Annotated in this window: 75 protein-coding genes and 3 pseudogenes; 36 read left to right on the top strand and 42 right to left on the bottom strand. The window is 64.9% G+C overall.

Translation table 11 applies throughout. From position 1 onward, the window contains the following. Nucleotides 1–458, bottom strand: a 458-nt coding sequence (locus AC1Q7F_RS27930; RefSeq protein ID WP_492511837.1) for an SDR family NAD(P)-dependent oxidoreductase, incomplete at its 3' end; no start/stop codon positions are given. A 144-nt stretch (nucleotides 459–602) separates the two neighbouring features. On the opposite strand from AC1Q7F_RS27930, the gene AC1Q7F_RS27935 reads away from it, so the two are divergent. Further along, nucleotides 603–1,523, top strand: a complete 921-nt coding sequence (locus AC1Q7F_RS27935; RefSeq protein WP_492511838.1) for a LysR family transcriptional regulator — start codon at nucleotides 603–605, stop codon at nucleotides 1,521–1,523. A gap of 30 nt (nucleotides 1,524–1,553) precedes the next feature. Here AC1Q7F_RS27935 and AC1Q7F_RS27940 read toward each other — a convergent pair. Then, nucleotides 1,554–1,919, bottom strand: a pseudogene (locus AC1Q7F_RS27940) (LysR substrate-binding domain-containing protein); the annotation flags it as partial. A 12-nt stretch (nucleotides 1,920–1,931) separates the two neighbouring features. Here AC1Q7F_RS27940 and AC1Q7F_RS27945 point away from each other — a divergent pair. From AC1Q7F_RS27945 to AC1Q7F_RS27955, 3 genes and pseudogenes are all read left to right on the top strand, one after another. After that, on the top strand, nucleotides 1,932–2,174 hold the full coding sequence (locus AC1Q7F_RS27945; protein ID WP_492511839.1) for an SDR family oxidoreductase: 243 nt from the start codon (nucleotides 1,932–1,934) through the stop codon (nucleotides 2,172–2,174). Nucleotides 2,175–2,401: 227 nt separating this feature from the next. After that, complete coding sequence (locus AC1Q7F_RS27950; RefSeq protein WP_492511840.1) at nucleotides 2,402–4,300, top strand: sensor domain-containing diguanylate cyclase; 1,899 nt, start codon at nucleotides 2,402–2,404, stop codon at nucleotides 4,298–4,300. Between the two features lie 205 nt (nucleotides 4,301–4,505). After that, a pseudogene (locus AC1Q7F_RS27955) lies at nucleotides 4,506–5,876 on the top strand (ISKra4 family transposase). A 119-nt stretch (nucleotides 5,877–5,995) separates the two neighbouring features. Here the strand turns inward: AC1Q7F_RS27955 and AC1Q7F_RS27960 are convergent. From AC1Q7F_RS27960 to AC1Q7F_RS28065, 22 genes are all read right to left on the bottom strand, one after another. Continuing rightward, the gene (locus AC1Q7F_RS27960) at nucleotides 5,996–6,625 is read right to left on the bottom strand and encodes a GntR family transcriptional regulator (RefSeq protein WP_492511841.1); all 630 of its coding nucleotides are present in this window, start codon (nucleotides 6,623–6,625) and stop codon (nucleotides 5,996–5,998) included. A gap of 95 nt (nucleotides 6,626–6,720) precedes the next feature. After that, nucleotides 6,721–7,590 carry a proline iminopeptidase-family hydrolase gene (locus tag AC1Q7F_RS27965; protein WP_492511842.1) on the bottom strand — a complete coding sequence of 290 codons (870 nt, stop codon included), beginning with the start codon at nucleotides 7,588–7,590 and terminating at the stop codon, nucleotides 6,721–6,723. A 5-nt stretch (nucleotides 7,591–7,595) separates the two neighbouring features. Further along, nucleotides 7,596–8,423, bottom strand: a complete 828-nt coding sequence (locus tag AC1Q7F_RS27970; RefSeq protein ID WP_492511843.1) for a carbon-nitrogen hydrolase family protein — start codon at nucleotides 8,421–8,423, stop codon at nucleotides 7,596–7,598. A gap of 85 nt (nucleotides 8,424–8,508) precedes the next feature. Further along, complete coding sequence (locus AC1Q7F_RS27975; RefSeq protein WP_492511844.1) at nucleotides 8,509–10,461, bottom strand: PepSY domain-containing protein; 1,953 nt, start codon at nucleotides 10,459–10,461, stop codon at nucleotides 8,509–8,511. Further along, the gene (locus tag AC1Q7F_RS27980) at nucleotides 10,458–11,123 is read right to left on the bottom strand and encodes an RraA family protein (RefSeq protein ID WP_492511845.1); all 666 of its coding nucleotides are present in this window, start codon (nucleotides 11,121–11,123) and stop codon (nucleotides 10,458–10,460) included. Before AC1Q7F_RS27980 ends, AC1Q7F_RS27975 begins: the two co-directional genes overlap by 4 nt. Next, on the bottom strand, nucleotides 11,026–11,853 hold the full coding sequence (eutC, locus tag AC1Q7F_RS27985) for an ethanolamine ammonia-lyase subunit EutC (protein WP_492511846.1): 828 nt from the start codon (nucleotides 11,851–11,853) through the stop codon (nucleotides 11,026–11,028). Before eutC ends, AC1Q7F_RS27980 begins: the two co-directional genes overlap by 98 nt. After that, nucleotides 11,850–13,247, bottom strand: a complete 1,398-nt coding sequence (locus AC1Q7F_RS27990; RefSeq protein WP_492511847.1) for an ethanolamine ammonia-lyase subunit EutB — start codon at nucleotides 13,245–13,247, stop codon at nucleotides 11,850–11,852. Before AC1Q7F_RS27990 ends, eutC begins: the two co-directional genes overlap by 4 nt. A 4-nt stretch (nucleotides 13,248–13,251) precedes the next feature. Further along, nucleotides 13,252–14,340: an ABC transporter ATP-binding protein gene (locus AC1Q7F_RS27995; RefSeq protein WP_492511848.1), complete on the bottom strand. Its 1,089-nt coding sequence runs from the start codon at nucleotides 14,338–14,340 to the stop codon at nucleotides 13,252–13,254. Next, complete coding sequence (locus AC1Q7F_RS28000; protein WP_492511849.1) at nucleotides 14,333–16,045, bottom strand: ABC transporter permease; 1,713 nt, start codon at nucleotides 16,043–16,045, stop codon at nucleotides 14,333–14,335. The genes AC1Q7F_RS27995 and AC1Q7F_RS28000 overlap by 8 nt, the downstream gene beginning before the upstream one ends. 175 nt (nucleotides 16,046–16,220) lie before the next feature. After that, a complete protein-coding gene (locus AC1Q7F_RS28005; RefSeq protein ID WP_492511850.1) occupies nucleotides 16,221–17,321 on the bottom strand; it encodes an ABC transporter substrate-binding protein in 1,101 nt (366 codons plus the stop codon). A 12-nt stretch (nucleotides 17,322–17,333) separates the two neighbouring features. Next, nucleotides 17,334–18,098: an HpcH/HpaI aldolase family protein gene (locus tag AC1Q7F_RS28010; RefSeq protein WP_492511851.1), complete on the bottom strand. Its 765-nt coding sequence runs from the start codon at nucleotides 18,096–18,098 to the stop codon at nucleotides 17,334–17,336. Continuing rightward, nucleotides 18,085–18,942 carry an alpha/beta hydrolase gene (locus AC1Q7F_RS28015; RefSeq protein ID WP_492511852.1) on the bottom strand — a complete coding sequence of 286 codons (858 nt, stop codon included), beginning with the start codon at nucleotides 18,940–18,942 and terminating at the stop codon, nucleotides 18,085–18,087. Before AC1Q7F_RS28015 ends, AC1Q7F_RS28010 begins: the two co-directional genes overlap by 14 nt. 73 nt (nucleotides 18,943–19,015) lie before the next feature. Then, on the bottom strand, nucleotides 19,016–21,127 hold the full coding sequence (locus AC1Q7F_RS28020) for a TonB-dependent receptor (protein WP_492511853.1): 2,112 nt from the start codon (nucleotides 21,125–21,127) through the stop codon (nucleotides 19,016–19,018). Between the two features lie 663 nt (nucleotides 21,128–21,790). After that, the gene (locus AC1Q7F_RS28025; protein WP_492511854.1) at nucleotides 21,791–22,558 is read right to left on the bottom strand and encodes a crotonase/enoyl-CoA hydratase family protein; all 768 of its coding nucleotides are present in this window, start codon (nucleotides 22,556–22,558) and stop codon (nucleotides 21,791–21,793) included. A 3-nt stretch (nucleotides 22,559–22,561) separates the two neighbouring features. Beyond that, nucleotides 22,562–23,356 (bottom strand): SDR family NAD(P)-dependent oxidoreductase, encoded by a 795-nt coding sequence (locus AC1Q7F_RS28030; RefSeq protein WP_492511855.1) that lies wholly within the window; start codon nucleotides 23,354–23,356, stop codon nucleotides 22,562–22,564. Next, nucleotides 23,334–24,821 carry an aldehyde dehydrogenase family protein gene (locus tag AC1Q7F_RS28035; RefSeq protein ID WP_492511856.1) on the bottom strand — a complete coding sequence of 496 codons (1,488 nt, stop codon included), beginning with the start codon at nucleotides 24,819–24,821 and terminating at the stop codon, nucleotides 23,334–23,336. Before AC1Q7F_RS28035 ends, AC1Q7F_RS28030 begins: the two co-directional genes overlap by 23 nt. Continuing rightward, nucleotides 24,821–27,061 carry a TonB-dependent receptor gene (locus AC1Q7F_RS28040; protein WP_492511857.1) on the bottom strand — a complete coding sequence of 747 codons (2,241 nt, stop codon included), beginning with the start codon at nucleotides 27,059–27,061 and terminating at the stop codon, nucleotides 24,821–24,823. Before AC1Q7F_RS28040 ends, AC1Q7F_RS28035 begins: the two co-directional genes overlap by 1 nt. Before the next feature lie 31 nt (nucleotides 27,062–27,092). Then, nucleotides 27,093–28,127: an NAD(P)-dependent alcohol dehydrogenase gene (locus AC1Q7F_RS28045; RefSeq protein ID WP_492511858.1), complete on the bottom strand. Its 1,035-nt coding sequence runs from the start codon at nucleotides 28,125–28,127 to the stop codon at nucleotides 27,093–27,095. Next, entirely contained in the window at nucleotides 28,124–29,410 is a 1,287-nt protein-coding gene (locus tag AC1Q7F_RS28050; protein ID WP_492511859.1) for a cytochrome P450, read from the bottom strand. The genes AC1Q7F_RS28045 and AC1Q7F_RS28050 overlap by 4 nt, the downstream gene beginning before the upstream one ends. Nucleotides 29,411–29,674: 264 nt before the next feature. Beyond that, nucleotides 29,675–30,535 (bottom strand): succinate--CoA ligase subunit alpha, encoded by an 861-nt coding sequence (locus AC1Q7F_RS28055; protein ID WP_492511860.1) that lies wholly within the window; start codon nucleotides 30,533–30,535, stop codon nucleotides 29,675–29,677. Then, nucleotides 30,528–31,679, bottom strand: coding sequence for an ATP-grasp domain-containing protein (locus AC1Q7F_RS28060; RefSeq protein WP_492511861.1), 1,152 nt, complete (start codon nucleotides 31,677–31,679; stop codon nucleotides 30,528–30,530). Before AC1Q7F_RS28060 ends, AC1Q7F_RS28055 begins: the two co-directional genes overlap by 8 nt. A 13-nt stretch (nucleotides 31,680–31,692) precedes the next feature. After that, nucleotides 31,693–32,448, bottom strand: a complete 756-nt coding sequence (locus AC1Q7F_RS28065; RefSeq protein WP_492511862.1) for an SDR family NAD(P)-dependent oxidoreductase — start codon at nucleotides 32,446–32,448, stop codon at nucleotides 31,693–31,695. Nucleotides 32,449–32,641: 193 nt separating this feature from the next. Here AC1Q7F_RS28065 and AC1Q7F_RS28070 point away from each other — a divergent pair, with 193 nt between their 5' ends. The 8 genes from AC1Q7F_RS28070 to AC1Q7F_RS28105 all read left to right on the top strand — a co-directional run bounded on the left by AC1Q7F_RS28070 (nucleotide 32,642) and on the right by AC1Q7F_RS28105 (nucleotide 42,411). Further along, nucleotides 32,642–33,697, top strand: a complete 1,056-nt coding sequence (locus AC1Q7F_RS28070; RefSeq protein ID WP_492511863.1) for an amidohydrolase family protein — start codon at nucleotides 32,642–32,644, stop codon at nucleotides 33,695–33,697. A gap of 166 nt (nucleotides 33,698–33,863) precedes the next feature. Further along, on the top strand, nucleotides 33,864–36,233 hold the full coding sequence (locus AC1Q7F_RS28075) for a TonB-dependent receptor (protein WP_492511864.1): 2,370 nt from the start codon (nucleotides 33,864–33,866) through the stop codon (nucleotides 36,231–36,233). Between the two features lie 276 nt (nucleotides 36,234–36,509). Then, complete coding sequence (locus AC1Q7F_RS28080; protein ID WP_492511865.1) at nucleotides 36,510–37,346, top strand: enoyl-CoA hydratase-related protein; 837 nt, start codon at nucleotides 36,510–36,512, stop codon at nucleotides 37,344–37,346. Between the two features lie 3 nt (nucleotides 37,347–37,349). After that, the gene (locus tag AC1Q7F_RS28085) at nucleotides 37,350–39,020 is read left to right on the top strand and encodes an acyl-CoA dehydrogenase family protein (RefSeq protein WP_492511866.1); all 1,671 of its coding nucleotides are present in this window, start codon (nucleotides 37,350–37,352) and stop codon (nucleotides 39,018–39,020) included. A gap of 27 nt (nucleotides 39,021–39,047) precedes the next feature. After that, on the top strand, nucleotides 39,048–39,827 hold the full coding sequence (locus AC1Q7F_RS28090) for an enoyl-CoA hydratase-related protein (protein ID WP_492511867.1): 780 nt from the start codon (nucleotides 39,048–39,050) through the stop codon (nucleotides 39,825–39,827). Nucleotides 39,828–39,829: 2 nt separating this feature from the next. Continuing rightward, nucleotides 39,830–41,320, top strand: a complete 1,491-nt coding sequence (locus tag AC1Q7F_RS28095) for a 3-hydroxyacyl-CoA dehydrogenase (protein WP_492511868.1) — start codon at nucleotides 39,830–39,832, stop codon at nucleotides 41,318–41,320. A gap of 3 nt (nucleotides 41,321–41,323) precedes the next feature. Continuing rightward, on the top strand, nucleotides 41,324–42,079 hold the full coding sequence (locus AC1Q7F_RS28100; protein WP_492511869.1) for an enoyl-CoA hydratase/isomerase family protein: 756 nt from the start codon (nucleotides 41,324–41,326) through the stop codon (nucleotides 42,077–42,079). Between the two features lie 119 nt (nucleotides 42,080–42,198). Further along, nucleotides 42,199–42,411 (top strand): hypothetical protein, encoded by a 213-nt coding sequence (locus AC1Q7F_RS28105; RefSeq protein ID WP_492511870.1) that lies wholly within the window; start codon nucleotides 42,199–42,201, stop codon nucleotides 42,409–42,411. A 6-nt stretch (nucleotides 42,412–42,417) separates the two neighbouring features. Here the strand turns inward: AC1Q7F_RS28105 and AC1Q7F_RS28110 are convergent, their stop codons facing one another. After that, nucleotides 42,418–43,851: an NAD-dependent succinate-semialdehyde dehydrogenase gene (locus AC1Q7F_RS28110; RefSeq protein WP_492511871.1), complete on the bottom strand. Its 1,434-nt coding sequence runs from the start codon at nucleotides 43,849–43,851 to the stop codon at nucleotides 42,418–42,420. 303 nt (nucleotides 43,852–44,154) lie between these two features. Between AC1Q7F_RS28110 and AC1Q7F_RS28115 the strand changes: the two genes are divergently transcribed. The 4 genes from AC1Q7F_RS28115 to AC1Q7F_RS28130 are packed head-to-tail and all read left to right on the top strand — an operon-like array spanning nucleotide 44,155 to nucleotide 49,569. Beyond that, a complete protein-coding gene (locus AC1Q7F_RS28115; RefSeq protein ID WP_492511872.1) occupies nucleotides 44,155–45,255 on the top strand; it encodes an acyl-CoA dehydrogenase family protein in 1,101 nt (366 codons plus the stop codon). A 9-nt stretch (nucleotides 45,256–45,264) separates the two neighbouring features. Next, nucleotides 45,265–46,497, top strand: coding sequence for an acyl-CoA dehydrogenase family protein (locus AC1Q7F_RS28120; RefSeq protein WP_492511873.1), 1,233 nt, complete (start codon nucleotides 45,265–45,267; stop codon nucleotides 46,495–46,497). Further along, nucleotides 46,494–48,647, top strand: coding sequence for an acetate--CoA ligase family protein (locus AC1Q7F_RS28125; RefSeq protein WP_492511874.1), 2,154 nt, complete (start codon nucleotides 46,494–46,496; stop codon nucleotides 48,645–48,647). Before AC1Q7F_RS28120 ends, AC1Q7F_RS28125 begins: the two co-directional genes overlap by 4 nt. A gap of 28 nt (nucleotides 48,648–48,675) precedes the next feature. Continuing rightward, on the top strand, nucleotides 48,676–49,569 hold the full coding sequence (locus AC1Q7F_RS28130; RefSeq protein ID WP_492511875.1) for a crotonase/enoyl-CoA hydratase family protein: 894 nt from the start codon (nucleotides 48,676–48,678) through the stop codon (nucleotides 49,567–49,569). Here the strand turns inward: AC1Q7F_RS28130 and AC1Q7F_RS28135 are convergent. Further along, a complete protein-coding gene (locus AC1Q7F_RS28135; RefSeq protein WP_492511876.1) occupies nucleotides 49,566–50,474 on the bottom strand; it encodes an alpha/beta hydrolase in 909 nt (302 codons plus the stop codon). The genes AC1Q7F_RS28130 and AC1Q7F_RS28135 overlap by 4 nt on opposite strands. A gap of 152 nt (nucleotides 50,475–50,626) precedes the next feature. Here AC1Q7F_RS28135 and AC1Q7F_RS28140 point away from each other — a divergent pair, with 152 nt between their 5' ends. Continuing rightward, nucleotides 50,627–51,844, top strand: coding sequence for a CoA transferase (locus AC1Q7F_RS28140; protein WP_492511877.1), 1,218 nt, complete (start codon nucleotides 50,627–50,629; stop codon nucleotides 51,842–51,844). A 142-nt stretch (nucleotides 51,845–51,986) separates the two neighbouring features. Continuing rightward, complete coding sequence (locus AC1Q7F_RS28145) at nucleotides 51,987–53,183, top strand: LLM class flavin-dependent oxidoreductase (RefSeq protein ID WP_492511878.1); 1,197 nt, start codon at nucleotides 51,987–51,989, stop codon at nucleotides 53,181–53,183. Between the two features lie 323 nt (nucleotides 53,184–53,506). Here AC1Q7F_RS28145 and AC1Q7F_RS28150 read toward each other — a convergent pair whose 3' ends face one another. From AC1Q7F_RS28150 to AC1Q7F_RS28175, 6 genes are all read right to left on the bottom strand, one after another. Then, the gene (locus tag AC1Q7F_RS28150; RefSeq protein ID WP_492511879.1) at nucleotides 53,507–54,682 is read right to left on the bottom strand and encodes an LLM class flavin-dependent oxidoreductase; all 1,176 of its coding nucleotides are present in this window, start codon (nucleotides 54,680–54,682) and stop codon (nucleotides 53,507–53,509) included. Between the two features lie 119 nt (nucleotides 54,683–54,801). Then, the gene (locus AC1Q7F_RS28155) at nucleotides 54,802–55,602 is read right to left on the bottom strand and encodes an alpha/beta fold hydrolase (protein WP_492511880.1); all 801 of its coding nucleotides are present in this window, start codon (nucleotides 55,600–55,602) and stop codon (nucleotides 54,802–54,804) included. A gap of 34 nt (nucleotides 55,603–55,636) precedes the next feature. Next, nucleotides 55,637–56,308: a 3,4-dihydroxy-2-butanone-4-phosphate synthase gene (ribB, locus tag AC1Q7F_RS28160; RefSeq protein ID WP_492511881.1), complete on the bottom strand. Its 672-nt coding sequence runs from the start codon at nucleotides 56,306–56,308 to the stop codon at nucleotides 55,637–55,639. Nucleotides 56,309–56,424: 116 nt separating this feature from the next. After that, entirely contained in the window at nucleotides 56,425–57,633 is a 1,209-nt protein-coding gene (locus AC1Q7F_RS28165) for an acetyl-CoA C-acetyltransferase (protein ID WP_492511882.1), read from the bottom strand. An 11-nt stretch (nucleotides 57,634–57,644) separates the two neighbouring features. Beyond that, a complete protein-coding gene (locus AC1Q7F_RS28170; RefSeq protein ID WP_492511883.1) occupies nucleotides 57,645–58,457 on the bottom strand; it encodes an HpcH/HpaI aldolase/citrate lyase family protein in 813 nt (270 codons plus the stop codon). Beyond that, complete coding sequence (locus tag AC1Q7F_RS28175; protein ID WP_492511884.1) at nucleotides 58,454–59,275, bottom strand: HTD2 family dehydratase; 822 nt, start codon at nucleotides 59,273–59,275, stop codon at nucleotides 58,454–58,456. The genes AC1Q7F_RS28170 and AC1Q7F_RS28175 overlap by 4 nt, the downstream gene beginning before the upstream one ends. A gap of 218 nt (nucleotides 59,276–59,493) precedes the next feature. On the opposite strand from AC1Q7F_RS28175, the gene AC1Q7F_RS28180 reads away from it, so the two are divergent. Further along, nucleotides 59,494–60,519, top strand: coding sequence for a LysR substrate-binding domain-containing protein (locus tag AC1Q7F_RS28180; RefSeq protein WP_492511885.1), 1,026 nt, complete (start codon nucleotides 59,494–59,496; stop codon nucleotides 60,517–60,519). On the opposite strand, the gene AC1Q7F_RS28185 is transcribed toward AC1Q7F_RS28180, so the two are convergent. The 3 genes from AC1Q7F_RS28185 to AC1Q7F_RS28195 all read right to left on the bottom strand — a co-directional run bounded on the left by AC1Q7F_RS28185 (nucleotide 60,420) and on the right by AC1Q7F_RS28195 (nucleotide 63,415). Continuing rightward, nucleotides 60,420–61,781, bottom strand: a complete 1,362-nt coding sequence (locus AC1Q7F_RS28185; RefSeq protein ID WP_492511886.1) for an MFS transporter — start codon at nucleotides 61,779–61,781, stop codon at nucleotides 60,420–60,422. The two genes, AC1Q7F_RS28180 and AC1Q7F_RS28185, sit on opposite strands and share 100 nt — an antisense overlap. A 1-nt stretch (nucleotide 61,782) precedes the next feature. Beyond that, nucleotides 61,783–62,367 carry an NADPH-dependent FMN reductase gene (locus tag AC1Q7F_RS28190; RefSeq protein WP_492511887.1) on the bottom strand — a complete coding sequence of 195 codons (585 nt, stop codon included), beginning with the start codon at nucleotides 62,365–62,367 and terminating at the stop codon, nucleotides 61,783–61,785. 145 nt (nucleotides 62,368–62,512) lie between these two features. Continuing rightward, the gene (locus AC1Q7F_RS28195) at nucleotides 62,513–63,415 is read right to left on the bottom strand and encodes a LysR family transcriptional regulator (RefSeq protein ID WP_492511888.1); all 903 of its coding nucleotides are present in this window, start codon (nucleotides 63,413–63,415) and stop codon (nucleotides 62,513–62,515) included. 130 nt (nucleotides 63,416–63,545) lie between these two features. On the opposite strand from AC1Q7F_RS28195, the gene AC1Q7F_RS28200 reads away from it, so the two are divergent. Then, nucleotides 63,546–64,469, top strand: a complete 924-nt coding sequence (locus AC1Q7F_RS28200) for a phytanoyl-CoA dioxygenase family protein (RefSeq protein ID WP_492511889.1) — start codon at nucleotides 63,546–63,548, stop codon at nucleotides 64,467–64,469. Between the two features lie 96 nt (nucleotides 64,470–64,565). On the opposite strand, the gene AC1Q7F_RS28205 is transcribed toward AC1Q7F_RS28200, so the two are convergent. From AC1Q7F_RS28205 to AC1Q7F_RS28215, 3 genes are all read right to left on the bottom strand, one after another. Continuing rightward, nucleotides 64,566–65,393 (bottom strand): IclR family transcriptional regulator, encoded by an 828-nt coding sequence (locus tag AC1Q7F_RS28205; protein WP_492511890.1) that lies wholly within the window; start codon nucleotides 65,391–65,393, stop codon nucleotides 64,566–64,568. Then, entirely contained in the window at nucleotides 65,393–66,208 is an 816-nt protein-coding gene (locus tag AC1Q7F_RS28210) for an IclR family transcriptional regulator (RefSeq protein ID WP_492511891.1), read from the bottom strand. Before AC1Q7F_RS28210 ends, AC1Q7F_RS28205 begins: the two co-directional genes overlap by 1 nt. A gap of 289 nt (nucleotides 66,209–66,497) precedes the next feature. Further along, entirely contained in the window at nucleotides 66,498–66,854 is a 357-nt protein-coding gene (locus AC1Q7F_RS28215; RefSeq protein WP_492511892.1) for a VOC family protein, read from the bottom strand. Between the two features lie 202 nt (nucleotides 66,855–67,056). Between AC1Q7F_RS28215 and AC1Q7F_RS28220 the strand changes: the two genes are divergently transcribed. Both AC1Q7F_RS28220 and AC1Q7F_RS28225 read left to right on the top strand, forming a co-directional pair. Further along, entirely contained in the window at nucleotides 67,057–68,091 is a 1,035-nt protein-coding gene (locus AC1Q7F_RS28220) for a zinc-dependent alcohol dehydrogenase (RefSeq protein WP_492511893.1), read from the top strand. 49 nt (nucleotides 68,092–68,140) lie between these two features. Further along, complete coding sequence (locus AC1Q7F_RS28225; protein ID WP_492511894.1) at nucleotides 68,141–69,421, top strand: spinster family MFS transporter; 1,281 nt, start codon at nucleotides 68,141–68,143, stop codon at nucleotides 69,419–69,421. Between the two features lie 386 nt (nucleotides 69,422–69,807). On the opposite strand, the gene AC1Q7F_RS28230 is transcribed toward AC1Q7F_RS28225, so the two are convergent. Beyond that, on the bottom strand, nucleotides 69,808–70,875 hold the full coding sequence (locus tag AC1Q7F_RS28230) for a serine hydrolase domain-containing protein (protein ID WP_492511895.1): 1,068 nt from the start codon (nucleotides 70,873–70,875) through the stop codon (nucleotides 69,808–69,810). 241 nt (nucleotides 70,876–71,116) lie between these two features. Between AC1Q7F_RS28230 and AC1Q7F_RS28235 the strand changes: the two genes are divergently transcribed. Beyond that, on the top strand, nucleotides 71,117–73,330 hold the full coding sequence (locus tag AC1Q7F_RS28235) for a TonB-dependent receptor (RefSeq protein ID WP_492511896.1): 2,214 nt from the start codon (nucleotides 71,117–71,119) through the stop codon (nucleotides 73,328–73,330). Between the two features lie 87 nt (nucleotides 73,331–73,417). On the opposite strand, the gene AC1Q7F_RS28240 is transcribed toward AC1Q7F_RS28235, so the two are convergent. Continuing rightward, a complete protein-coding gene (locus AC1Q7F_RS28240; RefSeq protein ID WP_492511897.1) occupies nucleotides 73,418–74,785 on the bottom strand; it encodes a GntR family transcriptional regulator in 1,368 nt (455 codons plus the stop codon). A 186-nt stretch (nucleotides 74,786–74,971) separates the two neighbouring features. After that, nucleotides 74,972–75,991, bottom strand: coding sequence for a YeiH family protein (locus AC1Q7F_RS28245; RefSeq protein WP_492511898.1), 1,020 nt, complete (start codon nucleotides 75,989–75,991; stop codon nucleotides 74,972–74,974). A gap of 182 nt (nucleotides 75,992–76,173) precedes the next feature. On the opposite strand from AC1Q7F_RS28245, the gene AC1Q7F_RS28250 reads away from it, so the two are divergent. The 13 genes from AC1Q7F_RS28250 (at nucleotide 76,174) to AC1Q7F_RS28310 (ending at nucleotide 96,401) form a co-directional block, all read left to right on the top strand. Continuing rightward, nucleotides 76,174–78,441: a 3-hydroxyacyl-CoA dehydrogenase NAD-binding domain-containing protein gene (locus AC1Q7F_RS28250; protein WP_492511899.1), complete on the top strand. Its 2,268-nt coding sequence runs from the start codon at nucleotides 76,174–76,176 to the stop codon at nucleotides 78,439–78,441. Then, nucleotides 78,438–79,727 (top strand): hypothetical protein, encoded by a 1,290-nt coding sequence (locus AC1Q7F_RS28255; RefSeq protein WP_492511900.1) that lies wholly within the window; start codon nucleotides 78,438–78,440, stop codon nucleotides 79,725–79,727. The genes AC1Q7F_RS28250 and AC1Q7F_RS28255 overlap by 4 nt, the downstream gene beginning before the upstream one ends. Before the next feature lie 72 nt (nucleotides 79,728–79,799). Further along, complete coding sequence (locus AC1Q7F_RS28260) at nucleotides 79,800–80,987, top strand: acetyl-CoA C-acyltransferase (protein ID WP_492511901.1); 1,188 nt, start codon at nucleotides 79,800–79,802, stop codon at nucleotides 80,985–80,987. 45 nt (nucleotides 80,988–81,032) lie between these two features. Next, on the top strand, nucleotides 81,033–82,832 hold the full coding sequence (locus AC1Q7F_RS28265; RefSeq protein WP_492511902.1) for an acyl-CoA dehydrogenase family protein: 1,800 nt from the start codon (nucleotides 81,033–81,035) through the stop codon (nucleotides 82,830–82,832). Nucleotides 82,833–83,370: 538 nt separating this feature from the next. Next, nucleotides 83,371–84,807, top strand: a complete 1,437-nt coding sequence (locus AC1Q7F_RS28270) for a hypothetical protein (RefSeq protein WP_492511903.1) — start codon at nucleotides 83,371–83,373, stop codon at nucleotides 84,805–84,807. Nucleotides 84,808–85,060: 253 nt separating this feature from the next. After that, complete coding sequence (locus AC1Q7F_RS28275; protein ID WP_492511904.1) at nucleotides 85,061–87,373, top strand: TonB-dependent receptor; 2,313 nt, start codon at nucleotides 85,061–85,063, stop codon at nucleotides 87,371–87,373. A gap of 11 nt (nucleotides 87,374–87,384) precedes the next feature. Then, on the top strand, nucleotides 87,385–88,698 hold the full coding sequence (locus AC1Q7F_RS28280; protein ID WP_492511905.1) for a spinster family MFS transporter: 1,314 nt from the start codon (nucleotides 87,385–87,387) through the stop codon (nucleotides 88,696–88,698). Continuing rightward, nucleotides 88,695–89,678, top strand: a complete 984-nt coding sequence (locus AC1Q7F_RS28285) for a TauD/TfdA family dioxygenase (RefSeq protein WP_492511906.1) — start codon at nucleotides 88,695–88,697, stop codon at nucleotides 89,676–89,678. The genes AC1Q7F_RS28280 and AC1Q7F_RS28285 overlap by 4 nt, the downstream gene beginning before the upstream one ends. Continuing rightward, the gene (locus tag AC1Q7F_RS28290; RefSeq protein WP_492511907.1) at nucleotides 89,675–91,234 is read left to right on the top strand and encodes a carboxylesterase/lipase family protein; all 1,560 of its coding nucleotides are present in this window, start codon (nucleotides 89,675–89,677) and stop codon (nucleotides 91,232–91,234) included. The genes AC1Q7F_RS28285 and AC1Q7F_RS28290 overlap by 4 nt, the downstream gene beginning before the upstream one ends. Nucleotides 91,235–91,249: 15 nt before the next feature. Next, nucleotides 91,250–92,212, top strand: a complete 963-nt coding sequence (locus tag AC1Q7F_RS28295; protein WP_492511908.1) for an alpha/beta hydrolase — start codon at nucleotides 91,250–91,252, stop codon at nucleotides 92,210–92,212. Then, nucleotides 92,202–93,815 (top strand): AMP-binding protein, encoded by a 1,614-nt coding sequence (locus tag AC1Q7F_RS28300; RefSeq protein ID WP_492511909.1) that lies wholly within the window; start codon nucleotides 92,202–92,204, stop codon nucleotides 93,813–93,815. Before AC1Q7F_RS28295 ends, AC1Q7F_RS28300 begins: the two co-directional genes overlap by 11 nt. A 53-nt stretch (nucleotides 93,816–93,868) precedes the next feature. Then, nucleotides 93,869–95,482: a long-chain fatty acid--CoA ligase gene (locus tag AC1Q7F_RS28305; protein WP_492511910.1), complete on the top strand. Its 1,614-nt coding sequence runs from the start codon at nucleotides 93,869–93,871 to the stop codon at nucleotides 95,480–95,482. Nucleotides 95,483–95,516: 34 nt separating this feature from the next. After that, nucleotides 95,517–96,401, top strand: a complete 885-nt coding sequence (locus AC1Q7F_RS28310) for an SDR family NAD(P)-dependent oxidoreductase (protein ID WP_492511911.1) — start codon at nucleotides 95,517–95,519, stop codon at nucleotides 96,399–96,401. A 397-nt stretch (nucleotides 96,402–96,798) separates the two neighbouring features. Here AC1Q7F_RS28310 and AC1Q7F_RS28315 read toward each other — a convergent pair. Continuing rightward, a pseudogene (locus AC1Q7F_RS28315) lies at nucleotides 96,799–98,020 on the bottom strand (IS3 family transposase). Between the last annotated feature and the right edge of the window lie 176 nt (nucleotides 98,021–98,196).

The following is a 98,196-nucleotide window of genomic DNA, read 5'->3' on the forward strand; positions in this document are numbered from 1 at the left end:
AACGCCGCATAGCGGGTCATGGAGGAGCCGATATGGATGACGCGCCCGCCCGATTTCATGTGGCGCGCCGCCTCCTGCGTGGCCACGAACACGCCCGTCACGTTGACGGCGATCATCCGCTCGTACGTCTCGAAGGCGATCTCCTCGATAGGGCCGCCCAGGCCCAGGCCGGCATTGTTCACCAGGATGTCGATGGCGCCGAAACGCTGCACGACCTGAGCCACGGCGGCGCGGACGGCGGCGGGATCGCCGGCATCAGCGGCGATGGCGATGGCCTTGCCACCGGCGGCCACGATATTGGCCACCACCTGCTCGGCCTTGGCCGGGGACGCGCTGTAGGTGATGGCGACGGCGGCACCGTCGGCGGCCAGGCGCCTGGCGATGGCCGCGCCGATGGAGCGGGAGCCGCCGGTGACGAGAGCGGCCTTGCCGGCCAGGGGGCGATGTTGGTTGGTCATGACATTTTCCTCATGATCTGGAGGGTGTATCCGGCCGGACCGGCATTGGCGGCCCGGTGTTGAGGTGAGAATGCCGCTTTCATTCCCCCTTGATTAGCCGGCATTGAATTGCTTCACTCACAAGCAATCATTGGGAATGGTGTCATGGAAACCCTGGCCAACCTGGAATCCTTCGTGCGCAGTGCGGAGGGCGGCAGCTTCGCGGAAGCCGCGCGCCGCCTGTCGCTGACCCCGGCCGCCATCAGCCGCAACGTGGCGATGTTGGAGCGGAACCTGGGCGTGCGGCTGTTCCACCGCTCCACCCGCCGCCTGACCCTGACGGAGGCCGGGGAGCGGTTTCTGCATGCCATCGGCACCAATCTGGACGCGCTGCAGGGAGCCATCGCCGGGGTGGCGGCCGATAATGGCGAGCCGCACGGTATCTTGAAGGTGAGCATGAGCCCGACCTTCGGCATGGCCCACATCCTGCCGCTGCTGCCAGGCTTCCTGGCCCGATATCCCCGCATCCGGCCGGAATGGCATTTCGAGAACCGGCAGGTGGATCTGGTGGCGGAAGGCTACGATGCGGCCATCGGCGGGGCGTTTGACCTGGCGCCGGGCATTGTGTCGCGGACGCTGGCGCCGGCCCATATCGTCGCCGTCGCCGCCCCTTCCTACATGGTGGGACGGGCGGCACCGGCGGAGCCACATGACTTGCTTGGCCAGCAAGGGATTGTCATGCGTTCCCTACGCACCGGCCGTACCCGGCATTGGACCTTGAGAGACGCGGCGGGCAGTGAACAGGCTGCGCCGCTGGCCGAGACCATCGTGGTCAATGATCCGGCAGCCATGCGGGAGGCGGCGATACTGGGCCTGGGCGTGACCATGCTGGCCGTGCCGGACGCCCTTCCGGCGCTGGACAGCGGGACGCTGGTTCGGCTGCTGCCGGGCTGGTACGCCGATGCCGGTGGCATCGTCCTCTATTATCCGACCCGTACATTGCTGCCTGCCAAGACGCGGGCCTTCGTCGACTTCGTCGCCGATGCCTTCTCACGCGGGAAACTGTCGGAACGGCTTTCCGGGTGAGCGGTTGGTCTGGGCAATGGCTGGCCAGCCTTACTCCGGCTGGCTCCATGCCGGTGCCACCAGCCGTTCAGCGAAGAAGTCCGCCAGGGCAGAGACCTTGGCCGGGCGGGCGCGGGCCGTGGGGGTGACGAAATAGAGCCCGCCTTTGGGCAGCGTCCAATCCTCCAGGATCGCCACCAGCCGTCCTGCCGTCAGATATTCGGCCGCGATGAGTTCCGGCAACTCGCCGATGGCCAGTCCCTCCAGCAGCATCGGCACTAGCGCGTCGACATTGGTGACGCGCAGCGGTCCGGTGGGCGTGATGTTCTCCTCCTCCGCGTCGTTGCTGAAGCGCCAGACGTCCTGGCGGGCGCGGTAGGCATAGCCCAGGCAGTGATGCGCCTCCAGATCGCGCGGATGCCTTCGTCTATGTCACCGGCCGCCGCCAGCCCGAGCCCGGGCCCCATCCGTACGCCGGGCCTGGTGGAACTGGCCGGTCCCGACGTCGCGCAGCAGCAGGGCTTGGTCGACTATCTGGCCGCCCAAGTGCCGCTGGGCCGCGTGGGCGAGGCGGGCGAGATCGCCAAGGCGGCCCGGTTTCTGGCATCCGACGACAGCAGCTTCGTCAATGGTGTCGAGCTGTTCGCCGATGGCGGCATGGCCCAGGTGTGACTGTACGGCCTGGGTGCGGGGCGGGGATGGCGGCAAAGTCACCGTCTTCCATTCCCGCCCCGCCTGCCGGGCCGGGCACCGTCCGGTGACCTGCCTGGACCGGCATCAACCTGACCTTACGCGACCTGACCCTTTGGACCGGAAACGGACGTATCCAGATCGGCTACCTTCCAGGAATGCAGCCGCTTCCATGCGGCTGCCCTCCAAGCAGGCCGGAGGGTGGAAGGATGCGTTCCCGGTTTCCATGGCTGTTCCATCGCCCGTCGCTGTTCGTGAAGGCCGCCGGGCTCGTCCTGCTGGCCTGCCTGCTGCTGGTCGGCATCGACCTGTCGCGCGTCTGGAGCGCCCGGCAGTCCCAACTGGCCCAGACCGGGATCGAAACGGCCAACCTTGCCGGTTCGCTGGCCCAGTATAGCCACGAGGTGCTGCAGCAGGCCGACATCGTCCTGCAGGACCTGCGGGAGCGGATCGAGGCCGATGGCGGGATGCCCGGCGACATGGACCGGCTTAGGGGCTGGATGGTGCAGCGCGTGGTGACGGTGCCGGCCATCCATGGGCTGTTCCTCTACGATGCCAAGGGCGACTGGGTGGTGAATTCGCTCGCCGTCCCCCCGAAAGGCCTGAACAACGCCGACCGTTCCTATTTCCAGTACCACCGTCTCCATGCTGACCGCGGCGTCCATGTCGGACCGCCCGTGCGCAGCCGTTCCGACGGTAGCTGGATCATAACCGTCAGCTACCGCATCGATGGAGCCGATGGCCGGTTCGCCGGCGTCGTCCTGGCCACCATCTCGGTCGAGTTCTTCCAGAAATTCTTCGACAGCTTCGATGTCGGGCCGCAGGGCATCGTGACGCTGAACCACACGGACGGCGTCATCCTGGCGCGGGCACCGTTCTCGGAGGCCAATGTCGGGCTGGATGTCTCCCGCGGGCCGCTGTTCAGCCAGTTCCTGCCCAAAGCCCCTGTCGGCACCTACGAGCACATCTCTCCGGTGGACGGCGTCCACCGCCTCGGCAGCTATCGCCGCGTGCTGGACTATCCGTTGGTGGTCCTCGTCTCGCGCTCCTGGTCCGACCTGCTGGCAGACTGGTACCGGAACGCGGCCGTCAATATCGGCGGCAGCCTTCTCCTGTCCCTGCTGATTGGCGGCCTGGCATGGCGCCTGCTCCGTCAGGCGCGCCGGCTGCACCTGGCGGAGGCGCGGTACCGGCTGCTGGCGGAGAATTCCGGCGACGCCATCACCTGCGTCGACTTGCATGGCATCCGGCGATACGCCTCCCCCGCCTTCGCCGCGATGACGGGATGGAGTGCCGAGGAAACCGTCGGCCGTCCGGTCGTCGACCTCATCCACCCGGAAGACCTGGCTGTGGCCGACGAGGTGCAGCGGCAGCTCGGCGCCGGGCAGCGCAGCATGGTCTGTGCCTACAGGTACCGGTGCAAGGATGGCCGGTACCTTTGGGTGGAGGCGCGGTTTACGCTCGCCGACGCCCTGGATGGCATACCGCAGTTCGTCGTGAATATCAGGGACATCTCCCGGCGCAAGCTGCTGGAGGAGCAACTCGAGGCGGCGAACCGCGAACTGACGGTGCTGGCGAGCACCGACGGCCTGACCGGGCTGGCCAACCGGCGCCGGCTGGACCAGGCGTTGTGCCAGGAGGTGGCACGCGGGGCGCGGCAGGGGACATGCCTGTCGCTGGTTCTCATCGATATCGACCATTTCAAGGCCTACAACGACCGCTACGGGCATCCGGCCGGCGACCGTTGCCTGGCGCTGGTCGGGCAGGTGGTGCGTGACGCCGTCCGCCGGCCCGGCGACGTTGCCGCCCGGTATGGCGGCGAGGAGATGGCGCTGGTCCTGCCGGCGACCGACGAAATCGGGGCCGCGAAGATCGCCGAGGCCTTGCGTCTGGCCATCGAGGCGCTGGAACTGCGCCATGAGGGCAATGCCGAATGCGGCGGCGTCGTCACCGCGAGCCTCGGCATCGCCACCATCGTGCCGGCGCGGGCGAAGGAGATCGAGCAGCAGATCCTGGCGCTGATGAGCCAGGCGGACACGGTGCTGTATGAGGCCAAGGCCAGGGGCCGCAACCGGGTTTCGCGGGTTCCGGCCTTTGCTGCGGCCTGACATCGGCCCGTTAACCAACTTATGCGATCGCGGACGCCATGTTATCATCGGACATGCTGCGCCCCTACTTCCTTCCCCCCGAACGGCTTGACGAACGCCGGACGATGCTGTCCCTGCTGACAAGCCGCCTTGGTGTCGGGGAGACCGTCCCAAACCTGCGGGGAGGACGGTAAGTCGCTTCTGGATGGCGATGGTCGAGGGCGCGATGAAGTGGCGGGTCATGGTTGAGGTGACAGGCGAGGATGGTGCGTTGACGCAGCATGTCATCGCTACAGGTGAGCGCGCGGGCGCCGGTCATGCGGCGACGCTCGGACTGAACCTGGGCGAAAGCAAAGCGACCCTGGCCGGGCTGCAACGCGTTCTGGTCATGGCGCAGATTGAGGCGCATTGTCGCCGCCGTCGCCCGTGCGGCCATTGCAAAGCGTTGCGTCCGCTCAAGGATCACCGCACCCGCACGCTGGTGTCGCTGTTCGGCACGGTAGCGGTGCGGGCACCCCGCTTCGGTCCCTGCCGGTGCGGCGTGGCGTGCCGACGGAGCCTGACCCCGGCTGCGGAGATGATGCCCGATCGCTGCACCCCCGATTACGAACGCGTTCTGGCCGGGATGGGCAGTGCGCTGCCCTACCGTCAAGCCCGGGCGCTGCTGGCCTGAGTTGCTGCCCTTGGATACGGCCCCCGCAGTGGAAACAGTCCGCCGACGGACGCTCGACGTCGGGGCTCGGCTCGAACGGGCGGCGTTGGTCCCGCCCGATGCAGAAGCACCGGCTCCGGCGCAGGCGATCACGCTGGCCATCGACGGTGGGCATGTGAAGTCGGTGCGGATCTACCAAATGCGCTCGTTCGAGGTGATGATCGCGCGGATGGGCAACGGTCAGGGTCGAGAGGTGGTCTTCAGCAGCATGCCTGCGGAAGCTGATCGCCAGGTGCGGCAGCTCCAGCATGTTCTGCACGGTCTGGGGGCAACGGCCACCACGCCGGTCACCATCCTCAGCGACGGCGCGGACGGCCCTCGTTCGCTCGCCGGTGCCGCCAGTTCCGGGCCGGCGCATCATGTCCTCGACTGGTTCCACCTGTCGATGCGGATCCAGCATGTGGCGCAAGCGGTCACGGGCTGGGCCACGGCGGTGCCGGACGACGTTGAGCGGACGGCGCGGCTATCCGATGCTGTCTCCCACATCCGCTGGCGGCTCTGGCATGGCCAGACGGAGCGCGCGCTGGCTCTGGTGACACCCTGGTGGAACTTAACGCCCTGTCGGAAGCCGCCGACGACCGGCAGGCCCGTAAGGTTGCCAAACTGCTACAGGCCTTGGAAACGTACGTCGTCGGGCAGCGTGACCTGATCATCGACTACGCCACTGTCCGGCACTGGGATGAGCCCATCTCGACGGCGACGACCGAAAGCACGGTTCAGCGGCTGCTGCACCGGCGCATGGGCGCAAACCAGCAGATGCGCTGGTCTCCGTGAGGCGCCCACCGCATGCTGAAGGTCCGCACTGCGGTGATGAACGGCACATTCATATTGGATCACGCCGCTGCCGAGCCCTTTGCACGTCGGCCCTTCCACAAAGCGGCATGAGGCCCCCCCAGGTTTGGGACGGTCTCAACGTGGTTTTTCGCCCCTTCTATGTCGTGACCCCGAGGTGGACCGCAACGCCGCCCACCTGTTCAACCTTCTGTCCAGCGGCGCGACCATGGTCAGCCCTCCCGCCAGCGGTTCAGATGCCGTTCAATGCTCTGCACCAGACCGTCGGCATTGCGGGCGCGGATCATATCCACCATTTCTGCATGATCGCGATTGGACCTCTGAATGGCCGATGTGGCCCGCCAGCCGCGCACACCGGGCAATCCGCGATGGCGCAATGCCTGGATCTCCTCCATCAGCACGCGGTTGCCGCAGATGGAATAAAGCCGGTCATGAAACCTGGCATTCAGTGTGCGCAGCAGGGGAAGATCCGCATCCTCCATATTGGCGTCAAACTCCGCGACGATCTGATCCAGTTCGACCACATCCTCATTCGTCGCCCGTTCGACCACACGCCGAGCGGCGGCGACCTCCAGCACGGTGCGCGCCTCGATCAATTCCTCGCGGTCCTGCTGCGACAGGCTGGCGACGCGGTAGCCGCGATTGGGCACATGTTCCAGCAACTGACGCGTCTTCAGGTCCAGCAAGGCCATTCTGACATCGAAACGATGGGCGTTGTAGTTCGTTTCAATATCGGTCTGTTTCAGCCATTCCCCTGGGCGGAAAACCCCACCCAGCAGATCCGCCTCCAGCCTGCTGACAAGACTGGCGGCCTCACCCTGGTTTTCCTTGGTTGTTGCCATGGTTGCAGTAGCCAATTTGTTATCTGATTTCTGCACAACATATTAGCAGACCGGCAGTCCCATCGCCAAGGATCGGTTGATCCGCGCCTCTCCCCTCAAGTCGACGCCACGAATGCCTCCAATTCAGCGAAGTAGGCTTCCGGCTCCTCATAGAACGGCATGTGGGAGCTGTTTTCGAAGATGCGGATGCGGCTGTCGGGCAGGGCCATGTGCATGCGGAGGGAACAGGCGGGCGTCAGTTCGTCGTGCTTTCCGGCCAGGACAAGGCAGGGAACCTTGATGCCCCCCATGGTGGGCACGCGGTTCCAGTCCTTCATATTGCCGGTATAGGTGAATTCATTGGGCCCCTGCATGGTGACATAGGGGCCCATGTTCCAGTCGGCCAGCGACGCAGTCAGCGGCTCCGGCCAGGTACGCAGCCGGCAGACATGACGATGGTTCAGCAGGGTGACGGCGGCCTGATATTCCGGGTGGTCCAGGGTTCCCGCCGCCTCATGCGCCACCATCATGGTCACCGTCTCCGACCCCAGGGCCAGACGCAGGCGGTTCAGTTCGGTCACCAGATGCGGGATGTCGCAGGCGCCGTCGGCGATGATGTAGGATCGCACGGCCTCGGGATATGTCAGGCAATATTCGGTGCCAAGCCAGGTGCCCCAGGAATGGCCCAGGAAATCCACCGGCCCCAGGTCGAGCGCGCGGCGGACTTGTTCGGCTTCATCCACATAGCGTTCAAGGGTCCAGAGGCCGGGATCGGTGGGCCGGTCACTGGCGCCGCAGCCCAACTGATCCCAGCCCACGATGCGATAGCCCTTCTCCACCAGCCGCAGATGCGGTTCGCGCAAGTACCGGCTGGGCAGGCCAGGGCCCCCATTGGCCAAGAACAGGGTCCGCTCCCCCTCACCATGGATGTAAGCCACGACCTCGTGGCATTCGCGCAGGGTGATGCGGCGTGTGATGGTTTGCATGGGTTTCAGGCTCCGATCCGGAACGGATTGTTGGTGACGGGGGAAGGGATGGCGGCGCGGAAGGCGGCGACCTGTTCCAGGTCCAGGCTGGCCGATAGCACACCCGGTTCATCCCCCAGCCGGCCCTGAACCCGGCCCCAGGGATCGATGATCAGGCTTTGCCCATGTGAGCGGCGGCCGGGGTAATTGTCGCCGCATTGCGCCGGGGCCAGCACGAAACAGCCGGTTTCGATGGCACGCGCGCGCAGCAGCACCTCCCAATGCAGGGGGCCTGTCATGGAACTGAAGGCGGCGGGCACGGTGATGATCTGGGCGCCCGTCTGGGCCAGTGTCCGGTGCAGATGCGGGAACCGCACATCATAGCAGATGGCCATGCCGATCCGGGTGCCATCCGGCCCATCCGCCACCACGGCCCGGTCGCCGGGGCGATAGAAATCGCTTTCGCGGAAGCGTGACCCGTCGGGCAGGTCCACATCGAACAGGTGGATCTTGTCATAGCGGGCGGTGATCGCACCATCCGGGCCGATCAGGGCCGACCGGTTGGCCATGCGGCCATCCGTCAGCTTCACCGACACCGACCCGGCCAGCAGCCAGACCGACAGTTCCCGCACCAGATGCGACAGCAGGGTCAGGGCCGGATGCTCTGCCTCCGGCAGCGCATAATCGCTGAGGGCCGTGAAGGAGGGGTTCAGATAATCGAACGCCTCTGCCAGACAGATCAGCGTCGCCCCACCCGCCGCCGCCTGACGGATCAGCGGCGTGATGGCGGCCAGATTATGCTGTGGGTCGGATGTCGCCGTGCTTTGCACACAGGCGACGGACAGGGGGGGCATCGCAGGCTCCATCATGGCGAGAATCTATACAGCCAAAATTGGCTACTATCTATCGCGTGTCAACAGGCTTCGCTGTCGGACGGCGTTATGGCGTCAGGGACAGGTGCAGGGTCCCGCCCTCGTCGGTGGCGCGGGAACAGCAAGTGGTCATGTGGCCGGCGGCCCGGTCCTCTGGTGTCAGGATGCTGTCGCGGTGATCCACCGCACCGGACCGCACGGTCACCACACATTGTCCGCACAGGCCCCGGCGGCACGAATGCGGGAGGGCGATGCCTTCGGCCAGCAGCCGGTCCAGCAGGCTTTCCCCGGCGGCCACCGCCAGCGGCTTTCCATCCAGAAGGACGGTGAAGGTGGGGCCGCTGGGGGAAGCGGGGACAAAAACCTCCCTATGCAGCAGGTCCGGCGACCATCCAATGGTACGCGCCGTATCCAGGGCCGCCTGCATGAAGGCCTCGGGGCCGCAGGTGTAAAGATGCGTGCCAGGTGCCTGCGCCGTTATCAGGGCGCGAAGATCGATGCGGCCATCTGTGGCGCTGTTATGCCAGCGCACAGAAGGGGCCAGGGGCGTAGTGGCGATGGCCCTGGCCAGGGGGCGGGCGGCGCGGTCGCGGGCGCAGACCAGCAGCGTGAAGGGCCGCCCCGTTTCCCACAAGGTCCAGGCCATGGAGAGAAGCGGCGTGATGCCGATGCCGCCGGCCAGCAGCAGGACGGGGCCGTCACCGCTCATCAGCGGGAAATGGGCGCGGGGACGGCCCAGGCGCAGGTGTGACCCCACGGCCAGATGCGTGTGAATCCAGGCCGACCCGCCCGCCGAGACATCCGACAGGCGCACCGCGATCTGCCAGGAACGGCGCCGTCCGGGCCGTCCGCACAGGCTATATTGCCGGACCAGGCCGTTCGGCAGATGTACATCCACATGATCCCCGGCGCCAAAACGCGGCAGGGGCAGGCCGAACCGGTGGCGCAGGGTGATGTGCAGCACGCCGGTGCCGTCGCGCGACAGGCCGGCAACCCGCATCGACAGCGTTGCCGGACCCCGCCGCCGCGACCAGAGATAGAGGCCTGTGGCCAGGAAACCCGGCAGGGACAGGCCGGCCAGCAGCATCAGGGCTGTGCCTGCCGGACCCAGAAGGCTGCCCGTATGCAGCGGATAGAACAGGTCCATGAACCGGTCCGCTGGTGCACGTTCCGCCGCGCGGCGGGTGCCCAGAAGGGTGCCGGTATAGCCATCGAACCAGAATTGTTCATAATCCGGGCTGTCGGCCCGGCCCAGCATGACCATCATCACCCGCCCATCCCCGCCGGGCAGGCGGATGCTGCTGGGCGCCTCCCCCTTTGCCCGGTCCACGATGCTGGACAGCGGCAGCAAGGGTGTGTCCGGGCGTGCCGGGACCTGTGGCGATGGGCGCGGCGTCACGGGCAGTGCCGCCGTCACGGTCGGGTTCCAGGCCATGCCAATACCGGTCAGGGCCAGGAGCGCTAGAACGGGAACCAGATATAGACCGCCGGCGCGATGCAGGTCACGCCAGCGGCGCAGGGGTGCGGATGGCCAACCGGGGCGGAACAGCGCCTGCCATCCGTCCCGACGGGCGGCCCGCAGCAGCATCCACAGGCCCGTCAGGCTCAGCGCCAGCAGTGCCACGCCGATCCAGCCCACCGCCTGCTGTCCCGCCGTGCCGGCGGCCAGCCGGTAATGGAACTGGAACAGCCATTCCATGGGCCAGTCACCCAGCGGCGCCAGACGCAGCACCCGCCCGCCGCCCGCCGTCGCCATGAAAGGATCGCCATTGCAGGACAGGTGGAAGAACAGCGGATCGGTGGCAAGCTCGGGCAGGTCGATGCGGCTGATAGTGCAGCCGCTGGCCCGCATGGCATCGACATTGGCGTCCAGCGCGGGGGGCGATGGTGTGAAGGCGGCGGGGTGCAGCAGGTGATTAAGGGGCTGCCGGAACAACAGCAGCGTGCCCCCCAACCCCTGGACCGCGATGAACAGCCCCAGGAACAGCCCGGCCCAGCGGTGCCAGCGCTGTACGGTCACGCCGCACCCGCGCGCCGGATCAGATCGGAAGCGCCCGAGATATCGGCCAGCCTCTCACCCGCCGCCAGCCGGGCCAGCACCAGACGTTCGCGTTCCTGAAGGCTGATGGCCCGATCGGCGGCGACCTCGGCCACGTCCGGAGGCAGCGCGATGGCCCCGCTGTCATCGGCCAGGATCAGGTCGCCGGGATTGATGGCCACGCCGCCGACGCTGACGGGCACATTCATGGCGCTGTCCAGGGGCAGGAATTTCGTGGTCAGGGCCGATGGTCCCCTGCACCAGACGGGCAGGCCCGCCTTCACGATTTCCCCGAAATCGGTGGCGGGGCCGTCGATGATGACCCCGGCGATACCGGCCAGCCGCGCGGCATTCGTCGTCACCCCGCCCCAGCAGGCATGGCGCGTGTCCCCGCAGCGGTCGATGACCAGCACGTCGCCGGGCCGCGCACTGCTGACAGCGTGATGCAGCAGGGTGCTGTCAGGCCCCGCGATCCGCACCGTCACCGCCGGCCCCGCGATGCGCGCCCAGGGCAGGACAAGGCGGATGGCGGGATCGATGAAGCCGTCATGGCGGAAATGACCCACCGTCGCCGTCTCCACCTGCAACAGCTTGTTCAGAAGCGGGCCGGGCGGGATCGGGGGCATGGGATTGATGATGAACATTTGGTCTGTCCCTGGTTGGTGCGGCATCCTTCAGCGCGATGCCGGTGGCCCCGATCCGCCGACCCTCCAGCAGCAGCCAGGCCAGCTTTTCCCCGGCCTGGGCGATGGAAAGCCCGTGCGGCGGGCGGATGTTGGAAACACAGTTGCGTTCGCTGTCCATGCAGCCCGGACGCGGATCGATGGTCAGATAGGCGCCCAGACTATCGGCAGCCGACAGGCCCGGCCGCTCTCCGATCAGCATCAGGGCGAAGCGGGCGCCCATGTTGGCCGCGACGGCATCGCCCAGCGCCACCCGCGCCTGATGCGCCAGCACCAGCGGGGCCAGGGTCCAGCCGGGCAGCCGGCGGCGAAGGTCGAGCGCCAGGGCGGCCCCATGCGCCTGGGCCGCGCGGGCCGACAGCCCGTCGCCGATGATGATGGACAGGTCGAACGGCCCCGTCGGCAACCCGTCCGCCGCCGCCAGTTCGCGGCCCAGATCGGGCCGGCGCAGATAGGTGGTGCGGTCGGTTGCCCGGCTGCGGACCGTTATCACCGGCCAGTCGCCCGCCTGCGCCGTCACCGCTTTGCTGTCCAGCGGCGTCCAGACCGCATCGCGCGCACGGGCATGGCCCAGGTCGAAGGACAGGCAGGCCCGCGTCAGCATGCCGTGGCCGGCGCGACCCAGGCCGATGCGAGCCTGGGTCGCGGCCCGCAGCCGGGTGAAGGGATCTTCGGCGGGCGGCTGGTTCATGGCGTCAGGAACCTCTGGTCGGCGATGCCGCAGGCCAGCGGCAGGGTAGCCAGGTCGGACGGGGCCACGCGGCCCCGCGTGTCCAGCATGCCCATGCCGTCCAGCCAGGCTTCAAACTCCGGAGCGGGACGCACGCCCAGCACGTCGCGCACATAAAGCGCGTCGTGGAAGGATGTGCTTTGATAGTTCAGCATGATGTCATCGGCACCCGGCACGCCCATGACGAAGGAGACACCAGCCACGCCCAGCAGGGTCAGCAGGTTATCCATGTCGTTCTGGTCGGCCTCGGCATGGTTGGTGTAGCAGACATCCACCCCCATCGGCAGGCCCAGCAGCTTGCCCGTGCAATGATCTTCCAGGCCGGCCCGGATGATCTGCCGCCCGTCATAGAGATATTCGGGACCGATGAAGCCGACGACGGAGTTGACCAGCAGCGGCTTGAAGGCCCGGGCCACGGCCTGTGCCCGCACTTCCAGCGTCTGCTGATCCACGCCATGATGGGCACCGGCGGACAGGGCGCTGCCCTGGCCGGTTTCGAAATACATCACGTCATTGCCGATGCTGCCGCGTTTCAGCGACAAGGCGGCTTTCTGCGCCTCTGCCAGCAGGGCAAGGTCGATGCCGAAGCCGCGATTGGCCCCTTCTGTGCCGGCCACCGACTGGAACACCAGATCGACGGGGGCGCCGCGTTCGATGGCCTGCAAACTGTTGGTGACATGGGTCAGCACGCAGCTTTGGGTGGGAATGGCGTAGCGCAGGCGCAGATCATCGATCAGGCGCAGCAGGGCGATGGCACCCTCCACATTGTCGGTGGCGGGGTTGATGCCGATGACGGCATCGCCGCTTCCATGCAGCAGCCCGTCCAGGATGGAGGCGGCAATCCCCGCCGGATCATCGGTCGGGTGGTTGGGCTGCAACCGGACCGCCAGCCGCCCGCGCAGCCCGATGGAACTGCGGAAGCGCCGTACCACCCGGCATTTGCGCGCCACGGCAACCAGATCCTGGTTGCGCATCAGCTTCGACACCGCTGCCACCATTTCCGCTGTCAGGCCGGGCGACAGGGCCGAAAGCTGCCGTGCCCGGACCTTGTCATCCAGCAGCCAGTCGCGGAATTCCCCCACGGTCAGGCTGGAAACGGGGGCGAAGGCGGCCGGATCGTGGCCGTCGATGATCAGGCGGGTGACCTCGTCCACCTCATACGGGACCAGCGCTTGCGTCAGGAAGATCTTCAGCGGCAGGTCGGCGAGGATGTGGCGGGCGGCCACCCGCGCTTCCTCGCTTGCCGCCGCGATGCCGGCCAACTGATCACCTGACCGCAGCGGCGTGGCCGCCGCCATCAGCGCCTTCAGGTCGGGAAAGCGGTGGCGGGTACCCGCCAGATCGATCCGGTACATGGGTTCAGGCCCGGACTAGCAGCGTGTCATCAACGGCAAAGCGTAGCCATGCCGTATCGGCCTCCATTCGCGTTTCCGTCTCTGCCATCAGGACCAGCCCGTGGCCGCAATCCAGCGTGTAGAGCAGGCGCGCGCCCAGATAGGCGCGCTCCAGAATGCGGCCCGCCAGGATATTGACGTCCGGGCCGGGCAGGGGCGGTTCCGCCGACAGGCCGACGTGCTCGGGCCGCACCGTCAGCAGGCTGCCGGCGGGCGGAGCGGATGTGTCAGGCCACATCGCTGTCAGCACATCCCTGCCCGCCAGCTTGACCAAGCAGGTGCCGGAGGTGGGGTTGCGCTCCACCACCTCGCCGGGCAGGAAATTGCTGGCACCCACAAAATCGGCAACAAAGGCGTTAGCGGGGCGGCGGTAGATTTCCTCCGGGCTGCCCAGTTGCGACACACGCCCTTTCTCCATCACCACGATCCGGTCGGACAGAGCCAGGGCTTCGGACTGGTCATGGGTGACGTACAGGGTGGTCAGGCCCAGCTGCCGCTGCAACTGCTTCAGCCAGGATCGCGCTTTGATGCGCAGCTTGGCATCCAGGTTGGACAGGGGTTCGTCCAGCAGCAGCAGGGAGGGGCGGAAGACAAGCGTGCGGGCCAGGGCCACGCGCTGCTGCTGCCCGCCCGACAATTCGTGCGGGTAGCGGTCGATATAGGCGCCCATCTCCACCAGGGCCAGCGCCTCCTCGATCCGCGCATCCTGCTCCTTCTTCCCAACCTTGCGCAGGCGCAGGGGGAAGGCCAGATTCTGGCGCACATTCATGTGCGGCCACAGGGCGTAGGACTGGAAGACCAGACCCAGGTTGCGCTTTTCCGGCGGCAGTTCCAGGCCGCTGGCCCCGTTATAGAAATCCCGCCCACCCACCGTGATGCGCCCGCCCGACGGGCTGTCCAGCCCGGCGATGGCGAACAGGGTCGTGGACTTGCCACAGCCCGATGGCCCCAGCAGGGTCAGGAATTCCCCGTCGGGTACATGCAGGCTGACCTCGTGCAGGGCCTGCACCGGGCCGTAATGCTTGTTCAGACGATCGACGACAACCTCAGACATCTTTGTTGGTCCTCAAGCTGCGGCGCGCCAGCGTCACGAACAGGGCCGTGATGGCGAGCTGGATGACGGAGAGGGCGGCGACCGGTCCCGTGCTGCCATTGGTCCAGAAGGTCAGCATTGTCGTGCCGATAATCTCTGCACCGGGGGCGAACAGGAACACGGCGGCGGCATATTCTTTCAAGAAGGCCAGGAACAGCAGCACATAGGCCGAAAACAGCGCCGGCTTCATCAGGGGCAGGATGATCACGCGGACCGTGGTCCACCAATCGGCCCCCACCGACCGCGCCCCCTGGTCCAGTTCGCGGCCAATCTGGTGCAGGGTGGGCGACAGGGCGCCGAAGGCCATGGGAATGCCGCGCATGGTGAAGGCCAGCATCAGCAGCCAGATCGTCCCTTGCAACACATGGGCGAAGGGCAGCAGCAGCATGGCCCAGAACATGCCGATACCCGCAATGATGCCCGGCATGGCACGGGGATAGAGCGCCACGAATTCCAGGGCGCGGCGGAAGCGGAATTCCGACCGGTGGGCCACCAGCGCCACCATGGCCACGAACAGGGTGGCCAGCGCCCCGCCAAAGGCCGCGATGAACACCGAATTGACGATGGAGCGGCGGTATGCCTCGTACCCGAACAGTATCTCGAAATGATCCAGCGTCAGCAGATCGAAGGGCGACATCAGGGGAGTGAGGAAACTGGTGACGGAGCGCAGCACGATCCCGGCCAGCGGCAGCAGCAGCACAAGGGCGGTGTAGAGGCACATCAAGCCACACATGACCCAGCCGACCCGCCCGATGGGCGCCAGCTTCGGCCGCTGCGCCTTGCCGCGCACCGTGACGAAACGCTTCGACTGGCGCAGCAGCAGGCCCTGGATTACCAGCAGGACGGAGATCACGACCAGCAGCAGGGTCGCCGCCGCACCGATCAGCCCATAGTCCGGGGTGATTGCCCCCAGGCCTTCGATGTAGAGGAAGGTGGTGAAGAACTCCAAACCCACCGGCTTGCCGAATACCAGCGGAACCGCCAGCATTTCCAGCGACCCGATGAAGGTCAGCAAGGCTGCATAGATGATCGATGGCCGCATCAGGGGCAGGGAGACGGACCACAGCGCCCGCAACGGCCCCGCACCCACGGAACGGGCCGCATCCTCCAGTGTCGCGTCGGCCATGCGGGCCGAGGAGGAGCAGAACAGATAGACGACGGGTGCCTGCGAGGTGCCGGCCAGCAGCCCCATGCCCAGGATCGTGTACATGTCCCACAGTGGCACGCCGGCCACCCGTTCCACCGCCAGCGTGACATAGCCGGACGGGCCGTAGAGAATGAACCAAGCAAAGGCCAGCACCAGTTGCGACACATACATGGGCCAGAGCGTCAGGTTGCGCAGCCATCCGCGCCCCGGCATGTCGGTGCGTTCCAGGAACAGCGCGAAGGCCACACCCACTACCGTGGCGATCATCGTGGACAGCAGCGCCAGCAGCACCGAATTGCCCAACGCGTCATGAAAGCGGGGATTGCCGAACAGCCGGACATAATTGTCCAGGCTGAACAGCGGCTCCGCCTCATATAGCGGGCGGTCCAGCAGCGACTGCCACAGCACGGGCACCAGTGGCCCCAGCACCAGGGCCAGCGTCGCCAACGCCACCGCCGACTGGATCAGCAGCGCCCGGTCGGGTCGGATAAAACGGGATTGGGGTTCCGCCAGGGACATGGGCCGGTCCGGTCCTTGATGTCAGGGGGTGGAAAAACGGCATATCGCCGATAATGCTGTTCCCTGCCTCCCCCGCGAAAGCGGGGGTCCAGGGGCGGTTTGCACCGATAGGTGGTTGCCTATAGCCCCTGGGTCCCCGCTTTCGTGGGGGGAGCAAAGAAGCAAATGAACGCCCTCACCGCCGCGCCTTGAAAGTGGCATTCCAGCGGGCGATGAAATCCTGGTAATGGTCTAGCATGCTGGGGTCGTAGCCGACATGGACGATCCTGTCCTCGCCCCCCAGCCGCCGGACCAGACCGTCATAGGTGAGGTACGGCACCTCCTCGGCCCGCACGTCGGACCGATAGGGCATCAGCCCGCCCTGGGCCGCCGCGACCTGTCCATCATGTGACAGCAGGTAATCCAGCATCAACCGGGCACTGGCCGGGCTGCGGCTGCCGGCAGTGACCGCCATGCCGCGCGGCACTAGCACCGTTCCATCCTTGTCCAGGGTCCAGTCGACGATTTCCGACCGGCCCTTGGTTGCCATCTGCGGCCAGACGGTGACGGCGGAGACATTGAAGCCGACCAGATATTCGCCCGTCGTCACCTTTTCCATCATTGCGGCCCCGCCGCTTTCCACCCGCACGGCAGAAGACAGGCGCTGCATCAGGTCCCAGCCGCCGGGGCGGCCACTGGTGATGGCGGCCCAATGGACGGCATAGGCCAGCGCATGGGCGGCGGCGTCATAGGTGGTGACACGCTTGCGGAACTTCAGCGGATTCTCTTCGGCCAGCGCTGCCAGAAGGTTCAACCCGTCGGGATATTGCTCAGGCTTCAGCAGAAGCTTGTTATAGATCATCACCATCGGGTCGGCCGACAACGTGTATAGGCCGGGCATGGGCCTGCTCCAGGCGGGCAGGCTGGCCTCTTCCCGGCTGACATGGGCACCAATGCCGCCCTTGGCCGCAAAGCGCATCCAGGCGTCGGGCGCGCTGGACACGATCATGTCGGCCGATGGCCGGTTGACGGAGGTTTCGGCGTAATAGCGCTCGAACACTTCCGACGGGCCCATATCCAGGCAATTGACCTTGATCCAGGGATACAGCGCCTGGAACCCGCGCAGCAGGGGCCGCCAGTTATACTCCGCCATGATCGAATAGATCAGCAGCCCATTCTCCGCCTTCGATGCCGCGACCAGATCATCGGCACGGACAGTCCCAGGCAGGAAGGCAGCGGTGGCAAGGCCGGCCAGCAGATGGCGGCGTGAAAGGGCGGCTGGTGATCGGTCCTGCATCATCACTCCCCTTCAACCCGTCTGGCCCAGGGCCAGGGCCGCACCCCGGCGCAGGAAGGTGACATCCGCACCCAGCGTGACGAAGCCATAGCCGCGTTCGAACATCGTCTCCGTGCTCAGCCCCGGCAGGGTCGTTCCACCCAGGGCCAGCCCAGCCTCCAGAATGCGCCGCTCCGCCGCGTCCAGAACAGCCTTGAATGCGGGGGCGTCATATTGTCCGGGCACGCCCACGCTGAACGACAGGTCCAGTGGCCCGATGAACAGCATGTCCAGGCCGGGCACTTTGGCCATCTCCGGGATGGCGTCCACGCCCTTCACGCTTTCGATCAGGCCGATAGTCAGGGTTTCCGCCTCCCCGAATTCTGCTACCTCCCCGCTCCATGCCCCCCAGCCGGATGCGCGGGAGACGGTGTAATGGGCTCCCCTGATGCCGTTGGGTGGATAGTGGGTGGCCTTCACCAGCCGGTCGGCGGCATCGGCACTGTCCAGATTGGCGGCCAGCAACCCCTCCGCACCCGCATCCAGCAGATGCCGGACCGGGGCCGGGTGATTGTCGGACAGGCGAGCCAGGATCGTGGTGCCCGTCCCCGCCATGGCCCGCATCTGATGGATGGCGGTTTCCAGCCCGCCCGGCGAATGTTCATGATCGATGATCAGGGCATCGAAGCCCAGAGGAGCCAGTGCCTCGGTCACGGCGGGGCTGCCCATGAATAGCCAGGCCCCGCGCGCCAGGCGTTTTTCCCGCAACAGGCGCTTCAGGCGGTTAGGTCGGAACATCGTCTCCCCCTTCCGCCGTCAGGCCATTCAGGAAGGTGATGGCTGCTCCGACTAGCGCATCGCGGGAATGGCGCACCCCGTCCAGAATATCCAGCTGCACATCCAGTCCATTGGACCGCAGGTTGCCGGCCAGCGTGTGCATGCGGTCCACCCGCGTCACACCGGCATCGTTGGCCCCTTCCATCCAATGGCGGGAACCGGGGGCATGGGTGATTTCCCAGGTGTCGGTATCATCCGACCCGACAACCAGATGCACCCGGACCTGCCGCATGGCATCCAGATCCAGCGGCACACCGAACCGCTGCTCCATGTCAGCCACACCTACCCACCAGCGGCGGCCCGTATCCAGCAGCGTTGGTGAACCCGGCGCCCCGACCGACACGGCACGCAGCCGGCCGGGATGCAGATAGAGGAACCGGTGGACAAAATGCGCACCGCCGGAGAAGCCGAACAGGTCGAACTGCCCGCCTTCCACGCCATAGCGCGCCGAGACCTCTGCCACCATGTCCAGCAACAGGTGGTCGAAGCGGATGCCCTGATACTCGATATATTTGTAATTGTCCCGTTCCTGCGGCTCACCGATCCCGCAGGGGAACAGCGGGGCCAGGATGATACTGCCCGTCGCCTCCGCATAGGGGATGAACAGATCCCGCAGCGCCTGGTTGCCGCGATCCGTGCCATGGATCGCGGCCAGGATGCGACCGCCGGCCGGGTTTTCCACCAGCCGGGAGGGCACATAGAGGCAATAAGAGAAACGCTGATCGATACGGCAGGCCGTTGCCGGCGTCCTGCCGATATCATAGGGCGTGAAGCCCCATTCCGCGCCGTTCACGGGCAGAGTCATTCTTGTCATCCATGTCGGGAGGGATCGGCCCGGTGCCGGGTGCGGGCGATGCCGCAGGACCGGGGCGGCCGGATCAGTATTCCGCGGACATCTTCAGGAAGAGGGTGCGCCCCTCCGCCTTGCTGTAGAGCTGGTCGCGGTTGATCATCTGGGACGTGACGGAATAATAGTCGTTGTTGAACAAGTTGTTCACGCCGACCGTGAACAGAAGCTTGTCCATGCGGTACTGGGTGGAGGCATCGACACGCGTCACGGGACGCACACGGCCCGTATAGAAATCATTGATCTTGGCATTGGGGAACTTGTTCCGGCTGCCGGTGTGGTTCACCTGCAAACGGCCTATCCAGTCAGCGGTGAATTCCTGTTCCAGCCAGGCATTGTACTGTTCCGGCCCGATGCGGCGGCCGGTCAGGGGCGTGTCAACCTTGCCATCATGGTTGGCGTCGCGCTTGCCCTCCGACCAGGCGAAGCTGCCGCCCCAGCTGGTGCTGTCACCGATCTTGCCGGTCAGGGTCGCCTCAATGCCGTGGATGCGCTCCTTCTCGCGCAGGGTCGCGGCCTCGGTCGGGTTGACGGTGTCGATCACGAAGTCGGTGCCGTATTTCGACTTGCTGATGAAATAGGCGACCGTATAGCCGATATCGAGGACCGACCCACGCAGGCCGATCTCGTAATTGTTCACCAACTGCGGCTTGGGATCGAAATTGTCGAGATTGGTTGCCGTCACGCGGCGCAAGGGCGCGCCGATATCGGGGATGGAGAAACCCTGGGAGAAGCCGCCGAAGATTTCGGCTTCGGGCAGGACATGCAGCGTGCCGCCTATATTGACCGGCGTGGCGCTGTAATCGAGTTCCCCCGCCGCGACCTTCACATTGGTCAGGCCGGCCACGAAATCATCAATCTTCATATTGAATTTGTCATGCCGGATGCCGGCGCGCAGGGTGAACCAGTCGGTCACCGGCACGTCGAGCTGAATGAAGGCCGCATAGTTCATCTGCTTCAGCGGCGGCGTGAAGGTTCGGCCATCGCCGGGCTTGTCGGTCAGCGGGATCAGCGGCTGTTCGGTCGTGTCGCGGGCAATGTCGAAGCCCCACAGCGCGGTGCCATCCGTCAGGCCCCAATCATCCAGCCCGGTGGTGAAGTCGGTTTGCCAGCCGATCTTTTCCGAGGTGATGGTGGTCTGGGTCCCGCCCAGGCGCGCCGCATCGAAGGAGAAGACGCTGTAATTTTCCAGGTAATAGAGCTTGCTGTTCAGGGCAGAGCCCAGAACATCGCCATTCTCGTAGGCCAGGGAGGAGATGGTGTTGCGGTTTTCCGGGTCGAGCGCGCGGGGATCGGCCATTCCCTTCGCCGCCGTTTCCTTGATGCCCCTGGCGATATTACCGCTGACCGTGACGTAGTTGGTGTCCTGCTTCTGCTGGTAATAGTTGACCATGGCTTCGATGCGCTGGTCGCCGAAGGAATAGCCCAGCTTGGCGAACAGGTTATAGATGTTGCTGTCGGCGATACCGCCGAAATTGTGCGGATCGGGTGCCAGGCGGTCGCCATCGGCGTCGAACTGGCCATTCACCCGCTCATACGAACCGTTCAGGTTGACATCGAAGCCGCCGATGGCGCCCGAGGCACTTTGCGAAATGCTGGGGCGTGCGCTGTCAGCCAGATGTTCCGTCGACAGGCTGGTCCCGATCTCCGTCTTGAAACGGAATTCCTGGGTCGAGGGTGCATCCTTGGTGATGTAGTTGACGATGCCGCCGGCGCCGCCCTGGCCATACAGCGCCGAAGCGCCACGGATCACCTCGATCGAGCCGATGACGGAAGGGGAGATCAGGCGCAAATCGCGGCCGCCGTCACGCAACGGGTTGGAGACGGGGATGCCGTCGATGAAGACGCGCAGGGGCCGGCCGCGCAGGCTTTGTTCCACATTCGCAGCAGTGCCGTTGGAGGCAGCGATGCCCGGTACCATGTTGGACAGGACCGACCCGATATCAGCCGTCGTCGACAACTGATCCTCCAGATCCTTGCGGCCCACGACCGTGTAGGAACCGGGGAAAGTCTCAATCGTCGCGGACAGGCGCGATCCGGTGACCACAATTTCTTCCAAGGCCATGTCCTGGCCATGCGCGGCGGGGACCATCGCAGCCCCTGCCGCAACACCCAGCAGCATCAGCCGCTTCAAATTCCTCATGTGCAGTACTCCCGTGTCCATGATGCCGGCTTGGATGTCGGCTGCCAGAGGATAGTAGCCAATTTCTGCGCAAAATAGTAGCCAATTTTGGAGATAGATACATATTCCTCATTCGGGCCGAAATATCTTGCTATTTCAATGGACAGAGAGCGGGCGGTTGATCGGGATCGGCCTGCGTCGAGAGGATTATGGAACCCATTCCCCACGGCGAACGAAGGCCGCCCTCATCTACAAACAGAACGGCAACCTTCGCGCTGTGCAGATACTGCTGGGCTACACCAAGATCGAAACGACGGTGGCTATCTGGGCGTCGATGTCGAAGACGCACTGCAGCTGGCGGAGACGACGGAGATATAACCGGTGTGTCCGTTGGGAACCGCCGGAGCGGGCGGGAATGCCCGGAATCCCAATACGGGTGCGGAAACCCGCCTGTCCGCTTTCGGCCCCATGTGGGACATAAGGCTGGCAGAAGCGCCCGTTAAACGGTTGAATTATCCAATCATATATTAACGCATAGATTGTCATACCATCGGCCAAGTCCTGCCCCCGCATCCAATTAAGCCTCGTAACTGTCCGCTCACCGGGGACCAGCTCTGTGGAGCCGCCGGCAACTCGGCTCAGTTCAGGGCGGAAGGGGATGGCGGTGAACCACAGGAAGCTGCTTCAGCACCCCTGCCAGCGGGGCAACCGTTTTTCGGCGAAGGCCCGCAACCCCTCGGCCCGGTCCTGGGCCATGAGGGCCGGCTGGGCCTGTGCGCGGGCCCGTTCCCACTCCGCATCCTCGGCCGGCCCGCCCGCACGGCGCAGGATAGCGACGGTGGCGGCCAGGGCGGTGGGGCCATTGGCCGTGATGTCGGCGGCGAGCTGGCGGGCTGCCGCCAGCGCCTGTCCCGGCGGGGTAAGGCGGTTGACCAGCCCCCATCGGTGCAGATCCCCCGCCCCAACCGTCGCACCCGTCAAGGCGATCTCTGCGGCGATATGGCAGGGCAGGCGGCGGGGCAGGCGCAGCAGGCCGCCGCCCAGCGCCACGAGGTTGCGCTTCACCTCCGGCAGGGCGAAGCGCGCATCGCTGGCGGCGACGATCAGGTCGCAGGCCAAGGCCATCTCGAATCCGCCGCCCACGGCATGGCCCTCCACGGCGGCGATCAGCGGCTTGGACGGCGGGTTTCGGCAGAAGCCGAAAGGACCGCGGGCCGTGGCGGCACCGCTATGCCCGTCGCGCGCCGCCACCTTCAGGTCGGCACCGGCGGAGAAGGTGCTGCCGGCCCCTGTCAGGATGGCCACGAAGATGGCCGGATCGGCGTCGATCCGGTCCATCGCCGTGTGCAGGGCCGCCGCTGTCGGTCCGTCCACGGCATTGCGCACCCCTGGCCGGTCGATGGTGATGATCAGCAGATGGCCCTGCTGCTCGATATGGACGGTCTCCACCATGGCTCAGCCGCCATTCGCCAGTTGCCCGCCATCGGCCAGGATGGTTTGCCCCACCACCCAGCGCGCCGCGTCCGATGCCAGGAACAGCACCACGCCGGCGATGTCGTCGGGATTGCCCATCCGGCCTGTGGGCTGGTTGGCCAGGGCCGCCGCATAGGCGGGGTCGCCCGACAGTTTGCGCTTCTCCCAGAAATGGCCCGGCGCCTCCGTCGATCCCGGCGCCACCCCGTTGACCCGCACGCCGCGCCCCAGCAGGGCCAGGGCCTGGCTTCCCGTATAGTTCAGCAGGGCCGCCTTCAGGGCGGCATAGGCCGGTGCCGTGCGCGACGGGCGCAGGGCCGTGATGGAGTTGACATGCACGATGGCCCCGCCGCCCGGCGCCTGTTCCAGCCAGGGGAGGGCGGCGTTGGACAGGCGGACAGCCCCCAGCAGGTCGGTCTGCACGCCCGTCAGCCAGCTTTCGTCGGTATCGCTGCGTGCAAAGGCCGAGACATTGCTGACCAGCACGTCGATGCCGCCCAGCGCCGCGGCGGCTTCGGCGACATAGGTTGCGATCTGGGTTCCGTCGGCCACGTCGCAGAGTGCCGCGTGCACCGGGTTGCCATGGGCCGCCAGCGCATGCCTCGTCTCCTCCAGCTTTTGCGGCTTGCGGGCGCAGATGGAAACGGCTGCACCGGCCCGTGCGAAGGCCTCCGCGATGCCGCGCCCGATGCCCCGGCTGGCGCCGGTGACGATGACGCGGGATCCTGTGAAGTCGAAACGGGCCCGTCCGCCCTCACCCGATATCGGCAAAGACACTTTTCTGCTCCGTATAGGCATCGATGGAGGTGCGGCCCAGTTCGCGGCCCAGGCCGGATTGCTTGAACCCGCCGAAGGGCGACATCTGGTCCACCACCAGATAGGTGTTGATCCAGACCGTGCCGGCGTCGAGGTCGCGCGCCATGCGGTGCGCGCAGGCCCCATCGCGGGTCCAGACGGCGGCGGCAAGGCCGTATATGCTGTCATTGGCCTTGGCCAGGGCATCCTCCTCATCCTTGAAGGGGATCAGCGCGATGACGGGGCCGAACACTTCCTCCCGTGCCAGGGCCATGGGCGGCTGGACGTCGCTGAAGATGGTCGGGGCGACGTAGAAGCCCGGCCGTTCCAGCAGATCACCGCCAAGCAGCAGCCTTGCCCCGTCCCGTCGCGCCCGGTCGATATGTCCACCCACGCGCCGCTGCTGCTCGGCGGAGACCAGCGGCCCCATATAGGTGCCGGGATCGAACGGGTCGCCCACGGTCACGCCGCCCACCGCCGCCACCAGCCTTTGCGCAAAGGCATCATGGATCTCCTGTTGCACCAGCAGGCGGGAGCCGGCCACGCAGATCTGGCCCGACAGGGTGCAGAAGCCGGTGACGGCACCGGCCACGGCCCTGTCCAGGTCGGCATCGGCGAAGACGATGTTGGGCGACTTGCCGCCCAGTTCCATCGTCACCCGCTTCATGGTGCCCGCCGCCGCCCGCACGATGCGCTTGCCCACCTCGGTGGAGCCGGTGAAGGCGATCTTGTCGACGTTCGCATGCGCCACCAGCGCCGCCCCCGCCGTTTCACCGAAGCCCGTGACGATATTGACGATGCCGGGGGGCACGCCTGCTTCCAGCAGTAATTCGCCCAGGCGCAGGGTGGAAAGCGGCGTCTGCTCCGCCGGCTTCAGCACCACGGCATTGCCGCAGGCCAGCGCCGGCGCCAGCTTCCAGGCGGCCGACGATAAGGGCCCGTTCCAGGGCACGATCTGCCCGCAGACGCCCACGGGCTGGCGCAGCGTGTAGTTCAGCAGATCGCCGCCCGTCGGGTTCGTTTCCCCGTGGATCCTGGTCGGCCATCCCGCATAATAGCGGAAGGTGCGGGCGACATCGGCCACCTGGGCGCGCGTGAACAACAGCGGCACGCCATTGTTCAGGGTTTCCAGCTCTGCCAGTTCGTCGGCATGCGCCTCCACCTTTTCAGCGATGCGCAGCAGCAGGTCGCCCCGGGCATGCGGGTTCATGCGCCGCCACGACCTGGCCTGGAAGGCGGCGCGGGCGGCCATGACCGCCGCGTCGATATCGGCGGCATCACCGGATGCCGCGCGGCCGATGGTGCCGCCGGTCGAGGGGTCGAGGGCCGTGAAGCTCTCCCCGGAGCGTGCCGCCAGCCATTCGCCGCCGATCAGCAGGTGTCCCTCACCCTGTTCCAGCCAGCGGCGGGCGGCGGGGCCGACACGGTCGAATGCAGCCCCCGCCATCAGAAACCCGCCCCCACCGCCAACCCGTAGGTCAGCGGCATGATCTGCTGGCGGGACTGTTTCAGCGCCGACAGGTTGGTGCCGATGACGGTGCGATCGGTCAGGTTGTTGCCGAAGCCGCGCAGATACCACTCCTTGTCGGGGAAGCGATAGGTGACGGACGCGCCCAGGCTGTCATATTCATGGACCTTGTCGGCCGGCCCGATGCCCACCTTGAAACTGGCGGTACGGTAATAGCTGCCGGAGAAGACCAGTTCGCCACCATCGGCCAGATCGGCCGTATAGTCGGCCCCCAGCGTGAAGGACCAGCGTGGGGCGTAAAGCCCGCGCGTGCCCCCGGCATCGATGCTGGACTGCGTTCCATTGCCGAACATGTCGGGAATAAAGGCCGTGGCGTTGGGGAAATCCTGATATTCCGCATCCAGCAGGGTGGCGCTGGCCCGCAATTGCAGGGCCCGGCTGGCGCGGAGCTGGATATCGGCATCCAGGCCGTAGATGCGTTCGTTGGCGGCGTTCTGCAAAACCGTGGTGCTGGCGCCCGATCCACTGGCCACGATCGTGTCGAGCTGGATGTTCTTGTAGTCGTAGTAGAAGCCGGCCAGATTGACCTGCAGCCGGCGGTCCATGAACTGGCCCTTCAGCCCGGCTTCATAGGCATCCAGCACTTCGGGCTTCACCGGCGTCTGGCCCGGCGTGAAGTCGTTCATGTTGTAGGTGCCGCTCTTGAAGCCGCGGTTCCAGCTGACATACCCCATGATGTCGGGTGTGAATTGCTGGTCCAGCGCCAGCCGCCAGGTCAGCTTGTTGAAGGTCTTGCGCAAATTGTCCCTGTCCGAAACCAGCGGGATCAGCGTCGGCGACACGAAGCCGGGGGCGATCTGTCCCACGCCCGACACGGCGAAATCATAGCCGCGCCGCTCGCTTGTATAGCGCAGGCCGCCGGTCAGGCGCGTCGCGTCGGTAAGGGCGTAGGTCGCCTGGCCATAGCCGGCCAGGGCGCGGGTCGGCCCTTCCGCCTCGATGCTGGTGATCGACCCGCCGGGCACGGCGGGCACGGTGGCGAAGCTGCTGTTGTAGGGCGCAGCCTGGACCAGGTTCAGGGGGTCGATGAAGGCCTTGCCCTTGAAATAATAGGCGCCCAGCACCCATTGCAGCGGCCCTTCATCGGCCGATAGCACCTGCAGTTCCTGGGAGAAGTCCTTGGTGCCCTGGATCTCATCGAAATAGAGGACGTTGGCGGTGGTGCCGTCATAATCCAGCTTGGAGATGTCCTCGGTATGTACATAGCCGGTGATGGAGACCAGATCGACCTTGTCCAGGGACCAGCGCGCATGCAGGCTGGCGCGGTAGGCCTCCGTGGCGAACAGGTTGGGGCTGCCGGCATAATGGCGGTCGCGGGCGTCGAAACTGCCGCCCAGCAGCATGCCGACGGGGGTCGTGCCCGGCACGGGCGCCAGATTGGAATTCAGGTCCGTTGTGCTGCGGTCCGCATACATCAGGCTCAGCGTGGCCTCGAAATTATCGCCCGGCTTGAACAGCAGCTTGCCATGGACGGCGTCGCTGTTGGTGCCGCCGAACCGGCCCGGGTCTTCCGTGCCGGTATTGGTGAAATAATCGCCGCCGCCGATATGCTGGTAGCTGAGGCTGGCGGCAATCGTATCGGACAAGGGCCCCGTGACATGGGCCTTTGCCGTCCAGCGGTCGAAGCGGGCATAGGAGAGTTCGGCATTTCTGCCGACCGTGAATTGCGGCTTCAGGGTGATGACATTGATGGCGCCGCCCGTGGCGTTGCGGCCGAACAGCGTGCCCTGCGGGCCTTTCAGCACTTCGATCCGTTCGATATTGGAAAAGTCGAAGACATTGGCGGCCTTGTCGGACTGGTAGATGCCGTCGATATAGACGGCGATGGAACTGTCATTGCCCGTGGCGGGCGAATTGGAACCCACGCCGCGTATATAGGGGATGAAGAAGGAATTGGCCGCCGTGGGCGCGGTGGTGACGCCCGATGCGATGCGCGGCAGGTCCAGGCTGGAGGTGATGCCCGCCGTTTCGATCTGGTCCATGGATACGGGCGTGACGGCGATGGGCACCTTCTGCAAATTCTCCGACCGGCGCTGGGCCGTGACGATGACCTCCTCCAGCATGTCGGGCGGTTGCTGGGCCTGGGCGGCCGTGGCCGTCAGGAGAAGCAGGGCCGGGATCAGCGGCCGGTGAAGCATGTCCCCTTGGATCTTGCGCACTGTACCCTCCCTGATTGGTTTGTTTGTTTGGTTACGGCACCAGAACCGCCCGCCCCCTGATCTCCCCCGCGTCCAGCCGGGCATATGTGGTGTCCAGGTCGGCATAGCCGACGCGCAGCACCTCGGAATGCACGGCCCCGTCCCGGGCCAGCCCCACGGCCATGCGCAGGTCGTCCAGCGTGCCGGCATAGGGCGTGCCGATGCTGGCGTCGCGCGGCATGGTGTGGAAGCGGATGGGCAGCATGCCGCCGCCCACGCCCACGATCTCCAGCCGCCCGCCCTGGGCCAGCGTTGCGGCGGCCAGGTCCAGCGTCGCATCACTGCCCACGAAATCCAGGACCAGGGCGGCCCCCCTTCCGTCGGTCAGCGTCTGGATTTCCGTCCCGCTGTCCGATCCCGACAGCAGCACGTGGTCGGCGCCCAGGTCCCTTGCCTGCGCCAGCTTTGCCGGCAGCCGGTCGATGGCGATGATGATCGCCGGCGTCAGCGCCTTCAGCACCTGCACGGCCAGATGGCCCAGCCCGCCCACCCCGATGACCAGGGCCGCCGATCCCGGCTCCAGCAGCGAAGCCGTGCGCCGCACGGCATGGGCCACGGTGATCCCGGCGCACATCAGCGGTGCCGCCTCCACCGGGTCCAGCGTGCCCAGCGGCACCAGATGGCGGGGATCATCGACGATGAAATAATCCGCCATGCCGCCATCGCGGCCCGTGGCGAAGCCGGGGATCATGCCCGCCCGCTCGCAGACATTCTCCGCCCCCTTGGCGCACGCCCGGCAGGACCCGCAGCCCCAGGAGAAATAGACGCCATAGGCATCCCCGATCCGCAGCCCCTCCACCCCTGGCCCCAGCGCGTCGATCCAGCCTGTCGCCTCGTGCCCCATGGTGAGCGGCAGGGGGAAGAAGGGTGGATCGGCATGGATGACCAACAGGTCGGAGTGGCACAGCCCGGCCCCGGCGGTGCGCAGGCGCACCTGACCCGGCCCCGGCTCCGGGATCGGCAGTTCCATGATCTCCGGCATCCGGCCGGCCGTCAGCAGGCGGTAAGCGCGCATGGTGGGGCTCATGCCACGGCCTCTCGCAGCGCCCGACCGCTCCTGGCGCGGAAGCGGATGGGCAGATGCTTGATGCCCCAGAACAGGTTGGAACTGGCCATCTCCACCGGTCCCGCCGGCTCGACATCCTCCAGATGCTCCAGCATGGCTTCCAGCATCACCGCCATGTCCAGGCGGGCCAGATGCATGCCCAGGCAGAAATGTTTGCCCACCGCGAAGCCGAGATGCTCGTTCTTCGTCCGTGTGACGTCGAACCGTTCGGGATTGGTGAAGACCGACGGATCGCGATTGGCGCCATGGAACCACAGCACCACACGGTCTCCCTCGGCGATCCATTGCCCGCCGATCTCCGTATCCTCCGTCGCCGTGCGCAGCGTGTGGGTGAGGGGGGAGCTGTAGCGCACGCATTCTTCTCCCGCGCGGCGCAGCGTGTCGCGATCACGCCGGTTGTCGCGCAGATGCCGCCACTGGTCGGGTGCCGCCATCAGTTCCGCCAGCCCCGTGCTCATTGAGGCGCGGGTGGTTTCATGCCCGGCGGCGAAGAACATCAGGCCGTTGAAGCCGATCTCCGTATCGCTCAAGGGACGGCCCTCGATATCGGCGGTGGTCAGGGCGGTCAGCAGATCGGCCCCACCCCTGCCGCGCTTGGACGCGGCCAGCTCGATACAGGTGCGCATGATGTTGCTGACCCCCTCCGTCTGGGTTGTCAGCGCGTCGCCGATGGCGAATTCCGGATCCTCCGGTGCTGCCAGCATGTTGTTCCAGCGGTAAAGATCGGCCCAATGGCTTTCCGGGATGCCTAGGATGGCGGCGATGACCGCCGTGGGCACCTTGCCGGCGAAATCGGTGGTGAAATCGCAGGACCCGCGTTCCAGCAGGTCGGCCAGCAGGTCGCTGGTGATGCGCCGGACCATCGCGTCCAGGTCGCGTACCCCGCCGGGGGAGAAGAAATCCCAGAACTGGCGGCGCAGGCTGGTATGTGGCTGGCCGTCCATGATGGCCAGCTGCGCGCCGCTATGGGTCAGCTCCGTGAACAGCGCGTCCTCCGGCGTCTCGAATTCCGGGCCCGCCGGCAGGTTGGCACCATGGCGCTGCACGCTGAAGATGCGGGTGTCGTTGGTCAGAACGAAACGCATGTCGGCATGGCGTGTGACCGACCAGAACCCATGGCGCAGGCGGCCTTGCGTCCAATGCACCGGATCTTCGGCCCGCAGCCGCCGCCAGATCGGATGCGGGTCGTGGCGGCCGAAGAAGGATGGATTGGTCAGGTTGACGTCATCGTCGCGTTCGCCCATGGCTCATCCTTCCGGTTGCGCAGGGACAAGCCCTGGCCGCACGGCGCCGCCCGCCGGCGGACGGGTCCGCCGGGCAAGTCGGTTCGCGATGATCGGTCCTTGGCTTGATGGGGCGGCACTGGCGCCCCGATCCCTGTTTCCATCCCTGTCGGCGCCTGGATTTTCACCTCGCAAGGGGGCGGCGCCGTTTCATTGGCCAAGGACAGGATGAACCAGCGATCATGGTAAACAAGCGAGTTTTCGCCCTTTCGGCATGATCGCTGCTCATGGGGCGACGGCAACGGCCTCCACCAGATCCTGGATGCGCGTAAACACGTGCGCACCGGCGGTGGTCAGGGCCTTGGTCTTGCTGGCCACGGTTCCCGTCTCGCCATGGATCAGGGCGCCAGCATGGCCCATGGTTACCCCCTCGCGCGACGACTGGCCGGCGATCAGGGCGTAGACGGGCTTGGCGAAACCCTGGGCGGTGATCGCGGCGGCCAGCTCCTCCTCCTCGTCCCCACCGATCTCCCCGATGATGACCAGCGCGCTTGTACCTGTGTCGGCGGCATAGAGCCCCAGCAGGTCGGCAAAGCGCGTGCCCTTGACCGGGTCGCCGCCCACACCCACCCACAGGCTCTGCCCCAACCCGCGCGCCACCAGCCGGTGGCAGACTTCATAAGACAGGGTGCCACTTTTCGACATGACGCCCAGGCTGCCGGGCGCCAGCGATACATCGGGCAGGAAACCCAGTTTCATGCGGCCGGGAATGGCTAGGCCGGGGGTGGAGGCGCCAATCCAGCAGGCGCCGGCGACCTTCACCGCCGCCTTGGCCTTCACGGCGTCATGGATGGGCATGCCTTCCGTCAGGGTGACGATGGTGCGGATGCCGGCATCGATCGCCTCCAGGATGGCGGGCAGCACCGACAAGGGCGGCACGATGGCGACGCTGGCCGTGGCACCGGTGGCGGCAACGGCAGCGGCACAGTCGCGGAACAGCGGTATGTCCTCCACATCCTCATCGCGCGGTGACACGCCGCCCACGATGTTGGTGCCATAGGCCAGCATGTGCCGAGTATGGGTGCGGCCGGCGCGGCCGGTTATGCCCTGGACGATGGTGGGCGTGTCGGCTTTGATCTCAAGCATGGGCATTTTCCGCTCGCGCAATGGCCAGGTCGATGGCGCGTTCCAGGTCGGTTTCGATCAGCACGGGATTGCCGGCCTCCGCGATGATGGCGCGGGCCTTGTCCAGGCCGTTGCCGATCATGCGGGCGGTGATCGGCGCCTTCAGGTGCGGCACCGCCTTCAGCGCGATGATCAGCAACCGCGCGATCTCCCCCAGGTCGGTATGGCCGGCGAAGAAATTGATCAGGACGGAGCGGATGGACGGGCCGGCAGCGATGCGTTCCAGCACCTGGATCAGGCGAGCCGGGTCGCCCTTGAACTGGCCCGTACGGATGTCGCAGAAATTGAAGGGCCGCCGGTCCCGCGCCACCAGCTCGTCGATCAACTGCATCGACAGGCCGGCCCCTGTCGTCACCAACCCGATATCGCCGCCGGCATCCAGGGGCACGTAATCGTAGCCCTGCTCAAGCTTCAATGCTGCTTCCGGATACAGGTCCGGATTGCCGGTCACGACCGCGGCAAGGGCCGGCTGGCGGGGAAAGGCGTTCTCGTCCAGGGCCAGCTTGGCATCGCCGATGACCCAGGACCCGTCCGCCCGGATGAACAGCGGATTGATCTCCAGCAGCAATGCCTCATGCCGGAAGAACAGCGGCGCCAGGCTGCGCGCGGCATCTGCCACGGCGCCCCTTGCGGCATCCGGCAATCGTTCCGACAGCGCGTCGATGCCGGCCAGCAGGCTGTCCAGGTCGGGCGCCACGGCGGCGGACAGAAGATGCGGGCGCATGGACGGGTCCTCCACATCCACGCCCCCCCGGGCCGACAGCAGCAGGCGGACATTGCCCGGCCCGGCATCCAGCGTGAAGGACAGGTAGGCTTCCGCCACGAAATCCACCGCGCCTTCCAGCCGGCAGGCCTGGACCCTGTGTCCCTTGATCTCCATGCCCAGCAGGTCGTCCAGCCCAACGCCCAGGGCATCTGCCTCGCGTACCAGGCGGATGCCGCCAGCCTTGCCGCGCCCGCCCACGGGCACCTGCACCTTCAGGACCTGGGGCAGGGGCAGCCGGGGAAGGGCGGCGATATCGGCACGCCGGACCAGCCGGCCCGGCGGCACCGGCAGGCCCGCCGCCGCCAGCAGCATCTTGGCGTCATGTTCAAGCAGCATCATGAATGGAAACTCCTTAAAGCCAACAACGGCCGCCATTGACGATGATTGTCTGGCCCGTGATGTAGCGGCCCTCGTCGCTGGCCAGCAGGGCCACCATGCCGGCGATATCCTCCGGTTCGCCCAGGAAGCCGACGGGGATGGAGGCCACGGCCTTGCGCGCCTCCTCCCCGGCGCTACGCTCAAGGGCGCGGGTGCGCACAGGCCCCGGACAGACGGCGTTCACCGTGACGCCACGCGGTGCCAGTTCGCGGGCCACCGCGCGGGTGAAGCCGATGATGCCCGCCTTGGCGGCGGAATAATCATGGCTGCCCACGGGGCCGATGACGGCCGATTCCGACGACATGTTGATGACACGGCCATATCCGCGCGCCGCCATGCCGGGCGCCAGCTGGCGGGTGAAGCGCATGGTAGTGAACAGGTTGATCTCCACCACGAAGCGCCAGACATCCTCGGTGCTGTCCAGGAAGCTGGTTTTGCGCTCCCGGGCCCCCTGGCCGACATTGTTGACCAGGATATCGGCTGGCCCCAGCGCCGCCTCCGCCGCAGCCACGAAATCTGCGACCTGTGCCGGGTCGGTGCAGTCGGCCGCTCTGGTGAAGACTGCCGTGCCCGCCGCCGCGAGTTCGTCGCGCAATGCGGACAGCGGCTCCGGCTCCAGATCGATGATGGCCAATCTCGCCCCTTCCGCCGCCATGCGCAGGGCGCAAGCACGGCCGATGCCGTTGGCCCCGCCCGTGATCATGGCGATACGGCCTTCCAGACGTTTCATGCGTCCGCTCCCTTGTGCGTCGTTGCTTCAGCAGTGCCGACCGGCCGTGATCCGCGCAAACGAGTTTTCCGCATCCGCATGACACGAGGTCATGTGCAACGGACCGGATGAGTTGCGGTCATTCCGCCGGCCGATAAATGGCGCCGGCTTCGCCGCCGCCGGTGTTAGCCTCGGGGGGCGGGAGGAAGATCGCATGACCAACGGAATTGCGGGGAAGGTCCGGTCCATGGCGGAGCTGGAAACATGGCTGGGCCGGTGGCGGGAAGAGGTGATCGACCCCTCCCTGCCCATCATCGACGCCCACCATCATCTGTGGGACCGCCCGCCCGAAAGCTATCAATTGCCCGAACTGCTGGCCGATATCGGTTCCGGCCACGATGTTCGCGCCACAATCTTTGTCCAATGCAACGCCATGTACCGCGCCGACGGGCCGGAGGAACTGCGCTGTGTGGGGGAAACCGAATATGTGAACGGCATCGCGGCCGCCAGCGCCAGCGGCACCTACGGCCCATCGCGCCTGTGCGCCGCCATCGTGGGCCATGCCGATCTGCGGCTGGGACCGGATGTGCGGCCCGTGCTGGAAGCCCATATCCGCGCCGGCGGCGGACGGTTCCGCGGCATCCGCCAGCAGGCGCAGCATGATCCCGTGCTGGGTGCCATGAGCCGGGTGCCGCCGCCGCCCGGCCTGCTGCGCGACGTGGGTTTCCGCCTTGGCTTCGCAGAACTGGCGCCGCTGGGCCTGTCCTTCGATGCCTGGGTCTATTTCACCCAGCTGCCCGATCTGGCTGATCTGGCCGGCGCATTCCCGCAAACAACCATCATCCTGAACCATATCGGCGCGCCGCTGGGCACCGGCCCCTATGAAGGGCGGCGGGATGCGGTGTTCCGGGAATGGTCGGACGGGCTGAAGGTCCTGGCCCGGCACGGCAATGTCGCGGTGAAGTTGGGCGGGCTGGGCATGCCCTCATACGGGTTCGGTTTCCATGACCGCGCGGTGCCAGCATCGTCGGTGGAGTTGGCGGCGGCATGGCAGCCCTATGTGGAAACCTGCATCGACCTGTTCGGTGTCGATCGCTGCCTGTTCGAAAGCAACTTTCCCGTCGGCAAGCAGGCGTGCAGCTACCTTATCCTGTGGAACACCTTCAAACGTATCGCTCAAGGTTGTACGGCGGCGGAGAAGGCGGCCCTGTTCGCCGGCAGTGCTGCCCGTCTCTACCGGCTGGAAAACCATTTGCCGCCCGCACGATGAGCATTGCTCATTCCCCCACGCGCAAAACTCGATTCCCGATGGATGCAACCCGCCATACCTTTTGATGGCGCCGGAGTGGTAATGCCATTGTATTCATAGAGCAGGCACGGCGCGTTCCAAAAATAAAGACGCCGCAGGCGATAATCACCAGGGAGGACAAGTGCCCATGCGCACCGCCATCTTCTGCACGCGCAGCGCGTTCCGGCGATCCACGGCGATCGCCCTGCCCATGATCCTGGCCGCCATGGCCGGACCCGCCGCCGCCCAGTCCGCAGCACCCGCCGCAGCGCCGGTGCTGCTGGAGGAAATCATCGTCACCGCGCAGAAGCGCAGCCAGAACCTGCAGGACGTGCCCATCGCCGTCACGGCAGTGACGGCCGACATGCTGGACACCGCCGGCACCTATAACGTGCTGGACCTGGAGAAGATCTCGCCAGGCCTGCAGGTCTATCAGACCGGCGCCTCGGTCCTGCCCTTCATCCGCGGCATCGGGTCGAACCAGTCGAATCCCGGCTTTGAAAGCCCGGTCGCCGTCTATCTGGACGGCATCTACCAGGCCAACAAGGGCGGCAACAGCTTCGATCTGGCCAATATCGAACGGATCGAGGTGCTGAAGGGCCCGCAGGGCACCCTGTTCGGACGCAACGCCACGGGTGGCGCCATCAACATCATCACCAAGGATCCGGGACTGAATCCCACCGTGGATGCCGAAATCGGCTATGGCAAGTTCAACGAGAAGCGGGCCCGCGCCTATGCCGCCGGCCGGGTGACCGACACTTTGTCGGCTTCCGTCGCCTTCACCGGCCGCTGGGACGATGGCTATATCGACAATACCTTCCTGGACAAGAAGGCCAACCCCGCCAAGAACATGGTCGGCATGGGCAAGCTGGTGTTCAAGCCCAGCGAGGATTTCACCGCCCGGCTTTCCGGCTCCTACTATTATCATGACAACGCGACCTTCTTGTCGCCGCACGTCCGGGCCGGCACGGTGCCCACGGCGGTCAATGCCGGGGTGACGCCGGAATATGATTTGTACGAGACCTCGTCCAACTACGATACGCTGGTGCGCAACAAGGGCTATCGCGGCACTTTGAACCTGGAATACGACTTCGCCGACACGCGGCTGGTGTCCTATACCGGCTATGTGAACGGTGACAGCCGCACCCTGTCCAACAGCGACATCGCGGAGACCACCATCGGCTATTCCGGCAGCCGCAACCAGCCGGGTGAGCAGTTCTCCCAGGAATTGCAGCTTCAATCGACGGGGAACAACCGGGTCAACTGGATCGGCGGCCTATATTACATGTGGTTCCGGGAAGGGTTCGACAATCTGATGTCGGCCTCCAACGTGCCCTCGCCCGTGCGGCCGGTGGACCTGCAGCGCACCGGCGCGTCGGTTACCGCCTTCAATTCCTATATCACCACCGACGCCTATGCCGCCTTCGCCGAAGCCAATGCCAACCTGACCGGCGATCTGCGCGTTACGGCGGGCCTGCGCTACAGCAGCGAGAAGAAGGGGGCCGACGGCGAGATGTTCCGCTATGCCGCCGTGGCTGGTCCCGGTCCGGGCCTGGACCTCTACAACACGGCCCTGGGGCCGGAAAATCTGGTGTTCGGCAAGACGCCGCTGGCCGCCATGAACCTGTCGAAGAACTTCGACAAGGTGACCTGGCGCCTGGCGCTGGACTATACGGTCAGTGACGATGTCATGGCCTATGCCAGCTACAATCGCGGCTTCAAGAGCGGCACCTACAATCCCAGCGTGGTCAGCCCCGGCCAAGTGCCGGTCAACCCGGAAATCCTGGATGCCTATGAGGTCGGGTTGAAGACGGAGCTGCTGGACAGGCGCGTGCGCCTGAACGGTGCCGCCTTCTACTATGATTATTCCAATATCCAGGTGGGCCTGATCTCCTCCGCCGGCGTCACCACGGTGCAGAACGCGGCGTCGGCGCGGGTCTATGGCCTGGATGTCGACCTGACGGCCATGGTCAGTGACCAGTTGACCCTGCGCGGTGCCGTCAACCTGCTGGACAGCAAGTACAAGAGCTATGCCAGCGCCCAGGTCTTCCTGCCGCGCACTACGGCCGCCTGCACGGCCCCGCCACCGTCGATCACCTATGACCAGGCCAAGACCCTGGCGGCGGCGCCCAAGCTGCCGGGTTCCTGTTCCTACGCCCTGAATGCCAGCGGACAGGATCTGATCTTCGCACCGAAGATCAGCGCCAATCTGGCGCTGGATTATGAGGTGCCGTTGGCGGAGCAGTCGCGCCTGCTGCTGACCGGCGCGCTCTATTACAATGGCGGTTACGACATTGTGCCGGGCGGCATGTTCGGCCATATCGGCTCCTATGAATCGCTCAGCCTGTCAGCGACATATTATGCGCCCGACGACCGCTATTTCGTGCGGCTGTGGGGCGACAACCTGACCGACAGCGACCACGCCATCTATATCTCGCCCCAGGCTTTGGGCATCCAGGAAGTGAATGCCCGCCCGCTGTCCTTCGGCGTGACGGTCGGGTTCAGCTTCGGGGATTGAGGCGAGATTCCCCCTCTTCGTCATCCCGGCGGAAGCCGGGACCCAGGGGCCACAGGTTCAAACCTATCCGCGGCGTCGATCAACGCGGCTGAAGGGTCGGGCGCTCGGCCCCTGGGTCCCGGCTTCCACCGGGATGACGAAGAAGGAGTGCCTTCAACCTTCACCCCGATGACCCTCCCTCATGGCGCACCCCCAAAAGTGGTTTGCCGGCCGGTGCCGCGCACCGGCAGTTTCCAAGCGATCTTGACGAAACCAGATACTATCCGGAGTTGGACCATGGCGGCATCGCACGTCGAAAAAACGGTCGAGGAGATGATCCTCGTCCGGCTGGAGGAACGGGCGGAAGGCGGCCGCGTCGCCTATGTGACGGTCGATAATGCCGAGAAGCACAATGCCCTGCCCGTGGAGGGCCGTGCGGCGCTGGCCAGGAAGATGCGCGAACTGGCCACCGATCCCGAGCTGCGCTGCGTCGTGCTGACCGGGGCGGGGACCAAGTCCTTCATCGGCGGGGCGAACATCGCCGAGATGTCGGAATTCCCCAACCACAACATCGCCGAGAATGGCAGCGCCACCACCCATGCCGCCTGTGACAGCGTGCGGCGCATGCCTGTACCCGTCATCGCCCGCATCGCGGGCTACTGCCTGGGTGCCGGCATGGAGATCGCGACGGCCTGCGACATGCGGGTGGCCGCTGACAATGCGAAGTTCGGCATGCCGGAGGTGCGTTACGGCGTGCCGTCGGGCATGGAGGCCTGCCTGATCCCCACCCTGGTGGGCTGGGGCAAGGCCCGCGAGCTGGTCTATACGGGCGACATCATCGACGCCGAGGAGGCGTACCATTTCGGCTATATGGAAAAGCTGGTCCCGCTGGAGAAGCTGGACGAGCAGGTGGAGAAATGGGTGCGGTCCATCTGCATCTCCGGCCCCCGCGCCATCCGCCTGCAGAAGGAACTGATCCGTGACTGGGAGCAGATGTCGGTGGCCGATGCGGTCCAGGCCGGCATCCGCTCCGTCGGCCGCGCCCATACCACGGACGAGCCGCGCCGCCTGATGACGGCCTGGCGCGAACAGCAGCGGCTGAAGAAACTGGCCCGGCAGCAGCGGGGGGAATGAGGGATGGCCGTCCCCGACCTTTCCGCTTCCCTTCTTGCCGATTGCCGGGCGGCCATGATGGCGGCGGGCCAGTATCTGACCATGGCCCGCCACCGGCTGGCGCGGCGCGTGGCACCGGAGGGCGGGGTGGATGCGGCCTTGCTGACCCGTCATCAGCATGCCGCCCATGGCCTGGCCTGGATCGCCACCTATGTCGCGGCCTTGCGCAGCCTGCTGGATTGGGCCGATGCGCTGGAGGGCCAGGGCGCCTTGAACCTTCCCGAGCGCCTGATCCTGTCGATCGGCTTCGGCGAGTATCTGGCGCAACTGGCCGGCGGCATCCCCATGAGCCAGGGTGAATTCACCCGGCCCGGTGATCTGGACCTGGCAACCGAAGCGGCCATGTTGCATGCCAATCCGGCCTGCGCGCGATTATTGTCGGGCGATGGTTCTGCCATGCGCGCCGCCCTGTCGGCAGCCCTGGCCGACGGGCATTTCGGCGACCCGCGCCATGATGACGAGATGCTGACGGTCATGGTGGGGCAGCTTCGCCGCTTCGTGTCCGACCGGGTGGCCCCGGACGCCCATGGCTGGCATCGCGACAATGCCTATATCCCCATGGACATCATCGCGGAAATGGCGGAACTGGGCGTTTTCGGCTTGACCATCCCGGAGGAATGGGGCGGTTCGGGGCTGGGTAAGCTGGCCATGTGCATCGCGTCGGAGGAACTGTCGCGTGGCTATATCGGCGTCGGATCGCTGGGTACGCGGTCGGAGATCGCGGGTGAACTGATCCGCATGGGTGGCACGGACGAACAGAAACGGTGCTACCTGCCCGCCATCGCCAGTGGTGATCTGTTGCCCACGGCCGTCTTCACCGAACCCGATACCGGGTCCGATCTGGCCGCCCTGCACACGCGGGCGGAACTGGTGGAAAAGTCGGATGGAAGCCGTGTCTGGCGGGTGACGGGCAACAAGACCTGGATCACCCACGCCGCCCGCGCCGACATCATGACCCTGCTGGTCCGTACCGACCCGGCGCAGGAGGGTTACCGTGGTCTGTCCATGCTGCTGGCGGAAAAGCCGCGCGGTGATGATGCCAACCCGTTTCCGGCCCACGGCATGAGCGGCGGGGAGATCGAGGTCCTGGGCTATCGCGGCATGAAGGAGTTCGAAATCCGCTTCGATGGGTTCGAGGTGCCAGCCGAAAACCTGCTGGGCGGCGTGCCCGGCCAGGGCTTCAAGCAGCTGATGGAAACCTTCGAAAGTGCGCGCATCCAGACAGCGGCCCGCGCTGTTGGCGTGGCTCAGGACGCGCTGGAGGAAGGGTTGCGCTATGCGCTGGACCGGCGACAGTTCGGCCAGCCGCTCATCAATTTCCCGCGCATATCGGGCAAGCTGGCCTGGATGGCGGTGGAAACCATGATGGCCCGCCAGCTCTCTTATGCCGCCGCTCGCGCCAAGGATGGCGACCGGCGCTGTGATATCGAGGCGGGGATGGCCAAGCTGCTGGCCGCTCGCGTGGCCTGGAGCAATGCCGACAATGCGCTCCAGATTCATGGCGGCAACGGCTTCGCCCTTGAATACCGCATCAGCCGCCTGCTCTGCGACGCCCGCATCCTGTCGATCTTCGAGGGGGCGGCGGAAATCCAGGCCCAGGTGATCGCGCGGGGATTGCTGGCGAAGGTTGCATAGGTCGTGTCGAGCCGGAGGAGAGCCCAGATGACCGAACCCCCATCGCCTCTGCGCGTCGATCATGACGGCGCCATCGGCATCGTCACGCTGGATCGGCCGGAGCGGATGAATGCGCTGGACATGGCCATGCGACAGGCCCTGGCCGCCGCCTTCACCGCCCTGGCCGGCGATCCCGCCATCCGTGTCATCGTGGTGACGGGCAGCGACAAGGTGTTCGCGGCTGGCGCCGATCTGAAGCTGCTGGCCGACAAGGGGCCGGCGCAGGTGCGGGACCTGGGCTTTCCCGATCTTTGGCGACCCGTGGCCGACTGTCCCAAGCCGGTCATTGCCGCCGTTTCCGGCCCGGCCCTGGGGGCGGGATGTGAGCTGGCTCTGATGTGCGACATCGTCGTTGCCGACCCCACGGCCCGCTTTGGTCAGCCGGAGGCGCGGGTGGGCGTCATGCCCGGTGCCGGCGGTACCCAGCGGCTGGTGCGTGTGCTGGGCAAGCATATGGCCAGCCACCTGCTGATGACCGGCGGCACGCTGGACGGCGAACGCGCCCACGCCTTGGGCCTGGTATCGGAACTGGCCGGGGAGGGTGCCGTCCTGGTCACTGCGCGCAAGCTGGCCAGCAAGGTGGCCTCCATGCCGCCCCTGGCGTTGGCCGCCATCAAGCGCACTTTGGCCGCCGGCGCCGATCTGCCGCTGGCGGCGGCCAATGCGCTGGAGAACCGGGAATTCCTGCTGCTGTTCGACAGTGCGGACCAGAAGGAGGGCATGGCGGCCTTCCTGGAGAAGCGTCCGCCCGATTTCCAGGGAAGGTGAGCATGGCCAGCGAGATCATCGGCATCGTCGGCGCCGGCATCATGGGCCGCGGCATCGCCCAGCTGTTCAGCCAGACCGGCCATAGTGTGCGCCTGCATGACAGCCGGGAGGGGGCGGCCGGTGCCGCGCGCGACTTCGTGCTGGCCATGCTGGACAAGCTCGCGGTCAAGGGGGCGATGAGCGCCGACGATGTACGGGCGGCTGCCGGGCGGCTCTGCGCCGTGCCTTCCCTGGCCGACCTGGCCGGCTGCACCGTTATTGTCGAAGCGATTGTCGAGGATCTGGACGCCAAGCGTTCCCTGTTCGCGGCGCTGGAGGATATCGTCGATGACGATTGCCTGCTGGCCAGCAATACCTCCTCCCTGACCGTATCGGCCATCGCCGCCAAATGCCGCTGGCCGGAACGGGTGGCGGGGCTGCATTTCTTCAATCCCGTACCGTTGATGAAGCTGGCGGAGGTGATCCCCGGCCTGATGACGGGTCCGGCCGTCACCGACCGCCTGCTGGCCCTGGTAACGGGGACCGGCCATTGCGCGGTGCTGGCTGCCGATCAGCCGGGCTTCCTGGTCAACCATGCCGGCCGTGCGCTTTATACGGAGGGGTTGCGGCTGCTGGAGGAGGGGGTGGCACCGGTCGCCGATATCGACCGCACTCTGCGCGACACGCTTGGTTTTCGCATGGGGCCGTTCGAACTGATGGACCTGACGGGCCTGGACGTGTCCGGCAAGGTCATGCAGTCGATCCATGAGCAGTTCCAGCAGGAACCCCGCTACCGTCCGTCATCGCTGATCCCGCCGCGTCTGGCCGCCGGGCTCTATGGCCGCAAGACGGGAAGGGGCTTCTACCGCTATCCCGACGGCGTGAAGCAGGAACCGGCCGAACCGCCGGCACCGCCCACCACGTCCGGATCGGCCTGGGTGCAGGACGGGGAGGGGGCGGACGCCCTGCGCGTCCTGCTGTCGGCCGGTGGGGCGACCCTGTCCGATGACCCGGCGACCGCCGAGGTGTTGTTCACCCTGCCCTGGGGGGAGGATGTGACGGCGGTGGCCACAAATACCGGTCTGGATGCCCGCCGTCTGGTCGGCATCGATCCGCTGGGCGGCCTGGCCGGGCGATTGGTGCTGATGTCCAGCCCCGCCACCGATCCCGTGCCGGTGGACAGGGCCCATGGCTGGCTGGCCGCCGCGGGCCGGGCGGTGACCCGCATCCAGGACAGTCCCGGCTTCATCGGGCAGCGGGTGCTGGCCATGATCGTCAATACCGGCTGCGAGATCGCCCAGCGCGGCATCGCGGCGCCTGCCGATATCGACGCCGCCGTGCGGTTGGGTCTGGGCTACCCACGAGGCCCCCTGGAATGGGGTGATCTGTTGGGGCCGGCGCGGGTGCTGTCGATCCTGGAACGGCTGCTGGCGGTGACGGGTGATCCCCGGTACCGGCCCAGCCAGTATCTGCGCCGCCGCGCCCTGCTGGGCCTGTCACTGCGGGAAGGGTAAGGCATGGACACGCTGCTGATCGATATGCCACGTCAGGGTGTGCGTCGCCTGTGCCTGAACCGGCTGGCGGCCCGCAACGCCATCGACGCCGATCTGCGCCTGGCCTTGCGGGCGGCGGTGACGGCGGCGCAGGCCGACCCGGCCGTGCGCGCCTTGCTGATCGCCGGCCATGGCGGTGTCTTCTGCGCCGGGGGCGATCTGGCCAGCCTGGAGGGTATTGATCAGGCGGCCGCGCTGGCCCGCATGCGCGACGGCCATGCCCTGGTCGAACAGCTCTGGCATTTTCCCAAACCCGTGGTGGCCGCCGTCGAGCGTTATGCCATCGGTGCCGGCGCCGGTCTGGCGTTGCTGGCCGACCGGGTGGTGATGGGTGACGATGCGGTGCTTGGCTTTCCCTTCCTGAAACTGGGATTGGTGCCCGACTGGGGCCTGATGGAAACGCTGCCGCTGCGGGCCGGCCGGCCGCTGGCCGCCCGCCTGTTCCTGGCTGCCGGCAACCTGACCGCCGCCGATGCCCTGGCCGCCGGCGTGGTGGATGCGGTGGCGCCGGCAGGGACGGTGATGAAAGCCGGGCTGGACATGGGCGAACGGCTGGCGGCCCTTCCCCTGGCCGCCTTTGCCCGGCTGAAATCCTGTCTGCGCCCGGCCGGCCTGGGGCTTGAGGCGGAAGCGCTGGCCCAGGCCGACTGCCTGACCGGACCGGAATTCGCCGAAGGCTATGCGGCGCTGAAGGAGAAGCGGGTGCCGCGGTTCACCTGATCTTCATCGAATGCCGGATATGGTGATGTCATATATGATATCACCATGCGCATTGTGATCGACACCGATGTGATGGTTGTGGCGTTTGACAGCAACACTGGCGCGTCAAGACGGTTGCCATGGCCCAGGCTGAAAAGGCGGGCGTAAGGCTGAACCAGGTCATCGCCACGGCGGTGGCGGTGGCGGGGCGCGTGGGTGCGCTGGCCGAGGCCGAACGCTACTTCACCGCCCGTGCTGCGCGTGTACAGCCCGGAATGGCAAAGGCGACCCTGGCCAGGGCCGGTGTTGGCAATCCGCCGCGTGAGGATAACCGGCTGGAGGGTGGTGACTGACGGCCCTCACCCCACCGCCGACTGCTGCATCACCGACTTCACGAACGTATAGCCCTCCAACCCCTCCGACCCTCCTTCGCGGCCATAGCCGCTATCCTTCATGCCGCCGAACGGCATGTCGGGATATGTCGAATTGAAATGGTTGATGGCCAGGCTGCCGCTCTCGATCTCCTCCGACAGCCGGGTGGCTACGTTGGCCCGGTTGGTGAAGGCATAGGCGGCCAGGCCGAACTCCAGACCGTTGGCGCGCGCGATGGCTTGGTCCAGGCTGGATACCCGGCTGACCAGGGCCATGGGGCCGAACGGCTCCTCCAGCATGGCCCGCGCATCGGCCGGCATGTCCGCCAGGATGGTCAGCGGGAACTGGAACCCGTCCTGGCCGATGCGCCGCCCCCCGGCCACCAGTTTGGCCCCCCGGCCGATAGCATCGGCGGTCAGGGACTGCATGGTGGACAGGCGCCGCCCATTGGCCAGCGGCCCCATCTCCAGCGCCGGGTCCAGTCCGGTGCCGATCTTCAGGGCGTCCGCTGCGGCACCCAGGCTGTCCACGAACCGGTCATAGACCCGCTCATGGACGAAGAACCGCGTCGGGGCGACGCAGACCTGGCCGGCATTGCGGGCCTTGGCCCGGGCCGACAGGGCGGCCACCGTTTCCGCGTCCGCGTCGTCCCAGACGATGACGGGGGAATTGCCGCCCAGTTCCATGATGGCCGGCTTCATATGCTGCCCGCACAGGGCCGCGAGATGCTTGCCCACCGGCACCGATCCGGTGAAGGTGACCAGCCGCACCGGGGCTTGCGGGATCAGGTAGGCGGAGATGTCCGCCGGCTTGCCGAAGACCAGATTGACCACGCCATCGGGCACGCCTGCCTCCTGGAGGGCGCGGACCAGGGCCATGGCCCCGCTGGGCGTCTCTTCCGCCCCTTTCAGGATGATGGAGCAGCCGGCGGCGAGCGCGCCCGCCACCTTCCGGGTGGGCGATGCCAGCGGATAGTTCCAGGGGGTGAAGGCCGCCACGATACCCAGCGGGTGGCGCGTCACCATCTTGCGCATGCCGGGCGGGGCCGGGACGATGCGGCCATAGAGACGCCGCGCCTCTCCTGCATCCCACAGGATGCGGTCATGGGCCACCCGCACCTCGTTCCGGGCTTCCTTGATGGTCTTGCCCTGGTCCAATACCAGGGCGACGGCGATCTCCTCCCGCCGCGCCAGCAGGTTGGCGGCGGCCCGGACAAGCACTTGTTCCCGCTCTGCCGGGTCGGTGGCCCGCCAGACCTTGAACCCCTTCTCCGCCGCCGCCAGCGCGTCATCCAGATCACCGCGCCCGGCATGGGGCAGGGTGGCCAGCACCGATCCGTCGGCCGGGTTGATCACGGGTTCGCCCTGCGCGGCACTGCGCCATTGGCCGCCGATGAATAGCTTCAGTTCGGGATAATGCATGCGGGGGAGCTCCTCCAGGCGGGCTGTCGCCGTTTCTTCACGAATAGGCTTCGGCCAGCCCTGTGGGCAAGCCCTGCCGGGGGAAGGGAGCGGAGGGCATGACAATTCATCAGTGCATTGATATGTATAGATAATATCGCTCGCCGCAGTGCCTCGGATGACCCGCCTTCATCGCCACATTCCAAAAATTCGCATCCCCGGCGGGATGAGCCCTGGTCATGCTGGTTCCAGAAAACTGGCTTGCCGTAGTGCGACGATGGCCCAAGCTCTGGGCCAGCAATTGCCAGTGGATGGTGGGGGCCGATGAATTTCGATTTCTCCGACGATGTGACCTCGATGCGGCGGGAGGTGCAGGGCTTCCTGGCCGACCGTCTGCCCGTCGGCGCGGTGCGCCAGTTCCTGGAGGCGGGGCCGGCGGTCGACCGGAAGCTCTGGGCCGAAATGGCGGCGATGGGCTGGCTGGGCCTGACCATCCCGGAGGAATATGGCGGCTCCGGCCTGGGGCACGAGGCCTTGTGCATGCTGGCGGAGGAGGTGGGTGCCTTCCTGCCGCCCGTTCCCTTCGCTTCCACCCTCTATCTGGCGGCGGAAGCCTTGCTGGCCTTCGGCGGCGAGACGCAGAAGGCGGCGTGGCTGCCGCGCCTGGCCGATGGTTCGATGACCGGCGCCTTTGCCCTGGCCGAAGGAGTGGGGGAGCCCGCCGCCGCCGCCATCGGGGCGATGGTGGCGGGTGGAAGCCTGTCGGGTGCCAAGGCGCCCGTTTATGACCTGGACAGCGCCGGCCTGCTGGTCGTCGCGGCACGGGATGAAGGTGGCCAGGTCGGGCTGTATCTGGTCGATCCCGCCGCCCCCGGCATCGAACGCCGGCCGTTGCGCACGCTGGATCTGGCGCATGGCGCCTGGGGCCTGGAATTCCACGATGTGCCGGCCGAGAAGCTGCCGGGTGCCGTGGGCTGGGCTTCCATCGCCCGGCTGCTGGACCGCGCCGCCGTGCTGTTCGCGTTCGAACAGGTGGGGGGTGGGCGGGCGGCGCTGGAGATGGCGACATCCTTCGCCATGGACCGTTTCGCCTTCGGCCGGCCCATCGCGTCGATGCAGGCGATCAAGCACAAGCTGGCCGATATCTATGTCGCCGTGGAACTGGCCCGCTCCAACGCCTATTTCGGCGCCTGGGCCCTGCATGCGGATGCGCCCGAGCTGCCGCGCGCGGCCGCCGCCGCTCGCATCGCCGCCATCGACGCCTATCAGCTGGCGGCGCGGGAGAATATCCAGACCCATGGCGGCATGGGCTTCACCTGGGAAGCCGATTGCCACCTGCATTACCGCCGGGCCGCGACGCTGGCCGGCATCATCGGCGGGGCGCGGCACTGGCGCGACCGCCTGTTCGACCAGCTGGCCGCGTGAGGCGAGGCGATGGATTTCAACGATACTCCCGACGAAGCCGCCTTCCGGGCCGAGGTGCGCGCCTTCCTGGACGCCCATGCGCCGCTGAAATCGGCCGAAGCCCGCACCTACCGTTCGCGGGAACTGAACGCGGAGGATGTGCTTCTTTCCAGGCAATGGCAGGCGACCAAGGCGGCGGCCGGCTTCGCCGGCATCCATTGGCCGAAGAGATATGGCGGGCGCGAGGGCACGCAGATGCAGGCCGCCATCTTCGCGGCGGAGGAGGAGCGCCATGTCGTTCCCCCCAGCGTCTTCAACCAGAGCGTGGGCATGGCCCTGCCCACCATCATGGCTCATGGCAGCGACGCCCTGATCGACCGCTACGCGCGCCCGGCCTTATATGGGGAAGAGATATGGTGCCAGTTGTTCTCCGAACCTGCCGCCGGGTCGGACCTGGCCGGCCTGCGCACCCGTGCGGTGCGTGACGGCGATGGTTGGGTGATCAACGGGCAGAAGGTCTGGACCTCCAACGCCCATTTCTCCCAATACGGCATGCTGGTGGCCCGCACCGACTCGACGGTGCCGAAGCATGCCGGCCTGACCTTCTTCATCCTGGACATGGCCGCCCCCGGCATCGAAATCCGCCGCCTGAAGCAGATCTCCGGCACCGCCAATTTCTGCGAGGTGTTCCTGACCGATGTCCGCATCCCCGACCATCAAAGGCTGGGTGCGGTGGGCGAGGGCTGGAAGGTGGCGCTGACCATGCTGGCCAATGAGCGCTTCACGGTGGGCAAGGCGGAAGGCCCGGATGTGGAGGATATCCTGGCCTTGGCCCGCACCCTGACCATCGACGGTCGCCCGGCGCTGGCCGACGCGACCGTGCGGGAGAGGATCGCCCGCTGGTATGTGCAGTCCGAAGGGCTGAAATATACTCGCCTGCGCACCCAGACCGCCTTTTCCCGCGGCCGTGCACCGGGGCCGGAAAATTCCATCGGCAAGCTGGTCAGCGCCACGAAATTGCAGGAAATCGCCGCCTACGGGATCGAGCTGCTGGGACAATCCGGTGCGGTGATGGACACCGACTTTGCCCCCCTGAACGCCTGGTTCCAGGAGGCATTGCTCTATGCCCCCGGCAAGCGCATCGCCGGCGGCACGGATGAGATCCTGCGCAACATCATCGCCGAACGCGTCCTGAAGATGCCGGGCGAAATGCGGGCCGACAAGGATGTGCCCTTCAACCAGATCCCGACGAGCCGGCGATGAGCGCCATCGCCCAGGAGACCCCATTGTCCCGTCCCGTCTACACCCATGCTGACCTGCGCCGTCTGATCGACCCGGCGTCGGTGGCCATTGTCGGCCTGTCGCGCAATGAGAAATCCTTCGGCGCCCGCACGGCCGCCAACCTGTCCGGCTTCACAGGCCGCAGCTGGGGTGTCAATCCCAACGCGGCCGAACTTTATGGCATTCCCTGCTTCTCCGGCCTGTCAGCCCTGCCGGAAGTACCCGACTGTGCCGTGCTGGCGGTGCCGGTCGATGCCGTGTTGCCGCTGGTGGAGGAATGCGCCGCCTTGGGCGTGGGCGGCTGCGTCATCTATGCCTCGGGCTTCGCGGAGACGGGGCTGGCCGATCGCATCGCCCTGCAGGACCGGCTGGTCGCCATCGCGCGCGGATCGCAACTGCGCATCGTCGGCCCCAACTGCATCGGCCTGATCAACAATGTCAGCCGCGCCGGCCTGTCCTTCGCGTCTGGTTACGGCGCCCGCCGTCCGGCCACGGGGCCGGTGGCCATCGTGTCGCAGTCGGGCGGGCTGGGCCAGGCACTGGGGCAGGTGGCGGAACGCGGCGGCTCCTACAGCCATTTCATGGCGGCGGGGAACAGTTGCGACGTTGATGTCTGCGACTATGTCTCCTATCTGGCTGACGATCCCGGCTGTGCCGTCATCACCTGTGTCGCCGAAGGGCTGAAGGACGGGGAGCGGCTGTTGCAGGCGGGCGAACGCGCGCGCGCCGCGAACAAGCCCATCGTGATGTACAAGATCGCCACCGGTACCGCCGCTGCCAAGGCCGCGATGTCGCATACCGGCACGCTGGCGGGGACGAACGCTGCTTATGAGGCCGCCTATCGTCGGCTGGGCATCGTGCAGGTTGACAATATCGAGGATGTTTACGAGACCGCCGCTTTCTTGGCCAAGGCCGGGCGGCCGAAGGCCACAGGCGTGGCGGCGGTGGCGGCGTCGGGCGGGGCCTGCGTTATCACGCTGGACAAGGCTGAACAGGCGGGTGTGCCCATGCCGCCGCCGGGGCCCGCCACCCAGGCCGTGCTGGACGCCAATGTTCCCGACTTCGGCAACCCGTCCAATCCTTGCGACATCACCGCCCAGGTGGCGACCAATCCCGCCTCATATGCGGCCTGCCTGGAGGCGATGCTGGCCGATCCCGGCTACGCCGCCGTGCTGGTCATGGCGCCCAGCATCAGCGATCCCGGCACGCCCAACAATGTCGCCCTGTTCTCCGGCCTGGCCGCCAAAGCCGGCAAGCCGCTGTGCCTGTCCTGGATGTCGGAATGGAAGGACGGGCCGGGGTCGAGGCAGGCGGAGCGGGACCCGCATGTGGCCCTGTTCCGCTCCACGTCCGGCGCCTACCGCACCCTGGCCGGCTGGCTGGAACGGGAACGGCGGATCACCGGCCCGGCACCGCGTCCGCGCAGCGGCAGCCCCAATCCGGCCGCCACCACGGCGCGGGCATTGCTGGCCGCGGCCGGGGAGCGGCTGACCGAGCGGGAGGCCAAGGCGATCCTGGCCGCCTATGGCATTCCCGTGGCCACGGACCATGTCGTGCAGGATGCGGACATGGCCGTCGCGGCGGCGGCGGCGCTGGGCTGTCCCGTGGTGCTGAAGCTGGAAACGCCCGACATCGCGCACAAGACCGACGCTGGTGTGGTCCGCCTGGACCTGCGCGACGGGACCGCCGTGCGCGCGGCCTTCGCCGCCATCATGGAGGCTGCCGGCCGGGTGGAACCCGCCCCGCGCATCGCGGGGGTGCTGGTCCAACCCATGATCGCATCGGGGCTGGAGATCGTGGTGGGCAGCCAGATGGACCCGACCTTCGGGCCCATGGTCGTGGTCGGGCTGGGCGGTGTCATGGTCGAGTTGCTGCGTGACAGCGCCAGCGAACTGGCCCCGGTCAACCGCGACCAAGCGCTGGCCATGCTGGGCCGGCTGAAGGGGGCGGCATTGCTGCACGGGTTCCGGGGCCGGCCGGGGGCCGATATCGACAATCTAGCCGACATCATCGTGGCCCTGTCTGAACTGGCATCCGACCTGTCGGATCGGATCGCGGAAATCGACGTCAATCCCATCATCTGCGGCCCCGGCCGCGCCATCGCCGTGGACGCGCTGATCGTCCGGCGGTGAGAAAACGAACCAGCGAGGGAGCATCATCATGGCCAAATGGCTCAAGACCCAGGAATTCCTGACCTTCGAGGTCCGCGACTGTATCGCCTATGTGACGATGAACCGGCCGGGCAAGCGCAACGCCCTGTCACCGGAACTGATCAAGGAAATTCACGACGCCATGCTGGAGGCCGATGACCGCACCGATGTGCATGTCATCGTGCTGGCCGGTGCCGGCGATGATTTCTGTGCCGGCTACGATCTCGGCTATGGATACAACCCGGACAACCAGCAGGACAGTACCGCCACCTATCGCACCCGCATGGGCAGCTTCGACGACGATATCTGGACCATGACCCGCAAGATGGGCCAGATGCACATCATCCCCGACATCCACAAGCCGGTGATCGCCAGGGTGCAGGGCCGCGCGCTGGCTGGCGGGGCGGAACTGGCCCTGGCCTGCGACCTGATCATCGCCGCCGACGATGCCCGCCTGGGCCATCCCGGCACGCGCGGCCTGGGCTCCCCGCCCGTCAATTACTGGTTCTATCATGTGGGCCCGCAATGGGCGAAACGGCTGCTGCTGACCGGCGACAGCATCACCGGTATCGACGCCGCCCATATCGGCATGGTGCTGGACAGCGTGCCGGCGGCGGAACTGGATGCGGAAGTCGACGCGCTGGCCCGGCGCATCGCCCTGATCGATCCGGAGATCGCGGCGGCGCAGAAGCGCATCGTCAATACCGCCATGGACCTGTCCGGTGCCCGCGTCCTGCGCCAGTTCGCCATCGAGGCCGACGCCAAGGCCCACCTATCGCAGGGGCCGGGCCGCAAGACCTGGGCCGCGAATGTGAAGGCCCATGGCGTGCGCCTGGCCATCCGCATGCGCGACGCTGCCTATGGCAGTGACCCGGTGCGCATCCGGTCGAAGGAGCCGCGTTAAACGGTCAATGCCCGCACCATGTCCCGGACGGCGGCGCGGGCCAGGGCCGCTTGCGCCGTCATCTGCAGGAAGCCGTGGGTGGCACCTCGCCAGGTGACGGTCTGCACGCGTATCCCCGCTGCCCGCATCCGTTCCACCATCATGCGGTTCTCATCCGCCAGCACGTCGCATTCGGCGATACCGATGAAGCAGGGCGGCAGGCCGCGCAGGTCGGCGCCCAACGGGGCCGCCAGCACCGGTGGCGCATCGGCCAGCGCGCCCAGATACTGCCGCCAGTACCATGCCATGCGCACCGTGGACAGGCCGTAGCTCCCATCCCCGAATTCTCGCTGGGAGTCCGTGTCCAGCCCCGGTGCGTAGCAGCCATAGGCCAGCGCTGCCGCCGGGGGCAAGGCGCCGCCAGCATCGCGTTGCGACAGCATCAGCGCCAGCGCCAGGTTGGCGCCGGCACTGTCCCCGGCCAGGGCGGGCACGCCCGTGCCCAGCCCCGGGGCCCAATGCCAGACCGCCTGGACATCCTCCAGCGCTGCCGGGAACGGATGTTCCGGCGCCAGCCGGTAATCGAAGCCGATCACCACCCGCCCGCTTTCCAGCGCCAGCCGCCGCATGACCGGGTCGTGGGTATCGACATCGCAGGCGAACCAGCCGCCGCCATGCACGAACAGGATCGCCGCCGCCGGCGATGGTACCGGGTAGTAGAGCCGCACGCGGACCGGGCCACTGGGGCCGGGAACGCTCAGCGTTTCTACCCGGTCCAGCACGGTATCGGGGTCGGTGAAGACCATGGCCAGCCGGTTCATGCCGGCGCGGGCTTCCGCCGGGGCCATGCGGGTGATGTCGAAGCCGGGCGGGGCGTGTGCGGCCTGCAACAGGCGCGCGGCCTGGATTTCGGGATCGACGCTCATGATGCCTCGGTCTGCGGTGACGATCCACTATCGCCCGGTCGCCGGTCCGAAGCCCCTGAAATATTCTCCGGCCCGATACGCAATTCTCCGCTGCCCGCGCGCGGACGCCGGGCGCCTTATGGGGTCAGGTAAAAACCGGGAACGGGAAACCCATGGCCATCCTGTCCGGCCTGACCATCACCGAATGCGCGGCCTTCATCGCCGGGCCGTTTGCCACGGGTTCGCTGGCCCGATTGGGAGCAGAGGTGATCCGCATCGACCCGATCGCGGGCGGCATCGACCAGCATCGCTGGCCCGTCACCGCCCAGGGGCGCAGCCTCTATTGGGCCGGGCTGAACAAGGGCAAGAAATCCGTCCGCATCGATATAAGCCGGCCGGAAGGGCGCGAACTGGCCCAGGCTCTGATCACCGCGCCGGGGGAGGGGCGGGGGCTGTTCGTCACCAATTTCCCCGCCACGGGCTGGCTGGATTTTGCCGGTTTGCAACGGCGGCGGGCCGACCTGGTGATGGTCAATATCCTGGGCAACCGCGACGGGTCCACGGCCCTGGATTACACGGTCAATTGCGCCATGGGCTTCCCGCTGGCCACGGGGCCGGCAGGGCCGGGGGCGCCGATCAACCATGTGCTGCCCGCCTGGGATTTCATCTGCGGGCAGACAGCGGCCACCGCCCTGCTGGCGGCCGAACGCCATCGCCGGTTGCACGGGGCAGGCCAGTTGCTGCGCATCGCCCTGTCCGACGTGGCCCTGGCCGTGGTGGCCGACATGGGGCTGCTGGCGGAGGTGGAAATCAACGGACAGGGCCGCGAACGTCACGGCAACCATATCTTCGGCGCCTTCGGCTGCGACTTCGCCACGTCCGATGGCCGCCGCCTGATGGTGGCCGCGGTCAGCGCCGGCCAGTGGCAGGCGCTGCTGCGCGCCACTGGGACGATGGAGGTGATGGCAGCGCTCGGCACCGCACGCGGGCTGGACCTGTCGCGGGAGGGCGACCGGTTTCGGGCGCGCGACGCCGTGGCCGGGCTGCTGGCCCCCTGGTTCGCCGCCCGCACGCTTGCCCAGGCCGGCAGGGATCTGGATGCGGCACGGGCCTGCTGGGGTCCGTATCAAAGTTTTGAGCAACTGCTGGCCGACGATCCGCGCTGTTCGCCCGCCAACCCGCTATTCGCCCGCATCGACCATCCGGGCATTGGCACCATGCTGACCGCAGCCAGCCCGGTGGATAGCTCGGCCTGCGAACCGGTTCCGTCGGCGGTCGGCCCCATCCTGGGCCAGCATACGGATGAGGTGCTGGCCGAAGCGCTGGGCCTGGGTGAAGGGCAGTTGGCCGACCTGCATGATCGTGGTTTGATCGCCGGACCGGCGGCATGAAAAGCGGTCATGTGCACGCAGATAAAATGCGACCCGCCGTCCATCTGACGATCTGTGTTTTGATGGACGGAATAGTTGCCATATTCTAGCTTTATCGGGAGACGGCGGCCGCCCAAGGGACCGCCGGCACGGGAGGATTGGAATGTCGAAGACACGTCTGCGCCACGGCGTTTTCCTGGCGCCGCTGCACCCGGTGGACGAGGATGCGCACGCCCTGATGCACCGCGATCTGGAGCTGATGGAATGGCTGGACCGGCTGGGCTATGACGAGGCCTGGATCGGGGAGCATCATTCCGGCGGGTACGAGACCATCGCATCCCCGGAACTGTTCATCGCCGCCGCGGTGGAGCGGACGCGGCATATCAGGTTCGGCACGGGCGTGATCTCGCTGCCCTATCACAACCCGCTGATGGTCACCAACCGCATCATCCAACTGGACCACCAGTCGCGCGGGCGGGTGATGTTCGGCTTCGGGCCGGGCCTGCTGGTGTCGGATGCGCGCATGCTGGGCATCGATCCCAAGACCCAGCGCGACCGCATGGCCCAGGCCCTGGACGTCATCCTGCGCCTGCTGGACGGGCAGGTGGTGACAGAGAAGACCGACTGGTACGAACTGGTGGAGGCGCGCGCGCATCTGCTGCCCTATACCCAGCCGCGGCCGGAGATCGCGGTGGCCAGTGCCGCCACGCCGTCGGGCGGGCGCCTTGCTGGCAAGTACGACCTGGCCATGCTGTGCGTGGCAGCCACCGACGCCTCGGGCGGGTTCAACGTGCTGGATGTCAACTGGAAGCATGCCTGCGATGTGGCGGCCGAACAGGGCCGCACCATGGACCGCAACCGCCTGCGCCTGATGGGCCCCATGCATATCGCGGAGACGCGGGAGAAGGCGCGGGCGAACGTCCGCCACGGGCTGGAGAAATATATCGAGTATGCCCGCACCGTGACGCCGGGCCGGTTCGGCAACATGGCGGGACGCGACCCGGTGGATGTGCTGCTGGAGGCCGGGCATATCGTCATCGGCACGCCCGATGATGCCGTGGATGTGCTGAAGAAGCTTCAGGCCAAGCAGGGCGATTTCGGCGTGTTCCTGCACCAATGCCATGACTGGGCCGACTGGAACGAGACCAAGCGCTCCTATGAGCTTTACGCCCGCTTCGTGGTGCCGCATTTCAGCGGGTCGAACCGGGCGCGGGCGGAATCCTTCGACAATTGGAAGGCCCATTCGCTGGACTACAGCAGCCAGTCCCACGCCGCCGCCAAGGCCACGTTCGAGAAATATGGCGGTGCCGCGGCCCTGGACAGTGCGGCTAAGACCGGCATGATCGGCGCCAAGGACTGAACTCCTCCGGTTCTGGGGCTGATATGGGCGGGTCCCCGGGCTACCAGGGCCCGCCCTTTTTGTGACCTTCGGGAACACCTGGTTACCTTCGTTCCCGCCCTCTTCACCGTCACCCCGGCGGAAGCCGGGGTCCAGCGTAAGGCGCGGTCAGCGCTGATGTGAGTCATGCCGCGGCTACCACCGCTTAACTGGGCCCCGGCTTGCGCCGGGGTGACGGTGGAGATTGATGGAACCCTTGGCGGCCCGGACCTTTATCTCTCCCCAAAAGCAACAAATCCCCGCCCCTGTTGCCCAGGAAGCGGGGATATCCTTCGGCCCAGCCCTTACGCCGCGTCGTTCATCGCCGCGTTCTTTTCCTTGGCATAGGCGCGCAGGCGCGGGGCCACCTGTTCGGCGAACAGGGTCAGGCTGTCCACCGTTTCCTCATGCGACAGGTATCCGGCCTGGCCCAGCATCAGCATATGGCCGATGCCGCCAACCTTGTCGGAGAAGCGGGACATCTGGTCATAGAGCTGGTCGGGCGTGCCGGCGAACAGGATGCCGCCATCGGCCATCTCGCCCAGAGTCGGGTTGGGCGGCAGGCCGAAATTGATGCGGCCGGTCTTGCCCATGCGCAAGGCGCCGGCGTTCAGCTCCACGCTTTCATAGCCGGGCGGGTTGATCCAGCCCTTGGGCGTGCGCGGCTGCACCTCCAGATAGGGCTTCACCTTGGCCACGCGCTCCTGCACCTCCTTCTCGGTGCTGCCGCAGACCATGATGGCCAGATAGGCGAAACGGTCGATGGCCGCCGGCTTGCCATGGGCCTTGCGGTATTCCTCCTTGTAGGCGTCGAATAAAGGCTTGGTGCCCGCACCATTGAAGAAGGTGGCGCAGACATAGCCCAGCTGCGCGATGCGCCGGCCCGTGGAGGCACCCGACGCCGTGATCCACATGGGCGGCATCGGCTGCTGCAGGGGCCGGGGCCAGACATTGACGTTGCGGTAGTTGTAGAATTCGCCTTCCCAGGAAAAGGGGCCGCCTTTGTGGGTCAGTGCCTTGACGACGAAATCATGGGCCTCCCAGTAACGGTCCATGATGCGGGCCGGGCTCTGGTTGGACATGGCCAGCTCGAAGGGCGAGGCCTTGACCAGCCCGATCTCCAGCCGCCCGCCGGAGATCACGTCGATCATGGCCAACTCCTCGGCCACGCGATAGGGATCGGTGCGGTTGGTGATGGGCACGCCCAGGCACAAGAGCCGCGCCTTCTGCGTCTGCCGCGCCAGGATGGCCAGCGTCAGCAGGCAGGACGCCGACATGCAGTTGGCCGAGGCATGATGCTCGTTGACCATGATGTTGTAGCCGAGCCGGTCGGCCACCATCCATTCATCCAGATAGCGGTTGTAAAGCTCATGCGCCACCTGCGGATCGCAATGCGCGTTATCGACCAGCACCTTGGTGGGGCCGGGGATATTGTCCCAGGCCGGATGCATCGATTGTTCGCTGAAATGCCAGAATTCCATGGGTGTTCTCTCCCCCTTGTCGGGCCTGGGATGTCGCATGCGCTCCGCTTATGCGACCTACGGACCGGGTGCCTTTTCGTAGGTCGCATAGGGGCGAAGCCCGCATGCGACACCGCGCTTCAAGCGGCCAGAAACGTATCGATGCGGCCGGCGAATTCGTCGGGCTGTTCCAGATAGCCGTAATGGCCGGCACCCTCGATCACCTCGAATTTCGCACCGGGGAAGGCGGCGGCGAAGCGGCGGCCATACTCGACGCCCACCACCTTGTCATCTTCCCCCCACAGCAGCAGCACGGGCACCTTCACCCGGTGCAGCCGGCCCAGCAGCTTGGGATTATAGAGCGTGGGCGACCAGCCGAAGAGCAGCAGGCTCTCGCGGTTGCGCACGAAACGGGTGACGTCCTCATCGCTCATGGTCTTGAAATCGAAACCGTGGAAGGCCGCCTTGCCCTTCTCCGGATCGTGGAAGAACAGGCCGGGAATATCCTCCACCGTCGTGGCGAAGATGTCCGCGATGTCGCGCGTTTCCCGGCCGGAGACTTTCACGCCGACCGCGTCGATCAGCACCAGCCGCTTGATGCGGCCGGTGCCCATCGTGGCCAGTTCCGCCGCGATCCAGGCGCCGAAGGAGACGCCGACGACGATCAGGTCCTTCAGGTCCAGCGCCTCGATCAGGTCCAGATAGACATGGCAGATGTCATCCATCCCCGTCACCCCGGCGGGGCGCGTACTGGCGCCGAAACCTGGATGAGAGGGCACGATCACCCGATGCTGGCGCGACAGTCGCTGGACCAGCGCATCATCGGCATCGACCCCATGACCGGCATGCAGGAACAGCAGCGGCGGGCCGTCGCCCCTGGTCATCAGTTCGATGGACGCTCCCGCAACGTCGATCCTTTCCGGGAAAGCGGTTCGGAACATGGCGTTTCCTGTTTCCTTCCTGTTTCTTTATGGGTCAGGCCGAGCGCTTGCAGGCGCTGGCCGGACGGTCATGGGATTTGTGCTGGCGCAGATGCTGGGTCAGGTCGGCGATGGTGACGATGCGCAGGCCGTGACGGCGGGCGAAGCGCAGCAGTTCCGGCGTGCGGGCCATGCTGCCATCCTCGGCCACGATCTCGCACAGCACCCCGGCGGGGACGCAGCCGGCCAGCCGCGCCAGATCCACCGACGCCTCCGTATGGCCGGGCCGTTCCAGCACCCCACCCGGCCGGGCACGCAGCGGGAACATATGGCCGGGCCGCATCAGGTCGTCCGGCGTCGTCGCCGGGTCGATCAATGCTGAGATGGTGGCCGCCCGGTCGGCGGCCGACACGCCGGTGCTGGTGCCGCGCCGGGCATCGACGGAGACGGTGAAGGCCGTCTGGTGGCGGTCGCTGTTGCTGGGCACCATCGGCGGCAGGTCGAGCGTGTCCACCCGGTCGCCTTGCAGGCCGACACAGACGATGCCCGTCGTATGGCGAACCATGAAGGCCAGGGCGGCCGGTGTGGCATGTTCCGCCGCCATGATCAGGTCGCCTTCATTCTCCCGGTGCTTGTCATCCAGCACCACGACCATTTGCCCCGCCGCGATGGCGGCCAGCGCGTCATCGATCGTGTCGAAGCCGATTTCCACAACATTGTCCGTCACGATCAACCTCGTTATGGAATGATATTCGCAATACATGCCATTTAATAGAACATCCTAAAGAGGGTCAAGGGGCGGGCGCTTGAGAATTCTGAATGACGGCATGCATTCCGATTTTGTCACGCACGCTCGAAGATCGCCGCCAGCCCCTGGCCGCCGCCGATGCACATGGTCTCCAGCCCGTAACGCGCTTCCCGACGCCGCATGGCATGCAGCAGCGTCGCCAGGATGCGCCCGCCCGTGGCCCCCACCGGATGGCCCAGCGAGATGCCGGAGCCCTGCACGTTCAGCCGGTCGAAATCGCACGCGCCGAAGTTCCAGCCGCGCGTGCAGGCAAGCACCTGGGCCGCGAAAGCCTCGTTCAACTCGATCAGGTCGATATCGGCCAGGCGCAGCCCGGCGCGGTCCAGGGCGCGGGCCGTGGCCGGCACCGGCCCGATGCCCATACGGTCGGGCGCCACCCCGGCCACCCCCCAGGAGACCAGCCGTGCCATGGGCACCAGCCCCAGCGCGTCGGCCTTCTCCCGCGTGGTGACGATGCAGACCGATGCCCCGTCATTCTGGCCGCTGGCATTGCCGGCCGTCACCGTGGCATCCCGATCCTGGCGGCCCAGCACGGGTTTCAGGGCGGAGAGGCTGTCCAGTGTGGTGTCGGCGCGCGGATGCTCGTCGCTTGTGATCAGCACGTCCCCGCCCTTGCCCGACACGGCGACCGGCACGATCTCCGCGTCGAACAGGCCTTGGCGTTGGGCCGCCACCGCCTTCTCATGGCTGCGGCAGGCGAAATCATCCTGCTCCAGCCTTGGGATGGCGTAGCCGCGGCGCAGGTTCTCCGCCGTTTCCAGCATGCCGCCCGGCACGGGGAAGTTCAGCCCGCCCGCCGTTACCCGCCCCCGCGCCAGCGCGTCATGGAACATAATGCCCTCGCCCTTCACGCCCCAGCGGTGGCTGGTGCTGTAGAAGGGAGCGTTGCTCATGCTTTCCGCTCCGCCGGCCAGGACCAGGTCGCAGGCGCCGGTCTGCACCTGCATCACGGCATTGATCACCGCCTGCAGACCCGACCCGCAGCGCCGGTCGATCTGAAGCCCGCCGATCCCCACCGGCAGCCCGGCATCCAGCCCGACGACGCGGCCCAGGGCCGGCGCATCCATTGACGGATAGCACTGGGCGAACAGCACATCCTCCACCGTGTCGGGCGGCAGGTTCGTGCGTTCCAGCAGGCCACGCAGCAGGGCGGCGCCCAACCCATGGGCCGAAAGCCCCTTGAACTGTCCGCCGAACCGCCCCACGGGCGTGCGCAGCGGCGCGCAGATGACGGTGTCGCGCAACAGACCCTCCTTCAATTGTCATGCAGAAGCCGGCGGGCACGTTCCACCACCGGCAAATCGATCATCCGCCCGTCCAGTGCGGCCAAGGCCTGGCACCGCAGTTGGGCATCATTCCAGGCATCCAGCACGCGCCGCGCCTGTTCCAGCGCCATCAGGTCGGGTTGCCAGACGCGGTTGACCACCCCGACCTGATCGGGATGGATGCACAGCGCGCCCGTCATGCCCACGGCCCGCGCGTCGGCGGCGGCGTTCCCATAGGCGGCCAGGTTGCGATATTCGGCCAGCGACATCGGCAGTCCCAACGCCATCAGCCGCCGCGATGCCGCCGCCAGGGCGATCAGGCGGCAAGGCAGTTCCAGGCTGCGCGGGCTGGGTGGGGCGCCCAGTTCCAGGCTGAAATCCTCGCTGCCCAGGGCCAGTCCCGCCACCCGCTCCATGGCGGCAATGGCGGGCAGCTGCGGCAGGGCGGCCGGGCTTTCGATCAGGGCGATCAGCCGGGTGGGACCGCTCCCGATCATCTCCGACAGCACCGAAAGCCGGGCGGCATCTGCCACTTTGGGCACGACCAGCAGGTCGATCCCGGCTTCAAGCGCCGCGTCGATATCGGCCAGTGCCATCCGCCAGGGGGCGTTGATGCGCAGCGCCACAGCGGTGCCCGTGGCGCGGATGGCTTCCGCCGACTGTTTCAGCGCCGCCCGTGCCGCCGGCTTGGCGGCGTCGGAAACGGCATCCTCCAAGTCCAGGATGACGGCATCCGCCCCCCTGGTCCCGGCCTTGGCGATGCGGTCGGGGCGGTCGCCCGGCACGAACAGGAAGGATCTCATGACCCGACCTCCACCGCTGCCGTCATCGTCGCCTGCCCCTCGGCATCGCGCGTCCACAGCTCGGTCCCGGACAGGCACAGGTCGAACGGGCTGGTATCCAGCAGCGGCCGGCGGCCCCGGAAACTGAAGCGGGCCACGGGCGTGCCCGGATGATGGCGCCGGAACAGGTCCAGCAGCAGCACGGCGATATACGGGCCATGCACCACCAGCCCGCCATAGCCCTCCTCGCGCATCGCATAGTCGCGGTCGTAATGGATGCGGTGGCCGTTGAAGGTCAGGGCGGAGAAGCGGAACAGCCGCACGGGATCGGCCGTCAGGCTTTCCCGCACCGCCGCTTGCGGGGCGGCGGGGCCCGGCGCCGGCGTTCCACCGCCCGATCTGCGATAGACGATGTCCTGGCGTTCGCTGACGGCCAGCACGCCATCGGCGAAAATCCCATGCTGGACGGCGACGAAGACCAGTTCGCCCGACCCGCCCTGTGCATGCTTGATGTCGGTGATGATCGACCGGCGGGTCAGCGCTGCGCCCACGGGAATGGCCGCCAGGAAGCGCAGGTCGCCGCCCGCCCACATCCGGTGCGGCAATGGCACCGGGGGCAGGAAGCCGCCACGCTGCGGGTGCCCGTCGCGATCGATCTGTGATTGCCGGGCCTGGGGCAGGAAATACAGCCAGTGCCAGAGCGGCGGCACCACGCCCGTCGGCGGGCCGTCCTGGTCCAGCAGGGCCGCCAAGCCGGCCAGTGAGGCCGGATTGGCGATGTCCGCCACCTCCTCCGCGCGGCCGATCCAGGGAAGCAGGTTTTCCATATCGATCGTCATGGCGCGCCACCAGCAGGTATTTCGCCAATAACCTATTGATTTCCATGATCATGCCGGGCCGACAAATTCTCATTCCGCCCGGAGAATTCGGGGTTGCCACCGCAATGCGGCATGTCCTGCTGTGCTGCAATATGGAATGCATTCCAGATTGCTTGCATGGGGCAGGTGTATGAGCTAATCTCACGGCCAGGGAGCGAAACCTTGATAAGAGGTGCGATATGTTTGCTGGCAAAGGCCGTCCGGCCCGCCGTATTCCCCCCCTCAACCCCTTGCGCGCATTCGAGGTGGCGGCCCGCCACCTGTCCTTTACCCAGGCCGCGGACGAATTGTGCGTGACCCAGGGGGCGGTCAGCCGGTCGGTGAAGGCGCTGGAGGATTATCTGGGGGAACCCTTGTTCGAGCGCACGGGCTATGGCCTGGCGCTGACGGAGCGCAGCGAGGCCTTCGCCATGCGCCTGTCGGACGGGTTCGTGCGCCTGTCGGAGGCGACGGACGAGTTCCTGGGTGTGCAGCCGCCGCCGGTGCTGACGGTCCGGGCCTATACGAGTTTCTTGATCGGTTTCCTGATCCCCAACCTGCCAGACTTCCAGGTCCGGCACCCAGAGATCAAGGTGAAGCTGATCTCCGCCACCGACAGCACGGAATTCGGGCGCGACCAGGTGGATGTGCGCATCCGCTACGGCCGTGGCCACTGGAAGAATGTGGACAGCACGCTGCTGTTCCATGATGAACTGCGGCCCGTCTGTTCGGCCAAGCTGCTGGACCCCGCCAAGCGGCCCTATCCCATCGAGATCCTGAAGAACCATGTGCTGCTGCACCAGGAACTGCGCCGGGCCGACTGGCCCAACTGGCTGGCGCTGAACGGGGCGGAGGGGCTGACCCCGCGCGACCATCTGGTGTTCGACGAACTGTCCGTCGTCTATCAGTCGGCCATTTCCGGGGTCGGCATTGTCATGGCGCAGAAGGCCTACTTCCAGCGGGAGATTGCCGACGGCCATCTGTTCGAACCGTTCGAGGGCGTGCTGAAGCGCGATCTTGGCTATTACCTGACCGTGCCCCACAGCCGGCGGGAGGCGCACCATATCCGCGTCTTCAAGAAATGGCTGCTGGACGCGCTGGCCGCCGCCGGGGTGGGGGAGCGGGCTCAGCCCTCGCTGGCGGAAGTCGGGGGGCGCAGCCCGCTGATGAAGGCCGCGAACAGCGCGATACCCGATGCCAGGAACAGGGCGATGATGGCCCGCTGATCCGGCCAGGCGCGGAAGGCCAGCGCCACCAGCGCCGCCCCCGTCGCCTGGCCCATCACCCGCCCCAGGGCGCCTGTAACGCTGGCCGTGGCCGCCACCGCCAGCGGGACGGAGGTGACCAGGGCGCGGGTATTGGGGATCTGGAACAGGGCGTAGGACCCGCCGCACAGCGCGATGCGCCAGAGGATGTCGACGGGTCCCGCCTGTTGCGGCGTCAGGGCCAGGATGGCCAGTCCGCCCGCGACCATCACCAGCCCGATGGCGCAGAGCCGGCTGGCCGCGAACCGGTTGGCCAGCATGACGACCAGGGGCGATGCCGCGCCCAGGGCAAGCGGCCAGGCCATGAAATAAAGCCCGATCTCCGCCTGTGTGCAGCCCCGGTCCAGCAGCAGGAAGGGAATGCCGATATAGGACATCAGTTGCGTCGCCGCCGCGCAGAAGGTGGTGGCCACCGTCAGCCCGTAAAGCGGCCGGCGCAGCAGGTCCAGCGGCAACAGCGATGGCCGCCGCCGGCGCACGAACAGCCACAGCATGGCGGTGACGCTGGCCAGCGCCAGCACGGGCGCCAAATCCATGTCATGGGCCAGGCTGTTCAAGGTCAGGATCAGGGTTCCGATGGCGCCGGCGCACAGCAGCGCCCCGCCCTTGTCGAAGCGCGCCTGGGCCTTGTCGGGCGCCGGATCGGCCGGCAGCACCCGGCGGCCCAGCAGCCACAGCCCCGCCGACAGCGGCAGATTGGCCAGGAACAGCCAGTGCCAGGAGGCGAAGCCCAACACCAGGGCGGCGATGGCCGGTCCCGCCGCCAGCGCCAGGGCCACGGCCATGGCATTGACGCTGACCCCGCGCGCCATGCCCGATGGCGGGTGGATGTTGCGCAGCATGGCATTGGTGATGCCCATCATCCCGGCCCCGCCGCAGCCCTGGATGAAGCGGGCCAGCGACAGGGTCACAACATCGTTGGAGAAGACGCAGGCCAGCGACGCCGTCCCGAACAGGCCGATGCAGGCCAGATAGGTGCGCTTCGGCCCCACCAGCAGGGCCAGCCGCCCCAGCGGCGGCAGCACCATGGCGATGGCGAGTTGATACGCTCCCACCACCCAGACCGACAGCGATGCGGTGATGCCCAGGTCGCGGCCGATGGCGGGCAGGGCGACATTCATCATGATGCCGTCCATCACCGCCATGGCCACGGCCACGGCGACCAGGGAAGCCGCCCGGCCCCGCGCCCGCTGCGGCAGGCCGGCGGGCTCATCGGCGCTCATCTCAGGCGGCTTCATCCAGCAGGGCCAGCCTGGTGCGGGCGAACCACACGACCTGCCTGGCCAGGATGGAAAGATTGCCGGCGATGGCCGGGTCGGAACAGGTGCCGTCGGAATCGAACTTCGTGCCCATGGAATTGACCGCCACGCCCAGCGGCGTCGGCCAGGCGCGCAGGGCATGGGCGATGGAACGCATCGTGGCCAGGGTCGATCCGGTCGCCTGCCAGCCATAGGCACAGGCGATGGACCCCACGGCGCGGCCATCCAGATAGGGGATGGGATCGCGGGCCATATCCTCCACATAATCCAGGGCGTTCTTCATCAAGCCGGAGATGGAGCCGTGATAGCCGGGCGACGACAGGATCACCCCGTCCGCGCGGCGCAGCAGTTCCACCAGCCGTCCTGCCGCCGGCTCCCGCTCCGGGTTCTCCGGCGCATAGAGGGGCAGCACCAGTTCCGGCCCCGTCATGATCGCCGTTTCCGCTCCCAGTTCCGCCGCCGCCGCCAGCGCCATGCGCAGTGCCATCTCCGAGGACGAGTTGGCCCGGGTGGTGCCGCCCAGGCCCAGGATGAACGGTTTACGGGACATATCGGCGCCTCATGTTCTGAATTATGGGGTGTGCTCCATAATATGTCAGGGGGGAGGGGCGGATGGGGTGGAGTATTTGGAAGGACGCCCCCCTTTTCGTCATCCCGGCAGAAGCCGGGATGACGAAAAGGGGGGCGAGGTGATGCTATGCCTCCTCCACCGCCCCTCGCGCCACGGCCATGAAATTCTCCACCAGCGGTCGCCCATCGCCGGCCCGCCGCGACAGTGTGATGTTGGACCGCGCGCCGCCGTCGATGGGGCGGAAGATGACGCCGGGCAGGGCCAGGCTGGCGGTGCAGGCGGGCAGGATGGTGATGCCCATGCCCGATCCCACCAGGCTGATGGCCGTCTGCCATCCCGGCGCTTCCTGTACCCCGCGCGGCATGAAGCCCGCCGCCAGGCAGATCTCGATCAGCCGGTCATGATAGCGCGACACGCGGTTGCGCGGGAACAGGATGAACTTTTCTGCCGCCAGCGACCCCAGCGCCACCGGCCCGCCGGCAGCGGCCATTGGATGGTCGGCCGGCAGCACCGCGACATAGGTCTCGCGCAGCAGGGTGAAGACATCCAGGCCCGGTTCCGGGATCATCTCCCGCGACAGGGCGATGTCGATGCGACCGCCGCGCAACTGGTCCCATAACGGTTCCGGCAATATCTCCACCAGCCGCAATTCAATCAGTGGATAGCGCTGGCGGTTGGCCTGGACGATGGCGGGCAGCACATGCAGGGCGGTGGTCGACGTGAAGCCGATGGTCAGCAGCCCCGCTTCCCCCCTTCCCACCCGCCGCACCGTTTCCAGCCCCTCCACCATCTCCAGCAGCATCTTCTGCGCGAAGCCGTAAAGGGCGGTGCCGGCATCGGTCAGTTGCACCTTGCGGGTGTCGCGGTCGAACAGCTTGTGGCCCACCGCCGCCTCCAGCCGCTGGATCTGCTGGCTGAGCGGCGGCTGCGCCACGCCCAGGCGGGCGGCGGCACGGCCGAAATGCAGCTCGTCGGCCACCGTCACGAAGGCTTGGAGCTGGACGAGGCTGATTTCCGTCCGGAACATTCATATCTCCAAACGTATCAATAATCCGAAACATTATATTGGACGGTGCATAATTGCACGGCTTAACGTTTGCCCCGCAACCGGCCGCCAGCGATGCGCCGGACCTCTCAGGGAAAAGGAAAGCCCCAAGATGCTGCAGGAGCTGGGAACCAGCGTCCAGGTGGACGCCCGCGCGCTGATCGCCGATGAGGATGTCACGCATTTCCGCGAACAGGGTTACGTCTTCCCCCGCCTGGGCCTGCCGGCCGACGATGCCGCCTGGATGCGGGAGACGATCGAGAAGGTGTTCCGCGACAATACCGACTGGGCCGGCATCACCCGCATGCCCCACATCCCCCTGCGCGACGGTCAGGAGGAAGGGGTAAAGGGCGGGGAGGAGCTGTTCAAGATCGCCATCCACCCGACCCTGATCGCCGCCGCCAGCCGCCTGATCGGTCCCAACCTGATCATGTGGGGCGGGGAGATTTTCGCCAAGCCCGCTGGCACGGGCAAACGCACCCCCTGGCACCAGGACTGCTACAACCCCGCCGTCAAGGCCGGCCCCGGCCGCAAGCTGCCGCAGAGCGCCCAGATCTGGATCGCGGTGGACGATGTCGATCCAGACAATGGCAGCCTGTCCTTCGTGGCCGGCAGCGGCAGGGAAGGGCCGATCCATCATGAACAGCGCAAGGAGATGCGCGACCTGCTGAATTTCGAGGTGGATACCAGCGGCATCAATGAACATCGCATCGTGCATTCGACCATGAAGTCGGGCCATTTCTCCGTGCATGACCTGTTCGTGGTCCATGGCGCCAACGCCAACACCTCCGGCCGCCGCCGCGCCGGCCTGACCTTCCATTACATGGCGGCCGAGGATGTCTATGACCGGTCGTTCGGATCGGCCATCGGCAGCGGGCGCGACAAGCCGGCCCCCCTGGCGCAGCGGCCGATCTGGCTGGTGCTGGGTGAGAACCAGGTGCCGCAGAATGATTTCGTCACCGGCCACCAGAATCTGGGCGACCTGGATGCGATGGCGGAGAAGCGGCGGCAGGAGATGAATGCGATGTTGGGGTGAGCCCTCCCTTCAACATCCACCTTTTTCGCCTCCCCGGCCTTCGCCGGGGAGGCGAAAAAGTGGTCGGTTGATGATTCGCAATGCGACCGTAGAGCCTTACGCCAATTGCAAGCGCATCTCGTCCGCCGGGATATGGTCGAAGGGGGAGCGGAATTTTTCCGGCTCGTCGCGCACCATCTGTTCCAGCTTCTCCCGCGCCTGCAGCAGGCTGTCGGGCAGTTCGCGCAGGCCCGGCCGCAGCACGGGGCCGTTGGCGGTGATGGCGGCAATGGCCACGCCATCCACGGTGCGGATGGGCAGGGAGGCGGCGTGGAAGCCCGGCGCCAGTGCCACCTCTCCCGTCAGGAACCCGTCGGTGCTGGCCTCCTGCAACTGCGCCGTCAGGCCGTCCCACCCGCCTTCGGGCTGCCGTGCCGGGTGATATGCTGCCACGAAACGGCGATAGGCGACACGGTCGTCGCCGGTCAGGGTGGACAGGATGGCCGGTCCGGCCAGGCCTTCATGCAGCAGCGCCACCTCGCCCAGCCGGTCGCGGTGATAGATGTCGTTGCTGCCATAAGCACCGGCGATACGCAGGGTGAACCAGCCCAGCCGCACCGACAGCGACACCGTCTCCCCGATCGCATGCGCCAGGGTGCGCAGGACCGGCCGGCTGGCCTTGTGCAGATGGAAGCGGTTGAACAAAGCCCGGTTCAACAGCTGCGGCATCTGGCCGACTTCATAGCGCGGCGTGTTCTGGTAGCGGCTGAGGTAACCGGCTTCCTCCAGTGTCACCAGGGCGCGATAGACGGTGGAGGCGGGCAGGGACATCTGCCGGCTGATCTCCGTCACGCCCAGGGCCTCGTCGGCTTCGGCTACGAAGCGCAGCACCTCGAACACATGGCTGGCCGACGAATTGATGACGGCGCGGTTGGGGGCGGACATCAGTTGATCTCCATATGCGCGGCGTCGGCGGCATAGAGCCGCGTGCGGCTGCACAGCTCATCGATCAGGCGGCGCAGTTCCGGCAGCAGGCGCTGCAATTCCCCCTCCATCCGTTCCACCGGACCGCCGACCGACAGCACGCCATGCAGCCGGTTCTCCGCATCGGTGATGGGAAAGCCCATAGCGAGCATGGGCAGCGGCCCTTCGCGCCGTACCTGCGCATAGCCGCGTTCCCGGATGGCCTTGATATCGGCCCACAGGTCGGCCGCCGCCATGGGGCGGTCCGATGGCGGGATGGTCAGGGGGCTGTGGCGGGCGATATAATCCTCCACCTCCCGGTCGGGGCAATGGGCCAGCATGACGCGGCCGGATGCCGGCACATGCAGGGGGCGCAGGCCGCCGATCTCCATGCGCCAGGTGCCGGGCCGCTTGGTCTCGATCCCGTCGATGAACACGGCATAATCCAGCCCGCGCACCATCAGGCTGACCGTCTCCCCCGTCAGGGCGTGGATCTTCTGGATGTAGGGGGCGCACAGGCTGCGGAAATCCGGTTCCAGGGCCGTGCGGCTCTGCAATTCAAGCACGCGGTAGCCCAGTTGATAGCGCAGGCCGGTGACGTCGCGCACCAGATACCCCTGGTCCACCAGGGTGGTCAGCGCCCGGTAGATCATGTTCTTGGTCATGCCCAGAAGCTGCGACAGCTCCGTCACGCCATAGCCGGGCGCGTCGGCGGCGAAGCAGGACAGGACTTGCAGGGTGCGCGCCGTGGCCTTGTTCTGGCCACGGTCGCCGGAAGGATCGCTCTGCTGCGTCAAGGACGCCCCCGGATCATTGTATGGCGCCGCAGCCTAGCGCACCAGGCCCCTCCGCGCCAAGACGAACCCCGTGGCTGACTTTCACGCGCGTCTCGTGCTATGGTGCTTTCAATCAACACCACCCCCGTATGTGCCGGCCGGAACGGAAAACACACCGCTCCGAACGCAACGTTTTTTCTGTTTCACTTGGTTGCATGAAGCGGGCTTGAACGGGAGCTAGGGCGCCATTCACTCCGAATGCACCCGTGATTTGTGTTGCACCTGGTTGCATGGCAAGCCGTAGACAAGGTCAGCCCGAACTCTTGGCGAAAAGCTGGAAAACATTGCCCTCCGGATCGGCGCAGGTGACGGTGCGGCCATGGCTGCCCATGTTGCGCTGTCCCAGCACCCGGCCGCCCAGCCGTTCCACATCCGCCGCCACGGCGTCGGGGTCGTCGGCCTCGAACGTCACGGTGGCCCCCTTGTCACCGGCCCCGGCCTCGGCAGCCGACGCCAGGGCGAAATTGCCGCCGCCGATGGACAGTTGCGTCCAGTTGTCCCCATCGCGGAATTTCAGCCCGGCCCCTAGCGCCTGCTGGTAGAAGCCGGCCATCCGCCCCATGTCGGTTGCCACCACGTAGATGTTCTGGATCCTGCGGATCGTCATTGCTGGCTCCCATCGGGCTGTATTGTGGAACGTGATCTGCTATCCATAACATGTGTGATTGGGGAGATGGGTCGAGGAAGCGGCCCGGCGGCATGAGTTTTCCGGCGGAACCATTCAACGAAATCGCCTGGACCCGCCGCCCGCCTCCCCTACAGTGAAGCCGCGAAACGGGCGAAGACCCGGCGGATCGGGAGGGTTCGACATGCTGTCATTGCGCAAGGTGGAGGCGGCGGGCGGATTGGCGCTGGTGGAGGTGCCGGAACCGAGGGCACCGGGACCGGGGGAGGTGCTGGTGCGCGTGGCCGCCACGGGCATCTGCGGCACCGACCTGTCGGTGGACCGCTGGACCGCGTCCTATGCCGGCTTCATGGCCAAGGCGCTGCCCGTGACCCTGGGGCATGAGACGGCGGGGTGCATCGTCGCGGTGGGGCAGGGTGTTGATCCGGCCCGTATCGGGCGTGCCATCGTCGTCGATCCCGCCGTGGCCTGCCGCCGCTGCGCGCGCTGCCGGGAGGGAGATTTCGTCGGCTGCCTGGACCGGCAGGCCGTGGGCCTGATCCGCGACGGCGCCTTCGCCTCCCTGCTGCTGGCGCCCGACGATTATTGCTATGACCTACCCGACGGCGTGCCGCTGGAACTGGGGGCACTGGCGGAGCCGCTGTCGGTGGGCGCCTATGCGCTCTCCGTGGGTGGGTTCAAGGCCGGCATGCGCGTCGCCGTACTGGGGCCTGGTCCCATCGGCCAGGGCGTAGCCGCACTGGCCCGCCATCTGGGTGCGGCGCAGGTGGCCGTGATGGGCAAGCAGGATGGCCCGCGCCTGGATGTGCTGCGCGGCATGGGGATCGCGGATTGCTTCGACATGGCGGAACCCGGTGCCGCCGAGGCGTTGGCCGCCGCCAAGGGTGACGGGTTCGACCTGGTGGTGGAGGCGGCGGGGGTGCCGGAGGTCATCGATCAGGGCTTGGCCCTGCTGCGACCGCAGGGCGTGCTGGTTGTGGCCGGGATGCCGGAGCGGCCGGCCAGCGTCGATATCATGCGGCTGGTCAAATACCGGCTGGAAATCCGTGGTGCGTCGCGCATTCCGCCCTCGGCCTGGAAAACCGTGCTGAAGGCGCTGGCCGACGCGCCGGACGGCTTCGCAGCCCTGGTCACCCACCGCTTTCCCCTGGCGCGGGCGGATGAAGCCTTCCGCCTCTGCCATGGCCGCACCCCGTCCAAGGTGCTGCTGCTGCCATAGGCGGCAATCCAAAGCGTTCAGGTTCACCCGAACAGACACAGGATATGCCATGCAGCCCGACGGTTCGCCGACGCCGGCACCGGTTCCCCGCCATTCCTGGTATGTGCTGGGAATGCTCTATGCCGTGTATGTGATGAATATGGCGGACCGGCAGATCCTGGGCATCCTGGCGCAGGATGTGAAGCGCGACCTGGGTCTGAGCGACGGGCAACTGGGCCTGCTGGCGGGTCCCGCCATCGCCTTCTTCTATGCGATCCTGGGCCTGCCCATGGCCTATGTCGCCGACCGGGTGAACCGCGTGCGGTTCCTGACAATCTGCCTGACCATCTGGAGCCTCATGACGGCCCTGGGCGGGCGGGCCGCCAATCTGGTCGAACTGGCGCTGACAAGGGTCGGCGTTTCGGTGGCGGAGGCCGGGTCGACGCCCACCTCCATCTCGCTGATCAGCGATTATTTTCCCCCCTCGCGGCGGGCCACGGCCATGGCCATCCTCAGTTCGGGATCGACCCTGGGCATCCTGGTCAGTTTCGCGCTGGGTGGCCTGCTTAATGAATGGCTGGGCTGGCGTCACACCTTCCTGGCGGCGGGTGTGCCGGGGGTGGTGCTGGCGATCATCCTGCTGCTGACGGTGCGGGAACCGGTGCGCGGGCGGCAGGATACGGGACCGGCGGCGGCGGTCCTGTCCCTGTCCCTGTTCCGCACCATGGCCCATCTCTGGCGGATTTCCCTGTTCCGGCAGGCGGTGATCGCCGCCGTCTTCTGCAATATCGGCGTATTCGCCATCCTGGCCTGGGCGCCGGCCTATGCGGTGCGCAGCTTCGGGGTGGGCAGCGCGGAGGTGGGCAACGCCATCGGCTGCGGTGTCGCCCTGCTTGGCGGGGCCAGCATGATCCTGTCGGGCATGGCCACCGACCATTTCGGCCGCCGGGGCCTTTGGGTGCCATTGCGGGTCACGGCGGCGCTGCTGCTGCTGTCGGCGCTGTGCTTCACCTTGGCCCTGCTGGCCGGCAGCTTCACCGGCTTCGTTATCTTTCTGGTCCTGGGCTATGCCCTGCTGATCACCAACTCGCCCCTGATCCTGACGATCCTGCAATTGAAGAGCCCGGCCAGCATGCGGGCCATGGCCACGGCGGTGATGCTGCTGCTGATTGCGCTGGGCGCCAGCGTGCCGGCCCCGATGATCGTCGGCTATGGCAGCGATCTGCTGTCGCCCCTCGCCGATGGCCAAGGGCTGCGCTGGGCCCTCGGGCTGGTGCCGCTGGCAACATTGGCCGGCGGTATCCAGCTTTTCCGCGTCGGCAATGCCGCGCGGCGCGAGGCCGAGGACTGAGGGGCTGCGATCCGGGCCTGGGGGAATCGCCACCAGATACGACAAACAACAGGCAACTCCCTGGCAGCCGTAGAGCTCGTCGCCGTCAGGCTATTGTGCCAGGGATCATGAGTCTACGGCTCAGGGAACGAGGTATTGATCTGGCTAGATGCTCACGGATAAATTGTCATACCAACGGTTAAATCCTGCCCCCGCATCCAAAAGAAAACCCCAGCAAGATCAACGTCTTGCTGGGGTTTTTGCTATCTGCGCCAAACGCACCCCAAAACCCCGCAGGTAACATATAGGTAACAACAGAGAGTGAAAATGGGCGTAGGGAGCGGCCATCCAGCACCGCCAGACGCTCACGAACGAGGGGCTGGATAGGTGGATTCATGGCGAGCTATCTAACCTTGCTTCCCGACCTGCTGGGGCGGGGTGTGCATTAAAATCCGAAGAAAATCCACATCGGACCATCCGGATGATCGGCCAAGCAGCGTGCCGAGCAGATTGAGGCGGGCTTGCCGGACGATGGTGAGGCCAAGCGACGGGATGATGTAGAGACGCTGGTCACCGGCCCCGGCCGCTACAACGAGATCGGCTGGGATTTCCGAGGATCGCCGGCCAATGTCAGTCGTTGCGGATACGGGATCCGGTACGGTCGGCATATGGGGTAACCACCAAGTTAATCCGTAGGCGGGATTTGCCGGTGTCGATACAAAGAGGGTCGCCAATGTCGACTGATCGACAATCGGGCTGCCATTCAGTATGCCGCCCCCCCGGACGAACTCTCCGAACTTCGCCCATTCGCGAGGAGTGAGTATCGCACCCTGTGCCAGGAGCGGATTGCCGTCATTGTCGCGACGCCATTCCCCTACGTCCATTCCGATCGGGTCAAGCACCCGCTGCTTCAAGTAGAGGACCGGGTCACCGTTATACCCCTTTGCCTGCAGCTTACGACGCATGACCTCCCCAAAAATTTGGACCGGAGTGGGCCCGTACTGAAACTTCGCTCCCGGTGGTGCATTGGTAGGTCTGAGCAGCGCGTCCGCGTAAGTGGGCGGTCGGCCAATGGTGCTCGCCTGGCCGCTGGTCATCGACAGCAAGTGGCGGATCGTGGTGGATTGCCTAGTGTTGTCGCCACGCCATTCGGCAATGGTGGCCGATACCGGCTCATCCAGCGACAGGAGGCCATCCTGTACGGCTGCTGCGGCCATGATGCCGACGAAGCTCTTCGTCCCCGACCACAATTCGTTGGCGGTTTCTCGGTCCCCCTCCGCATAATGTTCACAGACGGGCCGTCCATTGGAAAGCACAAGGATAGCGAGCCCGCGCCGAGCTGTGGAATAGGCTGTGGCTTTCGCGCAGCGTGCCTGCCAATCATTTGGTTTCTCGACTTCTCTGGCGAGGCTCGCGGAGGTACATCCAAACATCAGGGAAAGGGCTACAAGGCCGGTCTTGAATGGGTTGGGCATTTGCGCTCTCCTATTGTCAATAATAAACCTAGTGGCAGTGGGAGACCGGTACCAGCCCAAAACGAGGTCGCGGTGGGTTTAGGGGCGAGATATTTGGTGATACCGGCGTCTTCCTTGGATAGACGGTGCCACCCAATCCGTTGCGATGGTGACTTCCTATTGACACAGGCTCTTCCTAAGTTAGATTGTCAATAATCGACATTAAGAGTTCGGTGCCAATCCGAACGTTGGGGGAGGAATCATGAAGAGGAAGGTACTGCTCGCTACGGCGAGCTTTGCTGCGTTGAGCCTTTGGGATGGCGTCGCCGCCCAAACCGATGGTGGCCTCGAAACGTTGAGCGAGATCGTCGTTACCGCGCGCCGCCGGGATGAAAGACTGGTCGATGTGCCCGCTGCCGTGTCGGTAATCGATGCGGCCGCGCTGGCTGATCGTGGTGGAGCCCAAGATGCCCGTGAATTGCTGCTGGACCAACCAAGCGTGCGCTTCAACAACCTCAACTCCACTGTGACGTCCGAGATTTCAATGCGTGCATCGTCCACGGCCCGGGCCACCAATGGTGATCCGGCGGTGGGTCTCTACAGGGACGGTGCCTATATTGGTGGCGGTGCCATTGGTGGCCGCAATTTCTCCCGGATTGACATGCTGGACATCGGTCGTGTGGAGGTGTTGCGTGGAACGCAGGGCGCGCTCTATGGCCGCAATGCAGTCGGCGGTGCCATCAACATCGTCTCTGCGGCGCCGGAATTTGACAATTCCGGACATGTGCGTCTCCGGTACGATTTCGAGACGGAAGGCGAGCAGGCGCAAGCCGTCGCCAACGTCGCACTGTCAGATGAGGTGGCGATCCGCATCAGTGGCGATTATGTCCGGCAGGATGAAGGTTTTTTCTACAATCCAAATAATGACATCTATTTCGACCGGCAGAAGGGCCATGGTCTGCGCGGCCAGTTGCGCCTCGTTTCGGGACCGCTGGACCTTACCATCCTGGCGGAAACACAGGACTTGGTCACGCCCGCCATTCATTACCAGATCGCCATCGCTCCGGGTTCTCCCGGCTTTCCGGGCGGCTTCGTACAGCCGAAGTACAGCTATAGCTGGAACACAGAGCCGCGGGCATCGCAGAACGTGGATACTTATCAGCTACGCGGAACCCTGGACCTGGGCGATGGCCTGACGCTGAGTTCCACCAGCCATTTCCGCATCCGGACATCGGCCTATGATCTGGACACGGACGGTGTTGATGCGGCGAGTTTTGCGGCAGCAAGGGCGACGGGGGCCGTGACAGCGATCATCGACACGGGAGCGTCATCATCCGTCCTGGATGAAACCCAGAGCTTCAATCAGGATATCCATATTGGTGGCACTGGACTTGCCGACCGCTTGGATTGGCTGGCCGGAGTTGAGACCGTCATCCTGGACAGCCGCTATCAGATCACGGCACGGCGCACGCCGACTACGCTCAATCCTTCTCCGGGTACCTTTGCTCCTGCGCATCTGAAGTACCGGTCCTATGCCGGTTACGGGTCCGTCGCTTATGACCTGACAGAGTTGGTCAATGTAACCGGTGAGGTTCGCTTCACCAAAGACGACCGCGCCTTGACCGCTCGTCTGTATGATCTTCGGACAGGTACGGCAGTTGGCGGGACAGCCCGGATGGTCGATGCGCGGACGAAGCCTGACAATGTTTCGTACAATGCGACGCTTGCATACCGGCTTGACGAGGGCATGTTGGCCTACGCGAAACTCGGATCCAGCTACCGGGCCGGTGGGTTCAACAGCAATCTTGGTGATTTGCGGCAGCCGGTGCCCATTCCAGCGGCCTATGGCGACGAGGACTCCAAAAGCTATGAGATTGGAGTTCGTGGCGAACCGACACGTGGTCTTTATCTTGCCGTCGCTGGTTATTACAACGACCTGCAGAACATGATCGCACAAACAGACAATGGCTGTGCGCTGACCAATAGTACCTGCCCTGTGGCCGCGACAACCTTCCTCACCAATGTTGGCGACGCGGAATCCTATGGTGCGGAGGCTGAACTTACAAAGCTGCTATCGCTTGCTGACAATCGGCTACGCATTACACTGGCGGCATCATGGCAGGATGGGAAGGTGAAGACCGGACGTTTCGCTGGCATCAACCTGCCGCAAGTTCCTGAGTTCCTGGGTTCCGCCAACGTCAACCTCAGCCGTCCCTTTATTGCCGACAGCACGCTGTTCGCCAATATCTTCTATTCCACACAGATTGGCGGTTTCCAGGAACTCCGAGCGAATTCGGTAGATCTGGACGATTTCGATCCCGTGAATGTTCGTCTGGGGATAACCAAGGGCGCCGTGTCGATAGCGGTCGGTGTCGACAATCTCGGCAACGATGTCTATCGCGTGGCCCGGGATACAACGGTCAACCGTTACAGCACCCCCCGTGTCTACCGCCTTGAGGTGACGGCGCGCTTCTGATCTCGCATTCTCCCCTGTCCCGGTAGATGATCTCTCCGGGGCAGGGGCCGAACTTTGCGCCATTCAGAATGTCGCACCGGCGGCAAATCAGGTCTTGTTGTCGTCGAATGCCTTTTCGACCACGCGTCGCCCGTGCAATCTGGCCGCAGCCACGTCGCGGGAAAGGATGGAGGCGATGATGTCGGTCCATATCCCTGCCGACCGTTGCTGCCGCTCCTTTGAAACGACATTCGCCCACAAGGTCGTCACCTCCCGCTCCAGGTCGCCGGCTAGCCGGCCAACAACGATGTTGCCGCCGATGGCCAGCGTGACGATAGCGACGATACGCCGTACCAGGATGTAACTGGCTGCGTCCCCATCCTCGTCACCTGCAATCTCTTGCAAAAGGGCAAGGCCCGCTTTCAGTTCGGTCACCGCCCACTCCGGTTGGTTATCCGCGCGGGCTGCCTCGGCCATCTGCACGCCCGACACCGTGGCGCGTACCTGTATAAGATCGTTCATCTCCTTCTGCGACAGATTGCGGACGAAGGAACCTCGGCGTCCTTCCAGGCTGATCAGGCCCTGGCGATCCAGCATGCGTAGCGCGTCCCGCACGGGGCCGCGGCTAACCCTGAACGCCTGCGCCAGCGGTAGCTCCCGCACCGGCTCGCCCGGTCGCAGTTCGCCAAATTGAATGCGTTGTCGGATGGCGGCGGCCAACTGCTCGGTAGCGGCAGGTGCAGAATCATATGTTGCCCCGACATGGCCGGCCACACGATTGAAGTAGTCCTGGATTATGCCGGCGTGCGTACCCGTCACTTGGGCCATGACGCCGCGCAGCAGGCCTTCGGACAGCCGGCGCCGGTCATGCCTTCGCGCAGATGGCAGGAAAGTCATCGGAACCAATTGCAGGGCCACATCGCCGCGCCCCGCAGCCAGTTCGCCGATGATCCGTATCAGCACCTCTGGAGCGATTGGCGTCCGTCCGCCGCTGGCAACCGCGACCTCTATGGCCAAACGCTGCAATATCTCGGTAAGTTTGGCGTTATCACCGGCCTCGCCGAGGCTGGTGATAGCCGTTTCGAGTAGCAAGTGCTGTTGCCAATTGTCGGGACTGGCGTGAACGGAGGGCACAACGGGACTATGGCCGCGTTGAATGACGAGTTGAATGGCACGTTCCAGCAGGTCCAGCCATAAGGGCCGGACGTCCGCATGATCGCCATCAGCGGCACTTACGAGTCTGGCGCCGCGCCGTGAGGAGGATATCACGGCGCCGCGCTTTTCCAGCCGATGGAGAACTTCACGGGCCTGTGCATGGGTCGTGTCGAACTGCTGAACGATCCAACGTTCGGTTACCCGCCCATCATCGCCGCTTTCGCCGAGGATGAAGCGCTTCAAGCACTCCTCAGCGATCTCATCGACCGTCGTCCAACCGCTCGGACAGTTCATTTCAGAAATACCATCCGGTTCAGCCACGTGCTGCCTCCAGTTCAACAGCGGCACCTGAACTGAGGTCCGCCAAGCATTCGGTGCAACAGCCATCGGCAGGGTTGGGAACGGACGCTTCGCTGTTCCGTGCTGCCAGCCTTGTCGGATCGATCGAAGGTAAAGTTCTCAGGGTCAGCATGTGTGTCGCTTGCAGCCGTGATATCGGGTTTCGGTTCAGCCAAACAGGAAATGTACGATAGTGAGTGCGATAATATTGACAATCGCACATTCCGCCACAAGAAGGGTCGGGATGCGTAGTCCGGAACGGACGAGGTTGCGCCAGGGCGTGCCCATCCCGATGGCGACCATCGCCATAGCCATACAGATCTGGGAAACACCATTTCCGAAAGCCTCCACGACCGGTGGTACCGTGTCCAGGCTGTTCAGCAGCGCCAGGAAGGCAAAGGCAGGCAGATAGACCGGGATTCGTGACCAGAGGCCCCCGTCGGCCCGGAAGCCGCCAATCAGAAGCGGTGCGATCAGCGTCACGGGTATCAGCATCACGACTCGCGCCATCTTTGCGACAGTGGCAGCGTCACCCGCCTCATGCGAAAGGGCGTAGCCCGCGGCGGTGGCCTGGGCCACATCATGGATGCTGGCGCCGATAACTGTCCCGACATTCCTCGCCGACCAGCCGAGATCCGATCCGAACAGGCTCCATAACAGCATTGAAGCGCTGCTCAGAATGCTGATCCAGGCAATGATGATCGTGATGTCGGCATTCAACCCATCACGTTTGCGGGATAGCCCGGCGCAGGCCAGGGCTGCCGATACCCCGCAGATGCCAGTGCCAGCGCCGGAGATGAACCCGACATCCATGGGTAGCTTCAACAGGCGCGCACCGATCAGTCCGGTGGCGATCGACGCGACCACCACCACGCAGGCGACAGCTAGGGAAGTTCCTGCTCCTGTGAGATCGCCTACATCAAGGCGAAAGCCCAGCAGGGCGATGCCGACCCTGAGCCCGTAAGAGCGAGCGAACTCAGCGCCGCTTTCCAGCACCGGGCTCCTCACGAACCATCCGATTAGCAGCCCCACACACAGGCACAAGGCCAAGCTTGGTATCCCCCAGGTTTTCCCCAGCCTGGTTGCCAGCTCGGCCAGCGCGGCGCAGAGCGCAATGCCGGCTATCCGTGTCACGAGGGAGGGTATTGCTGTCCGGTTCGTCCAGGGGAACCGAATTTCACCGATCATCAAATATCCTCCCTTGCACAGTGCAGCGTTCGTGGTATTAGAATGTCAATAATCGACAATTGAGTTTGCTTCAATCCCGCAGAAGCTTGGAGGGAATTATGGGGAGGCCAACGCTGTTCCTTGGTGCTCCGCACGGGCGGTAACTGGACTTCCTACAGCCTGCGTCCTGGCCGGACGCGCCTTTGAGCGCTTGGCGTGCCGCTCTTCCCGTGATTGCCGGCGGCCCAGAGTACTTTGGGAAAGGCGAGAAAAGCTGGAGCACCATCGCGAATCCGACGGCAACGCATGTCGTCGATGTCAATCATGCTCAGGAGGAGAGCGCTTCAATGTCCCAGACAACAGCCAACGATGATGCCCCGATGCCTGTGCATTATGAACGACGGGGCCGCGTCGGACTGATCATTGTCAATAATCCGCCTGTCAATGTGCTGTCTGCGACCGTTCGAGAAGGACTGTGGGACGCGATTGAAAGAGGTGTGGCGGATGTGGATGCCGCTGCCCTCGTTATAGCCGGACACGGACGAACCTTCATCGCAGGTGCCGATATCACTGAATTCGGCCAGCCGCTCCAAGGGCCGGACATTAACGACATTAATGCCCGGCTGGAAGCGGCCACCAAGCCGGTCGTCGCTGCGATGCATGGTAGTGTTCTCGGCGGTGGGTTGGAATTGGCCTTGGCCTGCCACTACCGGATTGCGGCAACAGGAACGATGCTGGGTCTACCGGAAGTGAAGCTTGGCCTGCTGCCCGGCGGTGGGGGAACCCAGCGGCTGCCCCGGCTGGTTGGGGCCAGGGTTGCAGCTGAGTTCATCACATCGGGTGTTTCCATCATGGCTGACGATGCCCGCAAGCTGGGAATCGTTGACGAACTGGCCGATGAGGACTTGATTGGGGCCGCCATAGTGTTCGCTGCATCGCTGAAGCCGGGGTCGCACCCTGTTGTCAGCGCTCGGACCTGCATCTTGACAGATGATGACCGCCTCGATTTTGAGAAGCTGCGGCGGGCCTTGGGGAAATCCCATCGTGGTCAGACGGCTCCTCTCCGTTGTCTTGCGGCTGTTGAGGCAGCGTTCAATCTTCCCTTTGCGCAGGGCTTGGAGCGGGAGCGTGCACTGTTCGGCGAATGCTTGGACGATCCCCAGTCGCGGGCCTTGATGCGCCTGTTTTTCGCAGAGCGTTCGGCGGCCCGCGCGGTTCCGGCGACGGTGAAGGCTAAGCCGCTGCCAGCCCGTGTCGGTATCATTGGTAGCGGCACCATGGGTGGTGGTATCGCGATGAGCTTTGCGAATGCCGGTATCCCCGTAACATTGCTGGACATTTCGTCCTCGAGCCTGGAACGCGGCCTGAAGCTGGTGGAAAGGAACTACGCAAGCGCCGTGGAGAGGGGGCGGTTGTCTCCACGGGAGATGGAGGATCGCATGGGGCGCATCGTTCCCACGATCGACTTTGCGCACTTGGCAGAAGTGGATCTGGTGATCGAGGCGGCATTGGAGGACATGTCGGTCAAGCAGAAGATTTTCCGTGACCTGTGCGGTGTGACAAAGCCAGGCACGATCCTGGCGACGAACACCTCCACGCTGGACATCGACGTCATCGCGTCGGCAACAGACCGGCCGGCTGATGTCCTCGGAATGCATTTTTTCAGCCCGGCCAATGTGATGCGCCTTTTGGAGATCGTGAAGGGGGCTCAAACTGCGCCGACGGTCGTGGCAACGGCCATGAATGTTGCGAAGGCGATCGGAAAGGTCGGCGTGGTTGTGGGCAACTGTGACGGCTTCGTTGGAAACCGCATGGTCGGCGTCTATGCAACGGCTGCCTATAGGCTGGTGGAAGACGGGGCCAGCCCGGCACAGGTCGATGCGGCGCTGACCAGCTTTGGTCTGGCCATGGGGCCATTCGCCATGGCCGACATGGCGGGCAACGATATCGCCTGGCTGGTACGGCAGCGCCGCCTGGCAGAGGAAAAGCCGGCCGGAACCGCCATGACTGACTGGCTCTATGAACAGGGGCGTCTGGGGCTGAAGGCCGGCAAGGGGTGGTTCACCTATGCAGCCGGTAGCCGGCAGCCCGAACCTTCAGCGGAAGTGGCGGAGATGATCGCCGATCATCGCCGTTCGCTCGGCATCACGCCGCGTAACGTCACTGATCGGGAAATCGTCGATCGCTGCATTTTGGCGCTGGTGAACGAAGGAGCCAGGATACTGGAGGAGGGGATAGCTGCCTTTGCCCCTGACATCGATCTCATTTATGTCAACGGCTATGGATTCCCAGCATGGCGTGGTGGCCCCATGGGATATGCGCAGGAGCGTGGCTTGCCAGAGGTGCTGTCTCGCATCCGCGATTTTCATGCGCGTGATGGCGAGGAATGGATACCGGCGGCGCTGTTGACCGGGCTGGTTGACCGGGGGGCGACCGAGTGGGATGCCACCCAGCCGAGGGGCCAGCGATGAGGACGACATCAAAAACCACAACAATCCTGTCGGCACAAGCCCACGCCAGCTTGCTAGTGTCTCAGGACAATTCCGATCATGCTTTTGCCGAGACGACGTTACAATCGGTCCTGGAACGTTACGACGGTTTCGGCATAAAGCGATCCGGCGGACCGGGAGACCGCCATGTGACGGACTGGTTGGATGCGGAACTGACGGGCCTGGGATACCGCACTCAACGACAGACCTTTGAAACGCCGTTTATGCAGCAGGAGGCGGGTCTCCTCACGGTCGACGATGTATCGTTCCCGGCGTTGCCGCAGGAGCCGACCAGCTTCAACATGGCTCCAGGGCGTATAGCGCCGCTTTGCATCTATGACCCGCAGACAGACAAACGGGCGTTCGCCAACCGCCATGTTGTGATCAAGTTGCCATGGGCTCGCCATTCGGCCATGAACGCTGCCCTGCAACAGATATTGAGCGAACTTGCTTCTGCCGGAGCTGCGGGCGTGATGCTGGTCACTTGCGGCCCCTCGCAAGAGGCGGTCAGTCTGAACGTGCCTCTATCGATGCGCTTAGGTGCTTTGCACATCGTCACCTTAAGGGAATCCTCCAGTCACATTTTGCTGGAAGCGGCAAGGCATGGGAAGGAAGCCCGACTGTTGGTAACCGGCCGGCGCGGGCAAAGAACAACCTGCAACCTCTCGGCCGAACGGCCGGGCGGCGCGCGAACCGTTGTCATCTCGACGCCCCGCAACGGGTGGCACCACTGCACAGGGGAACGCGGACCCGGTATCGCAATCTTCCTGGCGCTGGCGGCTGAATTGGCCGTGCGGGCCGGCAATCGGCGGGTATTGCTACTGGCCACCGGCGGGCATGAGTATGAAAATCTGGGTGCGGAATATGCGCTTCGCACTTTGGCGCCAGATCGCGATGCTGTCGACCTCTGGATACATCTGGGGGCCGGCCTCGGCGCCAGGGATTTTCATGATACGCCGGGCGGCCTCGTTCCATTGCCCAGTGCGGATGCCCAACGGTTCCTAGCGGCGACACCGTCTCTCCTGTCCGATGCCCGGCACGCCTTTGCCGGGGTGCCGGGGTTGGAGGCCGTCTATCCGTCGAAGGCGGATGCGCCGGGGGAGACCGGGGCGATCATCCGGGCCGGCTATACCAACGTAGCCGGTGCGTTCTGCGCCCACCGCTTCCATCACTCCGTTGCGGATCGCTTGGACAAGACCAGCGGGGAGATGGTGCGGCCTGTGGCACTGGCCTTCCGCGACCTTTGCCGCCGTGTCCTGGGTACCTGAGCTCGGCGGACTCGAACCTCTCCCCATCAAGTTCCGCAGAAGCGGCTTTTGAAATGAACTGGAGTGATTTCCATGCGTGAAGCTGTCATCGTCAGTACCGCTCGTACGCCAATCGGCCGTGCCTACAAGGGAAGCTTCAACAATACATCGGGAGCCGCCCTGGCGGCTCATGCCATCCGTCACGCTGTTGAGCGTGCCCGGCTTGAGGCGGGCGAAGTCGAAGACGTTATCCTCGGCTGCGCATTACAGCAAGGAACGACGGGATTCAATGTCGCCCGCCAGTCGGCCCTGCTGGCCGGCCTTGCGGTCGGTACGGCAGGAACGACAGTGGACCGCCAGTGCGGCTCAGGTCTCCAGGCCGTAGCGATCGCCACGCAGCGCGTAGTGATGGATGGGGTTCCGGTGGCCGTTGGCGGTGGCGTCGAGAGCATCAGCTTGGTGCAGAACGAACATATGAACGTCCATCGCGGATCCGATGAGGCTTTGCTTCGGAAGGTTCCTGCCATCTATATGCCGATGTTGGAGACGGCGGAAGTGGTGACTGCCCGCTACGGCATCGGCCGCGACCTCCAGGATGAATTTGCTTTGGAGAGCCAGCGCCGGACGGCCGCCGCACAGGACGCAGGCCGTTTCGATGGCGAGATCATCCCCATGACGACGACGATGTTGGTGCAGGACAAGGTCACGGGTGCATTTGATACGCGCGAGGTCACCATTGGCAAGGATGAAGGGAACCGGCCCGACACGACAGCCGCCGGCCTGGCCGCGCTAAAGCCCGTGAAAGGCGCAGGAATGTCGGTAACGGCAGGGAATGCCAGCCAGTTGTCGGATGGCGCCAGCGCCTGCGTCGTCATGGAGGCGGCCCAAGCCGCGAAGCAGGGTCTGCGACCGCTGGGTGCGCTCCGTGGCCTTGCGGTTGCCGGGTGCGAGCCGGACGAGATGGGCATCGGCCCTGTCTTTGCCATACCGCGCCTGCTGAAGCGGCACGGGTTGACGATGGACGACATTGGCTTGTGGGAACTGAATGAAGCCTTTGCCGTACAGGTGATTTATTGCCGAGATCGCCTGGGGATCGATCCCGCCAAGCTGAATGTCGATGGCGGCGCCATCTCCGTTGGTCATCCCTACGGCATGAGCGGTGCCCGCATGACCGGCCATCTGCTGCTGGAGGGCCGCAGGCGCGGCGTCAAGTGGGGCATCGTGACCATGTGCATCGGCGGTGGCATGGGGGCGGCCGGACTCTTCGAAATCTACCCCTGACGTCGCCCATGTCCCGTAGCGCCCAACATCCAATGAGAGTTTGACATGAGCCGCATGGATCCCAGGGAAATTGCGTTCCAGATCGACTGTATGCTGGACATCGATAAGCTGTTCACGAGGGCGCGGTTTCGTCACCTCGACAGGTCTACGGTGGATCAGATCATCGATACCGCCTCGAAGTTGGCCGAGGAATATTTTGCCCCGCATTATCATGCCGTCGATCACAATGAACCCTATCGTGAGGGTGGTGTTGGCAAGGTCGTGATGCTGCCGGAGGTGAAGCAGGCTACCGAAGCCTTCGCCGAGGCGGGCTTTCTGGCCGCGCACCATGACGAGGATCGTGGTGGCCAGCAACTGCCATGGTCGGTCGTGCAGTCCTGTTGCACGTTCTTTCAGGCTGCCAACATTTCCACCACGGCCTATGTGTTCCTGACGGTTGGGGCGGCGAATCTGATCCGGTCATTCGGTACCCGGGAACAGCAGGACCGGTTCATGCAGCCGATGCTGACCGGTCGCTTCTTCGGTACCATGGCGTTGTCAGAGCCGCAGGCCGGTTCATCCCTGGCGGACATCACCACCTCGGCTTCGCCCAACCCCGACGGGTCCTTTTCGCTGACAGGCACCAAGCAATGGATCAGCGGCGGCGAGCATGAACTGTCGGAAAACATCGTTCACATGGTCTTGGCGAGGATCAAGGGTGCACCGGCCGGCGTGAAAGGCATCAGCCTGTTCATCGTGCCCCGCTACAGGGTGAATGATGATGGCAGCCTCGGGGGCGACAATGATGTTCGATTGGTCAGTCTGCTACACAAGATGGGCTACCGGGGCACCACCAGCACCATCCTGTCCTTTGGGGAGGAGGGGCGCTGTCAGGGTTTTCTTGTCGGCGAGCCGCATCATGGTCTGTCCTACATGTTCCAGATGATGAACGAGGCGCGGATCGGCGTGGGACTCAGTGCGGCGGCGCTGGGCTATGCCGGATATCGCTACAGTCTGGAATATGCCCGCACGCGCCTGCAGGGCCGCCGGCCGGATGCCAAGGACCCGACGATGCCCATGATCCCGATCGTGGAACATTCCGACGTCAAGCGAATGGTCCTGCAACAGAAAGCAGCCAGCGAGGGTGCGCTCGGCCTGTGTCTTTTCTGCAGCCGCCTGGTTGATGAGCAGCATACCGGCGAAACGCCGGAGGTACGACGCAACGCGGGCCTGCTGCTCGACATCTTGACGCCGATCGCCAAGTCCTGGCCTTCCGAGCATTGTCTTGAAGCAAACAAATGGGCCATTCAGATTCTTGGTGGGTATGGATACACCCGGGACTATCCGGTGGAGCAATATTACCGCGACAATCGTCTGAACCCGATCCATGAAGGTACGTACGGCATCCAGGCGCAGGACCTGCTTGGCCGCAAAGTATGGCAGCACGACAGGGCGGGGCTACGGTTGCTGGCCGAGGAGATTGGGACCACGGTCGTGCAGGCCGAGTCATATGCGGAGCTCTCGCCCTATGCCGACGCGTTGAACAAGGCGCAGATCGTCATGCATGCTACCACCCAGGTCCTGGCGGCGGAGCGGGCGAATGGGCCGGTAGATGTATTGCTGGCCAATGCCGTTGCCTATCTCGAGTTGCTGGGCAATGTGGTTCTTGCCTGGATATGGTTGAAGCAGGCCGTGGCGGCCAAAGTCAGTCTGGAGTCCGGTACCGGAGACGCGAAGTATCTGCAGGGTAAGATTGCAGCTTGCTCCTACTATTATGGTTGGGAACTACCAAAACTCCAATCCTCTTCCGATATACTGCTGCGGATGGACCGTACGACTTTCGACACTCCGAGCGATGTTCTCTGACAGCGGCGTGGCACGAATTCGGAAAGCGTTTTACCGTCGACAGTGCAGATCCTTCCCGCATCCTTTCCGTAGTTGCCGTGAAGATGGAACCTCCTGGCCAGCAAGCGGCCAGGAGGTTTCCACTTTTTCGTTACCCCCATCCTCCATGGGCTGGGAAGGTTGGACGGCGTCCGTAGATGGTATAATTGGGGCCAGCCGGAGCGCGACATCGGCATTCGTGTATTTGATTATTTTGCTTTGATTCCCCGAACATGGGACGCGGAGAGTCAAAAAGATTACATAGGAATGGAAATATAGATAAATCGGCACTCCACTGAATGGATTTTCAGGATTTCTGCACATAGGGGGCTGACGCAGCGCGCAGCCATGTGCTACAAGAGTGTGTCACTTATCGACATCGTGGGTTTTCGTATCGGCAGAGGGATCATCTTCTGTTTATGGGAACTTGCGTTGTCGTCCAGCGTTGACAAAAGGAGGCAACGCAGAGTGGCGCTCAAATTGTCAATAATCGACAACGCAAAATGGGAGGAAACAAGCAATGTCTCAGACCATCACCCTGACCATGGATGCCGGCCGCACCTACACCTATGTGGATAGCGCCGGGCAATCGCATACGGAACAACGGACCATGGAGGTCTTCGTCAACTATCCCAGCAGCGGACCCGGCAACTATCCCGTCGTGTTCTACAGCGCCGGCAATCACGCCAATGCCGAGGCCACTGGCGGCCTCAACGCGAGGCTACTGGCGGACAAGGGCTATATCGTCATCGTGCCACGGCACCTGGACGACTATGCGATGCCGGACGCCATCGAGGATTATTTCGACCGCTCAAACCCCCAATCTGCTGTCGAACGCGTGAAGGATATGAATTTCCTGGCGGACAACGCATCGACCATTCTCAGCTCACTGCCCAGCGGTTACACGGGCGATCTTTCGACGCCGGTTGTCGCCGGGCAAAGCCTCGGTGCCTTCACCGCCCAGATGCTGGTCGGCGTCCAAAGCGCTTTCCCCGAATATGCGAACCTGGCTAATCCGTTTTTCGAAGCAGCGATTTTGATATCGCCGCAGGGGGTTGTTCCCGATGATCTGAACAAGCCGGCATCGCAACTCATTCATACCGACGACACATGGTCAGGCCTGTACTACGAGAATGCACAATCCAACTCCTGGACGAGCGTGACGGTCCCGACGCTGACCATCACCGGCGAGGACGACGGTGGTGACGGCGGCATGTCCTATCTGGAACGCCGTGACCCGTTCGATTACGGCATCCGCGCCAACAGTCATGCAGCAGTAATTGATGGGGCCGATCATTTCGAACTGGGCGGGTTCAACTCGCTGGGGTTCGTCACGGAAACCTATGTCAACTGGGCCACGCGTGATGTGTCCGACACGTTCCTGCAGGCCTATGTAAAGGGTAACGCCTCGGCGTTGGCGCAGTTGGACGATGCGGCAGCCTATCGCGCGTCGCATGTCTACAACAATACCACGGCTTTCATGGAGATTCTGTCGGGCCGGGCTGACGGGCTTCTGGTGGGGACCGGTTCTGCCGACACTCTCACCGGATCGTGGAGTGTTGATCTGTTGCAGGGGGCCGGTGGTGCCGACGTGCTTTACGGCATGGATGGCAACGATACCCTTCAGGGAGGCACCGGTGCTGATGACCTTTACGGGGGCCTCGGAGATGATCGGTTCGTCTTTGCGGTAGGCGATTCCGGTACCCTGGCTTCTACCCGCGACCAGATTCTGGATTTCGATGATTTCGGTGACGATATTGTCGACCTGACGGCTTTCGGTGGGCTTGTCTGGCGTGGCACTTCGGCTTTCTCCGGCGCGGGTCAGGTGCGCGTTGTGACTTCCGGTTCACATGTTCTGGTGCAGGTTAATACCGACACCGACTCTTCGGCGGAGTTCGTGCTGGAACTGACCAACACCACCATGTCGCAAGTATCGGCGTCTGACTTCCTGCTGTAACAGACCCAACGCAAGTCCACCCTCACCGGACGCGGCATACGCCACCGTCCGGTGAGGGTATCTCACGCCTTCAAGCCATGCTTGAGGAATGAGTAAAGTCAATTATTGACAATGCCATGCGTATCGCCTTAGCTAGATGTGTTCGCCGCGATCTGGAACACACGGCCTTCCATCCTGGTGGATTGGGCAGCGTGGCGCACTCCAAGAAAAAATGCCGCTTTACCGGCGGAAATATGGGGGAAGGAAGTCACAAATGTCCCGTCGTCTGAAGAAGCGCGCCATCGTCGCCTGTATTGCGACAATCGCGACCTGCAACGGCTATCCGGCTCGGGCGCAGGTCTCCGCGCCGGAGGAACTGGAGGAAATCATTGTCACCGCCACGAAGCGGGTGCAACCCCTGCAGGATGTACCGGTGGCTGTCACGGCCGTGACCGGGGAACAGTTGTCTGGCGCCGGGGTCGTGGATACGGAACGCCTGGGTCAGGTTGCGCCGTCGCTGATGATTACGTCGTCACAGCAGGTCGGCCTGGGTGCGCAGATCCGCATCCGTGGCATCGGCACGCCGACCGGCAATCCAGGCCTTGAAGGGTCGGTGGGCTATTTCGTGGACGGCATCTATGTCGGCCGTTCCAACACGGCCTTTACCGATCTGGTCGACGTGGAGAGGGTGGAGGTGCTGCGCGGACCTCAGGGTACGTTGTTCGGCAAGAATACCTCTGCCGGCGTGATCAGCGTCACCACACGGGCGCCTGAGTTCGAGTTCGGCGGCAACCTCCGGGCCACAGCGACGAACCTGGAAGGCCGCCGCGTCAGTGGTCGGATCACCGGACCCATCGCTGATGATGTGCTGGCCTTCTCCGTTTCTGCCCAGGGAAATTTCCGTGACGGCTACATGCGTGACGTTGCTTCCGGGGCCCGGTACAATGACCGTGACCGCTGGCTGGTGCGTGGTCAGATGCTTTATAAGCCAGTTGAGGACTTCTCCGTCCGTCTGATCGCTGAACATTCTGAACGCGGCGAGAACAGCACGGTTCCGTCGTTCACCCAGATCGCCACGGCTCACCGCACCCTGATGGAAGGACTGGGCGCATCCATCCCCACCCCACCGGGTGGCGACGACCGGTTCGACACGGCGGTCAACGCGCCGTTTACGGCCAATACCAACGATGACGGCATAACGGTGCAGGCGGACTGGAAGACGTCCTTCGCCGATATTCGCGCCCTGCTGGGTTATCGCAGTGCCATCGCCGTCAAGAATTGGGACTCCGATCTGACGAACCTGGATGTGTATCGGCAGTATGAGCGGATCAAGGACGACTTCTATTCTGCGGAATTTCAACTGAGCCGCTCGCTGGAGAGTGTCGATCTGCTGGCAGGTCTCTATTATTTTGATGCCGAAACCCGCTATCTGAAGAGCCAGCAGCTGGGCGCCGATGCCGGGCGGTATTTCGCCGCCTATACGCGTGCCCTGATCTTTCCATCGCCGCTGGTGACGGCGTCGTTGTGGGAGGCGGGCCGCGGTCTTACGGCGCAGAATACCAGTCTGGACGGTGATGGCTGGTCGGCTTTCACGCACAATATCTGGCATGTCACATCCTGGCTCGAGCTGACGGGCGGTCTGCGCTACCAGAGCGAGGACAAGGAGGGTGGTGCCTCTTACGCCTATAGTCAGGCCAGTGCTTGCACACAGACCTTCACCGGAACGGGATCGGCCACTGCCAATGCGATCCTGACCGGCCTTCGTCCCTCCAGTATCTGCGCTGCCTTCACTCCGGCCTACCAGGCTCGCTACGACGACGACCAGGTAACAGGCGTCATCATAGCGTCGGTGAGGCCCAGCAGCGATGTCCTGATCTATGCCAGTTATGCCAACGGTTTCAAGGCAGGGGGCGTCAATCTGGATACCCGCGCCGGTGCGAACGCCAGCCAGACATTCCAGCCCGAAACCGTGGATGCCTATGAGGTGGGCCTGAAATCCACCGCACTTGGTGGAGCTCTGACCTTCAACGCTGCTGCCTTCGACATGAAGTTCAAGGACTTCCAGGTCAACAGTTTCAACCCCACCTCGGCCTTTGTGCTGACAAACGAGGCGTCTGCAGAATCCTACGGTCTTGAAGGGGAATTGGCACTGCGGGTTGATCGCGGCCTCTGGGTACGCAGCGGCGTCCTGTGGAATATCGCCCAATATGGCAAGGACACCGCAGACGCCAATCTACGTGGGCGGCAGGTGTCCAATGCCCCCCGCCTGTCCGGCACATTCTCCGTATCCTTCCGCCAGCCGGTGGTGGCCAGTCAATGGGGCGTGACGGCCAATTTCGACGCCCGCATGCAGGGCGGAATGAATACGGCCAGCAATCTGGATGACCGTAGCCGACAGAAGTCCTATGGCCTCATTAATGCGCGGGCCGGCTTGTTCAACGACGACAACGGCATGGATGTTGCCGTCTTCGCGAACAACATCGGAAACGTCCGATACAAGACCATCGGGTTCGCCGTCAGCAGCGGTTACATGAGCTACTGGGGTGATCCCCGAATCATCGGCATCGAACTCACGAAACGCTGGTAGGGTGACCGGGAATGAGCATCAAGGAGCCGTCCGCTACCACCGCTGCGGACCTGTCCATCATCTCCGCCGGAAAGCCGCGAACGACGCCGCTGCCCTTGTTCTTCATGATCATCCTGCTGGTGTCCGCCTTTAACATGGGTGACAGGCTTTTGCTGGGGATTGTGGCCGAGCCGATTAAACAGGAGTTTGGCCTGACGGACACCATGATGGGACTCCTGGGGGGAACGGCGTTTGCGCTGATCTATCCGCCGCTTGGACTGCCCATCGCTGCTCTGGCTGACCGCTTCAACCGTAAGAACATCCTGGCCGTCTGCATGGCAGTATGGAGCTTGGCGACCAGCCTGTCGGCATTGGCGACCGGGTATTTGCATCTCTTGGCTGCCCGCTTGACCGTCGCGGCCGGGGAGGCGGGCTTCGTGCCGCCGACACACTCACTGATCGCCGATTACGTCACCGAGCGTTTCCGAGCCCGGGCCTTTTCGGTCATCGCGGTGGGAGCGGCGCTGGGATCATTGATGGCCAATGTCGGGGGTGGGGCCTTGGCTGACGCGTTCGGTTGGCGCGCGGCATTTCTGGCCATGGGAGGGGCAGGGCTCCTTGTCGCGGTGACCGTGGCCCTGTTCGTGCGGGAGCCGCCGCGTTTCACCGGTGTTGCAGGGAAGGGGCCTGTCGAGCGGTCAGTCATCATGACCCTGCTGCGCAACCGGGCCTTCATGTTCTGTGTGATGGGGTCGGCCTTTCACCTGATGTATAATTATGCGGCGGCAACCTGGTCGGTGCCCTTCTACACCCGGGTCTATGACAAGAGCCTTCTGGAAGCCGGTATTTTCGTGGGTATTGGCGGCGCGGTGGCGACGGCCCTGGGTGGAATCGCCGGCGGCTTCGCCGGCGATTGGTTCGGCAACCGCGACCGGCGCTGGCTGGCCTTCTGGCCGGCACTGACGATGGCGATGGCCGTACCATTCGGGGCCGCGGGATATCTCGCCGGCAATGCCTGGGCAGCGTTCGCCCTGCTCATCGTTGCGACATTTCTCAATGCGCTTTACCAGTCCTCGACTTACGCCCTTGTGCAGTCGCAGGTAGGCAGCAAGGAGCGGGCCACAGCGGCCGCTTTGATGATCTTCCTGCAGAACCTCTTGGGGCTTGGCCTCGGACCATTGTTGGTGGGCTGGGGCAGCGACATGCTGCAGCCGCATGTTGGAATACATGCGCTGGCCTACGCCATGGGCGGCGCGAATTTTCTCAACATCATTGGGGCCGCCTTGCTTGTGGGCGCGGGCCTCCATCTTGGCAGGCCCTATCGGCCGGAAAAGGAAGCACCATGAATTCGACACTGGGGGACATCCCGGTACAGGACACTGCCGTTTGGACGGCGGCGGAACTCCTGCAGCAGCCGGATTGGATTTTCACTTGGTCCGAGCAGGAAATCGCAGAGATGGACGCGGTCATCGCGGCCCTTCACAACGGAACGCCGGTGTTGGCGCCACTCATGTCGGCGCGCCTCGACGCCTTGGCCCGTGGTCTGGAGGAAGGGCGCGGTCTGTTCCTGGTCCGTGGTGTCCCAATCCGCCGCTGGCCGGAAGGCGATGCCAAGGCGCTGACCTTGTGGATGGGCCGGCAGATGGGCGTTCCCAAGGGGCAGAACGCAGCGGGTGCCCTGATCTCCGTGGTCCGCAATGTCGGTGCAGATTACACCCGTGATCCGGAAGCGCGCGGTTACATGTCGAATGCCGAACTGATGCCCCACACGGACGGGTGTGACATCACCGGTCTTTTGTGTCTGCGTCGCGCCAAATCCGGCGGTGAAAGCCGGATCTGCAGTGCGCTGGCGGTGTTCAACCATATCCGGGCGACGGAGCCGGAACTGTTGGCTCCGCTGATCGAAGGGCTGCCGTACTACCTGCGCGATGCCGACGGCATGAGTGGTCGTCTGCTGGCGGAGCCTGTTCCGGTTTACTTCGCCGTCGGGAACACCGTTTCAACCTTCTATAATCCCAAGTCCATTGAGGTTGGTGCCGACAAGCGCGGTCAGCCACTGACGGAACTGGAGCGTCGAGCGCTGGACCGTGTCAATGCCTTGGCCAATGACCCGGAATTCTGCGCCGAATTCACGCTGGAGGAGGGAGATCTCCTGCTGTTCAGCAACTGGACCACCTTCCACTCCCGGAAAGACTTCGTGGACCATGACGAGGAAGGAGAGCGGCGATGCCTGCTGCGGCTCTGGATCCACTCCAAATACGAACGGCCCTTGCCGGGTTGGATCGCGGCGTCAGCGCGCGGTGGGCTGGGAGCCGGTGGTCAATGAACCGGGCCTTGATCGTGAGGGCGACGGTCCTTGCCGTGGCCTTCGGACTGGTCGCCGGCCCGTTCACCGCATCGGTGGAAGCATGGGCTTCTGAGCCACGTGTTGAGACCGTCGCCGGGCCGGTGTTGGGCAGTGATGATGATGACCTGTCGGTCTTTCGGGGTATCCCCTATGCCGCAGCGCCGGTTGGTGCCTTGAGGTGGCGACCACCGCAGCCGGTCAAGCCATGGACCGAAGTGCGGGAAACCCGGGAATACGGTGCAATCTGTCCCCAACGCCAAGGTGAAGGGGAGTTCCGGCTGCGCGATCGGCCGATGAGCGAGGATTGCCTGACCCTTAATGTTTGGACGCCGTCTGTCAGGTCCGATGCGAAATTGCCCGTCATGGTCTGGATACATGGTGGTGGCTTCCGGATCGGTGCCGGTGGCATACCCCTGTTTGATGGCAGCGCGCTGGCCCATCGGGGGGCGGTCGTCGTCACGCTGAATTACCGCCTCGGCCTGCTGGGTATCTTCGCCCATCCTGCCCTGGCGGCTGAGCAGCCGGAAGCACCCAGGGCCAATTACGCTTTTATGGACCAGATCGCGGCCCTGGAGTGGGTTCGCGACAATATCGCGGCTTTTGGCGGTGATCCCGCGCGCGTGACGATCTTCGGGGAATCGGCTGGCGGAACCAGCGTTCTGCTTCATATGATCTCACAACGGTCGCGCGGGTTGTTTGCGCAAGCTATCGTCCAATCGGGCGGCGGCTGGTCGCGCTCTCCCTCTCTGGCGGAGGCTGAGCTGCTGGCGGACCGTGTGGCAGAGGTGGTGAGCGCCAGCGATCCGTCGGGGTTGCGCGCCGTTCCCGCGGACCGGCTGGTTGAGGTACTGGGACAAATAGCGTCGCCGCTGGGCTATACGCCCGTGGTGGACGGCACCCTTATTTCCCAATCTATTCCCGAGGCGTTTGGAACAGGACTGGCTACCAAGTTGCCCTTGATGATCGGGGCTAACACGTATGAGCAGAACCTGCTGTCTGCGACAGGTACCCCGTTGCGGACAGTCCTGGCGCCCCTTCCTGGCGACGTCGTCGCCAGGGCCCGGACCCTCTATGGCTCTGAGGGCGGAGATGATGACGTTCTGGGTGGGAACCTGTTCCGTGATGGCGGCTTCATTGCACCCGCCCGGTGGGTGGCTCGACAGAACGGGGGGCCTGCTTTCGTCTATCGCTATGCCCATGTGCGGGAAGCTCGCCGAAGGGGGACACCGGGGCCCGGGCACGGGGCGGAACTGATGTATGTGTTCGACAGCCTGGGGGCGATCTCCACTGTGGCACGGCTGATGTTCGGCGCGGAGGACGAAGCCATGGCCCGCATCATGGGTGATTGCTGGGTATCTTTTGCTCGCGATGGCATTCCGTCCTGCGGCAATACCAAGTGGCCGACAGTCACGGCAAAACCGGACTCTGTGATGGTGTTTGAGAACGCGACCGCTGTCGTGAAGAACGATCCGTGGCGGGATCGGCTGGATTTCCTGGATGCCGTCATGCGTCCGCAGCTTTCTCGACAGCCTTGATCCGGAGCGTCAACAATGCCATTAGACCCTCTGATCAGGAAGATTCTGGGTGCGACAGCACAGGATCAGCCCATCGACACAATAGCGCCGGAAGTGGCGCGGGTACGTCTGAAAGAGCGGCTGTCACGGTTGCCCGTGTGCCAAGCCAATGTCGGTTTCGTTCGTGACTTGAGCGTACCGGTAGGTAACCGATATATCCCGGTCAGGCTTTACCGGCCTGTCTCCCCCCGTCGCCCCCCACTGCTGGTGTTCCTGCATGGCGGCGGCTGGAGCCTGTGTGATTTGGACACCCATGACGCGATCTGCCGCCGCCTGTGTGCAGATGCCGGGGTGGGAGTTCTGTCCGTCGAATACCGGTTGGCGCCGGAGCACCCATTCCCCGCCGGCTTCGAGGATTGTGGGGACGTGTATGATTGGGCCCTGCGCAACAGCGACATGCTGGGGGTAGATGTCCGATGCCATGCGGTCGCCGGGGATAGTGCCGGCGGCGCCCTTGCCGCTGGCCTGTGCCTGGCGAGGAGGGATATGAGACTGGTGCCGCCGTCGGCGCAAATCCTGCTCTATCCCGCCTTGCAGCATCCTTCCAGGCTTTCTTCCTCCTATGAGGAGTTCGCGGAGGGCTATGGCCTAACCCGTCGCGCCCTGATGCATTTCTGGGATCTGTATCTTGGGGAAGGCCGCACGCCGACACCCTATGCCGCACCGTTGCATGCCGACGACCTGTCAAACCTGCCGCCCACACTGATTGTGACGGCGGAATATGACGTCCTGAGGGACGAGGGGGAATTGTTCGCGTGGCGGCTGGCGGAACAGGGGACGGAAGTCGAACTGCGCCGCGTGCTGAGCGTCAATCACGGCTTTCTGGCGTTAGAAGCAATATTGCCGATGGCCGACCAAGCGCTGCGAGGCATTGGCCACTGGCTCAAGCAACAAATGACGAGCGGGCAGGAAGCCTGGGGAGGCACGAATGGCACTTGAGAAGCCGGGAGCCATACGGGCGCTGCCGCGGTCGCCCGATGTCGGTCCGTTTGCACGCATGGATGTCGCGGGATTATTGTCGAGCCGTGCCGCTGCATCGCCTGACCGACCCTTTCTGGAGTGGGCGCCGTTCGAAGGCCCCGTTCGGATCTGGTCATATCGGGAGTTCCACCGCGAGGTATGTGCGGTGGCCGCTGGCCTATCACGGCGCGGTGTCAGCGCCGGTGACCGGGTTCTTCTTCACATGGACAATTGCCCGGAACTGCTGATTGCTTGGCACGCATGTGCCCGCATCGGGGCGGTCGCGGTTACGACCAACACCCGCTCTTCTGCCGCTGAGATCGCCTTCTTCGCGGCGCATAGCCAAGCCGTCGCGGGCGTCACCCAGCCGCGTTATGTCGAATTGCTGGCCGGGAATGCGCTCGGCCTTCGGTGGCTGGTCTGCACCGATATGGATTCAATACCCGCTGGCTATGTCCGACCATCTTCCACGCAATCCTTCGCAACGTTGCATGCGGATCCGAACGATGCCCCAAGTCTGCCACCTGATCCGAGGCGACCGCTCAGCATCCAGTTCACTTCAGGCACGACATCCCGACCGAAGGCGGTCTTGTGGACCCATGCCAACGGTTTGTGGGGAGCGCGTGCCGGTGCGGCGAACGAATGCCTGACGCCGGATGATGCGCATCTGGTCATCCTTCCCCTGTTCCATACCAATGCGCTCAGCTATTCGATGCTGGCCACACTCTGGGCCGGCGCACGCATGGTACTGCAGCCGCGGTTTTCAGCCTCGCGGTTCTGGCCGGTTGCAGTCCGTCACCGTTGCACCTGGTGCTCCATGGTGGGGTTCAGTGCCCGGGCCCTGCTGGAACACGATGTACCGGAACGTCATTTCATGCGCGTCATTTCGCCCGCCGTTGCCTTGCCGACGCTGGAACAGCGGTTCGGTGTGAAGACGATGGGTCTGTGGGGCATGACGGAGACGGTAACGCAGGCCATCGTCACCGACCTGTCCGCCCCCAGCGTGCCGATGAGCATCGGGCGGTCTCATCCGGCTTATGAAATCGCTGTGTTGGACGACAATGGCGATCCCATCCGGCCGGGAGGAACGGGAAGCTTGTTGATCCGTGGCATCCGTGGCGTAACCCTCTTCCAGGAATATTTGGGTGATGAAGCGGCGACAGCGAACTCCTTCGATGCGGATGGCTTCTTCATAACGGGTGATCGGGTCACTCTGCTGGACAATGGTGAATTGCGGTTTGCTGACCGCGACAAGGATATGCTCAAGGTCGGCGGGGAGAATGTCGCCGCATCCGAGGTGGAGGCCGTGATCGCCACGGTCGATGGCGTCCGCGAGGTCGCTGTCGTCGGTAAGCCCGACCATATGCTGGATGAAGTGCCTGTGGCCTTTGTCGTCCCCGTCCCGGACATTGGGCAGCATGCTCCGGAACTCGCGGAGCGCATTCGCGGGGTGTGCACGGCGCAGCTGGCCGACTTCAAGGTTCCGCGTGAAGTCAGGATCGTACCCGACCTGCCAAGGGCCACGTTGGAGAAAGTGTCCAAGGTACGGCTGAAGGAATTGCTGCGCGGCGAAACGAAATAGGCCAGGCAAGCCCGCCAACGAAGGCATCTGCAAGTAAACAGGGGGAGAGGCTGATGTTGCCCGGTTTGATGCAACCCAGGCCATTGATGATCAGCGACATGTTGATCTACGCGGCGACGGCCCATCCGGAGCGGGAGATCGTGTCTCGTCTGGTTGATGAGCCTATATGGCGATATGGCTATAAAGATTTGGAGAGGCGAGCACGGCAACTGGTCAATGTGCTGATCCGGCACGGCATCGGGTCTGGCGACCGTGTCAGTTCCCTGGCTTGGAACACCCATCGGCATCTGGAGCTGTTTTTCGCGGTGCCGGGTTGCGGTGCCGTCCTGCACACGGCCAATCCACGCCTCTCCGATGATCACATCGCCTATACCATCAACCATGCAGGCAGCAGGGTACTGTTTTACGATACGAGCTTCTCCGACATCGTGGCGCGGCTTCGGCCCTTGCTCGCCACTGTCGAGCATTATGTGCCGCTGGCAGGACGTGCAGAGCACGTCACTGCCGGGTATGAGGAGATGCTGGCAGCGGTTGGAGAGGACTACCGATGGCCATGCTTTGACGAGAATGCCGGCGCCTTCCTTTGCTACACATCCGGTACGACGGGGAACCCCAAGGGCGTGCTTTATTCCCATCGGTCGGTGGTGCTGCACGGGTTGATGGCTGGACTCAACGGGGCCCTGGGCTTTTCGGCTTTCGACTGCATCATGCCGTGTCAGTCATTGTACCATGCTACGGCTTGGGGACTGCCCTTCGCCGCAGCCATAAACGGCTGCAAGCTGGTGCTGCCCTGCCAACGCTTCGACGGGGAAAGCCTGCATGAACTGATTGAGGGGGAACAAGTGACCTTCTCCGGCGGCGTTCCCACCATCTGGACGATGTATCTCGACCATCTGGCCCGGACAGGACAGCGGCCGCACACCTTGCGAAAGCTGGTGATCGGCGGTTCGGCTGTTCCTCGCCACATGGCGGAGACCTTCCATGGCCGGTATGGCGTGTCCGTCAGCCAGATTTGGGGCATGACGGAGATGAGTCCTCTGGGCGTGGTCGCGACTCCTACGCCGGCGCTGGCTGCCGAGGGGGAAGACGTGCTGAACGACACGATCTGGACGCGCCAGGGTCGATTGCTGTTCGGTGTGGAACTGAAGATTGTTGATGAGGCAGGGCGGGAATTGCCTCGGGACGGCAAATCGTCGGGGGCACTATTTGTACGGGGCCCTTGGGTGATTGAGCGCTATTTCGGGTCGGAAGTCACAGCCCTTGATGAAGATGGCTGGTTCGATACGGGCGATATCGCCACCATCGACGGTTTGGGCTTCATGCGTATCACTGATCGCAAGAAGGATGTGATCAAGTCGGGTGGAGAATGGATCAGTTCCATCGATATTGAAAACGCAGCCGCCGCCTTCGCAGGTGTCAAGGTGGCAGCCGTCATTGGCTTGTTTCACCCGAAATGGGAAGAACGGCCCATCCTGATCGTGGAACCACATGAAGGTTGCACGGTCGATATCCAAGCGCTTCGAGATTACCTGCTCCCTCGGATGGCGCGATGGTGGTTGCCCGATCAGATCATCGTAGCGCCAGTACCACTGACCGCCACCGGGAAGGTCGACAAGAAGGTTCTGCGGCAGACTTTCAAAGATGCCCTGGCATTTCCCGGATCTTAAATGAACGACATGTCCGTACTTTGTGGAGACGCGAATGATTAATCTTTCCGACAACGTCGCCATTGTCACCGGAGCAGGCAATGGCCTCGGCCGTGCCCACGCTTTGGCATTGGCAGGCAAGGGGGCGAGGGTGGTCGTCAACGATCTGGCGCTGCCTGCGGCTCAAGCGGTGGTGGAGGAGATCGAGGCTGCAGGTGGTGTCGCGATGGCTGTTGCGGGCTCCGTAACCGACCCGGTTGCGGTCGGGATGATGGTCGAGAAGGTGATGGCGGATTGGGGACACGTCGACATTCTGGTGAACAATGCCGGTATTCTCCGCGATAAGTCCTTCGCCAAGATGGAGATCGAAGATTTCAGGCTAATCGTGGATGTGCACCTGATGGGGGCCGTTCATTGCACGAAGGCGGTCTGGGAGTTGATGCGGAAGCAGAACTACGGTCGGATCGTCTTCACGACCTCCTCTTCCGGCCTTTATGGCAATTTTGGCCAATCCAATTATGGCGCGGCCAAGATGGCCTTGGTCGGCTTGATGCAGACCCTTGCCTTGGAGGGCGAGAAAAACAACATCCGCGTGAACTGCTTGGCACCGACGGCGGCGACGCAGATGCTGAAAGGGCTGCTCCCGGAGGACGTGCTAGCCTGTCTGGCTCCCGACCGCGTCAGCCCCGGTTTGTTGGCGCTCGTTCATCAGGACGCGCCCACTCGGAGCATTCTATGCGCTGGGGCAGGATCGTTCGAAGCTGCGCATGTGACATTGACCCAAGGCTTGTTTCTGGGAGCGGGGGGCGAAGTATCCGATTCTGTTGCTCAACAATGGGCGAGGGTCGTTGACCGCACTGATGAAGTAGTTCCACGTTCTGGAGACCAGCAGATAAGGCGTGAGTTGCGGAATGCTGGATACGAAGTTGATAGTATGTAGATTCAAACGGGCCCCATGTGTGAATGCAGTAAACATCTCTAAGCAATGTAACGTCATAATTAACCCAGAACTTAGGCGTGACCCACAAGGATACTTCTCATGGATTTGGCGATGAAAACAGATGTTTTGCCATCCGATAGATTAAAAGTGAGTCCTTGGGCGCTTGAATCTCCTGCAAGCACTGCGCCAGATAAAAATTTCGATGCTGTTCTCTCTCGGGTGAGTGACGTGAGTATCGGTCGAGAATCAGAGTCGAAATCGACAGCAGTGTCGACAACAAAGGCCTCCTCATCAGAATCTGTGAATTTGGGCGCCGCAATGGCGAGAGACGAAGATACTGATTTACGTCTTATGGGAGTGACAATGCTGGTGAACTGGCCCCCGTTTGGCCGGACATTCAGGCGGTTTCACGATATGCCCTTATGAACTCGCGGGGCGAGCGCATTTTGAGGCCTGAATGCGGGTGGTTATTGTTGTAGTCATCAATCCATCCGCCGATCTGTCCGAGGACGGTTTCGGCATCCGGCAGTGGCATGACCTGCACATAGTCACGCTTCAGGGTTTTAACGAAGGCCTCGGCGATGCCATTGCTCTGCGGGCTTTTCACCGGGGTAAAGCAGGGTTTCAGGCCGAGCTGCTGGGCAAAGATCCTTGTGTCCCTGGCGATATACGGCGAGCCGTTGTCCGACAGCATCTCGATGGGTTGGGGAACACGCAAGGCGCCGAACCGGACCTCGACCGCTTCCAGCATCGCGTCGCGGATGTCGGAACCACTGATGCCGGCATTGACGACGGCCCGCCAGGCGACGATCTCCCGGTCATGGGCATCAATGATGAACGCGCCGCGGATGACGTCACCATTCCAGCAGGCGAACTCGAACCCGTCCGAGCACCAGCGCAGGTTGGAGCGCATGACGATCACCTTGCCGTCATGCGCCAGATCGGGCCGCTCCTCATATTTGCGGGCCAGGAGCAGGTTGTTGGCCTGCATGATGCGATAGACCCGCTTGTGGTTCACCGGTGCGGTGCCGCTCTCCCGCAATTGCCGGTTCAGCAGCGCCGTGATCCGGCGATAGCCATAGGTCGGCCGGGCCGCCACCAGGGCGGTGATCATGGGCACGACCACCGCGTCATCGGCCTTGTGGTAGCGACCGCGCGGCCGGGTCCGGCCCGCCAGCCGATCAACCAGATTGGACCGGGCCACGCCCAGGGTTTCAGCCACCGCTTTCACCGCGAACCGCCCTTCAGCGGCGACCGCGCGAGCAAGATTTTTTTGAGCGCGACTTTTCCAGTGCATCGCGCAGGATTTCCGCCTCCAGCACCTTGCGGCCGAGTTGGCGCTCCAACTCCCGCACCCGCTCCTCAAGCTGCCGGACAATTTTGTTGCTGGTCACATCGTCATCATCCGCCACGGCTACACTCCCGCCCTCCAGCATCAGACGCCGCCAACGATACAGCAGGTTCGGGGCAACGCCATGCCGACGGGCCACAACAGAGATGCTCGATCGGCCGTCCAGCGTCTCCTCAACGATCCGCAGCTTCTCTGACGCCGTCCAACGCCGCCGGCGGCCGCCGTCTGTGATGATCTCAATCTCAGGCATATGCACATGCTCAGGGATATCCCCAAGCCTCCCAGGCTAGGCCTGAATGTCCGGTCAAAACGGGGGCCAGTTCAGCTGGGTGCTGAAGAGGGTGATGAATCAGGGGGCAGCACGATCTGAACCGCGCCGGGATTGTCGGCGGCTCCAACTCCTGAGAGGATGGGGCTACGATGAGCAAGACAACGAACAAATTT

It is taken from the genome of Niveispirillum sp. GW835-FHT14G11, assembly GCF_058793615.1.

Bases quoted from the DNA above. Each gene is read 5' to 3' on its own strand.
- AC1Q7F_RS27935 (WP_492511838.1), top strand. From the start codon at position 603: ATGGAAACCCTGGCCAACCTGGAATCCTTCGTGCGCAGTGCGGAGGGC.
- AC1Q7F_RS27945 (WP_492511839.1), top strand. From the start codon at position 1,932: ATGTCACCGGCCGCCGCCAGCCCGAGCCCGGGCCCCATCCGTACGCCG.
- AC1Q7F_RS27950 (WP_492511840.1), top strand. From the start codon at position 2,402: ATGCGTTCCCGGTTTCCATGGCTGTTCCATCGCCCGTCGCTGTTCGTG.
- AC1Q7F_RS27960 (WP_492511841.1), bottom strand. From the start codon at position 6,625: ATGGCAACAACCAAGGAAAACCAGGGTGAGGCCGCCAGTCTTGTCAGC.
- AC1Q7F_RS27965 (WP_492511842.1), bottom strand. From the start codon at position 7,590: ATGCAAACCATCACACGCCGCATCACCCTGCGCGAATGCCACGAGGTC.
- AC1Q7F_RS27970 (WP_492511843.1), bottom strand. From the start codon at position 8,423: ATGCCCCCCCTGTCCGTCGCCTGTGTGCAAAGCACGGCGACATCCGAC.
- AC1Q7F_RS27980 (WP_492511845.1), bottom strand. From the start codon at position 11,123: ATGTTCATCATCAATCCCATGCCCCCGATCCCGCCCGGCCCGCTTCTG.
- eutC (WP_492511846.1), bottom strand. From the start codon at position 11,853: ATGAACCAGCCGCCCGCCGAAGATCCCTTCACCCGGCTGCGGGCCGCG.
- AC1Q7F_RS27990 (WP_492511847.1), bottom strand. From the start codon at position 13,247: ATGTACCGGATCGATCTGGCGGGTACCCGCCACCGCTTTCCCGACCTG.
- AC1Q7F_RS27995 (WP_492511848.1), bottom strand. From the start codon at position 14,340: ATGTCTGAGGTTGTCGTCGATCGTCTGAACAAGCATTACGGCCCGGTG.
- AC1Q7F_RS28000 (WP_492511849.1), bottom strand. From the start codon at position 16,045: ATGTCCCTGGCGGAACCCCAATCCCGTTTTATCCGACCCGACCGGGCG.
- AC1Q7F_RS28005 (WP_492511850.1), bottom strand. From the start codon at position 17,321: ATGCAGGACCGATCACCAGCCGCCCTTTCACGCCGCCATCTGCTGGCC.
- AC1Q7F_RS28010 (WP_492511851.1), bottom strand. From the start codon at position 18,098: ATGTTCCGACCTAACCGCCTGAAGCGCCTGTTGCGGGAAAAACGCCTG.
- AC1Q7F_RS28015 (WP_492511852.1), bottom strand. From the start codon at position 18,942: ATGACTCTGCCCGTGAACGGCGCGGAATGGGGCTTCACGCCCTATGAT.
- AC1Q7F_RS28020 (WP_492511853.1), bottom strand. From the start codon at position 21,127: ATGAGGAATTTGAAGCGGCTGATGCTGCTGGGTGTTGCGGCAGGGGCT.
- AC1Q7F_RS28025 (WP_492511854.1), bottom strand. From the start codon at position 22,558: ATGGTGGAGACCGTCCATATCGAGCAGCAGGGCCATCTGCTGATCATC.
- AC1Q7F_RS28035 (WP_492511856.1), bottom strand. From the start codon at position 24,821: ATGGCGGGGGCTGCATTCGACCGTGTCGGCCCCGCCGCCCGCCGCTGG.
- AC1Q7F_RS28045 (WP_492511858.1), bottom strand. From the start codon at position 28,127: ATGAGCCCCACCATGCGCGCTTACCGCCTGCTGACGGCCGGCCGGATG.
- AC1Q7F_RS28050 (WP_492511859.1), bottom strand. From the start codon at position 29,410: ATGGGCGAACGCGACGATGACGTCAACCTGACCAATCCATCCTTCTTC.
- AC1Q7F_RS28055 (WP_492511860.1), bottom strand. From the start codon at position 30,535: ATGCTTGAGATCAAAGCCGACACGCCCACCATCGTCCAGGGCATAACC.
- AC1Q7F_RS28060 (WP_492511861.1), bottom strand. From the start codon at position 31,679: ATGATGCTGCTTGAACATGACGCCAAGATGCTGCTGGCGGCGGCGGGC.
- AC1Q7F_RS28065 (WP_492511862.1), bottom strand. From the start codon at position 32,448: ATGAAACGTCTGGAAGGCCGTATCGCCATGATCACGGGCGGGGCCAAC.
- AC1Q7F_RS28070 (WP_492511863.1), top strand. From the start codon at position 32,642: ATGACCAACGGAATTGCGGGGAAGGTCCGGTCCATGGCGGAGCTGGAA.
- AC1Q7F_RS28075 (WP_492511864.1), top strand. From the start codon at position 33,864: ATGCGCACCGCCATCTTCTGCACGCGCAGCGCGTTCCGGCGATCCACG.
- AC1Q7F_RS28080 (WP_492511865.1), top strand. From the start codon at position 36,510: ATGGCGGCATCGCACGTCGAAAAAACGGTCGAGGAGATGATCCTCGTC.
- AC1Q7F_RS28085 (WP_492511866.1), top strand. From the start codon at position 37,350: ATGGCCGTCCCCGACCTTTCCGCTTCCCTTCTTGCCGATTGCCGGGCG.
- AC1Q7F_RS28090 (WP_492511867.1), top strand. From the start codon at position 39,048: ATGACCGAACCCCCATCGCCTCTGCGCGTCGATCATGACGGCGCCATC.
- AC1Q7F_RS28095 (WP_492511868.1), top strand. From the start codon at position 39,830: ATGGCCAGCGAGATCATCGGCATCGTCGGCGCCGGCATCATGGGCCGC.
- AC1Q7F_RS28100 (WP_492511869.1), top strand. From the start codon at position 41,324: ATGGACACGCTGCTGATCGATATGCCACGTCAGGGTGTGCGTCGCCTG.
- AC1Q7F_RS28105 (WP_492511870.1), top strand. From the start codon at position 42,199: ATGGCCCAGGCTGAAAAGGCGGGCGTAAGGCTGAACCAGGTCATCGCC.
- AC1Q7F_RS28110 (WP_492511871.1), bottom strand. From the start codon at position 43,851: ATGCATTATCCCGAACTGAAGCTATTCATCGGCGGCCAATGGCGCAGT.
- AC1Q7F_RS28115 (WP_492511872.1), top strand. From the start codon at position 44,155: ATGAATTTCGATTTCTCCGACGATGTGACCTCGATGCGGCGGGAGGTG.
- AC1Q7F_RS28120 (WP_492511873.1), top strand. From the start codon at position 45,265: ATGGATTTCAACGATACTCCCGACGAAGCCGCCTTCCGGGCCGAGGTG.
- AC1Q7F_RS28125 (WP_492511874.1), top strand. From the start codon at position 46,494: ATGAGCGCCATCGCCCAGGAGACCCCATTGTCCCGTCCCGTCTACACC.
- AC1Q7F_RS28130 (WP_492511875.1), top strand. From the start codon at position 48,676: ATGGCCAAATGGCTCAAGACCCAGGAATTCCTGACCTTCGAGGTCCGC.
- AC1Q7F_RS28135 (WP_492511876.1), bottom strand. From the start codon at position 50,474: ATGAGCGTCGATCCCGAAATCCAGGCCGCGCGCCTGTTGCAGGCCGCA.
- AC1Q7F_RS28140 (WP_492511877.1), top strand. From the start codon at position 50,627: ATGGCCATCCTGTCCGGCCTGACCATCACCGAATGCGCGGCCTTCATC.
- AC1Q7F_RS28145 (WP_492511878.1), top strand. From the start codon at position 51,987: ATGTCGAAGACACGTCTGCGCCACGGCGTTTTCCTGGCGCCGCTGCAC.
- AC1Q7F_RS28150 (WP_492511879.1), bottom strand. From the start codon at position 54,682: ATGGAATTCTGGCATTTCAGCGAACAATCGATGCATCCGGCCTGGGAC.
- AC1Q7F_RS28155 (WP_492511880.1), bottom strand. From the start codon at position 55,602: ATGTTCCGAACCGCTTTCCCGGAAAGGATCGACGTTGCGGGAGCGTCC.
- AC1Q7F_RS28170 (WP_492511883.1), bottom strand. From the start codon at position 58,457: ATGAGATCCTTCCTGTTCGTGCCGGGCGACCGCCCCGACCGCATCGCC.
- AC1Q7F_RS28175 (WP_492511884.1), bottom strand. From the start codon at position 59,275: ATGACGATCGATATGGAAAACCTGCTTCCCTGGATCGGCCGCGCGGAG.
- AC1Q7F_RS28180 (WP_492511885.1), top strand. From the start codon at position 59,494: ATGTTTGCTGGCAAAGGCCGTCCGGCCCGCCGTATTCCCCCCCTCAAC.
- AC1Q7F_RS28185 (WP_492511886.1), bottom strand. From the start codon at position 61,781: ATGAGCGCCGATGAGCCCGCCGGCCTGCCGCAGCGGGCGCGGGGCCGG.
- AC1Q7F_RS28190 (WP_492511887.1), bottom strand. From the start codon at position 62,367: ATGTCCCGTAAACCGTTCATCCTGGGCCTGGGCGGCACCACCCGGGCC.
- AC1Q7F_RS28195 (WP_492511888.1), bottom strand. From the start codon at position 63,415: ATGTTCCGGACGGAAATCAGCCTCGTCCAGCTCCAAGCCTTCGTGACG.
- AC1Q7F_RS28200 (WP_492511889.1), top strand. From the start codon at position 63,546: ATGCTGCAGGAGCTGGGAACCAGCGTCCAGGTGGACGCCCGCGCGCTG.
- AC1Q7F_RS28205 (WP_492511890.1), bottom strand. From the start codon at position 65,393: ATGTCCGCCCCCAACCGCGCCGTCATCAATTCGTCGGCCAGCCATGTG.
- AC1Q7F_RS28215 (WP_492511892.1), bottom strand. From the start codon at position 66,854: ATGACGATCCGCAGGATCCAGAACATCTACGTGGTGGCAACCGACATG.
- AC1Q7F_RS28220 (WP_492511893.1), top strand. From the start codon at position 67,057: ATGCTGTCATTGCGCAAGGTGGAGGCGGCGGGCGGATTGGCGCTGGTG.
- AC1Q7F_RS28225 (WP_492511894.1), top strand. From the start codon at position 68,141: ATGCAGCCCGACGGTTCGCCGACGCCGGCACCGGTTCCCCGCCATTCC.
- AC1Q7F_RS28230 (WP_492511895.1), bottom strand. From the start codon at position 70,875: ATGCCCAACCCATTCAAGACCGGCCTTGTAGCCCTTTCCCTGATGTTT.
- AC1Q7F_RS28235 (WP_492511896.1), top strand. From the start codon at position 71,117: ATGAAGAGGAAGGTACTGCTCGCTACGGCGAGCTTTGCTGCGTTGAGC.
- AC1Q7F_RS28245 (WP_492511898.1), bottom strand. From the start codon at position 75,991: ATGATCGGTGAAATTCGGTTCCCCTGGACGAACCGGACAGCAATACCC.
- AC1Q7F_RS28255 (WP_492511900.1), top strand. From the start codon at position 78,438: ATGAGGACGACATCAAAAACCACAACAATCCTGTCGGCACAAGCCCAC.
- AC1Q7F_RS28260 (WP_492511901.1), top strand. From the start codon at position 79,800: ATGCGTGAAGCTGTCATCGTCAGTACCGCTCGTACGCCAATCGGCCGT.
- AC1Q7F_RS28265 (WP_492511902.1), top strand. From the start codon at position 81,033: ATGAGCCGCATGGATCCCAGGGAAATTGCGTTCCAGATCGACTGTATG.
- AC1Q7F_RS28270 (WP_492511903.1), top strand. From the start codon at position 83,371: ATGTCTCAGACCATCACCCTGACCATGGATGCCGGCCGCACCTACACC.
- AC1Q7F_RS28275 (WP_492511904.1), top strand. From the start codon at position 85,061: ATGTCCCGTCGTCTGAAGAAGCGCGCCATCGTCGCCTGTATTGCGACA.
- AC1Q7F_RS28280 (WP_492511905.1), top strand. From the start codon at position 87,385: ATGAGCATCAAGGAGCCGTCCGCTACCACCGCTGCGGACCTGTCCATC.
- AC1Q7F_RS28285 (WP_492511906.1), top strand. From the start codon at position 88,695: ATGAATTCGACACTGGGGGACATCCCGGTACAGGACACTGCCGTTTGG.
- AC1Q7F_RS28290 (WP_492511907.1), top strand. From the start codon at position 89,675: ATGAACCGGGCCTTGATCGTGAGGGCGACGGTCCTTGCCGTGGCCTTC.
- AC1Q7F_RS28295 (WP_492511908.1), top strand. From the start codon at position 91,250: ATGCCATTAGACCCTCTGATCAGGAAGATTCTGGGTGCGACAGCACAG.
- AC1Q7F_RS28300 (WP_492511909.1), top strand. From the start codon at position 92,202: ATGGCACTTGAGAAGCCGGGAGCCATACGGGCGCTGCCGCGGTCGCCC.
- AC1Q7F_RS28305 (WP_492511910.1), top strand. From the start codon at position 93,869: ATGTTGCCCGGTTTGATGCAACCCAGGCCATTGATGATCAGCGACATG.
- AC1Q7F_RS28310 (WP_492511911.1), top strand. From the start codon at position 95,517: ATGATTAATCTTTCCGACAACGTCGCCATTGTCACCGGAGCAGGCAAT.